Here is a 115343-nt window from a genome sequence, read left to right on the forward strand (position 1 = left end):
ACAGTGAGACCAGGCGGATGATGTTGTCCATGGCCTGGTACTTGGTCAGGCCCAAGGCAATCCATACCTGATGTGCCAATGTATAGCGCAATGTGAGGAACGAGAGTGAAAGAATTGCTAGCATAGGGCCAGCTTCCTGGTAGCGCTCGTCGTACATCCAGCCGATCAGCAACGGGCTGGCGGTCAAAAAACCGCCACAGATGAACAACACCAGCAGGTCGACCAGCAGGCGGAAGCGGTGATACAGCGCCTTCAGGCGTGCCTTGTCATCGGCCCGCGCCGCTTCGCTGAACGCGGGCAGTGCCACAGCGCCGACCACTTTCATCAGCGCGGTCTGCACCGCGCCCAGAATCAGCACGGCAATCGAATACACGCCCAGTTGCGCCGCCGACATACTGGCGCCAAACAGGATCCGGTCGCCGTACATGGCCAGCACACCCACCATCGACGACAGCAGGATCCAGCGGCCGAACACGATCAGCTCGGTCAGCGCCGTGCGGTCCCAGCGCAAGTGGTTGCCGGGGCCTTCCAGGGCGGTATGCCCCAGTACGGTCCAGGCCACGGCCGATACCAGGCCGGCGATAACGAGCGCCCAGATCGAGTGGGTCAGCAAGCCCATTACCAGCATCACCACCAGACCGGCGACCTGCGAGGCCAGGTCCACCAGCACCACGCGCTTCTGTTGGAAAGTTCTGACAGCGACATCTATCTTGGTGGACTGGAAACCCCAGATGAGCGCCGACAGCCCGGTCACTGCCAGCACCATCGGCAGCACCGGCGCGGCATAGGTGGAGTCGGCCGGCCACAGCTCGGCCACCTGGGCCAGCCACGCGCCAAAGGCCAGCAGCAGGGTCAGGCCAAACAACAGGAAGCCGCGGATGATCTGCACGGTCCAGGCGGTATTGAGGAAGTCCGGGTCATCACCCCGGTGGCTCTGGATGATGTTCTGCCGCAGCCCGACGTCCGACAGCAGGTGAAGGAGTACCGAAACCGTGGTGGCAATAACCATTACCCCGAACATTTCCGGTAGCAGCAAGCGCGCCATGATCAGGTTACCGCCCAGGCGCATCACCTGCGACGCGACCTGCGAGAGCAGGTTCCAGGACCCGGCTCGCAGAGCCCGGTCGCGCAGGCTCGCGGCAGCTGTCACATCAATCGACGGCATGACTTCAATCTCTGACTGATTGGCTAAAAGTCACTATAGTTTCAATTAGCCACGATGCTAGCCGTTGCCCACCGAGGGAAAGGTGTACATAGCCGATGCCTGAACATTTTCGTGCGTTGATCGTCATTCTGTTTCTGGCAAGCGTGGTGTTCGTGCTGTCGCGCCGCCCTGCCACCGACCTGATCCCGCTGGGCGACTACAAGCGCCGGCGCAACCTGTGGTTCCTGCTGACTGTGCTGGCCTTCGTGTCGCACAGCTTCTGGCTGTACCTGGCCGCCGGCGGCGTGATCCTGTTCATCGCCGGGCGCCGTGAACATAACCCCATGGCGCTGTTCTACATGTTGCTGTTCCTGATTCCGCCGGCATCGGTGCAAGTGCCCGGGTTTGGCGTGGTCAATTACCTGGTCGACCTCAACCACATTCGCCTGCTGACCCTGTGCGTGCTGCTGCCGGCGGCACTGGCCTTGCGCCAGCAAGGCGACACCCTGCGCTTCGGTCGTACCTGGCCCGACAGATTGCTGGCCGCCGGGCTGGTGCTGATGAGCGTGCTGTACCTGCGCGAGACTACCCTGACCGACACCTTGCGCCAGGCGCTGTACCTGTACGTCGACGTGTTCCTGCCGTATTACGTCGCCAGCCGGGGCCTGCGCCAGGTCAGCGACTTCAAGGACACCCTGCTGGCGTTCGTCCTGGCGTCCTTCGTGCTGGCCCTGATCGCCGTGGCCGAGTACGTGCGTCACTGGTTGCTGTACAGCGCCCTGGTCGACGCCATGGGCGTGCCATGGAGCATGTCCGGTTACCTGAGCCGGGGCGGCTCGCTGCGCGCCAGTGCCACCACCGGGCAAGCCATTGCGCTGGGCTATGTGATGAGCGTGGCGATTGGCTTGTTCCTGTTCGTGCAGGGCTATGTGCAACGGCCGCTGCATCGCGCCATGGGCGCCCTGCTGCTGGCCGCCGGCCTGTTCGCGCCGCTGTCGCGCGGCCCCTGGATCGGCGCGGTGGTGATCGTGGTGGTGTTCATCGCCCTTGGCAAAGGGGCGGTCAGGCGCCTGGCGCTGCTGGGTGCAGCCGGCATGCTGGCCCTGCCCCTGCTGACCGTGGTGCCAGGCGGTGAAAAGGTGCTGGACCTGCTGCCCTACATCGGCAACATCGAAAAAGAGAACATCACCTACCGCGAGCGCTTGATGGACAACTCCTGGATCGTCATCCAGCGCAACCCGTTGTTCGGCTCGTTCGATTTCCGTAACACCCCGGAAATGCAATCGATGATCCAGGGCGAAGGCATCATCGACATCGTCAACACCTACATCAACCTGGCACTGCGCGTCGGGCTGGTCGGGCTAAGCCTGTTCGTGGCGTTTTTCGCCGTGGTGCTGTTCGGCATCCGCAAGGCCATGCTCAGCTTTGCCGACAAGGACGATGAGCGACGACAGCTTGGCCGGGTGCTGTTGGCAACGCTCATCGGCATTCTGATGATCATCTTCACCGTCAGCAGCATCACCTTCATCCCGGTCGTGTACTGGTCGATCGCCGGGCTGGGCGTGGCCTATATCCAGATGGTGCGCAGGCTGCACAGCAGCCAGGCCATCGAACTGGCCGACCCCGGCCTCAACCCAGGTAATCTCCATGACCGTGCTTGATCTACGTCACCTGCTGCGCTTGTCGGCGTTGGCCGGCCTGGCCCTGTTGCCTTTGGAAGGCTGGGCGTCGGCCTGGCAGGTCAGTGTCGATGAGCAGAATGGCCTGCCCACGGTGACCCGTGGTGGTGGGCCGGTGATGCAGGCCAAGTTCGACTTCTGGGCCGCCAACTGGAGCTGGACCGGCTTCTACACGACATTCAAGGTCAATGGCCCCTACCACTACACACTGCAGGGCAAGAACAAGGAGCTGGACTTCGACCTGGCAGCCGACATCCGCAAGGAGCAGCCGCAAACCCTGAGCTGGGCCTTCGACCTCGACGCCCACAGCCGTCAGAGCGGGGTGATTGGCGGCGGCACGGTGTTCCAGTTCGACCCGGCGCAGATCGCCGCAGGCATGGGCGCCCCGCAGCTGCTGCCGGGTAATCGTGGCTGGTCATGGGGCCAGGTTGACCAGGGCCGACGCATCGAAATGCGCTTCGACCCGCCACTGGCCAAGGTGTATTTCGAACGCGGCAACCCTTCCGAGTTGCGCGCTTTTTTGTACGACAACCCGATCAACGCCGGGCGCAAGCAGATCAAAGCGGTGCTGAACGTGACCGGCGACATCGACCTGGGGCCGACCCCCACCGAACGCTTTGGTCTGGCCGACCCCGCCAGCTGGCCCGATGACCAGCTGGACTGGCGCACCTCGCCGGTGGATCTGTCGTTCCTCAATGCGGCAGAAAAGCCCGCCGGCAAACGCGGCTTCGTCAAGGCGGTCGGTGAACAGCTGATGTTCGACGACAACACATCAGTGCGCTTCTGGGGCACCAACATGTCCGCCTACGCGCTGTTCAAAAGCCCCGACGAAGAAATCCGCCAACAGGCCAGGCGCCTGTCGGCACTGGGCTTCAACCTGGTGCGCCTGCACCACCACGATTCGCCGTGGGTCAGCCCCAACGTGTTTGGCGACGGTACGCTGGTGCGTGATACCCAGCAGCTCAGCGCCGAGTCGCTCCGCAAGCTCGACCTGTGGATCAAGGCACTCAAGGATGAGGGCATCTACATCTGGCTGGACATGCACGTGCAGCGTGCGTTTACCGCCGACGACAATATTGAAGACTTCAATGAGCTGCCCGAGAAGGAAGGTCGCGTCGACCTGAAGGGTTACGCCTACGTGAACGACAGTATCCAGAACGCGATGAAACGGTTCGCCGAGCAGTACCTGACCCATGTGAATGAATACACCGGCCTGGCTTACAAGGACGACCCGGCCATCGCCGCCGTGCTGATCACCAACGAGAACGACATCACCCAACACTACGGCAACGCCCTGATGCCGAACAAGGATGTACCGCAGCACAGCAAACGCTACATGAAAGCGGCCGAAGCCTTCGCCAGGCAGTACGACCTGCCCGTCGACCAGACCTGGCGGGCCTGGGAGCATGGCCCGTCGAAGCTGTTCCTCAATGAACTGGAGCAGCGCTTCAACACCGACATGATCGCGCACTTGCGCGGCCTTGGGGTCAAGGTGCCGATCGCCACCACCAGCACCTGGGGCGGCAATGGGCTGAGCGCACTGCCTGCCCTGACGGTGGGCGATGTGATCGACGCCCACAGCTACGGTGCCATTGGCCAGCTGGAGAAAAACCCGCTGACCAGCGACGGCATGATCGACTGGATCGCTGCCGCCCAGGTGGTCGGCAAGCCACTGACCGTGACCGAGTGGAACGCCGAGCCATTCCCGCTGCCTGATCGCCACTCACTGCCGCTGTACGTGGCCGGCACTGCCAGCCACCAGGGCTGGGACGCGATGATGCAGTACGCCTACAGCCAGCAAGGCTTCAACCCAGGTTGGCGCACCGCAGACAACTGGCACGCGTACAACGATCCGGCCATGCTCGCCACCCTGCCCGCTGCCGCCCTGCTTTATCGGCGCGGCGACGTGAAGCCGGCAACCACCCACTACGTGTTCGCGCCCACGCCTGCCACCCTGTACGACCAGGAAATCACCCCGCGCAATTCGCCACTGTTGCGCACCGCCATGGAGAAAGGCCGGCTGCAGATTGCCTTGCCGCAGACCCCACAACTGCCCTGGCTGAAGCCCGCCGCCCTCCCCGCTGACGCGCAGGTGCTGCACGACCCGCAGCAATCGCTGCTGGCCGCCGATGCCAGCGAGTCGGTGACCGACACCGGCGAACTGAAGCGCAACTGGCAACAAGGCATCTACACCATCGACACACCGCTGACCCAGGCCGCCAGCGGCTGGCTGGGTGGCCGCTCGATCAGCCTGGGCGCGCTTGAGGTGCAAACGCAGACACCCTACGCCAGCGTGGTGCTGCAAAGCCTGGACGGCAAACCCCTGGGCCAGTCGCGCGAGTTGCTGCTGTCACTCGGCACCCGTGCCATGCCCAAGGCCGATGACAAGACACCGTTCAACGTAGAACCGCTGCAAGGCAGCCTGACAATCAAGGCGCCTGCAGGCCTGAAACTGTTCGCCCGCGATGCACAGGCGCAACTGAAGGCCCTGCCGGCAGCCTACAAGGATGGGCATTACACCGTCACTTTCGATGGCAACTACATGTCCAACTGGCTGTTCTTGAAATAGAGCATATGGCCATCTACGCTCAGGTCACCGGTAGCTGATCATCCCACCTGCACGTTTCAGGGACGGTTCACTGCGTCTGTACAACACAGCAGAACACAGGAGGTGCGGATGAAGTTTCTGGTAGTGGGTGGCGCGGGCTACATTGGCTCGCACATGGTCAAGCACCTGCTGGGCAGCGGCCATGAGGTGGTGGTGGCGGACCTGGTATCACCCGGCCCGGGCATCCAGTGGGCCAAACTCGACATTGCCGACGAACCCGCACTGGATGTGCTGTTTGGCGTCTGCCGCTTCGACGCCGTGTTTCACTTTGCCTCGTTCATCCAGGTGGGCGAGTCGGTGAGCGCGCCAGGCAAGTACTACCAGAACAACGTGGCGGCCACCCTCTCTCTGTTGCAGGCCATGGTCAATGCCGGCATCAGGCATCTGGTGTTTTCTTCGAGTGCCGCCGTTTACGGCAACCCGCAGTATGTCCCCATCGACGAAGCGCACGCCAAGGGGCCGATCAACCCTTACGGGCTGAGCAAATGGATGGTCGAGCAGATCCTCGAGGACTTCGACCGGGCCTATGGCCTGAAGTCGGTTTGCCTGCGCTACTTCAATGCAGCGGGTGCCGACCCGGAAGGCCAGCTCGGGGAGCGTCACGATCCGGAGACCCACCTGATCCCGCTTATACTGCAGGCCGCATCAGGCCGCCGCGAGGCGGTGACGGTGTTCGGCCGCGACTACGACACCGCAGATGGCACCTGCATACGCGACTACGTGCATGTGGCTGACCTTGCCGCGGCGCATGCGCTGGCGGTGGATTACCTGCTGGCGGGCGGTGAACGGGCCGCGTTCAACCTGGGCAATGGCCTGGGGTTCTCGGTGCAGCAGGTGATCGATACCGCCCGGTCGGTGACTGGCCGGCAGATCAATACCCTCGACGCGCCGCGTCGCGCCGGCGACCCGCCGCGGTTGGTGGCAGATGCGAGCAAGGCAATCGATGTGCTGGGTTGGCGGCCGGAGTTTGCATCACTGGAGGAAATTGTGCGCCATGCCTGGGAGTGGGAATTGCAGTATCCGTGGAGCAAGTGCCAGGGCTGACATTTTGGGGGCGCTTTGCGCAATGCCAGTCAGTAAGCAATTGGGGCCGCTATGCGGCCCATCGCCGGCAAGCCAGGCTCCCACAAGTACGGCGCATGGCTTGAATTCGATGCGGTCTGGGTGGGAGCTGGCTTGCCGGCGATGGAGGAAGCCTCAGTAATAGGTGCGCGGCTGCTCGTCGGCCTTGTTCAACACCGTACCGACCAGGTTCACCGTGGCCAGGTGATGCAGGCAGTCCTCGATTTCCTTCTTGTTGTTCATGCCGTTGGCGACCACCAGCAATACACAATCGAACTTGGGTATCACGGTGATCGCATCGTCCGAGCTGAGCAACGGTGGCAAATCGAAAATGCAGATGCGCGACTCGTAACGGTTGCGCAAGTCGCCGATCAGGTTGTGCACTTTCGGCGAGGACAGCATCTCGGTCGACAACGGCACCGGCACCCGCGTCGGCAGCACCACAAAACGCGGCAGGGTCGGGTTGACCAGGCAATCCTGCAAGTCAGCCTTGTCGCTCAGAAACTCGTTCAGTGCCTGCTCCATCGGCAGGCCCAGCGTGCTGCCAACCTTGGGCCGACGCAGGTCGAAGTCCACCAGCAATGCGGTCCTGGTGGTGTAGTGGGCGATGCTCATGGCCAGGTTGATTGCCAGCACCGTCTTGCCCGCCTCAGGGGTTGGCGAGGTGATGCCCAAGGTACGCCAACCGTTCTCCTCCATGATCCTGAGCACCTGCGTGCGCAGCAGGTCGATCGGCCCGTTCATGTTGGAGTTCTTGTTATAGGCGACGATGCGGTTGCGCTCCAGGTGGTCTGCGCGCAGCGACACCACCTTGGTGTTCACGTAGTCGAACTGGCCAGGCACCTCGGCCAGGGCCGTGCCGGGGGGGGCTGAGACAACCTGGGGAGTGCCCGGGGTAACCTGGTGAATCGTGTTGCCTACAACCGGCTTGATCCTGTCCATCACTGCTTTCCCTATGCAAACCGAGACATGGCCTTGAACAACAGCACATCCAGTGGCATGTAGAACATGTGTACCAGCACTATCATGATAGCCGCCAGCGCCAGTGCCGCCAGAATCAGCCAGTTGCGCCAGCGCTTGCGCCTGGCCACGTCGGCGCGGGTATCGATGTAGGGCAGCGCTACCAGCACCCGCTTGCCCAGCAGGCTTTCCAGGGCCCCGACGCCGCGCACGCGCTGGTTGAGCATCTCCAGCAGCATCACCAGTGCGCCGCCACCGGCCGGTGCCAGCACCAGGCCCAGTGCGGCGATCTTCTTGCGGTTCGGCTTGATCGGTTTCTCGGGCATCAGCGGTGGCTCCAGCAGTACAAAGCGTTCAGCCTTGTTCTCCTGTTCCAGGCTTTCGGTAATCTTCGCGCCCATTTCCTTGGCGCGGATTTCTTCGTACTTCTTGCGGGCGTTGTCATGGTCACGCATCAAGGTCACCAGGCCACGCTCGACTTGCGGCGCCTCGAGGATCTCGGCCTCGTAGCCTTCCATCTTGCGGGTCAATTCGCGCTTCTGCTCGGCCAGCGAACTGATCCGCTCCTGGGCAGCGCTCATCTTGGCACGTACCCGGGCGACGTCGAGGCTGACCGTGGAGGCCACTGCAGTGCGGCCACCGGTGGCCTGAAATGCATCGATCTTGCGCTTGACCGCGACCACGTCCGGGTGGGCGTCCTTGTAGCGGCTCAGCAGCCGCGCGTATTCGGCCTTCAGGCTGGGCAGGTCCTGCGGCTGGTCGGCACTGGCAGGCTTGCTGCCTTCGGTGGCCTTGGTGCCTAGCCCGGCGTTGGCGGCAGACAGTTCCAGCTCCAGGTAACGCAGTTCTTCCTGGGCCGCCTTGTAGTCACGGTCGACCTCGCGGAACTCCAGCTCCGAGCGCGACAGCATGTTCATGCGCAGGGTCTGGTGCTCCGGCAAGGCGTTGGCATGGGCCTGCTTGAAATCGGCCAGCTGGTTTTCCAGGCTGGCCAGTTCGGCGCCCAGCTTGTTCGCCTCCTGGGTAAGGAATTCGGTGGTTTCGTTGGCCCGTTCGGTGCGCTGCTTGAGGTTTTCGTTAAGGAAAAGTGTCACCAGCTCGTCGGCGACTTCCTTGGCCACTTGCGCCTGCTTGTGCTCGAAGGACACATTGAAGGCAACGGTCGCTTCGCCGCGCCCGCGCACAAAGGTGGTGAGGGTTTCGACCACGATGGCATTGCGCATCTGGTCGATCTTGTCGCTTTCGCTGAGGCGCTTGTCGGCGAACAGGCTGTACTTGTCGATGATGCGCAGCAGGTTTTCGCGGGTCATCACCCGCTGGCGAATCACCTCGATGCGCTCATCGGCAAAACTGGTGGTGTTGGTCGACACCAGCTCGGGCGAAATCTGCTGTGATTCCACCAGGATGGTGCCGGTCGACTGGTAGATCGGCGGCACCATCAACGCGACCGCCACGGTCGCGGCAAGAATGACTACGGCACTCACCCCTAACACCAGGGCCCTGTCCTTGATAATGGCGATGTAATCTCTGATCGAGAGTTCGTAGTCAGACTTCATGGGGCCACCTGCCTGAAGTTCAGATGTCGGGATACCTGTACGTCAACGTCAGACCAACGATCGTCGCGGTTGCATCGGCTTCGTGGTCCTGCTGCCGTTCCTTGTACATCAGCGACAGGCGCAGGTCCCAGTACGGCGAAAACTGGCGGCTGGCCCATACGCTGTACGTCTGTAGCGTGTTGGGCGACTGCCCCTTGCTGTCTTGCCAGGCGGCGTCCGCGCCCACCCGGGTCAGCTCGCCCACCGCGTAACTCCACACACCGCGTACCTGGTCCAGCTCGGCGAAGCCGCCTTCGGCGCTGGCCACCGTGCTGCGCTCAGCCGTGAAGCTGGCATCGGAGCGCACACCGGTGTACAGCAGCGAAACCCCGCCCTCCCCGCGCCGCCCGCCGTCGTCACCCGACACTTCATTGACGCCAACGTGGGCATCGGCACTCAAGCCTGCAGCCAGCTGGTACTTGATGCCAACTGCGGGCGTGTAGCTGTTGGAGGCCGTCGCGGTCAGGTCCTGCTCGGGCTCGTAGCGCCGGGCGCCAAAGCGGGCATACACATCGGCGCGCTCGCTCCAGGCATAGGTCCAGGTGAATACGTTTGCCAGTTCTTCGTAGCCCGTCAGGGTACTGATGTCGTAACGGGCACGGTTGTAGGTGGTTTCGTTGCTCAGGGTGCTGCGCTCAGTGACTGCCTGGCTCCAGTTGCCGGTCAGCGTGTACAGCTTCTGCGTACCGTCGGTGGTGATCACCCCCGTGTCCAGCACCGTCCCCGACAGCGTCGAGCTCTCGTTGTAACGCGCCAGCAGGCCGAAACGCCCGCGTTCGGTGGTGCGTTGCCAGCCCAGGCTGATGTCGGGGTCTTCACGGTCATCGACGATATCCGTGTCGGATGAGCGCAATACATGCATGCCCAGCCCCAACCTCAATTCGTCACGGTCGAAGGTGCCGATCAGGGTGTAATCGGGCGCGATGATCGTGCGCGTTACACCTTTCTCCCCCGACGACAGCAACAACGGGTTGCTGTCGTATTCAACGGATGTCGGTACCACCACCGTAGACTGCCAATTTGCCGCCAGGACCGCGTCCGTGAACGGCAATACCAGGATTGCCGTCGCAATGCGAGTTGTTCTTAGAAGAGGCATTAAGTGTTCTTATTAAAGGCAAGATCAAGGAACGACCAGCGTATCGCCAGCCTGAAGTTGGATGTTGGTGGACATGTCCCGCCCAGACACCAGGTCCTTATATCGCACGGGCAGGATCTTTTGGGAAGTGCCAGTGCCGCGGACCACCTTGATATCGCTTTCGTCAGCAAACTTGTCCAGGCCGCCCGACATGCTCAGGGCCTGCAGCACGGCGGTCGGGCCTGCCATTTGTACCGGTCCGGGCTTGATCACTTTGCCTTGGACATACACCAGGTTGCCGGCAATGCTCTTGACGACAACGCTGACATTCGGGTCGGGGAGGAATTTTTCGAGTTTGCTGGCAACTTGTTTTTCAACTGCGGTCACATCCAGCCCGGCGACATTGATGCGCCCGGCCAGTGGGAAGGTGATGCTGCCATCGGGAAGTACGGTGGCTTCTTGACGCAGGCTGTCTTCCTGCCATACCGAAACCATCACCACATCGCCAGGGCTGAGCAGGTAGGTAGCACCGGACTGATCGGCATTGGTCACACCAGACCACGCCGCCAGCATGCAGAACGCGGCAAACATTGAACGCATCATGAGGGTCCCTCCGGCCAAATGGCCCGACAAAGAGCACTGAATGAGAACAACACACCAACTCTCGCTCCGCTTCGCGACGGACTGCTGCCGCGATGGCCTGGACCTTTCTGCAGGCCCTTACCTTGACGCTGCGCAGCTACCCTGCGCTGCCTGCAACCGTGGACGTTCACAGGCTACAGGGAATATAGCAACGGTTGGGGAATTGACAAGCCGACGGCGGGGTGATCAACCCTCCAGCGTGCAATCAGGTTCAGATCTTTCTACGGTTGGCCACGGCCACAAAACCGACAACTGCAAAAGCAAAGAACCAGACTGCGGTTGAAACAGGAATGATACTGTTTTGGTTTATATACGAATCCGCCGCGCGAGCCGCGCCACTCAGAAGCACCATCAGAAACATCGATTTGATAATCAGAGTCGTGCGCATACGCCCTTCCTTTAAAGAGGAAAATCAATGAGTTATTGGCGCGGTGTGGCGGGAGTTGTATTGCTGTTGAATTGAGCTTATGGGCACAGTGACACTACGTCAATGATCCGACACCATAATAAAATTCAATGGGTGATAGGCGAGTTCGTCAAAATATCGACATGCAGAATATGCGCAGGCGGGTGGGGATGTTCGCTGTAGCGTTTCACCGATGAGATAGCCGGCACTGGCGCTGAGGCCGCACTGCGCCCCCCCGTCATTTTATGCTTCCCCGTGGTGTACCACGACCAGCAACTGTGCCGGCAGCGCCCCCACCGAGCGTAGGCGGTGCGGTGTTTGCGCGTCGAAATGCAGGGCATCGCCCTGCTCCAGCAGCACCCGCTCGTTCATGAAGTCCACCTCCACCTGACCGGCGTGCACGAACAGAAACTCCTCGCCCTGGTGCTCCTTGAACGTGGGGTCACTGAATTCTGACGGTGGCTGGATCAGGAACGGCAACAGGCTGCGCTGCCCCACCTGGTTGGTGAGCGCCGCGTAGCCGGGGCCCTGCCCATCCCCGACCAGGGCCTGGCGCTGGCCACTGCGCACCAGGCTGTAACGGCTCTGGCCGTGCTGTTCTTCGGCGAACAGTTCTTCGACGTTGACGTTCAGCGCCCGCGCCAACTTCAAGGCGGCAGCGATCGACGGCGTGTTCAGGCCGCGCTCGACCTTGGACAGGTAGCTTTTGGTCATGCCGGTTTTCTCGGCCAGCAGTTCCAGGGTCATGCCCAGTTTCTTTCGCAGCAGTTTCAATCGGATAGACATGTGGCGCGGGGCTCCCAGGCGAAGGCAGCCATGATACGCGTGTTGAGCCCGGCGCCAAACCTTGGGCGCGGGCTCAACCGCGCAGCGGTTACGGCATTACCGGTGGCGCATACTGCAGCGTCGTGCCCAAGGCCCACAGCAACACCAGCACCAATGGCGCATGCACCAGCAACTGCACGAACGAAAACCCGATCAGGTCACGCGCCTTGAGCCCCAGCACGCCCAGCAGCGGCAGCATGTAGAACGGGTTGATCAGGTTCGGCAAGGCTTCGGCAGCGTTGTAGATCTGCACCGCCCAGCCCAGGTGATACTGCAGGTCATTGGCCACCAGCATCACGTAAGGCGCCTCGATGATCCACTTGCCGCCGCCCGAAGGGATGAAGAAGCCCAGCACCGCCGAGTACACGCCCATCAACAAGGCATAGGTGTCATGGGTGGCAATCTGGGTGAAGAACAGCGAGATGTGATGGGCCAGGGTCTGTTCATCGACGCCCTTCACCTGGGTGAGGATGGCAGCGATCGAGCCATACAACGGGAACTGGATCAATACGCCCGTTGTGGTCGGCACCGCACGCGCCACAGCGTCAAGAAAACTGCGCGGGCGCCAGTGCAGCAAGGCACCAAGCATGATGAACAACAGGTTGTAGGTGTTCAGCCCGGAAATCGCAGTAATCGCCGGCTTGGTCGCGAACTCCTGGTACAGCCAGCCCGCAGCCAGTGCCACCAGCAACAGGATCAGGATCGGGCGGTGCTCCAGCCACTCACCCGGGCGGGTGCGCTGGGGCGCAGGAGGCGCGGTGAAGCAGGGGTCGATACCGCAGTCCTCGGCGCTGCGCGCACTGTTCGGGCCTGGCGCCGTGGCATAGGCAATCACCAGCGAGACCACGATCAGCGCTGCCAGCATGACGCCCGACTGCCACAGGAAGATGGTTTCGGTAAAGGGAATGACCCCGGTGATCGACAGGATCGACGGTGGCAGGCTGGCCGGGTTGGCCTGCAGCTGCGCCGCCGAGGATGACAGCCCCAGCGCCCATACGGCGCCCAGGCCCAGGTAGGCTGCCGCACCGGCGGCACGGTAGTCCATTTTCAGCTCGGTGCGCCGCGCCAGGGCGCGTACCAGCAGCCCGCCGAATACCAGCGACAAGCCCCAGTTGAGCAGCGACGCCAGCATCGAGATCAGCGCCACCCAGCATACGGCCGAGCGACCATTGCCGGGGATGCGCGCCAAGCGGTCGATAAGCCGCGCGGCGGGCGGCGAGCTGGCCACCACATAGCCGCCGATGACCACAAAGGCCATCTGCATGGTGAACGGGATCAGGCTCCAGAAGCCATCGCCGAAGGCCTTGGCCGTGTCGGTGGGTTTGGCGCCCATTGCCAGGGCACCGAGGCACACCAGCAGTACCGCCAATGCGGCGAACACCCAGGAATCGGGGAACCAGCGTTCGGCCCAGTTGGAACAGCGCAAGGCAAAGCGGGCGGAACGGCTGTCTTGGATTTCAGCGGCCACAGGGCAATTCCTTTTATTGGTTTTATGAGGGGGCAGTTTTGCCGAATAACGCAAAATCCCTGTGGGAGCGGGTTCACCCGCGAATGCTTCGGTAAATTCACCGCCGCATTCGCGGGTGAACCCGCTCCCACAGGGATTGAGGTGATGCTTAGAAGGTCATTTCCTTGACATCATCGGGCACGATCAGCTTGCCGGCGGTTTTCTCGATGATTTCCTCGACGCTCACCCCAGGTGCGGTCTCGCGCAGGATGAAGGCGCCGTCTTCGATTTCCAGGTAGGCCAGGTCGGTCAACACCTTGCGGATGCAGCCGGCACCGGTCAGCGGCAGGCTGCACTGCGCCAGCAACTTGGACTCGCCGTCTTTCGAGGCGTGGGTCATGGTGACGATGATGTTGTCGGCGCCAGCGACCAGGTCCATGGCACCGCCCATGCCCTTGACCAGCTTGCCGGGGATCATCCACGAGGCGATGTTGCCTTGCACGTCCACCTCGAAAGCGCCCAGCACGGTGAGGTCGACGTGGCCGCCACGAATCATGGCGAACGACTGCGCCGAATCGAAGATCGAGGCGCCACGGCGGGCAGTGACGGTCTGCTTGCCGGCGTTGATCATGTCGGGGTCGAGCGTGCTTTCGGTAGGGAACTCGCCCATGCCGAGCAGGCCGTTTTCAGATTGCAGCATTACATCCATGTCGGCGGGCACGTAGTTGGCCACCAGGGTCGGAATGCCGATGCCCAGGTTGACGTAGTAGCCGTCCTTCAGTTCACGGGCAACGCGTTGTGCCATCTGTTCGCGGGTCAGTGCCATGGTCAGGATCTCTTTGTTGTTCTGGTGATGGCGCTCAGGCCTTGACGGTGCGCTTTTCGATACGCTTTTCGAAGGTGCCGACGATGACGCGGTCGACGAAGATGCCCGGGGTATGGATTTCGCTGGGCAGCAGCACGCCGGGTTCGACGATCTCTTCCACTTCGACCACGGTGATCTTGCCGGCGGTGGCCGCCAGCGGGTTGAAGTTTTGCGCGGTGTTGCGGTACACCACGTTGCCGTAATGGTCGGCCTTCCAGCCCTTGACGATGGCGAAGTCACCGGTGATGGATTCTTCGAGGATGTACTTGCGGCCCTTGAACTCGCGCACTTCCTTGCCATCGGCAACCGGGGTGCCGTAACCGGTCGCCGTATAGAAGGCCGGGATACCGGCACCGCCGGCGCGCATCTTCTCGGCGAGGGTGCCCTGCGGGGTCAGCTCGACTTCCAGTTCACCGCTGAGCAGCTGGCGTTCGAACTCGGCGTTTTCGCCCACATAGGACGCCACCATCTTGCGGATCTGCCGGTCCTCCAGCAGCACACCGAGGCCAAAGCCGTCGACGCCGCAGTTGTTGGAAACCACCGTAAGGCCCTTGACGCCACGCCGCCTGATTTCACTGATGAGGTTTTCCGGAATGCCGCACAGGCCGAAGCCACCGGCCAGTACCGTCATGTTGTCGGTCAAGCCTTCAAGGGCCTGTTCGTAGGTTGCAACGCGCTTGTCCAGTCCGGCCATGCTGATCCGCCTTTTGTAGTTGTTGAACCGACGATGCTGTCGGTGAGCGTGTGTAGACATCTTCACCGCAAGCGACTGATTTGTTAATTTTGTTTTAATCATCGATTGATAACTTTTACAAAACAAACTGTAGGCCTGTCATGAACGTCAAGCAACTGCGTGCCTTTGTCACCGTGGCTAAGTACCAGAGCTTCGCCCAGGCGGGTGAGCACCTGCATGTCTCCCAACCGGCCTTGAGCCTGACCATCAAGGCACTGGAAGAAAACCTTGGCGGCGCCCTGCTCAGCCGTACCACGCGCAGCGTCAGCCTGACCGCCGAAGGCGAAGTGCTGCTGCCACTGGCCAGGCGCCTGCTGGCCGACTGGGACGACACCGAAGAAATGCTGCGCCAGCGTTTCACCCTGCAGCTGGGCCGGGTGTCGGTAGCGGCCATGCCGGCCTTTGCCGGCAACTTGCTGCCGCAATCGCTGAAGGTATTTCGGCAACGCTACCCCAAGGTCAATGTCACCGTGCATGACGTGATCAACGAACAGGTACAGGAACTGGTGCGCCACCGCCGCGTCGAACTGGGCATCGGCTTCGAGCCGGACAACATCGACGGGCTGAGCTTCTATCCGTTGTACATGGACCGCTTCGTCGCCGTGGTGCCCGCCGATTCACCGTTGGCGCTGCTGCCCCAGGTCAGCTGGACGCAGCTGATGGCCGAAGACTTTGTGGCGTTGCAGCGCCCATCAGCCGTACGCTTGCTGATGGAGCAGAACGTGGCTGCCTGCCACGGCAAGCTCACGGTAGCGTTCGAGAGCCATCAGTTGGCGACCATCGGCCGCATGGTTGCCAGCGGCCTGGGGGTCAGTGCCGTGCCCGCGCTGTGCATCAACCAGATGCAGGAGCTGGGCGCACGCTGCGTGACCTTGGTCGAGCCCACCGTCGAGCGGCGTATCGGCGTGATCGCCCTCAGCGAGCACAAGCTGTCCACTGCAGCGCAAGCATTGCTTGAAGTACTGCTTTCCAATACCCACATCCCGGAGGTGACATGCGTTACGTGAAACTGGCAGGTTCGAACGTTCCGGTTATCGGTCAAGGCACCTGGTACATGGGCGAAGACCCAGGCCGCGAGGCTGCCGAGGTGGCGGCCCTGCAGCAGGGCATCGAGCTGGGGCTGACCTTGATCGACACCGCCGAAATGTATGCCGAAGGCGGTGCAGAAACCGTGGTTGGCCAGGCCATTGCCGGGCGCCGCGACCAGGTGTTCCTGGTCAGCAAGGTCTACCCGCACAATGCCAGCCGCAGCGGCATGGCGGCCGCCTGCGAGCGCAGCCTGAAGCGCCTGGGCACCGACTGCATCGACCTGTACCTGTTGCACTGGCGTGGCCAGCACCCGCTGGATGAAACCGTCGAGGCCTTCGAGCGCTTGCGCGAGCAAGGCAAGATCAGGCGCTGGGGGGTGTCCAATTTCGATGTCGATGACCTGCGTGAGCTGGACAATCTCGATTGCGCTACCAACCAGGTGCTGTACAACCCGGCCGAGCGCGGCATCGAGTTCGACCTGCTGCCGTGGTGCGAAAAGCGCGCGCTGCCGACCATGGCCTACTGCCCGCTGGCGCAGGCCGGGCGCTTGTTGCAAAGCCCGGTGCTGACGCAGATTGCCGAGCGCCATGGTGCGACACCGGCCCAGGTCAGCCTGGCCTGGGTAACCCGTCATAGCGGGGTAATCGCCATTCCCAAGGCTGTCACGCCCGAGCATGTGCGCCTGAATGCGGCGGCGGGTGCGCTGAGTTTGACCAGCGAAGACCTGCGGGCGATCGACCGGGCGTTTCCGGCGCCGACGCGCAAGCAGCGGCTGGCGATGGTGTGATCTGGGGGAGATTCTATGAGCTTTGGCTGGTTGCATCAGGGCTGGCAGTTTTCGCCACAGCATTTTCAGCGCCTGTCAGCCTTGATGCGATCCCTGTGCAAGCGGACATACTCAATGAAAATCCCGACTGCGCACATCCAGCCCCTGCAACAGCAAAGTCACATCCTCCAGCCGCCGGGCAATCAGGTGACGCACGCCATTTTCCTGCTCCAGCCGCCCGCTGACCTTGAGCAACTGTGACCCTACCAGCGCCCGCCGCTGCCGCTCGGCCAGGTCGCGCCACACCACCACGTTGATCATCCCGTGCTCATCTTCAAGCGTGACAAATGTCACGCCACTGGCAGTCTGCGGCCGCTGCCGGCCGACCACCAGCCCGGCCACGGCAATGCTGTCGCCATGCTCGACACCCTCCAGCTCACTCGAACTGCGACAGCCCAGCGCCCGCAGCCGTGTGCGCAGCAAGGCCAACGGATGCGGCCCCAGCGTGGTACCCAAGGTCTGGTAATCGGCCACCAGGTCCTCGGCCACCGAGGGCACTGGCAGCTGCACTGGCGTTTCAGGCAAAGCCTCAACCTCGGCGAACAAAGGCAGTTGTGCCTGCACCGCTGCCACCTGCCAGCGTGCCTGGTGGCGGTCGCTGGCCAAGGCACGCAGTGCCCCGCCATCGGCCAGGCGCGCACGGGCACGCGAATCAAGCCCCGCGCGCCGGCACAGGTCTTCGACATCGCGCCAGGGTCGCTGCGCCCTCGCCTGCTCCAGGCGCCTGGCATCGGCCTCAGCCAGCCCTCGCACCAGGCGCATGCCCATGCGAATGCCCAGGACGCCTTGGGTATCCGGCTCGAGGGTGCAGTCCCACTCACTGTGGCAGACATCAACCGGCCGAACCTCGATGCCTTGCCGTCGCGCTTCTTGCAGCAACTGGTCGGGGCTGTAGAAACCCATCGGCCAGCTATTGACCAGCGCACAGGTGAATATCGCCGGCTCATGGCACTTCAGCCAGCTGCTGGCATAACACAGCAAGGCAAAGCTGGCGGCGTGGGACTCCGGGAAGCCATAGCTGCCAAAGCCCTTGATCTGTTCGAAGATGCGCTCGGCAAACGCCAGGTCGTAACCATTGCGCAGCATGCCCTGCACCAACCTCTCGCGGTGCGGTTCCAGGCCGCCGTGACGCTTCCAGGCCGCCATGCTGCGGCGCAGCTGGTCGGCTTCACCGGGGCTGTAGTCGGCTGCGACCATTGCCAGTTCCATCACCTGTTCCTGAAACAGCGGCACCCCCAGGGTCCGCTCGAAGACTTCCTTGAGCTGCGGCGAAGGGTACGTCACCGGCTCCTGTTTGAGACGCCGGCGCAGGTACGGGTGCACCATGTCACCCTGGATCGGCCCCGGGCGGACGATGGCCACCTCGATGACCAGGTCGTAGAACGTGTTGGGCTGCAGCCGGGGTAGCATGGCCATCTGCGCGCGTGACTCGATCTGGAACACGCCCATGGTTTCGGCGCGGCTGATCATGGCGTAGGTGGCCGGGTCTTCGCTGGGGATGGTGGCCAGGGTCAGGTGCCGACCGCGGTGGCGCTGGAGCAGGTCGAAGCAACGGCGCAGGGCGCTGAGGATGCCCAGCGCCAGCACATCGACCTTGAGCAGGCCGACCATGTCCAGGTCATCCTTGTCCCACTGGATGACCGTGCGCTCTGCCATCGCGGCATTTTCAACCGGCACCAGCTGGTCCAGCGGTTGCTGCGAGATGACAAAACCACCCGGGTGCTGCGACAGGTGCCGGGGGAAGCCGATCAGCTCACCGGCCAGCACCAGCACCCGCCGCAGCGAAGGGCTGCCGGCCTCGAAACCGGCTTCAGCCAGGCGCTGCGCATCGGGAATACGGTCGCTCCAGCGGCCACAGCATTTGGCCAGGGCATCCACCTGGTCGGCGGGCAACCCCAGCACCCGCGCCACATCCCGCACAGCACCCGCAGCATGATAAGTGTTCACCACCGCAGTGAGCGCCGCGCGGTGTCGGCCATAACGGCGGAACACGTACTGGATCACTTCTTCGCGCCGGTCATGCTCGAAGTCCACATCGATATCGGGCGGCTCGTTGCGCTCGCGTGACAGGAAGCGCTCGAACAGCAGGCGGTGCTCCATGGGGTCGAGTTCGGTGATGCCCAGCACGAAACACACCACCGAGTTGGCCGCCGAACCACGCCCCTGGCACAGGATGCCCTCCCTGCGCGCGAAGGCGACGATGTCGTGCACGGTCAGAAAATAACTCTCGTAGCCCAGCTCTTCGATCAGCGCCAGCTCCTTGGCCAGCACATCCCGCACTTTGCGGCTTGGCCCGCCCGGCCAGCGTAACGGCAAGCCTTGTTCGCACAACTCACTCAGCCAGGTCGCTGGTGTATGGCCTTGAGGCACCAATTCGCGCGGGTACTGGTAGTGCAACTCGCTCAGGTCGAACCGGCAGCGCTCGGCGATGGCGAGCGTCTCGGCCAGCAGGTCGCCGGGGTACAGCTCGCCCAGTTGTGCCTGGCTGCGCAGATGCCGCTCGCCATTGGCAAACAGAAAGCGCCCGGCCTCGGCCACCTGACAATGCTGGCGGATGGCAGCCATGCAGTCCTGCAGCGCACGCCGGCCACGCACATGCATGTGCACGTCGCCGCAGGCCACCGCGCCGATACCCAGCCTGGTCGCCATGGCGAGCGAATGCTGCAGGCGCAAGGCATCGTCACTGCCCCGGTGCAGGTGCACAGCCAGCCACAGGCGGTTATCGAACACGCTGCGCAGCCACTGGCCAGCAGCGGTATCGCCGCTGTCATCGGCCACCCACAGGGCAAGCAAGCCTTGATGATGGTGCAGCACGTCGTCACGGAATAATTGGTACTCACCCTTTGGCGCCCGCCGCCGGGCCCGGGTGATCAGGGCGCAGAGGTTTTGATAGCCGACCAGGTTCTCCACCAGCAGCACCAGCTTGGGGCCGTCCTGCAATTGCACCTCGCTGCCCACGATCAGTTGCAGCTGATGCTCCTTGGCGGCCTGCCAGGCCCTGACGATGCCCGCCAGGGTGCATTCGTCAGTGATCGCCAGGGCCTGATAGCCTTGCTCACGCGCACGCCGGAACAACTCGTCAGCGCTGGAGGCACCGCGCTGAAAGCTGAAATTGGACAGGCAGTGCAGCTCGGCATAACCCTGGGTGTTCATGCGAACCAGCCCTGCAGCCACAGCGGCCCGGCCTGGCTCAGGTCGCGGTAGGCCCAGCCGCGCAGGCCGTCACGGGTTTCGATGCGGTAGTAGTCGCGGCGCACGTCAGCGCCATCCCACCAACCCGATTCGATGCGTTCGGCCTGCCCCTGCACCTGGTAGCCGGCTTCGTCCAGCGCCATGGGCGCGGCAAACAACCAGCCAGGGCGGCTACCGGGGGCGACCGGCATGCTGCCCTGGGCGCCCTGCTCTCGCGCTTGCCAGGCGCACTCGGGGCGATGATCGGCTGCGGCGCTCAGGCCCTTGACTGCCTCATCCCCCAGCCGGGCGCGCAGGCGCTCGCGCAATTGCTCCCAAGGTTGCGCCTGTTGTGCTCGTGGGTCGAACAACGCATGGTGCTGCGGCACAAAGGCTGGCAGGTCTTCGGCAACCAGCCGCAGGTTGCGCACCGGGGCGGGAATGCGTAGCGGCTCCAGGCGCCCCCGGGCCAGCTCGAACAGCCTTGCGGCATCCCGCTCGGCCGCCAGCAGCCCCACCTTAAGCAAGGTGTCCGGCCCTTCGACGTGTTCCAGGTGCAGGCAGAACCGCTGAACACCACAGTCGCGCCCAGCCAGGAAGGCGGCCAGGTCATTGAGCATGCGCCGCAGCGGGAACAGCAGGGCCTGGTGTGATTCGACGTCGAAATTCAGCTCAAGACGGGCTTCGAAGCGGTCCGGCGGCTGGTAGAAATCCAGGCCGAAATTGCGCAGGCCGAGCAATTGGTCAAGGTGCAACTGCACCTGGGCAGGAAAGCGTTTCGCCAGTGTGTCGCGCGGCAAGGCCAGCACCTGGCCCAGTTGCCGCAGCCCCATGCGAGCGAAGGCATCCGCGGCGTCGGCCGGCAAGCCGACACGCTCGATCGGCATGCCCAGGAGCGCCGCCCGGGTGTCGTCAGCATCGGGCACGGCCAGGCCGTCGTGACCATTGGCGAGCATGCGTGCCGCCACCGGGTTGCTGGCCAGGACGATGCGCTGACGCAGGCCCAACTCTGCGAGTTCCTGCCGCAATTGGGCCTCGAACGAGGGCCAGGGCCCGAACAGTTGCAGGCTGGAGCCCACCTCTAGCAACAGCGCCCGTGGGTAATGCAGGCTGACCTGGGCACTGAAGCGGTAGGCCCAGGCTGCCAGCAGCTGCTGTACCTGATCGATGCGTCTGGGGTCGGCTTCGACACAGGTAAAGCCATCGGCCAGGGCGCGCGCCGCTGTCAGGGTTTGCCCGGCACGCAGGCCGAGCGCAGCAGCCGCCAGGTTGACCGCCTGCAACACGCGTCGCTGGGTGGGCCCGCCAACCAGCACCAGCGGCGTATCAGGGTCGTCACGCTCACGCAGGACGGTGTCGAGCGCCAGCTGCGGAAGCAGGATGCAGGCCCAGAGCATGTTGCATCAGCCCCGGCCCGGGCAGGCGATGGGCAGCGCTGGTGGCATGCCACCACGGCTTTTCAATACACGCCATTGCGCCGGCCGGGTGTCGACGGCAATGCGCAGTGCTGCGGGCGAAGGGTTGTGCGCCGCCTGTTGCGGCCTGCAGGCGAACGCCAGCGCCTGGCCGGTTTCAGCAGCCACCTGCAGGCGCCGCAAGGCACGGTCATCGGCACGTTCGGGCCAGCACAGCACCGCCGCGCAACTGCCCGAACGCAGGCACTGTTCGGCGGCCCACAAGGCATCGGCCGGCTCGGCATTTACCTGCACCAGCCAGCGCAGGTCCACCCCCGCCGCCTGCCAGGCCGGGGCGTAAGGAATGAAAGGCGGGGCCACCAGCACCACCCGGCTGGCTTCAGTACTCAGCCGGGCCAGTGTCGGCCACAGCAGTTGCAACTCACCGCAGCCCGGGCTGGCCAGCAGCAATTCGCTAAGCGCAGCCGCCGGCCAGCCACCTTCCGGCAGGCGTTCATCAAGGGCGGCATGGCCGGTTGGCTGCAACCCCAGTGGCCGAACCTGGGCCTGCCGGCCACGCCATACCCGGCGCTGATCGAGCAGCCTGTCGAGGTCGACCACCGCGCCCATCAGTCACGCCTCAGCAAGCCGCAGAACACGCCTTCGATGAAGAAGTCCTGTTCCGGCTGCACATCGATCGGTGCATAGGCGGGGTTGCGCGGCAGCAGCCGGTAGGCATTGCCCAGGCGTTGCAGGCGCTTGATGGTCACTTCGCCGTCCAGGCGCGCAACCACGATCTGGCCATCACGGGCATCGCCCTGCTGGCGAATGCCGACCAGGTCACCGTCGAAGATGCCGTCGTCCACCATCGAATCGCCGCGGACTTTCAACAGGTAGTCGGGGGTACGGCGGAACAGGCTGGGGTCGAGCAGCAACTGCTCGTGAATATCCAGGTCCGGGCCGATCGGGGCGCCTGCGGCCACCTGGCCGAGCACCGGTAATTCGAGGATTTCTGGCTTGCGCAAGGGTTCGGCCAAGCGAATGCCCCGCGCCTGATTGGGCGTGACATCGATATAACCGGCCTGGCACAGCGCGGTGATGTGCTTGCGCGCGACGCTGCGCGAGGCAAAACCGAAGCGCTCGGCGATATCGGCCAGGCTCGGTGGCTGGCCGTGGTCGGCGATACGCTCGCGAATGAAGTTGAAAATGGCGCGGCGTTTGGGGGTAAGATTGTCCATGGAGCACATTTGTACTCTTTTCGTGGCTCACTGAACAGCCCCCTTCGTCGTCAGCATTGGTTATGATCCCCTGGCTTGTGTTTTCTTGATCTGGATATCCCATGCTGACCGCCCTGCTGTTCGACCTTGACGGAACCCTTACCGACACTGACACCTTGCACCTGCAGGCCTTTCGCCAACTGCTGCACGAACACGACGGCCGCGAGCTGAGCCAGGCGCAGTTCGACGCGCAGGTCAGCGGCCGGGCCAACGGCGAGCTGTTCGCCGAGCTGTTCAGCGGTGCCAGTGCCGAACAGTGCCAGGTACTGGCCGACCGCAAGGAGGCGCTGTTCCGCGACATGTCGCCTGCGCTCGAGCCGATGCCGGGCCTGTTGCGTCTGCTGGGCTATGCCCAGGATCATGGCCTGGGCATGTGCGTGGTGACCAACGCGCCGCGGCTGAACGCCGAACACATGCTGAGCGCCATGGGGCTGGGGCAGCGATTCGAGCATGTGCTGGTGGCCGAGGAACTGGCACGGCCCAAGCCGGACCCGCTGCCCTACCTTACCGGGCTGCAGCGGCTGGGTGCTGAGGCTGGTCAGGCGCTGGCGTTCGAAGATTCGTTGCCGGGGGTTACGGCGGCCAGTGCTGCGGGGATCTTTACGGTTGGGGTGGCGACGACGCAGAGCCCGGAGCGGTTGCTGGCGGCGGGGGCTGGGTTGGTGATTGACGATTTTGAGGACCCGGCCTTGTGGGCGTTGATCGAAGGGCGGGGGTGATTCGAGGTGTATGACTGCGGGTTTTCAGCGCCTGTGAGATCGAGCGCCCACACACAACCCTGAAGCCCTACCCACCCCAACCACCGCGCTGCCAGGCCACCCCATGCTGATCGACGAAGAACTCACCCTCAAAAAGCTGGAAACCTTCCTCGCCTTCATGCGCACCGGCAACCTCGGCCGCGCCGCCGCCGAGCTGTCTACCAGCGCGGTCAGCGTGCACCGCGCCATCCACTCGTTGGAAAACGCGCTGCGCTGCCCGCTGTTCAAGCACGAGGGTCGCCAGCTGATCCCGCTGGAAAGTGCCTACGTGCTGGAGAAGAAAGCCCGCCAGCTGATCCAGGACGCCGAACAGATGGTGCGCCAGACCCGTGAGGCCGCCGGTTTCTACGCCGAACGCTTCCGCCTGGGCGCGCTCTATTCGCTGACGGTGAAAACCGTGCCCAAGCTGGTCATGGGCCTGAAACTGCGCCGCAGCGAACTGAATATCGACCTGACCCTGGGCTCGAACACCGACTTGCTCCAGCGCCTGAAAAACCACGAGCTGGAAGCCATCCTGGTCTCGCTGGACGAGAGCGTCAGCGACCCGGCCTGCGAGCAGCTGCCGCTGTTCTCCGACGACATCTTCCTCGCCGTCCCCACCGACTCGCCCTTCGCCGGGCAGCCCGAGGTGGACCTGGCCGACCTGGCCGACTCCACCTTCATCACCCTCACCCAAGGCTTCGCCACCCACCGCGATGGCGCGCGAGTGTTCCAGCAAGCCGGCTTCGAACCGAAGGTGGCCATGCAGGTGAACGACATCTTCACCTTGCTCAGCATGGTCAGCTCGGGCGTGGGCTTCGCCTTGCTGCCCGGGCGCATCGCCGCGGTTTACGAAAACCGCGTCAGGTTGATTGCCTTGCAGCCGCAGTATCGCCTGCAGCAGCATATCGGTGTGGTGTTTCTGAAGGCGCGGGAGCGTGAGCCGAACCTGCTGGCTCTGCTGGCGGAATGCCGGATGTACAGCCGGGAGCGCTGAGCCGCTGGGCGGCACATCGCCCTTGCAGCCACACCGCCACTGCCGCCAGCCCGGCAGGGATCAACAACGCTGCGAAAACCTGCGCAAAGCTCCAGCCCAGGGCCAGCATCTGGGCCCCGGCAAAGGCGCTGAGCACCGCGCCAATGCGGCCGATGCCACTCATCCAGCTGGCCCCTGTGGCCCGCGCTTCGGTGGGGTAGAACGCTGCCGCCAGTGCATTCATGCCAACGCTCGCGCCATTCAGGCCAAAGCCCACGGCGCTGGCAATCGCGCACAACCAGGCAAAGTCTCCGGCCACTTGGCCGATGGCAAAGATGACCGCGCCACTGAACAGGAAGGTCAGCATCAGCACCCGCTGCGGGTTGCAGCGGTCCATGGCCCACCCCACCGAAATCGCACCCAACGGCCCGCCTATCTGGAAACAGGCAGTGACAATGGCCGCTTCGGATACCGAAAAACCCCCGCCCTCCTTGACCAGCGTCGGCAACCAGCCGCTGAACAGGTAGACCAGGAACAACGCCAGTATGTAACCGGCCCAGAGCATGCAGGTGCCAAAGCGGTAGCGTGGCGAGAGGATGGTGCCGATCGCCCCACCCCTGGCCCTTGGGGTGACCGGCATGACGAAGGTGCAGTCGGCGTTGGCGTGCGCGGGTGACAGCCGGCGGACAATCGCCAGGATCCGCTGACGATCCGCACCTTTGCTGACCAGAAAGGTGACCGATTCCGGCAAGCGCCAGTACAGCAATGGCAAGGTCAGCAGCGGCAACACCCCCGCCAGCACCAGCACGCTGCGCCAGCCCAGGTTGGGGATCATCCAGGCGCTGACGAAACCACCGGCCGCAGCGCCAAGGGAGAACCCGCAGAAGGCCAGAGTGATCAGTAGCGAGCGGCTGCGTGCCGGGGCGTACTCGCTGACCAGGGTGCTGGCATTGGGCATGGCGGCGCCCAGGCCCAGCCCGGTCAGAAAGCGCAGCGCAACCAATGTTTCAAGGTCGGGTGAAAAGGCCGAGGCCAGGGTCCAGACGCCGAACAGCAGCACGCTGCACAGCAATACCGCCTTGCGCCCGTAGCGGTCGGCCAGGGGGCCGGCAATCAGGGCGCCGAGGGCCAGGCCGATCAGCGCAGCACTCAATACCGGACCCAGGCTCTGCGCGCCCAGGCCCCAGTCGCTTTTCAGCTGTGGGGCAATAAAACCGATGATGGCGACGTCCAGCCCATCCAGGGCAATGATCAGAAAGCCCAGGAACACCACCCATTTCTGGTAGCTGCCAATGGGTTGCTGGTCGATCAGTTGGCGCACGTCTAGCGTGTTGTTCATCTGGTAGCACCTGTTGTTGTTTTTATGGAGGTGTATCGGGGCCGCGTTGCGGCCCGATTGCCGGCACAGGCAGGATTACTGCCGGGCGAGGCTGGGTAACCGAACCGGCCGTAGGATCCGCGTCTCCTGCGCCACCACCAGGTCACGGGTGGCATGCAGATAGGCCGCAAAGTCCGGGTCGGCGTCACGCGCGGCACTGCGCTTCTCGAAGTCATCGAGGCTGGCATAACCCCACAAGTGCACCACCTGGTTCAGCGGCCCGATGCTGCTGGTGTAGAAGGCCAGCGGCGCCCCCAGGTGGCGCAGCAGGATCGGCATCGCCAGCTGGTCGAAGGCGTCGAGAAAAGCCGCCATGCAGCGCGGGCGGATGGTGTAGATGCGGTGATCGACGACGGCCTTGTCCATCACGCCACCTCCTGCGCAGTGCCCACTGCCGCAAGCCCCTGCTCGACACCCGCCAGGTGCCGCCCGGTGATGTAGCCGAAGGTCATGATCGGGCCCAGGGTGATGCCCGCACCGGGGTAGTTGCCGCCCATGATGCTGGCGCGGTCGTTGCCGACCGCATACAGGCCGTCGATGGCCTGCCCGTCTGCCGCCAACACCTCGCCGACCACGCTGGTACGTAGCCCGTCGAAGGTGCCCAGGTCGCCCATGATCACTTTCACGGCAAAGTACGGCCCCTCGCCCATCGGGGCCACACAGGGGTTGGGCCGCTGTTGCGGGTCAGCCAGGTAGCGGTTGAAGCTGGTGCTGCCGCGGCCGAACTGGCGGTCTTCGCCCTGCACCGCGCCAAGGTTGTACTCGCGCACGGTCTGCGCCAGCCCTTGCGCATCGATACCGGCCTTGCCTGCCAGCTCGGCCAGGGTGTTGCCCTTGAGCAGGTAACCGTTGCGCAGCAACGGCCCCAGCGGCATGGGAGCGGGCTTGGCAAAGCCCAGGCCGTATTTGCCCAGGGTGCGACGGTCGCACACCAGCCACATGGCCGTTTCAGCCTGCCCGGCACAGGCCTCGATCATGGCCGCACCAACGTCATGGTAGGAGTTCGACTCGTTGGTAAAGCGCCGCCCCGAACGCAACACGCCAATCACACCCGGCTTGTAGCGGTCGAGCAAATGCGGGAAGGCGATATGCCGCCCGCCCCCCATCGGCACCTTGGACACCGGCATCCACGCCGCTGCCGCTTGCAGGCGGATATCGACCTTGGCACCCAAGGCTTCCGCCATGCGCGCACCATCACCGGTGTTGCCCGCCGGCACCGGAGAAAAATGCTCGCCGCCGCGGCGCACATGCGGGTAGGCCTGGCGTAGCCGCTGCAGGTCATGGGAGAAGCCGCCACACGCCAGCACCACACCGCGCCGGGCCTGGATGGTCAGCTCGCTGTCGCCTTGGCCGACTTCTGCGCCCACCACCCGACCGCCTTCGCGCAGCAACCGGCGCGCCGGGGTACCGGTCAGGATCGGAATGCCCAGGTCCAGTGCCGAACGTACCAGCCGGGCCGCCAGGGCATTGCCGCTGGTGACCTGGGTACCGCGACGGTACAGGGCCAGCTCCTTCAGGTGGGTCATCAGGCGCTTGGCCACATACACGAAGGAGGTCAGCGAACGGGTCACATTGAAGAAATGCTTGAGGTCGGCATTCGACGAATTGAACATCATACCGATGAAGGTGATGGTTTTCAGCGGCGGGCGCAGGCGTGCCATGTCTGGCCCCAGGCCGCGAATATCGTAAGGTGCGGCCAGGATCGAGCGGCCAACGTCGACGCCACCTTCGATGTGCGGGTGATAGTCGGGGTACAGCGTGGGCACGAACTTCACCGCTGTCTCGCGCTCGAAAAATTCCACCATCTGCGGCGCGTAGCGCAAAAATGCCTCGACCCCGGCTGCGTCGTAACAGCCACCGGTTTCGTTGCGCAGGTAGGTCATGGCCGCTGCGTGGCTGTCGTTGGCCCCGTGCGCGGTACCGGGCACCCACAGCACGCCGCCGGAAAACGCCGTGGTGCCGCCAAAGCAGTCGTCCTTTTCGATCACGATCACATCCAGGCCGAGCTTTTTCGCGGTGATCGCCGTCGCCAGGCCGCCCGCGCCCGCGCCGACCACCAGTACATCACAGCTGCGCGTATTCATCGGCCTGCCCCCTCGAAGCCTGGGCGCGGGATCAGTGCCATGGGCATGCTCTCCAGGCCGCCATCCACGGTCAGCTCGGCACCGTTGATGTAGTCGGCACGCCGGCTGGCCAGGAACAGCACGGCGTCGGCGATGTCCTGCGGCTCGCCGATGCGCCGGTTGGCGGTCATCGCGCAGCGCTGGCGCTCGACCTGCGGGTCGGCATAGAACGCCGCCGACAACGGCGTGCGGATCAACCCCGGGCACACCGCGTTGCTGCGCACGCCCCGTGGCCCCCACTCCACCGCAAGCTGACGCGACAGCATGCTGACCCCGGCCTTGGCCACGCTGTAGGCGCCGCTGTCGGGTTGCGGGTAGTGGGCGGCAATCGAGGCCACGTGCACGATGCGCCCCTCGCCGCGCGCCAGCATCGAACGGCCGAACGCCTGGGCACACAGCAGGTAGCCACTGAGGTTGACCGCCAGCACCTGGTTCCATTGCTCCAGGGTCAGCTCGTCCAGCGCGCCGGGGCGCAGTACGCTGGCATTGTTGACCAGTACATCGCAGCGCCCGTGCAAGGCCTGCACCTGGGCCGCAGCCCGCTCCACACTGGCCGGGTCGGCGATGTCGCAGCCCAGCGCGCTGACCTCACCGACACTGCGCTCGCCGAGGGTGGCCGCCAGTTCGCGGCATTTGTCCAGGTCGCGGTCCAGCAACACCACATGGGCCTGCTGCTCTACCAGCGCGCCGGCCAGCGCCGCGCCAATGCCACCGGCAGCACCGGTGACCACGCAAACGGCTGAGTCCAGGCCCAACCAGCGAGAAGGAATATTGTTGTTGTGCATGCTGCTCTCCAGAATGTCGCTTGATCTGGGCCACAGCCTAGGGCCGGCAGGCACACCGGCAGAATGGACAAAACCTGCAACCCGCCCCACATTCCGGTCAATTTTCCCTTGCCCGCTGATGCCTGCGTGCAGCTGTGGCACAGTAGCCAGGTACCGATCAGAACAATTACAACGTCATGAACAAGATCCCCAACTACGCCCTGTACGGTGAAACCGCACAGCCGGTGTGGCACGAAGCCCTGCATGTGGAGCGGATCTCCCAGCGCTCCGGCGCGCACAACTGGGAAATCGCTGCGCACCGTCACGAAGGCTTGCTGCAGTTGCTGTACCTGCAGAGCGGTGGCGGGGAGGTGCTGTTCGACAGCCAGCGGCTGCAGGTGCAGGCGCCCTGCGTGGTGTACATACCGGCGCAGGTGGTGCATGGCTTTCATTGGGCCGGCCAGGTCGAGGGCCAGGTGATCACTGCCGCGCAGCACCCGCTGGAAAGCATCACTCAGGTGCTGGCCCCGCACCTGCTGGCGCAAGTGCGCAAACCGCAGGTGGTGCCCCTGCCGCTGTGGGCCGACGACGAAGACCCGTTGCTGCCACTGTGCCGTGCCCTGCGCGAGGAATACCACAACCGCGCCCGCGAGCATGTGGCCAGCAGCATGGCATTGTTGTTGACGCTGTTGATCCAGGTGCTGCGCCATGAACCCCAAGTGCCCCAGGGCGAGCACCGCCCGGCGTCAAGGCGCAGCCAGCAGCTGACCAGCTTTCGCGAGCTGGTCGACATGCACTACCGCGCCCATTGGCCACTGGGGGACTATGCGGCGGCACTGGGCATGACCCTGGCGACCCTGGGGCGGCTGTGCCAGGAGCATCTGGGCATGACGCCGATGAATGTGATCAATGCCCGCCTGGTGCTGGAGGCCAAGCGCATGCTCGGGCATTCGAGCCTGAGCGTGAAGGAGATCGCCCACGAACTGGGGTTTGCCGATGTGGGGTATTTCAGCCGGTTTTTCCGCAAGCAGGCGGGAGTCAGCCCTAGCGGGTTTCGCGAAGGTCAATAGTCCTGCCCGGTACCGGCCCTGTGGGAGCGGGTTCACCCGCGAAAGGGCCGCTAGACCACCAAGGCCCGCTGCACCTCACCCACCGTGCTTGCCAGGCTGTTCAGGTGCAGGTTCAACACCCGTTCCACCGGTGCCTGGTCGAGCGGCCAGTGCAAGGCGATGCTCCCGGCCAGCCGCCCTTCGGCGTGCACCGGCAGGGCAATGGCGCGGATCAGGAACGGCAAGCGCACCGGGTACTCCCAGTGGCCTTCGGTGCGCTGGCCAAAGCCCTTGTGCGCATCCTCCTGCAGATCGCGCAGCACCGTGTCGTCGCGCAGCCGCTCATGGGCCGCCAGGCGCTGCACCTCATCGACCGCCAGCTCCCCCAGGCACGCCCGCCCCATCGCTGAATGGAACAGGCTGGCATGGTGGCCGACGATCTGGCAGGTGTGGGGATAGCGCTTGCGCAATACCTGTGGAATGGCACTTTCCATGACTTCCAGCCGCTCGCCGTCGAAACATGAAAGGTCGGCCACCAGCCCGGTGCGTTCGCTGAGCTCCAGCAGCATGGGCGCAGCGCTTTCCACCAGGCGCCGCTTGAAGCGCAGCTGGCGGTCACCGAACAGCCGTCGCGCACTCAGGCGGTAACGCCGGTCACTCAGGCCGCGGTACACCCAACCCTGCTCCTGCAAGGTGGCGAGCATGCGCGACACCGTGGCCTTGGGCAGCGTGGTCAGGTAGTGCAGTTCTTCCAGGCCCAGGGCCTGGTGTTCCCCCAGCAGGTCGACGATGGCCAGCGCCCGCTCCACCGAACGCACGCCGCCACTGTCTGCGCTAATACCCATGTGAATGACCTCCCTGTACTGGATGGTCAGCATAGCCAGCAAGATCCGCGCCTGCCCAGCGCTTTGCTCAGGCTTGCAGGCACCGGGGCGGGCAGCGCTGTACCCAACGGGTGAGCTGCTCGTGGGCGTATGCCAGCTGCAGCACTGCATGGTCGGCCTGGGCCGGGCCTATGATCTGCAGGCCCATGGGCAACCCGGCAGGGTTGAAACCGACCGGTACGCTGATGCTCGGCAAGCCGGCCAGGGTCGGCCCGATCACCACCTCCATCCAGCGGTGGTAAGTGTCCATCGGCCGCCCCCCGACCACCGTCGGCCACGGCTGCCGTGCATCGAAAGGGAACACTTGCGCCGATGGCAACAGCAGGAAATCGTAACGCTCGAACAGGCTGGCCAGCGCGCGGTACCAGTCGCTGCGGTGCAGCGAGGCCTGGTAAACCGCCGCCGCCGTCAGCTGCAGGCCGCCCTCCACTTCCCACTGCGCCTCGGGCTTGAGCAAGGCACGGCTGGCCGGGTCGGCATAGGCCGCCGCAAGGTTGCCGTGCACCAGGAAGTGGCGGTGGGTCAGCCAGCATTGCCACAAACGGGTCAGGTCGAAGACCGGCTGGCAGGCCTCGACCCGGCAGCCCAGTTCAGCGAAGTCGGCGAGGGCCGCCTCGCACAGGGCCATCACCCCGTCGTCCATCGGAAGGTAGCCGTTGTAGTCGCCCAGCCAACCGATCCGCACGCCACGGAAATCGCGCTGCAACTGCGCAGCAAAATCGCGCCGGCCGTCACTCAGCGACAGCGGCACCCGCGCATCACTGCCGGCCTGAATCGACAGCAATCGCGCCACATCAACCACGCTGCGGCCCATCGGCCCCTCGGTGGCCAGTTGCTGAACGAACAGCTCGGGCGCCGGGCCATGGGGCACGAGGCCCTGCGAAGGGCGCAGGCCGAACACGTTGTTGAACGCCGCCGGGTTGCGCAGCGAGCCCATCATGTCGCTGCCGTCGGCCACCGGCAGCAAGCGCATGGCCAGCGCCGCGGCTGCCCCACCGCTGCTGCCACCGGCCACCCGGGCGTGGTCATAGGCATTGGTGGTGGTGCCGAACAGGCTGTTATAGGTCTGCGAGCCAAGGCCGAACTCAGGCACATTGCTCTTGCCAACGATCACTGCCCCGCTGGCCCGCACCCGCGCCACACTAATTGCATCCTGCTCGGGCACGTGCTCGGCAAACAGCGGCGAACCCAGGGTGGTGCGCAGCCCGGCGGTGGCGGCCAGGTCCTTGATTGCCTGCGGCATGCCATGCATCCAGCCGCGCGAGTGGCCACGGGCCAGTTCGCGGTCCCGCTCATCGGCTTCCACCAGCAGCCCTTCGGCCGGGCGCAGCGACACCAGGGCGTTGACCTGCGGGTTGAAACGTTCGATGTGCCCCAGGTAGGCCTGCATCACCTCGCGGCACGACACCTGACGGGCATGGATGGCCTGCGACAACGCCTCGGCATCGAGGACAACAATGGGGTCGATGGCTAGCGGCTTCACGGTTTTACTCCAAAGTTGAGGGCGGCAGGCTTGCTCGCCCGTGGTGCTTCTTTCAGGCAGTAGGTGCCCAGCAGCGTCAGCAGGCAGGCGAACAGCACGTAGAACGAAGGCGCCACCGGGGTGCCAAGCACCTTGGTCAGCCACGTGACGATCAACGGCGCAAAGCCACCAAACACCATCACCGCAACGTTATAGGCGACCGACACGCCGGTGGAGCGCACCTCGACCGGGAACTGCTCGGCCAGGGCGGTGGGTGCCGGGCCGAAGAAACCGCCGATGGCGGTACACAGCATCAGTTGCATCACCAGCAGGCGTTCGATGGATGGCGCAGCGGCCACCCAGACGTACAGCGGGTAGACCATGACGAAGAACGCCAGGGTAAAGGCCATCAGCACCGGCCGCCGCCCCAGCCGGTCCGACAACGCCCCGGCCAGGGGAATGACTACGGTCATCAGCGCTACTGCCAGCATCTGCACCAGCAGCACCTGGTCCAGCGGCAACCCCAGGCTCTGGTGGGCAAAGGTCGGCATGTTCACCAGCACCACATAGAACGAAACAGTCGCACCACAAGCCAGGCCCATCGACACCAGCAGGCTGCGCCGGTGCTCACGCAGCACCTGCAACAAGCCGGGCGACTGGCCCTTGGCCTGGCGGCGCGCCTGGATGAATTCCTCGGGTTCCTCCATGTGCTTGCGAATCCACAGCCCCACCGGGCCGATCAGCAGGCCCAGCACAAACGGGATCCGCCAGCCCCAGCTGTCCAGCGCAGCAGGTGAGCACAGGTGCGTGACCAGCGCCACCATCGACGCCCCGGCAAACACCGCCAGGCATTGCCCCACCAGCTGCCACGAGCCATACAAGCCCTTGCGGTGGGCCGGCGCGCTTTCCACCAGGAAGGCCGTGGCGCTGGCGTACTCGCCACCGGTGGCAAAGCCCTGCAGCATGCGCGCCACCACGATCAGCAGCGGCGCGGCCATGCCGATGGCCAGGTAGTCGGGGGCAAAGGCAATCATGGCGATCGACACCGTCATCAGCCGGATGATCAGCTGCATCGCCGCCTTGCGGCCCTTGCGGTCAGAATACATGCCCAGCAGCACGCCGCCGACCGGGCGCATGAAGAAACCGACGCCGAAGGTGGCCAGGGCCATCAGCAGCGAGGCGTACTCGTCGTCGGACGGGAAAAACTGCCGGGCGATGATGCTGGCCAGAAAGCCATACACGATAAAGTCATACCACTCCAGGGCGTTGCCGATAACGGCTGCTACCACTTGCCGGGTACGCGACACGCCGGTGCTCGAAGTCTGCATAGGAACACTCCACAGGATGATTGGGTGATCGCCCAGACGCGGTCGCGCCCGGGTTCCAGCGGCAGTCGTGAAAAAGGCAGGTCAGGCGGGCGCGAGCCAGCGCTCTGCCAGCGCGCCCCAGTAGGCGGCGCCGGTCAGCAGAATGTCGTCGTTGAAGTCGTAGGCGGGGTTGTGCACCATCGGCCGCGCCACGCCGTTGCCAATGAACAGGTAGGCGCCGGGGCAGCGTTGCAGCATCCAGGCAAAGTCCTCGCTGCCCATCAGCTTGCGGGTGTTGCCGTCCACTGCGTCGGCGCCCAGCAACTCCACCCCTACCTGGGTGGCGAAGGCGTTTTCTGCGGCATGGTTGACCAGCACCGGGTAGGCCGGGCGGTGTTCAAGGGTGGCGCGGCAGCCAAAGCTTTCGGCCTGGTTGACGATGATCGCCCGCACCCGCTCCAGGGTCAGCGCCCGTACCTGGGCATCGAGCGCACGCAGGCTCAGGCGCAGCACCGCCTGTTGCGGGATCACGTTGGCCGCTTCGCCAGCCTGCAAGGCGCCGACGGTGACCACCGCCGCTTCCTGCGCATCGATATTGCGCGCCACCACCGTTTGCAGCGCCATCACCACACTGGCGGCGGCCACCAGCGGGTCCACGGTCAGGTGCGGCATCGAGCCGTGCCCGCCGACCCCTTCGAGGGTGACCGTTAGCAAGTCCTGCGAAGCCATCATCGGCCCCTCGCGAAAGCCCAGGTGCCCGGCTGGCAAGCCTGGCATGTTGTGCATGCCGAACAGCGCATCGCAGGGGAAGCGCTGCAACAGGCCATCGGCGAGCATCGCCTCGGCACCGCCCTGCCCCTCTTCTGCCGGCTGGAAGATCAGCGTCAGGGTGCCATCGAACTGCCGGGTCGCCGCCAGGTAGCGCGCCGCCCCCAGCAGCATGGTGGTGTGCCCATCGTGGCCGCAGGCGTGCATGCACCCCTGGTGCTGGCTGCTGTAGGCCGCGCCGGTGGCTTCGTGAATAGGCAGCGCGTCCATGTCGGCGCGCAGGCCCAGGCGGCGTGGGCTGCTGCCATTGCGCAGCACGCCGACCACGCCGGTCTTGCCGATGCCGGTGTGCACCTCGTAGCCCCACGCCTCGAGCAATTGGGCGACCAGCGCCGAGGTGCGGCTTTCTTCAAAGCCCAGTTCCGGGTGAGCGTGGATATCGTGGCGGATAGCGTGAAGGTCGCTGGCCACGTCGTTCAGCCAGGCCAGGATGTGCTGATGTCGGGACATGTTGGAGTCTCCTTGCGCGGGTGGTTTCCCGTTCTTGTTGTTCGCTTGAGGTCACGACGGGTGAGGCAGGTCGTGCTGGGAGACAGATAAGCGCGAGGCGTGTTGGAGTACAACCGAAACTGGTTTCACACGGTGGAACCGAAAGAGGGCGACTGGCGGGCAAGGCGGTTGGTAGTGCCGATGAAAGTCGGAGCGCCAGCTTGAAAGGGGGTAATTTTGCTGATCGGGCCAATTAGAAGATAATTATAAGGTGCGAGGCATAAGGAAGATGTGTATTAATGAAAGGGCAGCAGAGTCTCTGGACTTCTTTTCCCTAAGTGGGGTCATATGGATTGATGCTATAGCCTCAGAGGCGTTGGCAAATAAAGTTCAGGCTGGAAATTTGCAATCCTACTCAAGACCATGGATTTTCCAGCGCACTCAGAAAGCTCATAGTCGAAGCACCGCGGCATCTCATCCGGATTAATAAAAAAGTACTCTCTAGCCACAGACTTTTCATTGAAGTGCCTGACATGTGCCGGGGCAAAATTTATATCCGCATTTACCCCCTCAAGCACTGACCTTGATGCTTTTGACACAAAAAATGCGCCACAGGTTGTTAAAAAGAAGTCCGACTTCAGATTTCGCACCTTCCTATCCAAAATCACCTCGACCGACAATCCGTCCAACGCCAGCTTGCTACTGACCTTATAGTGATCATCCAGGGGTGGAGCAAACCGAACATCGCCATCAGCATATCCGCCACCCGTAACCTCACGGCACATTGAATAATATTTCACCGCTCTACCTGTTAACAGGTTGGTCGGATACCTTTTGGTCCAAGGTCCGTGTTTTACAATCGTAACGTGTCCGAGCCAAGACTCATTCTCACACTGCGCTCTATAGCCCAAATCTTTTTCAGTAACCGAGTTGACACCCTTCATCTTCAAGTCAAATCCGACAGCAATGGGATATCATACTCCTTACTTTTAACGATTTGTTTCGATTTTTTTGCTTCATCCAAGTCAGTAAACTCCGCACCTTTACCTAGGACAGCAGCGCAATGTATAAATACTGCAGGGTACGCGTAACTTTCAGGCGAAGACAAAACATCCTTGATTGTCCGATCACTGGGCACAATACACGCTAAAACTTTGGGGACATAAAAATTCTCTAGCACACCTCTAATGTGCGCACATACTTGACCCACCAAATCTGGCGCCGGTGTTTTTATCGCTCCATCCAAGCTACCACTAAAAACTTTATTTTTCTCACCCGACGAAATAAAAGAAAAGCAAAACTCATTGAATAAATTGCTTTTATAAGGAGGAGTAAAGTTAGAAGCGCACTCATAAATCTCTCCTCCACTTACCATCCCAAGCAACACATAAGAATCTACTTTAGACAAATGCTCAAGAGCAAGCTCGGCCACAAATTCTTTATTATACTTGAATTTTAGCCTGTTTTTTGAGGCGGTCACGCCCTTGAACTTAGCGGCGACCAACTTCAGCTCTTTTAGTAACTCAGACTCGAAAAAGGCGCGATCCTCTGCACTCATACATTACCTATACTTAAGAACGTTGAATATTGAATCATGAACAGCACCTGTAGCGCCATGCGGCTTACCACGCGCACTCTTGGTACCGACCTGTAACCACGGGATGGCTCCATAACCCTCCGCCGGGATGCTGGATGTGAGGGAAGATCTGGCTTTCAAGCGCTGCAAGATCATATATATACCAATCGCGTACGCTGACCTAGATTGGATAACTGACCTAGGTCACAAGCGTGGTCGGGTGGTGCTATTCGCCGGCGATCTTGCGGCCCAGCCGGTCGGTTTCTTCCAGCAGGCATTACCGAATGCAATGGTCTAGCGCCTAGCAGTCTCAGCGAAGACTAGAGCGATGCGCCCGATATCCTTAAAGCACCCAAACACTCACTCCCCCTCATACAAACCCACATACTTTAAACCATTGTAATTTGATTTTAATGGGATTGAGATAGGGGTCGCTCCGTCAGAATACCAAAAAATTGCATTAGCCTTGGTTACTCCAAGCCTGAGGCACTCTGCCTTAACACTTCCAATACAGGCTCGATCGACCGCAGCATCTTTGAGTATTTCATCTAAGCTCACCTCACATGACTTTCTGGGAATGATCCCTATGAAATCCTCGTCATACCATCTTGCACCAATATCCTGGCAAAATCCACACGCCTTGTAGGCCGGATCATCCAAATCTTCCGTGTATTCCAACTCGAAATATTTAAGGTAAACTTCATCGGAGGAAAAGTTCGTACCTATCCACAGATGCACCTTTCCGTAACGATCAACGTCATCCATCTAACATGCCCCCAATTTCATCACTGCGATGCAAATCAATCACACTCAGCGCTTGCGATTTACTTTGCGTGGAATTCTAATCATTAATGAGATCATTGTGAAACAATCTACCAGCCCTACTTCCATGATGAGGACCGTACGGCACAGGCTTACCATGTTCGTCAGCAACTCCAACAAAAGTAATATCTTTGGTCAGCACTGTCAATTGCTAAGTTCTTGAGCGGTAAATCCGAGTTCTTTTGCTTTCGAAGCTGTTTCGGTGCCACGCATGACACTTCGCGGCACCTCCGCTAACAATATATACCTGGCAATACAAACAACCTTATAGATTCAGCTTTTAAGTACCCCTTCACATCCAGCACTCAAACAACTAATTCTACCGCACTGCCATTAAAAAGCACTTGCAAAGCCTTTCGCAAGGAAGATGCTTTCCCTGCCGACTCAAAAATAACACTATCGAACCTGGCGAAAATAGATGAACCACCGAAATGCTTAATGAATTCCGGTTTGACTTCAACCCTAAGACCACTCTTCTCTAATGCTATTTTTTTTATAGCACCTGCCACCTCATGGCTTGCCTCAGAAGTTTGCAAGCCGATGCAGTCATCAACACTCGAATTATCTTCATCCTCTAAACGCGTCATTATCACATAATTGGCAGGATCAGCGCTGCCATCACCAATTGCAACTATTAGGACATCGTCTTCCTCATAGCACTCGATGCTTGACGCGATGAAGTCATTCATACAAACCTCCAGTGCTAGCCACACCCAGAACCAAATGTTTTTGGTATTTTTTTGCTTTTTGCATTCCAAACCTCTTTGACGCGGCTGCCAGGTGCTGCCGTCCGGATAGCGGACCTGGGTCACCAGCTTGGTCAGGTGGTGGTATTCGTACCGGATCTTGCGGCCCAGCGGGTCGGTTTCTTCCAGCAGGCGGGCGTACTCGTCGTACTTGAAGGCCAGGCGATTGCCGTCTGGCAAGCTCAGGCCGACCATGTTGCCCTGCTCGTCCAGCGCGATGGCGTACCGCTCGCCGCCGTAGTCACGGCTGGCGACCACGCGGTGGTCGGCGTTGTACTGCACTTCCAGCTCGCGGCCGAGCACGTCGGTGGCCCAGCTGGTGCGGGCGTCCAGGTCGTAGCGGAAATGGAAGTGTTCGCCGTCGCTGGTCCAGTGCTCGACCACCCGTGGTTTATCGCCCAGCGTTTCCCAGCGGTAGTGACAGCCCAGCCCCAGGGCGTTGCTGTGGGTCACCATCAGGCCTTCGGCGTAGCTGAAACTGCGCACGGTGTCGCCGTTGCGGTTGATTACCGCGGTCAGCTGGCCGTGTTCGTCGTAGCGGTACTGGGTGAGCGTTTCGACGGCCTGGTTGTTGACCACGCGCTTGATATCGGTCAGGCGGCCCAGCGGGTTGTCGTAGTGAAGGTGCACGCGGGTGCCGCCGGTGGCGCTGATGTCGGTCAGGGTGCCGTCGGGGGTGCGGGTGAAATGCAGGAAGTGGCCGAGGGCGTTCTCGATGCGTTGCAGCGGCACTTCGGTGTTGGTGTCCGGCACTTCGCCGAAGTAGAAGAACAGGTTGTCGAGGGTTTGCAAAAGTCAATTGACGCCTTCGATGAAAACCAAATCTATTCGCTAGCTTGCACAAGCAATGCGAGACATAAACCTAATTTGCATGAAGAACGGGCCCCGCATATACACTAGCAGAGCCACATTAAACGATACACTTTTAAAGAACCGGCGCACGCATATCGCCAAGATCAACTTTCCTTCAAGAACTCAACACCACCAGACAGCGATGCTAGAATTAAATCATAGAATTCATCAATACAATTTGCAATCTTATAAAGGTTACCGCAATCGCCCCGCTCCGCGATATCAAAATTATTTATTTTATCAGATTCGTGCAGGTGGGTTCTATCCCAATAATAAACCCCCTCCCGACCCGCCTCAGTTATGAGAACATAGGGATTTCCCCCCCCATCCTCGCCAATCGCCAGAACACCATCAATAAATATTAACTCAGGGATGAATTCATCATTAAAGCTAACCAGATCATTACACTCCTCCTCAGGAACGACCCCAAACAAACGATCAAAACTAACCACGCCATCTTCAACTGATCTTAATGGCAACTGCCCATAATCAGGATCAGTTAAGTAAAACCCATTCATGCGTGCCAGCAGGCTCCTATAATCAGTTGGCAAAGGAACCTTAACTGTAGCCTCTAGAGAATTCAGTGCAGCATCAGTCAAGCCCGCCTTGTAAACTATAGGCATTTTCTCACCTCACTAACAACTTGATTTCATATTCTTAACACCACCCGAATGGGTGAACCTGTTGTGGATCTTCTTAGGAACTTCCTGCATTGTCATCATGTTTTCATGGTGATGCCAAGTATTTTTTGCATAGTCAGCCTTACCTTGTGGCGCAAGCGCATCTGCCTTGCCAAAGTCTCCACCAGGATTTTTCCCGTGATTCCCTTTCAAGTCAGGAACATCAACTTTCTGCCGCTCGAATGGAGTAAAATCAGGGTGCCCCCCTGGATACCTTACTACATTACTCTCCCAATCTTGATAAACCCATGTGCGCCCGTCAATTTCCATATGCACGGAACCACCTTTTTCGAGCCATTTGGCAACATCAGGGGAGTGCGATGGCTTTGCACTCCAGCCCCAAGGATAAATCCAAGATGTCGGATTTACTCCATAGTTATAGAGGTTAACTCCACCCAACACCCCGATTGGGTCTTGGGTTACAAAGCGCCCAACCCCTGAATCATAGTAGCGGAATGTATTATAATTCAGCTCAGTTTCCGCATCAAAATACTGACCTTGAAATCGTAAATTCTGATCGACATCGCTAACGGCTAGCTGCTCTACAGCCCCCCACGAGCGATAGATCGCCTGCCAAACGATCTTGCCATCGCTATCCGTCATCTCCAACGGTGTACCAATCTGATCCGTATGGAAGTAGTAGAGTTTTTGCTCTTCGCCTTCTAACTGATCAACCCTGGCTAATGGCGCATAGGTACCTGGTTCATACAGGTAGAGAGTGCTCTGCCCCGGCGTTTCCTCGCGCAGCATCCTCAGCCCTTGCCACAGAAAGCGCTTCTGCTCGACCTGGCCATTGATCTCAGCCTGCTTGGCTACCCGGCGCCCTAAGCTGTCATAGCGATACTCACCCCGGCTTTCCAGCTTGCCATTAACCAGCGTCTCCGCCCGCACCAGCCGGTTTTCGCAGTCATAGCTGAAGTGCTGCAGCTTGCCGGTCCCCGAGCGCTTTTCGATCAGGTTACCCCAAGGGTCATAGCGATACTCCTGATCACGCCACCGCTTGATCCGGTTGTCCTTGACCTTGTCGAACTGCCGCGCATTGAAGTCCAGCCGGTTCGCCGCTGCGTCATAACGAAACTCTTCGCTACCCACCAGCGAGCCGGTATCTCGGCTACGCAACTGGCCGTTGGCTTCGTATTCGTACTTGATCTCGCCACGCAGCTTGTCCAGCGTGCGCACCAGTTCACCCGCCGGGTCGTACTGGTAACGTCGGTGAATCGGGTTATAGGCATGTTCCACCAGCAGCGCGGTATTCACCCCGGTGTTGTGCACTTGCGACAGCTTGTCGGCGGGCAAGATCGAGGCAAACTGCCAGGCCTTGCGCCCCATGGCGTCATAGCCAAAGCAACTGGTGAGCTTGCCCTGGGTCCGGTACACCTCGCGGTGCAGGTCATCGCGCTCCATGTCGCTGATCACCTGGCCATCCAGGTTCAGCTGGTGCAGGTGGCCGCTGCCGTAATACAGGTGGTTGACCTTGCGCCCATCCGGTAGCGTCAGCGTGGTCAGGTTGCTGAGCGGGTCGTATTCGTAGCTGAGCTTCCCATCTGGAGTGATTTCCTGCGTCAGCCGGCCCAGCAGATCGTAGGTGTATTCCAGCTTTTCTTCGGTGATGCCAAGTTGCTTGCCGATCCCGCTGGGCTGTCGCTGGATGCTCAGCAACCGGTCAGCGTCGTCATAGCTGAACTGCTGCTGTGCGTCGCTGTTCAGCTTGCTGAGCAAGCGGCCAATAGCATCACGCTCGAACAGCGTATGCCGCTGCGGCCGCTCGGCATTTTCGCCGTAACCAATCTCCTCCAGCCGCGTCAGATGCCCGCCAACGTTGTAGCTGAAGCGCCGGGTCAGGTTGTCCACCCGCACCTCTTCCGTCAGCCGGTCCGACACGTCGTAGGCAAAGCTGTAGGTGGCGTTGTTCTCGTTGACCAGCGCGGTCAGGCGAATGGCCTTGTCGTATTCGTAGCGCACCCGCTGGCCCTTGGCATCCTGGCGGCTGCCGGGCAGGCCGCGGGCGGTGCGCAGCAGGCGGGTGGTCTGGCCCTTGCCGTCGGTGTGGCTGAGTACTTGGCCGTAGACGTTGTAGGTGAAGGTTTCCGCCGTGCCGTCCGGGTGGTTGATGCGCAGCACTTCACCGTCGGGCTTGCGCTCCAGGGTCGTGGTCTGGTTCAGCGCATCGGTCACCGCTACCAGGTGCTGACGCTCGTCGTAGCGGTACCACGTGCTCTTGCCCGAGCAATCCTGGTAGCGCTCGACCTGCGCCCGGGTGTTCCACCACAGGTACTTGGACTTGTAGGTGGCATCGATGATGGTGTGCGGCAGGCCGTCATCGCTGTTGAGGTATTCGGTCATCTGGCCGAGGGCATCGATTTCGGCGAGCAGGTTGCCCTTGTCGTCGTAACGCGCTTGCCAGGTGCTGCCATCCGGGTAGGTGATCTGGGTCACCAGCGTGGTCAGGTGGTGGTATTCGTACTGGATCTTGCGGCCCAGCGGGTCGGTTTCTTCCAGCAGGCGGGCGTACTCGTCGTACTTGAAGGCCAGGCGATTGCCGTCTGGCAAGCTCAGGCCGACCATGTTGCCGTTTTCGTCCAGCGCGATGGCGTACCGCTCGCCGCCGTAGTCACGGCTGGCGACCACGCGGTGGTCGGCGTTGTACTGCACTTCCAGCTCGCGGCCGAGCACATCGGTGGCCCAGCTGGTGCGCGCGTCCAGGTCGTAGCGGAAATGGAAGTGTTCGCCGTCGCTGGTCCAGTGCTCGACCACCCGTGGTTTATCGCCCAGCGTTTCCCAGCGGTAGTGACAGCCCAGCCCCAGGGCGTTGCTGTGGGTCACCATCAGGCCTTCGGCGTAGCTGAAACTGCGCACGGTGTCGCCGTTGCGGTTGATTACCGCAGTCAGCTGGCCGTGTTCGTCGTAGCGGTACTGGGTGAGCGTTTCGACCGCCTGGTTGTTGACCACGCGCTTGATGTCGATCAGGGTGCGGTAGACCACGCGCGCGTAGAGTTCGGCGACAATACCCCTACGTCAGAAACGTATTTCAATAAATTGGGGCGACTACCGCCCCATAAATACCTCTTTCTTAAAGAGCATCACTTCCATTTCCGTCAGCACTAAATACATATCGATGAAAGTGAAGCAGATTACGTCGACAACACTAAGCCTGCTATCATAACACCACTCTAAACATGATGCAGCGATTGAAACCTCTGCATCATGCCACTTAAATACAAACGACAGGCTTCACAGGCTATTCATCCAGCTCTCGAACTCTCTCGCCTCTTCTGCAGAGTTCAACTGCGCAATCCACTTGCATTCCCAGTCAGCTCTAACCATGTCAGAAACTGCAAAGACTACTATTTTCCCGGGCAAAAACATCGGACGCACCTCGTCCAGTACATCTACGCAAATTTGAAAAATTCTTTCACAGTGAGCTTCAAAATCCTGCTCTGGACTCATGGAATCGCTCAGTCCTGCTAACTCTTCAGAAATCCCATCAAACAGCTCAGCAGCATAAGCCTCATGGCTCCACTCTGCAGGCGCCCACTTGTAATAGATTGCATCATCGGGATCACCCGACTGCATAGCCTCCAAATTGCTCCTAAGATTAAGAGAAGGAGCTAAAGTACGTGCATCTGCATCTGAATAAAGAGCAAACGCACAAACTTCACCCTCCGGAAACTCACTAGCCATTCTTTCAGCAACTGCAATCGTAGCTGTTTTGATTTTTTCTTTCAAATTATTATAATTCATATAATCTACCCTCATCACCTATGGCAATAGATCAATTGTACCATCCGCAAAATGCTGGCCCATTTTTCTTAGAGCAGCAACCACACTGTCTCTGGATCCCGCGCCACCTGCATCGGCCCTAGCCAAAGCCTCGTACACTTTTTTTGCGTTAGCAGTTGAATGTCCGGTATTGGGCGCCCAAATCAAGTTTTCCTTGCCTTTATACCAATCAATATCGTGCCTCTCCAAGATTTCCTTACTCTTATCAAGAATAGCCCGCATTTCTTTGCCCTTACCATTCTTAAATACGATGTGATGCGCGTGTGGCCTAAGCATTCCTTTAGGCGCCTCACCCCCACCAATACTTCTAAGATGATTACCCCATTTGACAGTATCAGCGCACAGGCCTAAAGGATCAATCCAGGTCAATGGGCTGGCTGTATACTCATAAAGATTCCAGCCACCATATAAACCGATTGGATCTTGCGTTACAAATTTACCGACCTCAGGGTCGTAGTACCTTAGAGTATTGTAGTGCAGTCCTGTTTCATAATCGAAGTACTGGCCTTGGAAACGCAGATTCTGTTCGACTTCGCTTACGTTTAGCTGCTCTACCGATCCCCACGAATGATACGTCGCCTGCCAAACGATCTGGCCATCGCTATCCGTCAACTCCAGCGGCGTACCAATCTGGTCTGTATGGAAGTAGTAAAGCTTCCGCTCCTCCCCTTCAACGTGATCAACCCGCGCCAACGGCGCATAGCTACCCGGCTCATAGAGGTAGAGAATGCTCTGCCCCGGCGTTTCCTCGCGCAGCATCCTCAGCCCTTGCCACAGAAAGCGCTTCTGCTCGACCTGGCCATTGATCTCAGCCTGCTTGGCTACCCGCCGCCCTAAGCTGTCATAGCGATACTCACCCCGGCTTTCCAGCTTGCCATTGACCAGCGTCTCCGCGCGCACCAACCGGTTCTCGCAGTCATAGCTGAAGTGCTGCAGCTTGCCGGTCCCCGAGCGCTTTTCGATCAGGTTACCCCAAGGGTCATAGCGATACTCCTGGTCCCGCCACCGCTTGATCCGGTTGTCCTTGACCTTGTCGAACTGCCGCGCATTGAAGTCCAGCCGGTTCGCCGCTGCGTCATAACGAAACTCTTCGCTACCCACCAGCGAGCCGGTATCTCGGCTACGCAACTGGCCGTTGGCTTCGTATTCGTACTGGATCTCGCCACGTAGCTTGTCGAGCGTGCGCACCAGTTCACCCGCCGGGTCGTACTGATACCGCCGATGAATCGGGTTATAGGCATGTTCCACCAGCAGCGCGGTATTCACCCCGGTGTTGTGCACTTGCGACAGCTTGTCGGCGGGCAAGGTCGAGGCAAACTGCCAGGCCTTGCGACCCATGGCGTCATAACCAAAGCAACTGGTGAGTTTGCCCTGGGTCCGGTACACCTCGCGGTGCAGGTCATCGCGCTCCATGTCGCTGATCACCTGGCCATCCAGGTTCAGCTGGTGCAGGTGGCCGCTACCGTAGTACAGGTGGTTGACCTTGCGCCCATCCGGCAGGGTCAAGGTGGTCATGTTGCTGAGCGGGTCGTATTCGTAGCTGAGCGTCCCATCTGGAGTGACTTCCTGCGTCAGCCGGCCCAGCAGATCGTAGGAGTACTCCAGCTTTTCTTCGGTAACCCCGAGCTGCTTGCCGATCCCGCTAGGCTGTCGCTGGATGCTCAGCAACCGGTCACCGTCGTCATAGCTGAACAGCTGCTGTGCATCGCTGTTCAGCTTGCTGAGCAGCCGGCCAATGGCATCACGCTCGAAAAGCGTATGCCGCTGCGGCCGCTCGGCATTTTCGCCGTAACCAATCTCCTCCAGCCGCGTCAGATGCCCGCCGACGTTGTAGCTGAAGCGCCGGGTCAGGTTGTCCACCCGCACCTCTTCCGTCAGCCGGTCCGACACGTCGTAGGCAAAGCTGTAGGTGGCGTTGTTCTCGTTGACCAGTGCGGTCAGGCGGATGGCCTGGTCGTACTCGTAGCGCACCCGCTGGCCCTTGGCATCCTGGCGGCTGCCGGGCAGGCCGCGGGCGGTGCGCAGCAGGCGGGTGGTCTGGCCCTTGCCGTCGGTGTGGCTGAGTACTTGGCCGTAGACGTTGTAGGTGAAGGTTTCCGCCGTGCCGTCCGGGTGGTTGATGCGCAGCACTTCACCGTCGGGCTTGCGCTCCAGGGTCGTGGTCTGGTTCAGCGCATCGGTCACCGCTACCAGGTGCTGACGCTCGTCGTAGCGGTACCACGTGCTCTTGCCGGAGCAGTCCTGGTAACGCTCAACCTGGGCCAGGGTGTTCCACCACAGGTACTTGGCCTTGTAGGTGGCATCGATGATGGTGTGCGGCAGGCCGTCATCGCTGTTGAGGTATTCGGTCATCTGGCCGAGGGCATCGATTTCGGCGAGCAGGTTGCCCTTGTCGTCGTAACGCGACTGCCACACGCTGCCGTAAGGAAAGCGGGTTTCGGTGACCAGGGGCGTGGCACGGCAGTGCTTGTAGCTGATCTTGCGGCCCAGCGGGTCGGTTTCTTCGACCAGCCTGGAGAAATCGTCGTACTTGAGCGCCAAATTTGCTATAGAAAATATTAAAACGACGAAAAATTAAAGGCAAATAACTCCATATGTCAGCCTAAAAAACGTAAATTAGACGACTGAGACAAAGTTGACGATCACCTCAAAACATAGTTTATTAAAGAACCCAGCAACACGAAATTTATCCTAAGCAGCTAGCAATCTCGTAACTCAATCGCCTTTGAGCCAAACAAAGCCCCCCTCCCCCATCGCGCCTGAATAGAAATGCAAACGCTGCTTATATAACAATTAATTTGTCGCCCGCATACCCAACAGGCCATCTACCTGAAAAATAAAGCCCTACTATTTTTGACCACGCACCATCATCCCCATAATAAACTTGAGAAACATATTGTCGAAATGCAAAGCAAGCTGCATTTCTAGCAGCCAGACTGAAGTCATGCGCGCCAAATACAAATTTATCTTTCGCCACCCCCTTAACCGACTGCATAACTGCCTTACTAACCTTAAGCCTTGCATCAGCTAATTCTTTAGGTGGCTTAGGAAACGAATTGAACGGATCATCTTGAGTAGGCGTAGTTGGCAGCCACTCCAAGTCTTTGTAGGAACCTGCAAAATCAGATTCTAGCGGTTCAATAAAAACCCTGAACACGCTCTCTATATACACAACCCCCTCAACCACATCAGGAGCCTTACCCATATTTGAGAAAAAATCTGTTTGTGCTATATCATCAATCAACTTTTCGACGTCCAACATATTAAAATCTCATATCTGTTATCGTACCTGGCGGCAAAGCTTTTCGACTCTGCTGAATTGTCGTTCTCAATACACCACCGGCGGCGTGCGGCCCAGGAATTCCGGGAAGTGAGTGATTAGGCAGCTTACCTCTCGTTGGCATAAGATTCCACCATTTATTTGCTCCCCCACTTTCCAATGGGATAATATGGTGAGGCGTGGCCCCTTCTGGCCAAACTCGCCCTGTATGAGCCTCCCACTGTTTCATCAAGTAATCCTGATCCCGAACAAACTCTTTTCGAGCCACTTGGTTTTGGAAGACGCTACGGCGCTGCACAATCGGCAAGTTCCCCTTCAATATTGCAGCTTGCTGCGCCGTGATATTGCCACCGGAAGCGGCGACCTGATTCGCCTCCGAAATAATTTTATCATTTAACTTACCGCAAGTTAGACCTAATGGATCTACCCACCCGTTCGGCTCCGGCGCATATTGATAGAGATTAATTCCTCCCACCAACCCAACCGGATCCTGAGTTATAAATCGGCCTACTTGGGCGTCGTAGTAACGAAACGTATTGTAATGCAAGCAACTTTCGGAATCAAAGTACTGTCCTTGAGACCTAAGATCCTGCTCAACCTCGTTAACCGTAAGCTCTTCTAGCTCGCCCCACGAACGATACCTAGCCTGCCAGACAACCCTCCCATCACTGTCCGTCAACTCCAGCGGCGTACCAATCTGATCCGTATGGAAGTAGTAGAGTTTTTGCTCTTCGCCTTCTAACTGATCAACCCTGGCTAATGGCGCATAGGTACCTGGCTCATACAGGTAGAGAATGCTCTGCCCCGGCGTCTCCTCGCGCAGCATCCTTGCCACAGAAAGCGCTTCTGCTCGACCTGGCCATTGATCTCAGCCTGCTTGGCTACCCGGCGCCCTAAGCTGTCATAGCGATACTCACCCCGGCTTTCCAGCTTGCCATTAACCAGCGTCTCCGCCCGCACCAACCGGTTCTCGCAGTCGTAGGCAAAGGTCTGCAGCTTGCCGGTCCCCGAACGCTTTTCGATCAGGTTGCCCCAAGGATCATAGCGATACTCCTGATCGCGCCACTGCTTGATCCGGTTGTCCTTAACCTTGTCAAACTGTCGCGCATTGAAGTCCAGCCGGTTCGCCGCTGCGTCATAACGAAACACTTCGCTACCCACCAGCGAACCGGTATCTCGGCTACGCAACTGACCGTTGGCTTCGTACTCGTAGTGGATCTCACCGCGCAGCTTGTCCAGCGTGCGCACCAGTTCACCCGCCGGGTCGTATTGGTAACGGCGGTGAATAGGGTTGTAGGCATGCTCCACCAGCAGCGCGGTATTCACCCCGGTGTTGTGCACCTGCGACAGCTTGTCGGCGGGCAAGGTCGAGGCAAACTGCCAGGCCTTGCGCCCCATGGCGTCATAGCCAAAGCAACTGGTGAGTTTGCCCTGGGTCCGGTACACCTCGCGGTGCAGGTCGTCGCGCTCCATGTCGCTGATCACCTGGCCATCCAGGTTCAGCTGGTGCAGGTGACCGCTGCCGTAATACAGGTGGTTGACCTTGCGCCCATCCGGCAGGGTCAGCGTGGTCAGGTTGCTGAGCGGGTCGTACTCGTAGCCCAACGCCCCATCGGGTGTGATTTCCTGCGTCAGCCGGCCCAGCAGGTCGTAGGTGTATTCCAGCTTTTCTTCGGTAACCCCGATCTGCTTGCCGATGCCACTGGGGTAGCGCTCGGTACTGATCAACCGGTCGCCGTCGTCAATCGCGAATGATGCTTGGCGATCAAGCGGCCAAGGGGTCACGCTCGAACATAGTATGTCGGCCGCGCACTTGATGTCGGTCAGGAACCAGCTGAGATGCAAATGGCTAGGGGCGCTTTCGCGCGGCGCAGCAGCACCTCAGTGTTGATGCCTGGCATTTCGCCAATAGGACTGAGGTTTGCGCTTCAGTCCCCTACTCTGGATTGTTAAAGATCGATTGTAAACACGTACAATTTACAACACTAATCACAACGCCCTAACCTCCTTGAAATCCAAACCCTTCAAGTCGACCCCCTCCGCCGCTTCTAAAAATCTATCAGACACATAAATAGAAAGCGGATTTTCGTCCACGCGGAACACATCGTACCCTTGCACCACCAGACGATTCAACACAAGTTTGTACACAACCAAACCATTGGGATACTCATCAAACTCCGACAGTTCTCTATTAAAAGCACCGACAAGTTTCGCATCAACCACCACACCTAAATGATCTGGATTTGGAGATCGGACATGTATATCCAGAAAAGACTCTGGAGCTATTGACTTTAGTAGTTCCCTAGCCTTCGACGTCAAAATAAGTACAGGTTTAAAAAATGTGAATACATCAGCACCATCTTTCTTCCTTTTGTCATCAGAGTTAAACTCCAACTCATACTGCCTGGAAAATACAGCGGTGGCATCCTTGCCGAAAGCATACTGTTCCGCGGCTTCATGCAAGGCCAGCTCTTCCTGCTTTCCGACAAGCGTCTTAAAATCATCACTCTGAGCTATAGAATAATATTTCATAATTACCCAAAAATTTCTTTCCAGTTTGAGTTTCTAAGAGCATCCAGAAGCTTCTGCCGGATATTCCCTATGGCGGCTGCAGAGCAGGCCGCGGCGGCGCGCAGCATGCGGTGGGTGGTCTTGCCCTTGCCGTCGGTGTGGCTAAGTATCAGGCGTGCGGGTGAAATGCAGGAAGCAGACGAAGGCGTTCTCGATGCGTTGCAGCAGCACTTCGGTCTTGCTGTCGGGTACTTCGCTGAATAGAAGATCAGGTTGTCGAGGGTTTGCAGGAGATATTGTGCAGTTTTTGTGTAAACTAAATATCTCAGCCCTTATGCACAAAAAAACACTTACTCAATAACGACCCGTCAAAAGGTCTTTACTGTTGCATATGCCCAAGCAGAGCCAGACAAAGTAATACATGTTAAAGAACCTGCTTATTGCGACTTTGATCCACTTAACATCACCAGAGTTGCACAACGGACTTCGCCGAACATTGGCCACGCGTACTATCCAAGAAGCATCTCGAGAAGCAACGCCTTACAAGTGACCTACCGCGGACTGCTTGAGGTGGCGAAAGCAATGAATACACCCAGCGATAAAAAATTAACAAATTAAATTTCGACCACTTTTTCATCATCTTTCACAAAGCAAGCACAAAAGCCTCCCCATCCAGCCCGCACAAATAAGAAACTCCCCTGCAAGTCAAGATCTAGCAAGGCAAGGCAAATTAAGGAAAGCGCTGCTCTTCGTAGCCATTAGAACAAACATTTGTTATCCGCAACAATCCTTCGTCACCGTACTCAAAGCGCACCTCAAAATCACTAAAAGAAGATTCTACATGTTCTTTTTGCTGCACGATAATTTTATCAAGCACCTGACCAACATAAATATAGCTAGAGTCACTACACCCATACTCCCCCCAATTCAGATCTCTCACGACTGTATCACCCTTAAGCAACGAAACAGACACGCTCCTCAACTTTCCCGCGCTAGTAAAGTAAGCGCGCTCGACATAATCGTCACCATAATTGTAAAACTCTTTGTTTATTATATTCTCAGACTGACCATAGATTTCAACAAATAAAATCCTGGCCCATTCATCAAAATGGTAAATATGAGTATTTTTTATGCTGGCCGGGACTTTTTTTTACTGCTTACCCCTCTTAAAGCCAGCCCGCTCCGCTTCATACGGGCGAGAATTATAAAGCGGACCTTTACTGATTACGGTGTCGCGCAACCTGGATTGGGCCTCCGACAAATAAGCGTCTAAGTAATACTCTTTTTTGAATCAATTTCGGAAAATCTTTTCTCGAGATCTTTTAGGCTATACATTTCTTAATTCTCCGATTCTAGAAAACCCCACGATAAATTTCCGAATTGACTTTATTCAACTCACTAAGGGTCAGGTGGTGGTATTCGTACTGGATCTTGCGGACCAGCGGGTCGGTTTCCTCGAGCAGGCATTACCGAATGCAGTGGTCTTCCGAGATCAGAGCAGCCATTCCCCTTAACCAACAGCAAATCGGAAGTGACTGAGACAACGTTGGCAGCCACCTCCGCACCTACATTCTTAAAGAGCTAAGCCATCAACTCTGTGATTAGCCAAAAATACAAGCATGCAACAACTCGTCGCCCCCCTTTCAACCCGACTCATCAAACTACTGATAAATCCATGGCAATAACTTGGCTTTTTTGAAGAGCGTGAAGGCTTCCATGAAATTAAAATGCTTTTCGCCCCAAGCCTGTTAAGATAGATTGATCACAACATTATAAATCGTCAAGCTCTGCCCATGGATCATATCTATAGTTTTCATCTACAGGCAGAAATGAAATCCCTTTTAGAAGGCTTGCGGCATGCTTGAAACGCTCACTGCAGAGCAGCTGCAATGTTTCTTGACAGCGAAAGACGTCACTATCAACAGAATCGGTCAGAACAAACAAATCAATTTTACTAATGCTAACGGCACCTGGATAAAGCGGGCTTTGAATGACGGCTCCAGTTTCTAGATCTTTAGCCACTTCATATACTGAAAGCGATGTATCTAGAGCTGATAAGCTTTCGCCCGGTAGAAATATAAAGTACTCACCCGCTGCAACCCTCCCCTTTAGGGAAATCTCAAGGGGTACCGCTCTATATTTTACCTTAAGAGCATCGCACACTTCTAAAAAATTTCGAGAGACATAAGTCGACCCTAGTTGATAAAAATCAAAATCAAGTAAATCGAGATCTATCTCTAGATCCGATAAAGCGAGTCGATATTGCTTCCTTATACTCAATGCCTCTGGATGCATCTCATACGGAGACCACTCATAGCTATCACAATTAAAAAATCCTACCAGACTAGAAGGACACCCTTTGCCGACAGGCTGATACTGCATTACGTAACATTTGTTTTCATTGAGAATCATGGCAGCCGTCCTGTGATTCATTCACAACGAATTTGCTCACTTTAAGGGCTCTCGAGAGCTTGCCTTGGGTTTGTTACACCTCGCGGCACAGGTCATCACTCTCCATGTCGCGCATCACCTAGCCATCTAGGAGGGGTTGACCTTGCGACTATCCGTCAAGGTCAGTGTGGTCAGTCTGCTGACCGGGGCGTAGTCGTAGCCAAGTGTGCCGTCGGAGAACCGGTTGTCGAGGGTCTGCAGTAGTGGCCACCTTTGGTGCACTCGAAGTAGACCTACTCGCTGCATCGCCCGGTTGGAGGGCCACAAACATCACTCCCACTGATACTGCCATTGAAACGCACTTGCAAAGTTTTTCGTAAGGAAGTTTCTTTCACCCCAAATTCTAATAAGCCACTATCAAATTTAGCAAGGACAGTTAAGCCAGCGTAATGCTTGATGAGTTTCGGCTTAACCCCAACTCTAACGCCACTCTCTTCCTCCACTGCCTTCTTTATAGAACCCGCTTGCCTCATAGGTTTGCAAGCCGACACAGATATCTAAACTCGAATTATCTTCATCATCTATACGAGTCATTATCACATACTTTTCACCTTCAGCATCACCATCACCATCACCAGAAACAGTTACTGCGACATTTATCTAGCCAAGGTCACTGAGTCGAATATCAATTTCGGACCAATACACACCCTCGGCAAAAACCACGAACTTAGAGCGATGTGTGGCGCAAAAAAATTACCGACCATCATAAATTACTATTCTTTCCTCGCCAAATATAGAGTATAATGAAACAAGTTCACCCTGATCGAAGACCGGATAAATTTTTACACCCGGCAAGCTATTAGATGAATACGTTAGAATCTCCTGCAGACACCCTTCACTCCAGTCGTAACCAAACGCCCAATATTCTGAATCGGAGTCAACCCTACAAGCTCTAAGCACTTCACCTTGCTCTATGTGAATTACCTTTAGCCATAAGCGTTCTCCGTGACGATTAACTTTGAGCGAATAAATGCGATCGCCTTCATAAATAAAGCTCTCAAAGGCATGAACCTCACCCTTCGCATTGAAAATTTCAACCCTCTTCAAACGGGTTCCAGAATAAAAGTATCTATTAGTATTTTTTTTGTTTGCAGGCTCCTTTGCAACCATCTTGCTTGGTTTTACGCCAGACATTTCTAATTCGTACGGAATGAAGGAAACACCCACGCCCTTCGACCACATAACCTTTGACCACTCTTCACAGTCAGTTTCGAAAACGGCCATGAAGTGAGTGCCCTCAAACCTCTCAAGAACCTCATCCTTTAAGTGCTTCAAATTTTCGATCAACATACATCTACCTCATGGTTTTAAATGAAATTCCATCAAACAACGACTTCTTAACCTCGGAAAGTGCGCTGAGAAAATCCTCTCTGGTGTTCGTTCCTGAGAGCTTATCAAACACATGTTGCTTATATGCTTTACCATGCACACCAGCGCCCTTGTGAGGTGTGGCGGTGGTTCCTGGAACCCTTGCAGACTCTGTGTTGGGCAACCAAATCCCATTACGCTTGTCGTTGATATCGATGTCAAATTCATCCATTTTCTTTCGAAGAGCAATCATTCTTATATCTTTTGAGTTGGACATCACGATGTGATGCGCATCATACTGACCTCCCCCTCGCGGACTTACCCCGAGCTCCTTTCGGAGAAGCTTGGCATCTGAATTACACGACAGCCCTAGTTCATCAATCCATCCGATAGGGCTAGGCGCATATTGATATAGATTATGCCCGCCTGCTAGACCGATGGGGTCTTGTGTGACAAACCTTCCAATTTCAGGTTCATAGAATCGGAACGTGTTGTAGTTCAGCCCCGTTTCACTATCATAATACTGGCCTTGAAAGCGTAGGTTCTGTTCGACCTCACTAACGGCTAGCTGCTCTACAGCCCCCCACGAGCGATAGATCGCCTGCCAAACGATCTTGCCATCGCTATCCGTCATCTCCAACGGCGTACCAATCTGGTCTGTATGGAAGTAGTAAAGCTTCCGCTCCTCCCCTTCAACGTGATCAACCCGCGCCAACGGCGCATAGCTACCCGGCTCATAGAGGTAGAGAATGCTCTGCCCCGGCGTCTCCTCGCGCAGCATCCTTAACCCTTGCCAAAGGAAGCGCTTCTGCTCCACTTGACCATTGATCTCAGCCTGCTTGGCTACCCGCCGCCCGAGGCTGTCATACCGATACTGCCCGGTGCTCTCCAGCGTGCCATTGACCAGCGTCTCAGCCCGCACCAACCGGTTCTCGCAGTCATAGGCAAAGGTCTGCAGCTTGCCGGTCCCCGAGCGCTTTTCAATCAGGTTACCCCAAGGGTCATAGCGATACTCCTGATCCCGCCACCGCTTGATCCGGTTGTCCTTGACCTTGTCGAACTGCCGCGCATTGAAGTCCAGCCGGTTCGCCGCTGCGTCATAACGGAACTCTTCACTACCCACCAGCGAGCCGGTATCTCGGCTACGCAACTGGCCGTTGGCTTCGTATTCGTACTTGATCTCGCCACGCAGCTTGTCGAGCGTGCGCACCAGTTCACCCGCCGGGTCGTACTGATACCGCCGATGAATCGGGTTGTAGGCATGCTCCACCAGCAGCGCGGTATTCACCCCGGTGTTGTGCACTTGCGACAGCTTGTCGGCGGGCAAGGTCGAGGCAAACTGCCAGGCCTTGCGACCCATGGCGTCATAACCAAAGCAACTGGTGAGCTTGCCCTGGGTGCGGTACACCTCACGGTGCAGGTCATCGCGCTCCATATCGCTGATCACCTGGCCATCCAGGTTCAACTGGTGCAGGTGGCCGCTACCGTAGTACAGGTGGTTGACCTTGCGCCCATCCGGCAGGGTCAAGGTGGTCAGGTTGCTGAGCGGGTCGTACTCGTACCCCAGCGTGCCATCAGGCGTGATTTCTTTCGTCAGCCGCCCCAGCAGGTCGTAGGCGTATTCCAGCTTTTCTTCGGTCACCCCAAGTTGCTTGCCGGTACCACTCGGGTGGCGCTCGATGCTGAGCAACCGGTCAGCGTCGTCATAGCTGAACTGCTGCTGAGCATCGCGATTGAGCTTGGCGATCAAGCGCCCGATGGCGTCGCGCTCGAACAGCGTATGCCGCTCTGGCCGCTCGGCATTGTCGCCGTAGCCAATCTCATCCAGTCGCGTAAGGTGACCACCGACGTTGTAACTGAAGCGTCGGGTCAGGTTGTCGACCCGCACTTCTTCGCTCAGCCGATCCGAGGCGTCGTAGGCAAAGCTGTAGGTGGCGTTGTTCTCGTTGACCAGTGCGGTCAGGCGGATGGCCTTGTCGTATTCGTAGCGCACCCGCTGGCCCTTGGCATCCTGGCGGCTGCCGGGCAGGCCGCGGGCGGTGCGCAGCAGGCGGGTGGTCTGGCCCTTGCCGTCGGTGTGGCTGAGTACCTGGCCGTAGACGTTGTAGGTGAAGGTTTCCGCCGTGCCGTCCGGGTGGTGGATGCGCAGCACTTCACCGTCGGGCTTGCGCTCCAGGGTCGTGGTCTGGTTCAGCGCATCGGTCACCGCCACCAGGTGCTGACGCTCGTCGTAGCGGTACCACGTGCTCTTGCCCGAGCAATCCTGGTAGCGCTCGACCTGCGCCCGGGTGTTCCACCACAGGTACTTGGACTTGTAGGTGGCATCGATGATGGTGTGCGGCAGGCCGTCATCGCTGTTGAGGTATTCGGTCATCTGGCCGAGGGCATCGATTTCGGCGAGCAGGTTGCCCTTGTCGTCGTAACGCGCTTGCCAGGTGCTGCCATCCGGGTAGGTGACCTGGGTCACCAGCGTGGTCAGGTGGTGGTATTCGTACTGGATCTTGCGGCCCAGCGGGTCGGTTTCTTCCAGCAGGCGGGCGTACTCGTCGTACTTGAAGGCCAGGCGGTTGCCGTCTGGCAAGCTCAGGCCGACCATGTTGCCCTGCTCGTCCAGCGCGATGGCGTACCGCTCGCCGCCGTAGTCACGGCTGGCGACCACGCGGTGGTCGGCGTTGTACTGCACTTCCAGCTCGCGGCCGAGCACGTCGGTGGCCCAGCTGGTGCGCGCGTCCAGGTCGTAGCGGAAATGGAAGTGTTCGCCGTCGCTGGTCCAGTGCTCGACCACCCGTGGTTTATCGCCCAGCGTTTCCCAGCGGTAGTGACAGCCCAGCCCCAGGGCGTTGCTGTGGGTCACCATCAGGCCTTCGGCGTAGCTGAAACTGCGCACGGTGTCGCCGTTGCGGTTGATTACCGCAGTCAGCTGGCCGTGTTCGTCGTAGCGGTACTGGGTGAGCGTTTCGACCGCCTGGTTGTTGACCACGCGCTTGATATCGGTCAGGCGGCCCAGCGGGTTGTCGTAGTGAAGGTGCACGCGGGTGCCGCCGGTGGCGCTGATGTCGGTCAGGGTGCCGTCGGGGGTCCGGGTGAAATGCAGGAAGTGGCCGAGGGCGTTCTCGATGCGTTGCAGCGGCACTTCGGTGTTGGTGTCCGGCACTTCGCCGAAGTAGAAGAACAGGTTGTCGAGGGTTTGCAGGAGGTAGTGGCCACCCTCGGTGCATACCAGGTACACCTGCTCGTTGGGGTTGTAAATACGCTCGCCCGGTTGCAGGGCCACGAACGGGATTTCGCGGCCCTGGTTATCGGTAAGGTAGATGAACGAGGCCTGGCGGCGCACGCTCTGTTCCCACGGCAGCACCCAGCCGCGGCCGAGTACGCTGTCGACGGTAAGGTCGCTGGCATAGAAGCGCGACCACTCGATAGGCATCAGGCCCGGCAGGCTGAAGTCGATTTCATCGGGGATCAGTTTGCGGCCAGTGGTGAGGTCGACCGGATTGCCGACCAGCCCACCGATGGCCTTGCGCGCCACCGGTTCGACCACGTAGCGGCTGGCGACTTCACCGGCGACGAATCCTGCGGTGAACTTCAGGGCGCAGGGCATGACAGCTTTCATGCCGGCCTGGGTACCGGCCTTGATCAGCTGGGCGATACCGCCCGCAGCGCCGGCGATGGCCATCAGCACATCCACGGTGGTGCGCAGCCATTCCGGGATCTCATCGTCCACCGGCAGGTAGCGGTAGGTACCGCCGCCGATGATGACGTTGTCCGAGCCTGCGGAGATGGTCGCACCGCAGGTCAGCTTGTCGCCCTTGCGCGCAGCGGCCACGCTGTTGATGAAGACGTTGGTCGAGCCTTCGGCAATCTGCACCGGCCCGGGGTGCTTGTCGCAGGCACCGATGCTTTTTTCGACGCGGGCAGCCTTGCGGCTGTTGATGAACACGTTGGGTGAGGCAGTGGTTATGGTCCCTGAGGGGGACGAGAACATACTGCCTATCGCCTCTCCGGCAGCGGTCAGCAAGCTGCCCCCGATACCGGCTGCGAGGCCGGCCAGCAAGGCCACGCCGAACCCGCAAGTGAAGGTGGCGATGGCCACCGTGGCCACCAGCGCGATACCCAAGGCAGCTCCGATCAGGAAGCCCCCCAGGGCGCTTGTGTGCGATATCTCGTCGCCGAACCTGGCCGCTTCGAACATGAGGGTTACTCCTGTTCGCCGGGCTCGGGGCTGGTCACGACCGGGTGGCGCGGGGTGAAGCTGGCCAGCAGGTTGTCCCAGTCCTGGTTCTGCTGGGCACTGAAGTCGGCCTGTGCAGTGGTGGAGAAGATCAGCGCCCGCCCGGGGCTGATGATGAAGGCGGCCTGGCGCTGATAGAGCGGACGGCCCTGGTTCATGTAGTAGGCGTCGATCTGGATGCCAGCGATAGGCGCGCTGGCCGCAAGCGCGACAGCCTTGTTGCCCATGCGGGTGTAGCCGCGCAGCTTGGAGGTGAGCATTTTGACCTGGCGATCAACGTAGGCCGGCAACGCTTCGTCAGGCAGCAAGGTGTCGCGCGAGACGGTAATGCTCAAGGGCGCGGGCACACTGGCACCCAGGACGAACATGTTGACCGTGCGGTCCTCGAAACCTGCCGGCAGCGCAATGCTGCCTTCCTGCAACTCGTAATCCATGCGATGGAAATTCCTGATAAAGAAGAACGGGTTCAGCCCGGCGCGAAGCCATCGAGCATACGGTCGAAATCTGCCAGCCATTGGCTCAGGCCTGGCTTGCTCGGGTCTATCACGCTGGAAATGTCCAGCCATTGCTGCAAATCGCTGCCGGCTACGGGTACCAACGCGCCGACCAGGCGACCGTGCCGAGGCTCATGACCAGCAGTGAAGTGAAAGTCCAGCACCTTGGCCGGGTGGCCAGCCAGGTGGCAATCACGCTGACGTATCAGGCGCAGCTGCGGGGTCAATTCGCGCAGGGCCTTGATTGCCTCGTCGAACAACGCCTCCAGCGTCTGCCTGGGGCGGACGTCACGACGGCGGATGCGAAGGCTGACCGCTTCGCCTTCATGCTCGAGGGTGGTCTGGATATCGCGGAAGCGAAAGCCGGCCGGAAACTGCAGGTGGAAACCGGCGAAGGTAAAGCCACTGGCCACGTCCAGCAACGCGGTGGCCAGTGGTTGCGGTTCGGGCGCAGGCTCGGGCATGTTGGCGGGTTCAGCGAGCCTTGCCAGCCGCGCAGCTTCCGCTTGCGCTTCGCGCTTGGCCGAGAGGCGGTCGTAGATCGAGGTCTTTTGCATGAACCCGCCTCAGTCGTTGATTCGCACTGCGGCGCCGGTGATCTGGGTAGTGTCGGTACTGGTGGTGACGATGGCCTTGCCCTTGATCTCGATGCCTTCCGGGGTCAAGGTGATGCTGCTTTCCCCCACCTGCAGGATGATGTGCTGCTTCGCGGCAATCTGGATGAACTGGTTGTCGACCTGCAAGGTGTAAGAGCCATCGGTCACTTGCACTACCGTGTCCTTCTTCACGGTTTCGGTGTGCGTGCCACCCACCGTAATCGTGCGGTTGTTACCCACATCATGGGTTTCATCCAGCTCGATCTCGGTGTCCATGTTGCGCTCGGCGTGCATGATGATCTGCTCGGCGCCGGCCTTGTCTTCGAAGCGGAAGAAGTTGGCTGTACCGCCGTCGCCCTTCATCGAGCGCGTCAGGAAACCGCTTTGGGTCTTGTTGGCCGGCAGCGCCCACGGTGGCGTGTTGCTGCTGTTGTAGAGGCTGCCCATGATCAACGGGCGGTCGGGGTTGCCGTCGAGGAACACCACCACCACTTCGTCACCGACGCGCGGGATCTGGATACTGCCGAAGCCGCCGCTGGCACCTGACTGGGCCACGCGGACCCAGCAGGAACTCTGGTCGTTGTACTCCCCATTGCGGTCCCAGTGGAACTGCAACTTCACCCTGCCCAGGTCATCGGTGTAGATCTCCTCGCCGGGCGGGCCGACCACAATGGCTGTCTGCGGTCCGCTGATGCCAGCCTTCGGTGTATGCGCTGCGGGGCGGAACGGGATTTTACGACGAATACAGCTGAAGCTGTTGCGATAGCCCGCTTCACCGTCGCTGGCGTAGTTGTTCTGGCCCCAATGGGTAACGGAAAGCAGCAGAAACTGGCGATCGTCGGGGGCGTCGTTGTCGTGATCGTAATGCTGGCTCAGCTCGAAGTACTGGCCGGCCTCCATCGCGCGGCAGTTGCTCTGGCCATGGAACGTCTTGCCGTCCACTTCCATCGCCTCGAGCCTGCGCTGTGCCTTGCGCACACCTTCATCGGAGTCTGCGTAGCCGTAAAGGCCCTCGTATTCGAAGACCTCGTACTGGCCGACCTCACCCTGCTGGTTGACAGAGTTCAGCTGCACCAGATGCGGGTTACCAGGCTGCTTGTAGTCGAACGTCTTGAGGGCCAGGCGCGTTGGCTGCATGCGTCGCGCCGAGGACCACGCCGTGATCGAGTCAGCGGTCTCGGTTACCGAGGCGCTGTGGTATCTGATCAGCGGCTGACGCTCCAGCTGCGGCAGCATGCTGCTGTCATCGCTGATGATCATGCGATGGCCTTCCTGAGAATGCTCGAACGTGAAGAACAGCCCCTCCTGTTCAAGCAGGCGCAGCACGAAATTCAAGTCCGATTCCTGATACTGCGTGCAGTAGCTGATGGGCTTGAGGGGCTGGCTAAGACGGAACTCATGCTCGGCCAACGTCAGGTAGTAAGCGAAGACTTCCTTGACGATCTGCTCGGTGGTCTTGTCCTGGAAGATACGTGAATCGCGGCGGCGGCTAAGAATCCAGATCCATGGCACCAGCTCGGCGGTGTAGTTGGCAATGCCACCGTCGGCACCGGTGTGGACGAAGTCGGAAACATGCGCGCTGAGGTAGCGCGTACTGCCATCGGCGAGCGCGATGCCCACCGTGACTTTCTTGCCGATCAGCTTCTTGAGCTCGATGCGGGCGTCCTGGGAAATCAGGTTTACCTGGAAACTGAACAGCTCGGAAATGGCCTCGCGACCACTGAAGCTAAGGAGTTGCAGCTCTTGCTCAGGGGGCAGAGGTGAGTCAAAGGTGAACAGGCGTTGATGCTGTGTGAGCATCGACTCAAGGGCATCCGTAATCATATCAATGCATCCTGCATCAAGCTGGAAATCCAACAATGAAAACGTGCTTGGCGTGGGCTGTCAAATGATGGCGATAAGCCAGAGAGCCCTGAATCAAGAGCAGAGGCCACTTCCGCCAATGGTAACTGATAGCGATTTCCCATTAGACGCTTCCTGGATTAATTACATCGGAATATGTCCCCCCGTTTGATCTGGCTGACGTCTGGGGTGTAGGCTCCTTGCGCCTGGCTACCAGGCCGTACACAGCGAATATCAGGGAGCGTTGCCATGAGCGTGAGTGAAGCCCAACTCAGCCAACTGGACCGAGACATGGACCAGAATCACCGGGAAATGGTGATCATGTCGGTGGAAGACTTTCAGGGCCAGTTCGCCCAGAAAGCACAGGGTGCTACGCAACCACTTCAGGTGTGTACCCGAACACAGGCCGATAGGTTGACTGGCACCTGGCAAGGCATAAGGTCTACTTACAACGGCCTGCCCCACACTTTCGTCAATACCACCTGGGGCGTGCCCGGCGCAATGGCAGCGTGGGATGCGAAAAATATCATTGGTTTCATTCGCGACATGAATGGCTTGGGCACGAAAGTGCGCTACATCGTGCGCAACGGCAAGCAATACGTGGTCCTCTCCGGTTACCCTGGCCTGCGCAAAACGCTGGATGCGCCTCGCTACGGCATCCAGAACGCCAAGCTGATCAGCATGGGTATCGGTAAATATGGTGTTCGTGGCTCCTCCATCAAAGGATTCAAATTATCCTGCTATGTGGCAGTCGCTATCGAAGTCGCGGAATGGGTGTTCGCTGATGAACACATCATGAGCGATCTATTTGGTGGCGTCGGCGTTGAACTGATCAAGGCCGGCATTGCTACAGCAGTCGGCTACGCAGCGGCTGTGCTGGCGGGAACATTCTTTACCGCCGCCGCTGCGCCGGTGATTGCAGGCGCACTCTTCGTCTTTGCGGTAGGCCTTGGCTTGAACGCTCTTGATAACCACTTCGGGATAAAAAATTCGGTAAAAGCCGGGTTGCGCTATGCAACTGACCATCTGGAATCACTCCACCAGACACTTACCGAAATCAAGGCGGCGGACCTGCAAAACTACCTGAAAGAAACCACCGCCAACATTGCTGGCAACATTGCAGACCAGCTTTATGATGAGGCCAAGTCATGGGTTATCCGCAAGCTACGCCCGGACGGGATCGATCTACCCGCTTGGCCGAGTGCGCCCAGATTGCCTTCAATTCCGTCTCTGCCCACATTCAATCTACCTAAATTTTAATGACGAACATGCACCCGACTCTGCCATCACTGGAACTCACACCGGTCAAATTCAGACTGCTGGCTATCGTATTCATCATCATGCTACTGCTGGTCGGTGGTTTCTCGGTGTACGCCTATGCGCACTACCTGCTGCCCCTGTACGGCAGGCTTTACCGGGCAGCGCCCGTAGTAGAAACCCCCTACCTGGCTTTTGGCCTGCTTATGGCGCCGCCAGCGCTTGCCATTCTGCTCGTGGGAACCGCTACGTGCGCACTGACAGGCAAGAAGTTTGACCCACCCCTCGGCTCGCGCCTGCACCGCTTCCAGACATTGATGTTCGCACTGTCGCTGAAAACACTTTTCTATATCGTACCTGCCGTAATGATCCTGACCTCCGGCGCATTACTGGCCAGAGGTTACACGCCCTGTTCAAAATTGCTGATCTCAGGCTCAGCCTGGCATTTATTCTGGGTCAACGATGAGCGGGTATGTTTCAAGCCGGATCATTACATCAACGATAACTGGCCATGCAAGGTAATCGATGGCAAGGATATTTGCGTTCAGGTCGATGGCCGCTAAAAAAGACCTCCGGCCTACGACTGATGCCGCATAAACTGAAAACCGCGCCCAGATAGCCTATAGCGAGCAGGCGAAGCGCTTCGGCACTTGGCCCCTAACCGGGGCTAATGATCAACACTCAAGGCTTCTCGGTTCGATAGACAACCAGGAATCCAACGATGAATCCAGATGCACTGAAACTCGCAGCCATGGCATTGCGCGACTCGCTTGAGCACTATCAACAGCAAGAGCGCGCTGCAGCCCTGTTGCTTCAGGATCTGGATGGCTTGCTCAAGCGAGCTGCGAATAAAGAAATTACCACCCCCATGGAGGCGCGCGATATCCCTGGCCATCGCTACTTCACCGAAACCCGGCTGGGCGCATGCCGCGACCTTGAAGCGCTCTATGCCTCGTTTTACATCGAACTCATCGACGGCCGAAGCTCGAAAGCTTTTCAGATGCTCCAAGCTAAAATGAGCAAGCCCTGATTACGTCAAACTGATCACATCAGGTACGCCAGGAAACCCACGATTTCTTTCGGTTATGTGCGAAAGGCGACCGATCTGGCCGCGCAGCGAAAAGGCAATTGGGGCCGCTTTGCGGCCCATCGCCGGCAAGCCAGGCTCCCACATGAATTCGATGCAGTCTGGGTGGGAGCTGGCTTGCCGGCGATGGGCTGCGCAGCAGCTCCATTCGCCTTGACTGACTGGCAGTGATTTATGCCTGCCTGGAGAGCGGTGAGCGCTAGCCGTTACTGCCGTAGCTGCCAATCATCATGCGTGATGCACGCTCTCGATGCCCAGCCCCTGCCCGTACTGCCATCATCATACGGCAACCTTGCCAGTGCCCATACGATTGCGCCCAGGCCCAAAAGTGAGACCTGCTTCACTTTTTATAAAAAATTTTTACCCGCGATTTTCAGCATTTTTTTTAGCCCTGCACGCCCACGTTTTAGGGGCGAGGCCCCGTTTTCTGCGCCCCCAACACACAGCCAATGTCACGGCGCCATTATTGCGTCTCTGCACAAAACGGGGAAAAAATCGCCTCCCTTGCCGGAACTTCTTCCGCAGCGGGGTGCCCTACTCGGCATTGCTGGCAACACGATATTCATGTGCCAGCACCCAATTTTCCGCAGCCGAAAGGCGCGATTTTCAGGTCCTCGCCACTGGCGTTTCAGGACGATCAAGCAGGCACATGGACGATGCACCGATGACCCAGACATTCGATGTCGAAGCACTGATCAAGCTGCGTAGCCAGACGCGGGCGATCGCCGATGCGCTGAAAGCGCAGGCGGCTGATTACCTCGCCACCGCGGCGCCGCTGATTCGTCCGCAAAACCTGTTTGGCGAATACCTGCAAGGCGCCCAGCGCAGCAGCGGGCGTGAAACCCAGGGCCACTTCCAGTCGCTGATCGAACTCTACGAACGCATCGGCTCGGCCGCACCGTTCCAGCTGGTCAGTGAGCTGGAAGTGCCGCTCAACCTCATCAGCACCACACCGGAACTGTTCCCGCTGGAATACGACAAGGTCCTGGCCCCGAGTGGGCAGGTCATCCGGATCACCAGCCCGGTGCGTTGGGTGGTGGGCTTCCAGGGCTTCGAGCTGGCGCGTTTTCGCGCGGTCATCAATGACCCCAACCGCAGCAGCGCCGAGCTGTACCGCTTCGTGGTGCATTACCTGGTGCTGTTCTACTGCCTGAGCAAGTCGCCAGGCCTTGGCCGGCTGTTCGAAGGGCTGCGTTTCAGCCTCAGCTTCGAGCGCCTCAAGGGCCTGGGCGACCTGCCGTTCTGCGTTATCAGCTCGCCGGTGCGATCGGCACTACCCGACGATTCGGTTATCCGCAGCAGCACGCAAATTGCCGGCAACACCAGCTTCGAAGAGCTGGTCGGCCGCGACAACATTCTGGAAATGAACGACGAAATCCGTCAGCGCCTGCTGCTGACGATCGAAGGCCTGTAACGCGAAGGGCCTGGCAACGGCCCGCGCAATGATTCGCAGCGAACTGCTCGCAATGGAGAACACGATGGCGAAGAAGGAAAGCACCCAGCACAAACTCGACCGCGTTCGCGCGCCTCGGGTTCATATCACCTACGACGTGGACATCGGCGATGCCATCGAGAAAAAGGAACTGCCCTTCGTCGTCGGCGTACTGGGCGACTTTTCCGGCAACCCGCTGGAACCGCTGCCCAAGCTCAAGGACCGCAAGTTCGTGTTCATCGACCGCGACAACTTCAACGGCGTGCTCAAGGGCATCAAGCCGCGGCTCACCTACCGCGTCGACAACACCCTGGCCCGTAACGGCACCCAGCTGGGCGTGGAGCTGAACTTCAACAGCCTCGAAGACTTCGAGCCGCAGAACGTGGTCAAGCAAGTCGAGCCGCTGCGCAAGCTGCTGGAAGTGCGCAACAAGCTGGCCGACCTGCGCAACAAGATGGGCGGCAACGACAAGCTCGAAGAGCTGCTGATGGATGTGCTGCAGAACACCGAAAAGCTCAAGACCCTGGGCAAGGAATTCGGCCGTGAAGCCGAAGTGAACGACCCATCCAGCAGCGATCGCCCCTGAGCAGGAGCCCGAACATGACCGACAAGCAAACCGCACCGCAACAGGCCGGCGACCTGGTCGAAGTGGAAAACTTCGCGCCACAGCCCTCGCTGCTCGACAGCATCATTTCGCAAAGCCGCGTGGCCCGCTCCGACACCGAGCGCAACCGCACCCGCGACCTGATCGGCGAACTGGTGAACCAGGTGCTCGAGGGCGAGATGACCCCGAGCAAAGACCTGATCGCCGTGCTCGATTCGCGTATCGCCGAAATCGACGCGATGCTCTCCGAGCAGATGAACGAGATCATGCACGCCCGTGAGTTCCAGCAGCTGGAAGCGTCCTGGCGCGGCCTGAAATACCAGGTCGACCAGACCGAAACCAGCACCACGCTGAAGATCCACCTGCTCAACGCCTCGAAGAAGGACCTGGTACGCGACCTCAAGGCCGCCAGCGAATTCGACCAGAGCGCGCTGTTCAAGAAGGTCTACGAAGAAGAGTACGGCACCTTCGGTGGTGCGCCGTTCGGCATGCTGATCGGCGACTACGAGTTCAACCGCAACCCCGAAGACCTGTACCTGCTCGAAGAAGTCTCGCACGTGGCAGCTGCGGCCCACGCGCCGTTCATCTCGGCGGCCTCCCCCGAACTGTTCGGCTGGGATTCATTTACCGAAATGTCCGGCCCGCGTGACCTGGCAAACATCTTCGATACCGTCGAATACGCCAAGTGGAAGTCGTTCCGCGCCTCGGAAGACTCGCGCTACGTCGGCCTTACCCTGCCACACGTGCTCGGGCGCCTGCCCTATGGCCCCGATACCACGCCGGTGGAGGAATTCAACTTCGTCGAAAGCGTCGACGGCCGCGACCACGACAAATACCTGTGGATGAACGCCGCCTACGCCCTTGGCACCCGGGTCACCGATGCCTTTGCCCGCTACGGCTGGTGCGTGGCGATCCGCGGTGTGGAAGGCGGTGGCCTGGTCGAAGGCCTGCCGACCCATACCTTCAAGACCGACGATGGCGAGATCGCCCTCAAGTGCCCGACCGAGATCGCCATCACCGACCGCCGCGAAAAAGAGCTGTCGGACCTGGGCTTCATCCCCCTGGTGCACTGCAAGGGCACCGACTACGCCGCGTTCTTCGGCACCCAGTCGGCGCAAAAGCAGAAGCAGTACAACACCGACATCGCCAACGCCAACGCCCGCCTGTCTGCGCAGCTGCAGTACATTTTCGCCACCTCGCGCATCGCCCATTACATGAAAGCGATCATGCGCGACAAGATCGGCAGCTTCGCCTCGCGCATGGACGTGGAACGGTTCCTCAACCAGTGGCTGGCCAGCTACGTGCTGCTCGACGACACCGCCAGCCAGGAGGCCAAGGCCAAATTCCCGCTGCGCGAGGCCCGCGCCGAGGTGTTCGAGGTGCCAGGCAAGCCAGGCGTGTACAAGGCCGTGACCTACCTGCGCCCGCACTACCAGCTGGACGAACTGACCGCTTCGCTGCGGCTGGTCGCCGAACTGCCACAAGGCGCGCGCGGCTGACGGCCCGGTGTGTACAGGGATGACACATGAGTAACCAGGCCCGCCTGCTGCCCTCGCTGCTCGACCGGCTGCTGGACGACCGACCCTTTCAGTCGGCCGAGCCGGCGGTGCAACGCACCTGCTCGCTGGCCGAGTACAAGGCCAGCATCGTCCGCGACCTCGAGGTGCTGGTGAATACCCGCCAGTCCCTGGTCGCCGCCGAGCTCGCCGGCTTCAGCCAGCTTGGTGGCTCCATCCTTGAATACGGCATGCCCGACTTCATCAGCCGCAGCGTGCTCGACCCGCATGATCGTCGCCTGATCCAGCAACAGCTGGAGCGGGCGATCAGCACCGGCGACCGGCGCTTTCGCCGGGTCCGTGTGCAGCTGCTGGCCCAGCAGAACGGCCATCGCATGTTGACCTTCCGGGTAGACGCCGTGCTGCGCCTGCAGGACATCAGCCGCCAGGTGTCGTTCGACGCTGTGCTGCAGGTCAACACCCAGGAATACAAAGTGCAGAACCTCAACTGATGCTCGACGAACTGCTGCCCTACTACGAAAGGGAACTGTCGCACCTGCGCTTCCTCGGCCAGGAGTTTGCTGCGCAGTACCCCAAGATCGCCTCGCGGCTGCTGATAGAGGGCGACAACTGCGAGGACCCGCACACCGAGCGCCTGATCGAGGCGTTCTCGTTCCTGTCTGCGCGGGTGCACAAAAAGCTCGATGACGAGTTTCCGGAAATCGTCGAGTCTTTCCTCGAGGTGCTGTACCCCCACTACCTGCGCCCTACCCCGTCGATGTCGATCGCCGAGCTGAGCCTGGGCAAGCACGAGAAGGTCACCGAAGCCTACCGCGTTGCACGGCATACCGAGATGCATGCCAATGCCGTGGAAGGCGTGGTCTGCAAGTTCCGCACCTGCTACCCGGTAGCGCTGTGGCCTATCGCCGTGCAGCAGGCCTCGTTCAGCGAGATGGAACGGTCGGCATTCAATGGCCACAGCGCCGACCTGGTGGCGCACCTGCGGATCCGCCTGGGGGCTACCGGCGATGCCCTGTTCGGGCAGATGGAAATGGACTGCCTGAGGTTTTTCCTCGACGGCGAAGCGACGCTGATGCTGCAGCTGTACGAGCTGCTGTTCAACAACCTGGCCAAGGTTACCCTGAGCTTCCAGGACCAGGGCCGCACCCGCGAAGTGGCCCTTGCGGCCGATGCCCTGAAGCCCGTGGGCTATGCCCGCGACGAAGGCCTGGTGGACTACTCCGAACGCTCGTTCCTGGGTTACCGCCTGCTGCACGAGTACTTCACTTTCCCCGACAAGTTCATGTTCTTCGACCTCAGCGGCTTTGCCCGCATCCTGCAGGGCAAGGCCGTCGAGCAGGTGGAGCTGAATTTCTATTTCTCCGATTACGACCTCAGCGATCGCCTGACCCGGCTGACCCAGAACATCGGGCGCAACAACTTCAAGCTCAACTGCACCCCGATCATCAACCTGTTCCGCCAGCAGGCCGAGCCGATCAAGCTGACGCACACCCGCCACGAGTACCCGGTCACCCCGGACACACGGCTGCACAATGCCGCCGAAGTGGTATCGATCGACCGCGTACGGCGGGTGCGCAAGCTGGGCGGCGTCGATCAGGTCGACACCTGCCAGCCGTTCTTCGAGCCACGTGGCGAACAGGACCCGCGCAGCAGTTTCTGGACGGCCCGGCGACGCAGCCAGGGCGATGCCACGGCCATGAGCATCCGCGTGGTCGACCGTAACCTCGAACTGATCGACGCCAGCAATGACACCCTCAGCATCGGGCTGACCTGCAGCAACCGCGATGTACCGCTGATGCTGCCGTTCGGTGGCGAGCGCGGCGACTTCAACATCCCGGCCAACTCGGTGATCAAGGACATCCGCTGCCTGCGCAAGCCTACCGCCACCGTGCGGGTGCCACTGGGCAAAGGGCTGATCTGGCGGCTTATCGCCCACCTTTCGCTCAACCACCTGTCGCTGGTCAGCCAGGGCCGCGAGGTGCTGCTCGAACTGCTGTCGCTTTACAACTACCGCAACGTGTCGGCCATCCGCAAGCAGATCAATGGCATCAAGGCCATCGACAGCGAGCCGGTGGTTGCCCGTATCGGCCACCCGCGGCCGAACTTCGTGCGCGGTGTCGGCATTACCCTGACCCTGGACGAGAGCCAGTTCACCGGCAGCGGCGTGTTTCTGTTCGGCACGGTGCTGGACCATTTCTTCGGCCAGTACTGCTCGATGAACAGCTTTACCCAACTGACCCTGCGCACCCAACAACGAGAAAAGAGAGTCGCCCAATGGCCAGCCCGCACTGGCGATCAGCCCCTGGTCTGATCGATCAGGCCCGAGCCGAGCCGCACCGATTCGAATTCTTTCAATTGGTGCGTCTGCTCCGCCTGCACTACAGCCGTACCGGGCGCATGGACCTGGCAACCCGGCCGCATGAAGACCCGCTGCGCTTTCGCACCCAGCTGTCGCTGGCGTTCCCCGCCAGCGAGGTCAGCGACTTGCACTTCGAGCGTGAAGGCAAAGTGTCGCCGGCCGGCCTGCCGCTGTCCGAGCTGCAGGTCACGTTCATGGGCCTGGTCGGGCCATCGGGCGTACTGCCGCGGCCGTACACCGAGCTGCTGCTCGAGCGCCATGTGCAGTACCGCGACGATGCGGCCCATGCGTTTCTCGACATTTTCTCGCACCGCATGACCACGCTGTTCTACGAGGCCTGGCAGAAGTACAAATTTCATATCGAACACGAACGCAATGGCGCTTCGGCGTTCGATGGCTACCTGCTCAACCTGGTCGGCCTGGGCCCGCGCGCGCAGCAGCTCAAGTTCGAGCAGCAGCCGACGGCGCTGCGCCGCGAGCTGTTCAGCTATTTTGCCGGCCTGCTCAGCCAGAAGCCGCGCAACGCGCTGAACCTTGAGCGCATGCTCGGCTTCTATTTCGCGCTGCCGGTCACGGTGTGCCAGTTTGCCGGGCGCTGGCTGCACCTGCAGCCCGAACAGTGCACCCAGCTCGGGCGCAAGAACGCCCAGCTCGGCCACAGCGCCGTGGCCGGCAACCGGGTCTGGGACTACCAGTCGAGCATTCGTATCGAGCTGGGCCCGTTGAGCCTGGCCGATTACCGGCGCTTTCAGCCGGGCACCGCGTGCTACCGCAAGCTGGTCGAGCTGGTGCGCTTCTATATCGGCGCCCAGCTGGACTTCGAAATCGCCCCGCGCCTGCAGCGTGAGGCAGTGCCGCGCGCCCAGCTGGGCCGCAGCGGCAATGTTGCGCTGGGCTGGCTGGGCTGGCTCAAACGCCCCGGTCGTGACGCGGAGCCTTCGCGTTGCGCCGTCTTCCAAATACCTTACGATGGGGTCGCCTTGTGAACCTGAAGTCTCTGTTCGCCAAGCTCAACGAAACCAGCCGCACGGCCACTGAAAGCGCGGCGGCCCTGTGCCTGTCGGAGCACCATTACGACGTCGAAGTGGAGCACCTGCTGCTGCAGCTGCTCGACGCCGGCGACAGCGACCTGGCGCCGATCATGCGCCACTACGATGTGGTCGCCGAACGCCTGCAGGCGCAGCTGGTCACGGCTTTGGGCACGTTCAAGAAAGGCAATACCCGCACCCCGGCCCTGTCGCCACATATCACCCGCATGATCGAGCAGGCCTGGCTGTTGGCGTCGATCGAATACGGTGTCGGCCAGGTGCGCAGCGGTTACCTGTTGCTGGCCCTGCTCGACGACGCTGAACTGCGGCGCGTGCTGATCGCCTCGGCGCCGGAGCTGGAGAAAATCAACGCCGACGACCTGCGCCTGAACCTCACTGGCCTGGTAGAAGGCAGCACCGAATCCCGGCAAGCCAGCCCGCTGGCCAGCCCGGCAGCACCGGCAGCCAGTAGTGCCAAGGCCGGCGGCAAGACCCCGGCGCTGGACCAGTACACCATCAACCTCACCCAAAGCGCCCGTGAAGGCCGTATCGACCCGGTGCTGGGCCGCGAGTTCGAAGTTCGGCAGATGGTCGATATTCTCACTCGCCGCCGCCAGAACAACCCCATCCTCACCGGTGAAGCCGGGGTCGGCAAAACCGCAGTGGTCGAAGGCCTGGCCCTGCGCATCGCCCAAGGCGATGTGCCGGCAGTGCTCAAGGACGTGGCCGTGCATACCCTGGACCTGGGCCTGCTGCAGGCAGGCGCCGGGGTCAAGGGCGAGTTCGAGAACCGCCTGAAGGCAGTGATCGAAGAGGTCAAGCGCAGCCTGCACCCGATCATCCTGTTCATCGACGAAGCGCACACCCTGATCGGCTCCGGCGGCCAGGCCGGGCAGAACGATGCCGCGAACCTGCTCAAGCCCGCCCTCGCCCGTGGCGAGCTGCGCACCATTGCCGCCACCACCTGGGCCGAATACAAGAAGTACTTCGAGAAGGACGCCGCCCTCGCCCGCCGCTTCCAGGTGGTCAAGGTCGAAGAGCCCGACGAAGACAAGGCCATTCACATGCTGCGTGGCCTGCTCGGGAAAATGCGCGAGCATCACAAGGTTGCGGTAATGGACGAAGCGCTGGTGCAGGCGGTGCGCCTGTCCAGCCGCTACATCACCGGCCGCCAGCTGCCCGACAAGGCAGTCAGCGTGCTGGACACCGCCTGTGCGCGCATTGCCCTGGCGCAGTCGTCGCAGCCTGGGGCGCTGGAAGACTGTCGCCGACAGATCGACAACCTGCAGGCGGAAATCGCCGTGCTTGGCCACGAAGCCGGCAAGGGCCACGACCATGCCCGCCGTCTGGGCGAGCTGCAGGCTGCCCTGCAGGCCGAGCAGCAGCGCGAGCAACAGCTGAGCAGCCAATGGCAGCAGGAGCTGGAACTGGTCGAGCAGCTCAAGGCCCTGGATGCCGAAAACGACGCCGACGCCCACCAGCTCAATGCCCTGCGTGCCGAGCTGGCCCGCGTGCAAGGCGACCAGCCACTGGTGCACGCGCTGGTCGACAGTGGCGCCATCGCCCAGGTGATCAGCGGCTGGACCGGCATCCCCCTGGGCAAGATGCTGCGTGACGAGATCGACACCGTGCAGCGCCTTCCGGCCCTGCTCGGCGAGCGCGTGCTGGGCCAGGACCACGCCCTGCACGAAATAGGCAAACGCATCAAGATTTCCCGCGCGCGCATGGAAGACCCGAACAAGCCGATCGGCGTGTTCCTGTTGCTCGGGCCCAGTGGCGTCGGCAAGACCGAAACCGCCCTGGCCCTGGCCGATACCCTGTATGGCGGCGAGCGCAACCTGATCACCATCAACATGTCCGAATACCAGGAAGCGCACACCGTATCGAGCCTGAAGGGCTCGCCACCGGGCTACGTCGGCTACGGCGAAGGCGGTGTGCTGACCGAAGCCGTGCGCCGCAAGCCGTACAGCGTGGTGCTGCTCGACGAGGTAGAAAAAGCCCACCCCGATGTGCTCGAACTGTTCTTCCAGGTGTTCGACAAGGGTGTGCTGGACGATGGCGAAGGGCGCGAGATCAACTTCCGCAATACCGTGATCATCCTCACCTCCAACACCGGCACCGAGCGCATCATGCAGACCTGCCTGAATGCCGCCGAGCGACCAACGCCCGCGGCCATCGTCGAAGGCCTGCGCGACGAGCTCAATCAGGTGTTCAAGCCTGCCTTCCTCGGCCGCCTGAGCATCGTGCCGTTCTACCCGGTGCAGGACCAGATCCTGGCGCGCATCGTCGCGCTCAAGCTCGAGCGCATTGCCAGGCGTTTCGCCCGCAACCACCAGGCCGAACTCAGCTACGACGAAGCGCTGGTCAACGCCATCGCGGCACGCTGCACCGAGGTCGACAGCGGTGCGCGCAACATCGACAACATCCTGTCCCAGACCTTGATGCCTGAGCTTGCCCAGCGCGTGCTCGAGCGCATGGCCCAGGGCTCGCCAATCGAGCGCCTGGTGATCGAACTGGGTAGCGATGGCGATTTCGCCTATCGCCTGGCCTGAACCGTTTTCGGAGATTTAGCCGTCATGCATCACCAGCACACCGCCCTCAAACGCCTGACCGCCGCAGCCCTGCTGCTGGCGCTGGCCGGCTGCGGGGTCACCGACCGCATCGGCAAGCGTATGGAAGACAGCTGGGCAGCCGACATGCTGGCCGACAGCGAGAAGGTCATCCTGACGTCCGACGGCGGCAACCACCTCAACCCCGACGCCAACGGTCAGCCGCTGTCGGTGGTGATGCGCGTGTACCAGCTGACCGACCTCGAGCGCTTCGCCGCGGCCGACGCCGAGACCCTGTGGGCCAGCCCGGAAAAAGCCTTGGGCAACACCTTGGTCGAGGCTCGCGAAATCACCCTGCTGCCAGGCATCGGCCAGATCGACCAGTGGCCGCTGCCGAAGAACGCGCGCTACGTCGGCATGGCGGCGTTTTTCCGCGATGAACAGGGGGCACGCTGGAAAGTCGCGTTCGACGCCAACTCGCTGCGCAAGGACGGTATCTGGTTCTCCTCCGATGGCCTGCGGGTGCTGGTGGACAACACCGAAATCAGCGCCATGCGTGGCGTCGACGTGTTGAACACAGCGCCTGCTGCGGACCCGCTGGTCGCCGCGCAAAACGCCGAGCAGGCCCCGCCAGGCCTCACCGACAAGGTGCAGGACGCGGTGCTCGACAAGGCCAGCGATGCCGCCGGCCAGTCGGCACGCAACGCCATGGATTCAACCTTCAACTCTCTCGTGGATGGCACCAAATGAGTAAGCAGAGCCGGGTCATGTGGTCGGAAGGCATGTTCCTGCTGCCCCAGCATTTCCAGTATCAGGATGAGTTTCACCAGCACCAGCTGGCCGAGGCTTCGCTGCGCGCAACGCCGTTCAACTGGGGCGTGCAGGCGCTGCAGGTGGACGAGGATGCCCTGGCCAACGGTACGTTGCAGCTCAAGCGGCTGAAGCTGGTGTTTCCCGACGGCAGCCTCTACGACGCACCGCAGCACGACCCGCTGCCCGCCGCGCGCGACCTGAAGGACCTGCTCAAGGCCAACGACCTGAAAGTCCATGCCGCGCTGAAGCTGGCCGAGCCGTTTGGCCGCAACTACGTCGAGGACGGCCAGGAACACAAGGCGGCACGGCGCTTTCGCAAACAGTTCGACACCCTGCCCGACCTCAACGAAGGCGAGCTGGAAAACGAAATCACCAGCCTGCGCCTGAACGTGGTGCTGCTGGTCGACGGCGACAGCCTGGACGGCTACAGCCACTGCCCGCTGGTCAAGCTGACGCGCAACAGCATGGGCGGCTTCAACCTCGACCCGCATTTTGTCCATCCGACCCTGCACCTGGGCAACCATGAGACCCTGGCCGGCATCGGCAAGCGCCTGCTCGGTGCCCTTCAGGCCAAGAGCAAGGCGCTGTCCGGCCGGCGTCGCGAGCGTGCCGACCAGATCGCCGAGTTCGGCTCCAGCGATGTCACGCTGTTCTGGTTGCTGAACACGGTGAACCGCGCCCACCCACAGCTGGCCCATCTGCTTGCCCACCCGCGCCTGAACCCAGAGCGCCTGTACCTGTTCCTGGCCGACCTCGCCGGGGGCCTGCTGACCTTCACCCTGGACACCCAGCTCGGCGATATCCCCGAGTACGACCACCATGACCCGGCGGCTTCGCTGGCCAGGCTGGACGAGATGATCCGGGTGATGCTCGACAACGTCGTGCCCAACCAGTGCGTGGTGATCAACCTGACCCAGACCAAACCGTCGTACTGGCAGGGCCAGCTGCGCGACCCGCGCCTGGCCGAAGCCGACTTTTATGTTTCGGTGCACGCCGACATGCCCGGTGCCAGCCTGCTTGAACTGGTGCCGCGGGCGGTCAAGATCGGCTCCCCGGAGGACATCGAAGTGGTGGTCAACAGCGCCATGCCCGGGGTCACCCTGAACCATGCCACGCGGCTGCCCAACGCGATCCCGGTGCGCCTGGACAACCAGTACTTCGCGATCGAGCCGCATGGCCATGTCTACGAGCGGATGATGAACGCCCAGACCATCTGCTTCTATGCGCCCGGCGCCCTTACCAACCTGAAGCTTGAACTGATGGCGGTGCTCAAATGACCGAAGCCGCATTGCAACAGGGCGCCGCTGTGGCCGCCCAGGAAAAACCGACACTCAAGGCACTGGTCCAGGACTTCGTCAGCATGGCGCTGATCGTGCGCCGTGGCCGCCAGGTCACGTCGGTGCAGGCCTTCGAAGGCAGCGTCGAGCGTTTCTTCGCCAACCTGGAACGCGATGCCCGTGCGGCCAACTACAGCGTCGAGCAGGTCAAGGATACCCAGTACGCGCTGTGCGCCTTCCTCGACGAAAGCGTGTTGCGCGCCGGTGACAACGAACTGCGCCGGCACTTCGAGCTGCAGCCGCTGCAGTTCCGCTACTTCGGCGTGCACCTGGCCGGTGAAGGCTTTTTCGAGAAGGTCGACGCGCTGCGCGCCGACGTCAAGCAGAACATCGACGTGCTCGAGGTCTATCACCTGTGCCTGGCCCTGGGCTTCGAAGGCAAGTTCAGCCTCGGTCAGAAGGACCAGCTGCGCTACCTGGCCAACAGCCTCGGCCAGGACATCGCCCGCTACCGCAAGGCGCCCAGTGCGCTGTCACCGGACTGGGCCCTGCCCGACCAGGTGTCGCAGATGCTGCGCCATGAAGTGCCGCTGTGGGTGTACCTGGCGTTGATCGCGCTGGTCTGCGTCGCTGTCTACCTGACGCTGGACTGGTTGCTGGACAAGGACGTCGCCGCCCTTTCAGAACAAATTCGCCAGCTGTTCAGTGCCTGAGCCCCGTTCAGGTAGCCGAGTCAGGAAGACATGAAAACATTACTCCGCCTATTGAAAAGTTTCTGGGTTCTGCTGCCACTGCTGTGGCTGGCGAGCCTGTTGATCTGCTGGCTTGCCGCCCCCTTGCTGCCGTGGCTGCGTCACCACCTGCCGGAGGCGCTGGCAATCATCAGCGCCTGCTTCCTGCTGGTCATCGTGCTGCGCCAATACCAGCGCATCCGCGCCGAGCACAATCTGGAGAACCTGCTGCAGCTCGAAGTCGATCGCTCGTGGAATGCCACCGGTGAGTTCCGCGACCAGCAAGTACTGCGCGAGCGCCTCAAGCACGCCATCGCCATGCTGCGTACCGACCGCTCCGCCGGCGGTGGCGGCAAGGCGGCGCTGTCCGACCTGCCGTGGTACCTGGTAGTGGGCATGTCGGCCGCTGGCAAGACTTCGTTGCTGACCCATTCGGGCCTTTCGGCCAGCATTGCCACGGGCAACGACAGCGCCAGCGGCACCCAGCACTGCGATTGGTATTTCAGCCCGGACGCGGTGATGATCGACACGGCCGGCCGCTACCTGCGCGACGACCAGTCGGCCAGCGAGTTCTCGGCCTTTCTGCGCATGTTGCGCAAGCAGCGCGGCAAGGCGGCGATCAATGGCCTGGTGCTGGTGGTCAGCCTGCCCGAACTGCTGGCAGCCAACAGCGATGAGCGCAATGCGCTTGCCGCCCAGTTGGTAGCGCGGGTGGAAGAGTACGCCGAGTGCCTTGAAGCCAACCCACCGGTCTACCTGATGCTGAGCAAGACCGACCAGCTGCCAGGCTTCAACCAGGCCTTCGAGGGCCTGGACCTGCATGAACGCCAGCAGCCGCTGGGCATGACCTTTGGCCTGTCGGAAATTCGCAACAACGGCCTGCATGGCGCATTGCAGAACCGCTTGCACAACCTGCAACGGCACATCCGCCGGCATGTCGACGCACAGACGATCGCCCTCGGCGCCGACGCCGACAGCACGCTGCTGAATTTCCCGCAGTACTTCGCCGCACTGGGCGATGTGCTCGAACAGTTCCTCGAACCCTTCACCCGCGGCCACCGCGGCGGCACCCCGTTGCTGCTGCGCGGGCTGTACTTCACCAGCGCGCTGCAGACCGAACAGCAGCTGGGGCAGGTGTACGAAGACGCGGTCGCCGAGGAGTTCGCCCTTCAGCCCGCCCAGGACGACGCCGCCGGGCACTGCGCCAAAGCAGTGGGCAACCGCAGCTATTTCATCACCGACACCTTCCGCCGGGTGATCTTCCCTGACCGTGACCTCACCCTGTATCAGTCGCGGCTGGGCCGCCAGAGCGCCTTCAGCCCGTTGCTGCTGGCCGTGGCAGCGGCAACCGGGGTGCTGTTCATCGGCTGGCAGGCGCTGTCGTTCGCCAACAACCGCCAGTGGCTGGATAGCCTGCGTGGGCAGTTGGCGCAGCTTGAGCAGGCTGACGACCGGGCGCAGTTGCTGGCCGCCGGCAAGGGCCTGGAAGTGCTGCGCGAGCAGATGGCCATGGTAGAAGCGCATCGCCTGCAGGGCGTTCCGCTGCGACTGGGTGCGGGCCTTTATCATGGCGATGCAATCCATGAAGTGACCCGCACAGCCTACCTGGCGCAGTTGCGCAGCCAGGCGCTGGAGCCGGTCGCGCGCAGCCTGCAAGTGCAGATGCGAGCATTCAACACCTTCGCCAGCGGTATCAACCAGGCGCTGGAATTCACCCCAGCGCCGCAACGGAAAAAACGCAACGGCAAACCATTGGCACCTGCTGTCGCCGCCAAGGCGCAGGCTGCGCTGGGCAACACCCGTGCCGGGGCTTACGCGGCCAAGGTCAACCTGGCTACCGCCAGCGACGCCGCCGAACTGTCCGCCACCACCGGTGGCCTGTCGCTGTCCGAAGAAATGCTCGGGCGCCTGGACGAGCAACAGGTCGCGTCCATCATCGAGGCCTACAACACCCTGAAGCTGTACCTGCTGTTGACCCAACCACAGCAGCATCCAGACAGTGCCTTCGTCGCCGCCAGCCTGCCCAAGGCCTGGGCCGGCGCTGCAGGTAAAGACGCTGCAGGTGAAACCATTGCGGCTGACGCTGGCGTGATCGAAGAAAACGTGCCGCTGTACGTGCAGTTGCTGGAACAGGGGCAAGCGCCAGCGCTGCCACGCAACGACCAGCTGATCAGCGAAACCCGGGCAAACCTCAAGTCGTTCATGCTTTCCAGCTCGCTGGTGGACCGCGAATACCTGCGCCTGCAACTCGAGTCGAGCCGCCAGTTCCCGGCGCTGACCCTCAACGACCTGGTGCCGCAACCCGGCCGGGCACTGCTGTATGGCTCTGCCGGCGTGCCGGCTATCTATAGCCGCCAGGGTTGGGATACCTTCGTCAAGCCAGAGCTGATCAAGCTGCTGTCGGGCAACCTGCGCAATGAATCGGACTGGGTGCTGGACGGCGAAGGCGGCGATGCCATCGTGCAGAAAGCCAACTTCATTCGCGAGTTCATGACCCGCTACAAACGCGACTATACCCAGGCCTGGTACAAGATGGTCAGCAGCGTCGGCGTGCGCCATTTTGCCGACCTGGCGTCGGCAACCCAGCAACTGGGCCTGCTGAGCGACGTGCAGAACTCGCCGGTGAAGCACCTGCTGGCAGCCGTCAACGACAACACCCAGTGGGACCTGCCGGCCAAGCATGCGCTGCCGACGCCTGGCGCCGCCCGCGAAGACGGCTTCTGGAGCAAGGTCAGCGGGCTGTTCGATGCCCAGGACAACCTGCCGGCCAGCGTCGCGCCGAGCCTGCCGGCCGTTGATGACGGCAGCCTGGCCAGGCGTTTCGAGCCGGTGGCACGGGTGTTCGCGGAAAACAACGCCGAAGGCGCCGACAGCACCATCATGGACCGCTATCTGGCGGCCCTGCGCAACCTCAAGGTACGCATGAACAACATCCAGCGCTCGCAGGATGTCGGCAAGAGCAGCAAGCAGCTGATCAGCGAAACCCTGGAAGGCCAGCCGAGCGAAGTCACCCGCGTGCGCAATTATGTGGAGAGCAGTGTCGACACCAGCCAGGACGGCTTGTCACGCTCCCTGCAGGGCCTGTTCAGCCTGCCCATCCAGTACGCCTGGGCAACCCTGCGCGACCCTGCCGGCCAACAGATTGCCAAAGCCTGGGCGCAGCAGATCGCCAAGCCCTGGGAACAGGTCATGGCGCACCGCTACCCGATCGCCGGGGGCAGCCGCAACGAAGCGTCGGTGAAGGACCTGCAGCGTTTCGTCGACCCCGAAAGCGGCCTGCTGCCGGCCTTCAAGCGCAACGAAATCGGCAACCTGGCCGGCGGCGAAGGCCTGGGGGTGGGCGACGGCCAGGGGCCGGCGCTGGTCAACCCAGGCATGCTCAACAGCATCGACAAGGCCAGTTCGGTGGGCCAGGTCATCGCCAGCCTGTCGGACCGCGACAACGGTTTCGAGATCATGCTGGAACCCTCGGCCAGCTTCACCGACATCGTGTTTACCCTCGATGGCCAGGAACAGCATTACCGCAACGGCCGCAGCAGCTGGAACCGCTTTGCCTGGCCAGGCGCCAGCAACGCCCCCGGCGCGCGTCTGGATGTAGTAACCCTGAGCGGCACGCGGGTCACCGTGTTCGACTTCCCAGGGCGCTGGGGCCTGCTGCGCATGAACGAAAGTGCCCGCGTCGAAGACGTCGACGGCATTCAGCAGCGCTTCAGCTGGAACACCGCCAATGGCCGGGTCAGCCTGGTGGTGCGCAACTTCGGCGGGGTCAAGCTGACCGACCTGGGTGAGGTCAAGGCCCTCAGCGCCCTCAACGGCAGGGGCGCGCAATGATCGGCTGCTTCGGCAAGCTACCGTCGAGCGCCGACTTCGTCAGCCTGCATGGCGCGGCAGAGGAAGTGTGCGAGTTCGATGCCTGGCTGCAGTCTTCGCTGGCGGCCATGCGCGACCGTGACGACTGGCAGGCGTTGTTCGACGGGCTGCCGATGTGCGCCTTCAATTACCGCGCCCGCAATGGCAACTGGCTGTTGGGTGGCCTGCTCAGCTCGCAGGATGCCAGCCAGCGGCGCTACCCGTTCTTCATCTTCCAGCTGCTCAAGGGCGAGGAAGGTACTGCGCTGGTGAACCCGTTCACCCTTGGCGAACTGTTCAGCGCGCAGATCAAGCCATTGCTGCACCAGGCGGTGCAAGGTGCCGATTGCACCCGCCTGTTCGCGCAGATCCAGGCCCTGCGCCCGCTGCAGGCGCAGGACCTGGACCTGTTCCGCCGGGTGCATGCCAAGTTCCTCCACGATTTCAGCTTTGCCGACGTCGCACGTGCCTTGCACGGCTCCTGGCCAAGCTTTGACAGTGCTACCGCACTGGCGCGGCTGCAGGCCAGCCACGCCGCGCTGCACAGTGACTTCGACGGCGGCATCGAATTGCCGCTGCCGGCCGAACGCGGCTTGAAAAACCCCACGGCGGACCTGTGGCTGACCTGGCTGACACGCATGAGCGGCCAGCCCGGCGTGCCGGCGATCAGCTTGCTGGCCGACGACTTCATGCACCCCCGGTTGTACTGCTTCCCGGCGCGACATGCCAGCAGCGCCTATCGCCTGCTCAGCGGCTGCGCCGAGGCGCGTCAGCACCTGGGGTTGCTCGGCCCGCTGCCTGGCGCCGCGCACCAACACGCCTACGACCGACCTCTTGAACACGTCATCGACCAGTTCGTCGATGCGCTGGATACGACGCCCGTATGAACAAGATCAAGTACTACTGCCTGCGTTATCAACCCTACCTGCTGGGGGTGGCGTTCTTCCTGGCGATCTTCCTGGTCTGGGCGATCGGCCGCGCCCTGGGCTTTGCCTCGCTGCCCAGCCTGCTGGCAGGCATCGGTCTGTTCCTGCTGCTGTCGGCGGGCTATGTGCTGCTGCTGTACCGCGGCGCCGGCCAGCACCACAACCTCGAAGGCCTGCTGCGCGACGACGCCGACCAGGCCGTGCTCAACGCAACGCCGGCAGACCGCGAGGAAATCAGCCTGCTGCGCGAGCGCCTGCTGCACAGTATCGAGCGCCTGCACAGCAACAAGCCGCGCGGCACTGCGGCCAAGGATGCGTTGTACGCCCTGCCCTGGTACCTGGTGATTGGCCAGCCGGCGGCGGGCAAAAGCACCATGATCCTGCAGTCGGGCCTGAGCTTCCCTTACGCCGAGCGTGAGGGCGCGCGCGTCGCCGGCCTGGGCGGCACCCGCAACTGCGACTGGTTCTTCAGCTCCGAAGCCGTATTGCTCGACACCGCGGGGCGCTACATGAACAGCCCCGAAGAGGCCGGCAAATGGCGGGGCTTTCTGCAGCTGCTGCGCCAGCATCGCCAGCGCAGGCCGCTGAACGGCCTGATCGTCAGCGTCAGCATTGCCGATATCCTGCATGGCTCCGCCGAGGACCAGGAGCGAGTGGCCAAACGCTTGCGCGAACGCATACAGGAAAGTTGCACGCTGCTCGAAGTGCGCCTGCCGATTTACCTGGTGTTCACCAAATGCGACCTGATCCCCGGCTTCACCCCGTTCTACCGCCAGCTCGATGATGCCGCCCGTGGCGAAGTGATGGGCAAGACCTTCTCGCACAAAGGCTATGAGCAGGCCGACTGGGGCCGGCGCTTCGGCGCAGCGATGGACGAACTGAGCGGCTACTGGCAGCAAGTGGCCAGCCAGCAACTGGTGCAGCAGGATATCCAGGTTACCCGGCAGAACGACGCCGCGTACCGCTTCCCGCTGGAGCTGGCAGCGCTCAAGCCACGCCTGCAGCAGTTCGTCGACAGCCTGCTGCGTGCCAACCCCTACCAGAATGCCGAAATGCTGCGGGGCTTTTACTTCACCGCCGCGCTGGAGGCCGACGAGGCCCAGTGGGGCAGCCACGGCCAGCATGTAGCCGAGCGCTTTGCCCTGGAGTATGGCAACGACGCTGCACGCCCGGGCAGCCAGCCTGCCCCCCTGTTCATCAACAGCCTGTTCCGCAAAGTGATCATCCCTGACCAGCACCTGGTGGCGCTGTACACCAGCAACCGCCGCGAACGCCGGCGCAAGGCTGCCTGGGTGGGCGCTGCGGGCCTGGCTGGCCTTGTGCTGTGCAGCCTCTGGGGCTGGTCGTACCTGAACAACCGCGCCGTTCTGGCCAGCATCAGCGGCGAACTGGCCGAGGCCAAGGCGCAAGACCGGGCAATCAGCGACCAGTACACCGCCTGGCGCAGCCTTGACCGTTTGCGTTTCTGGACCGCGCATTACTATCAGCAGCACCATGAGCAGGGCGTACCGCTCGGCATGCGCCTGGGCCTGTACCAGGGCCATGCGCTGGAGCCGGTGCTGCGCAACCGCTATTTCGCGACTTTGCAGAACGTCATGCTCAAGCCCACGGCCGACAACCTGACGCGCACCTTGTACCTGCTGACCACGCTCAAGGTGTACCAGCGCAACACCCGCGAGCTGCACCCGGTCAGTGGCGTCGACAGTGTGGAGGCCGAGGCCCTGCCGCATGACAACCGCGCGCAGTCGATCGCCGACTTCGGCAAGGCGACCCTGGACACTTACCTGATGCTCTCGCCAGCCCAACGCGAGAAGGCCGACCCGGCGGTGCTCAAGGCACGTCTGCCGGATTACTGGTACCCGGCCATCGCCCGCCAGACCGGCAACAGCCTGGCTGCGGCCGGCGACCAGGCCGGTGGCAACCAGGACTACCTGTACGCCAGCCGCCAGATCAGCTTCTACAGCGAGCAGATCCGTGAGCCGGATGTGCCGCGCATTCTCGACAACGCCTTCCTGATTTCCAGTTCACGCAACTACATCGACAGCCTGCGAGCCCAGTCGCTGCGCTCGATCGAAACCATCACGCTGGAATCGGACACGCTGTTCGCCTTCGGGCGCGCTGATTTCCAGAGCCTGAAGAACGAGGGCCAGAACCAGCTGAGTGCGATCGCCAGCAAGCTGCTCAACACCCCGGACATCGGCAAGATCATCATCTCCGGTCACGCCGACCAGCTCGGTGACAGCCAAGGCAACCTGCAGGTTTCCAGGCAACGGGCCCAAACCATTCGCACCTACCTGGTGGGCAAGGGCGTGCCCGCCGAACTGGTGGTCGCGCAAGGCGAAGGCAGCCGCAAACCGCTGGTGAACTGCAACCTGCAGCAACCGCGAGCGCAACTGATCAAGTGCCTGGAGCCCAACCGCCGGGTGGAAATCGAAGTGCGCGGGCTCAACTGAGGCCGCGCAGCAAGAACCAGCTGCCCGGCCTCACAGGATGAGGCCCGGGTGGCGGCAAGCTACCTCTGCCGGTGTATCGGGTGAGGTCAAAACCAAGGGACGCATGAGCGACCCTTCACTGTTGTTAATGGAGAGTTTCACAATGGCATTTGACGCGTATATCCAAATCGACGGCATCCCGGGCGAAGTACTGGATGACAAGCACAAGGACTGGATCGAAGTGCTGGGCTACGAGTACGGCGCCACCCAGGCCACCTCGGCCACCGCAAGTTCCTCGGGCGGTGCATCCTCCGAGCGGGTTGCCCTGAGCGACTTCAAGATCCGCAAGGCGGTCGACAAGGCTTCGGCCAAGCTGTTCGAACACTGCTGCACTGGCAAGCACATTGCCAAGCTGAAACTGAACGTGAACCGCGCCGGTGGTGACAAGGTCACCTACCTGACCATCGACATGGAAGAAGTCGTGGTGTCGTCGGTCAAGTTCGTCGCCGGCGGCAACCAGGGCGGTGAAGACAAGGCCGTGAGCGACCTGCCGATCGAAGAAATCAGCTTCAACTTCGCCCGTATCAAAACCACTTACACCCAGCAGAACCGCACCGACGGCCAGGCCGGCGGCAACATTGTCGGTGGCTGGGACCGTACCGCGAACAAAGTATTCGCCTAATCAGCTGCTTGCCCATGGGCCGCGCGCGCGGCCCATGTTGCGCAGCGTGCCGGCGCGTCGCCTGGCACGCTGCTTTCTTCCCCTGATCAGAGTGTCCTATGCCTGAAATCCTCAACGACCTTTCGCTGGCCACACTGGCCGCACCGATCGACGGCGGCAGCGGCGAAGATTTGAGCTTCTCCGCCCTTTTCGACCAGATCAAGGAGGCGCGCCGTGCCGACCCTGACTACCTCACCCAGGGCGACTGGCAAACCGATTTGAAGACCGCCGACTGGGAACAGGTCATCAGCCTGGCCGCCCAAGGCCTGACGCAGCACAGCAAGGACCTGATGCTGGTCGCCTGGCTCAGCGAAGGGCTGGCCCAGCGCGAGCATTTCGACGGCATCACCTTTGGCCTCGAACTGACCCGACAGGTGATGGAAACATTCTGGGACAGCCTGTATCCCGACCTGGAACACGGTATGGACGAGCGCGCGGCTCGCCTGTCCTGGCTGAAAACCACCCTTACCGACATCGCCGCTGGCTTGCCCATTACCCAGGGCGAGCATTTTGGCGTGCTGCGTTATGACGAATCACGTCACGTGGAAAACCTCGCGCTGCAGAACCCCAAGGCGATGCAGACCGCACTCAACGAAGGCAAGATCAACGCCGAAATCTTTCAGCGCTCGGTGGCCCTCAGCGATACCGAACACCTGCGCGCCAAAGCCTTGCAGATCGCCGCCAGCCTGCGCGCCTGCAACCAGCTGCAGGCGTGCATCGACCGGCTGTTCGACCACGACGCGCCGAGCTTTGCCAGCCTGGCCGACATGCTCTCGCGCGCCAACCATCTGGCGGAAAAGCTGCTCAAGGACCGGGGCGTTGAACTGCACCCTGTAGAGGTGGCGGGCACTGCGCCCGAACCCGACGTCGCCCCGCCCAGCGAAGCCGGGGAACCGATGGCCTCGCCCTCCCAGCCGACCGCCCCTGCGCCCATGCGCACCACCCCGCTGACCCGTGACGAAGCGTTCAACATGCTCGCGGGCGTGGCCCGGTTCTTCAAGCAGAGCGAACCGCAAAGCCCGGTGCCGTACCTGATCGAGCGCGCCATCAAGTGGGGCAACATGCCGCTGGAAGGCTGGCTGAGCGATGTGATCAAGGACAGCAACGTGGTCGACAACATTCGCGATGTACTGGGCACCCGCGAACCAAGGTCTTGAACCGGCCGAGCGAACAGTCGAGGCAAATCCTGCTACCTTGAGCCTCGACCCACGGCCAAGGCACGACCCGTGGTCCAGCGCACCATAAGCACCTTTTCCGGCAAAGGCTCGAGAATGGCCGACTCCTGGCCCAGGAGCCGATTCCATCCAGAGGCTTCCTTCAGCGATTCTATTGCCAGTTTGCCCAATGGAATTCTGTTTATCCTGGCTTCTATCAGGGTGGCTTTGATATCGGTAACCAGCTGCCTCATTTTTCCCACACCGGCGACCGAGGCTGCTCCCATCCCTAATACGCTGAATGCTTCACTTGCCAATCCGACAGTTGGATAAGAGAAAGCCATCGCCACACCTGGGGCTTTGGTCAGGGTACTGACAAGGCCACCGGTGAAAATCATTGCATTGTTGGTGCGGCTCGCGGCGTCGAACTCCCTGGGTACAGGCTGCCCATTGGCCTTGGCAACCGATCGTTTGACAATTGTTCTTGAAGCTTTGTTGAGCGAAGACAGCATGCCCACCGTTCCCCAGACCAACCCGGTGCCTTGCCCGGCTATACGTGTGGGTGAATGCCCATCACAGTCCACATTGTTGACCGGATCGCCTTGACAATAAGCATATGCATTGAGACCTCCGCGGCCAAAAGGGCTTACTGCATCGGGACTGTGAAAACGCATCAGCCCTGTGTCGTAGGCCCGTTGACCGTTGCCAAGCAGGTAGCGGCGCGGCAGTGCCCCGCATAATTCACCGGCGAACGCCAGTAACGGGGCTGACCGGGGCAAATGAAAACCATAAGGTGAATAGGTTCGGGCTTCGAAGTTGTTGCCCGGCGCAGTGGAAGCTTGTTTGTCTAACGCCTGTAGTTCCGAATGTAGTTCCGAAGATAGTTCCGAAATCAGTTCCGAGATTTCCATGATTCAGCCCCTGGATAATAGTGTTCTCACGGCCACACTAATCATCCGCCAAAGACTCGGTAACTCTCAGTTCCATGAGGTGACAACGCTGCAGGCATGACAGCGGTAATGCTGTTACCGTGGGCGCACTGACAAGCCACAGCCAAGGACTGCGTCATGCCCCCACGCCAAACCACCCCGAACGGCTTCGTTCGCGTACACGGTGCCCGCGAGCACAACCTCAAGAACGTTGATGTCGATATCCCCCGCGACGCTCTGGTGGTGTTTACAGGCGTGTCTGGCTCGGGCAAGTCTTCGCTGGCCTTCTCCACCTTGTATGCCGAAGCCCAGCGCCGTTACTTCGAGTCGGTGGCGCCCTATGCCAGGCGCCTGATCGATCAGGTAGGCGTGCCGGACGTGGACGCCATCGAGGGCCTGCCGCCGGCGGTGGCCCTGCAGCAGCAACGCGGTACGCCGAGTGCCCGCTCCTCGGTGGGCAGCGTGACCACCTTGTCCAGTTCTATCCGCATGCTCTACTCGCGCGCCGGCCATTATCCGGCCGGGCAAGCGATGCTGTATGCCGAGGATTTTTCGCCGAACACGCCGCAGGGCGCCTGCCCCGAATGCCATGGCATGGGCCGGGTCTACGAGGTCACGGAAGCAACCATGGTTCCCGACCCGTCGCTGACCATCCGCGAGCGCGCGGTGGCGGCGTGGCCAATGGCCTGGCAGGGCCAGAACCAGCGCGACATCCTGGTAACCCTGGGCTACGACGTCGACATCCCCTGGCGCGACCTGCCCCAGGCGCAGCGTGACTGGATCCTGTTCACCGAAGACACCCCCACTGCCCCGGTGTATGCCGGCCTGACCCCGGCGCAAACCCGCACCGCCCTCAAGCGCAAGCAGGAGCCCAGCTACCAGGGCACCTTCATGGGCGCCCGGCGCTACGTGCTGCACACCTTCATGCATTCGCAGAGCGCGCAGATGCGCAAGCGCGTCGCCCAGTACATGCGCCCCAGCCCCTGCCCGCTGTGCGCAGGCAAGCGCCTCAAGCGCGAGGCGCTGGCGGTGACCTTCGCCGGCCGCGACATCGCCGAGCTGTCACACCTGTCATTACAGGCACTGGCCAAGGTGTTCCGCGAAGTGGCAGCGGCGGATTACCTGACGCGGCAGCAGGACGACCTGACCCTCGAGAAGCGCCTGGCCGCCCAGCGCATCGCCAAGGAACTGCTCGAACGCATCGATACCCTGCTCGACCTCGGCCTCGGTTACCTGGCGTTGGAACGCAGCACCCCGACCTTGTCCTCCGGTGAGCTGCAACGGTTGCGCCTGGCAACGCAGCTGAATTCGCAATTGTTCGGCGTGATCTACGTGCTCGACGAGCCCTCGGCCGGCTTGCACCCGGCTGACAGCGAGGCCCTGTTCGAGGCCCTGCAGCGCTTGAAGCACGCTGGCAACTCGGTCTATGTGGTGGAGCACGACCTGGACACCATGCGCCGTGCCGACTGGCTGGTGGATGTCGGCCCGGCTGCCGGCGAGCATGGTGGCACCATCCTCTACAGTGGGCCGCCCGCCGGGCTGGCGCAGGTGCAACAGTCGTGCACCCGCGCCTACCTGTTCAGCCCCCCCGCCCAGGCTGCCCGCGCACCACGGCCGGCTCGCGACTGGCTGAAGCTGGAAGGCATCACCCGCAACAACCTCGATAACCTCAGCGCCGAATTCCCACTGGGCTGCTTCACGGCCGTAACCGGGATTTCCGGCTCGGGCAAGTCCAGCCTGGTCAGCCAGGCCCTGCTGGAGCTGGTGGGTGCCCACCTGGGCCATGCCGAGCAGCGTAGCGAAGCCGATGAGCAAAGCCTGGAAGACGAACCTGAACAGGCCAGCAGCGGCCAGGTGAGCGCGGGCATCGACAGCATCAAACGCCTGGTTCAGGTCGACCAGAAGCCGATCGGCCGCACGCCCCGTTCCAACCTGGCCACCTACACCGGCTTGTTCGATCACGTACGCAAACTGTTCGCCGCCACCGAGCAGGCCAAGGCGCACGGCTTCGATGCCGGGCGGTTTTCCTTCAACGTTGCCAAGGGCCGTTGCGCCAACTGCGAGGGCGAAGGCTTTGTCAGCGTCGAGCTGCTGTTCATGCCCAGCGTGTATGCACCTTGCCCGACCTGCCACGGTGCCCGCTACAACCCCGAGACCTTGGCGGTGAGCTGGCAAGGCATGAATATCGCGCAGGTGCTGCAGCTGAACGTCGACCAGGCGCTGGAGGTGTTTGCCGCGCAGCCAGCGGCGCGACGCTGCCTGCAGGTGCTGCAGGATATCGGCCTGGGTTACCTGCGCCTGGGCCAGCCGGCCACCGAACTGTCCGGTGGCGAGGCGCAGCGCATCAAGCTGGCCACCGAACTGCAACGCGTTGCCCGCGGGGCGACGCTGTATGTGCTGGACGAGCCCACCAATGGCCTGCACCCGCAAGACATCGACCGGCTGCTGGTGCAGCTGAACCGCCTGGTCGAGGGCGGCCACAGCGTGGTGGTGGTGGAGCATGACATGCGGGTGGTGGCGCAGAGTGACTGGGTGATCGATATCGGGCCAGGGGCCGGGGATGCCGGGGGCAAGGTGGTGGTCAGTGGTACGCCGCAGGTGGTGGCTGGGTGCCCTGAAAGCCGCACGGCGGAGTTTCTGGCCAAGGTTTTGTAGCGCTGGTGCTGGGTGCATGGTCGGCGAGGCGGGCCATGGGATTGCATCAGGGCTGACAGGTGCTTTCCACAGCATTTTCAGCGCCTGTAAGATCGAGCGCCGCCCGCGCGGTGCTTCGCAGCACAAGGCTGCTCCTACACCTGTTTCGGGCCAGTCACTCCTGAGGCCGAGGCACTCGGCCCCTTGGCGCCCGCCTTGCTATCGAGTTGAAACGACAAGGCGGTCGCGCACAATTGGCACAGGCCTCACTGGCCCGAAACGAATGTGAGCAGGCTTGTGCTGCGAAGCGCCGCGCGGGCGGCGCTCGATCTCATAGGCGATGCAAATTCTGTGGCAACCACCTAGCAGCCCCAACCGCCGCTAAAGTACAGTCTGCCCCATGGACAAATACGCCCCCCGCCACTGGCTCCCCCACGAAAAACCCAGCTTGCCGGGCTCGCCCTCCACGCCCCTGCACTCGCCCGCCAAGCGCCTGGCCTACGGCGTTGTCGGCCTGCTGGTGGCAATCACCGGTGGCCTGGGCAACGCGCTGGTCACCGCCAATCTGGTGTTCCTGCAGGGCGCCCTGGGCGCGACCACGGCGGAAATGGCCTGGTTGCCAGCCGCCTACGTGATGACCAACGTGTCCATCAACCTGCTGCTGGTCAAGTTCCGCCAGCAGTTCGGCCTGCGCGCCTTTACCGAAGTGTTCCTGGTGCTGTATGCGCTGGTTACCTTCGCCCACCTGCTGGTCAACGACCTGAACTCGGCCATCGCCGTTCGCGCAGCGCACGGCATGGTCGGCGCCGCGCTCAGCTCGCTGGGGCTGTACTACATGATCCAGGCGTTCCCGGCGCAATGGCGGCTCAAGGCGATGGTCCTGGGCCTGGGCGCCTCGCAGCTGGCGCTGCCGCTGGCGCGGATCTTTTCCGAAGACCTGCTGCAAATCGCCGAATGGCGTGGGCTGTACCTGTTCGAACTGGGCCTGGCACTGGCTGCGCTGGGTTGCGTGATGATGCTCAAGCTGCCGCCCGGCGACCGCTTCAAAACCTTCGAGCCGCTGGACTTCCTGACGTTCACCCTGATGGCCGGCGGCACTGCCCTGCTCTGCGCTGCGCTGTCGCTGGGGCGCATCGACTGGTGGCTGGAGGCGCCGTGGATCGGCGTTGCGCTGGCGGCATCGATCGCCCTGATTTTCAGCGGCCTGGCCATCGAACACAACCGCCAGAACCCGTTGCTGATGACCCACTGGCTGGGCAGCGGGGCCATCATCCGCCTGGCGCTGTGCGTGGTGCTGATCCGCATGGTCACCTCGGAGCAGTCCACGGGTGCGGTCGGCTTCCTGCAGGTATTGAACATGGGCAGCGAGCAGCTGCGCGCGCTGTACGGGATCATGCTGCTGGGCGCGGTGGCCGGGCTGGCCAGCAGTGCCCTCACCATCAACCCCAACCACCTGGTGATTCCGCTGTTCGTCTCGCTGCTGGCCATGGCTGCCGGCGCCTTCATGGACAGCAGCTCCAGCAACCTGACCCGCCCGGCGCAGATGTACTTCAGCCAGTTCCTGCTGGCTTTCGGCAGCACCTTCTTCCTTGGCCCGTCGATGGCCCTGGGTATCAGCCATGTGCGCGCCAACCCCCGCAACCTGGTGAGTTTTTCGGTGCTGTTCGGCATTTGCAACAACCTGGGTGGGCTGATCGGCGCGGCGCTGCTGGGCACCTTCCAGACCTGGCGGGAGAAGTTTCATTCCAGCCACCTGATGGATCGCCTCAGCTACCTGGAGCCGCTGGTGAATGCGCGTGTGCAAAGCGGCGGCGGCGGTTACGGTGGCGTGATCGCCGACCCGGCGCTGCGCAGCGAAGCCGGCATGCGCCTGCTGGCCAGTGCCGCCACCCGCGAAGCCAATATCATGGCCTACAACGATGTATTCGTGCTGATCGGCAGCATCGCAATCCTGACCATGATCTGGATCTGCATCCGCAGCACCTGGCTCTGGTACGCAAAACGCAAGGCCACCTCCACCGACTCGACCCCCGGCGCGACCACCCGATGACCGACGACACCCGCACCACGACCACCACCGCCATCGCCGAAACCCCGGAAGGCGCCACACCGCCCAGCGAGCCAACCAGCCCGGTACGTTCGCGGCGGATGCGGATCCTGTCATCGATCAGTTTCGCCGGCGTGGCCCTGGCCGGCATCCTGCTGGTGCTGTACGCCTGGCGCCTGCCACCGTTCAGCAGCGCCATCGAAAGCACCGAAAACGCCCTGGTGCGTGGCCAGGTGACCATCATCGGGCCACAATTGAGCGGCTACATTACCGATGTACCAGTACACGACTTCCAGTTCGTCAAGGCTGGCGACCTGCTGGTGCAGCTGGACGACCGCATCTACAAGCAGCGCCTGGCCCAGGCCGTTGCCCAACTGCAGCAACAACAGGCGGCCCTGGCCAACAACCTGCAGCAGCGCAACAGCGCCGATGCCACCATTGCCCAGCGCCGGGCTGCCATCGACGACGCCACCGCGCAGGCTGCCAAGGCCAAAGCCGACCTGGGCCGCAACCAGGCACTGGTCAACGACGGCTCGGTGTCCCGCCGCGAGCTGGACCTGGCCCGGGCCAGCGCAGCCGCTGCCGTCGCCAGCCTGGCCCAGGCCAGAGCGGCGCTGGAAATCGCCCGGCAAGACCGGGAAACCGTGGTCGTCAACCGGGCCGCGCTGGAGGCGGCAGTCGAGAACGCCAAGGCGGCTGTCGAACTGGCCCGCATCGACCTCGACAATACCCGCGTCACCGCCCCGCGCGACGGCCAGCTGGGGCAGATCGGCACGCGCCTTGGGGCTTATGTGAACTCGGGTGCGCAGCTAATGGCGCTGGTGCCCGACACCCTGTGGGTGATCGCCAACATGAAGGAAACCCAGATGGCCGAGGTGCGCATCGGCCAGCCGGTGACCTTTACCGTGGACGCGTTGAACCACCTGAAGCTGCACGGGCACGTGCAGCAGATTTCGCCGGCCACCGGCTCGGAGTTCGCCTTGTTGCAGGCGGACAATGCCACCGGCAATTTCGTCAAGATTGCCCAGCGCATACCGGTACGCATCACCGTGGACGCCGACCAGGCCCAGGCCAGGCGGCTGCGACCCGGGATGTCGGTGGTGGTCAGTATCGACACGCGCAGCCGCGATTGATGGTGTGGCTACCGGCCGCTTCACGGGGGAACCCGCTCCCACCGGTACTGTAGAGTTTTCTGGGGCTGTGCTTAGGCCAGAACAGGCTTACATCCACCAGGCCAGCACCACGGGCAACCAGGCAAATGACAGCACCGTCGAGCACATCACCAGGTTCGCCACCTGCTCCGGCTCGCGGTTGGCTCGCACCGCCATCAGGTAGTTGAACACCGCCACCGGCATTGCCGACTGCACCACCAGCACTGCTCGCTCAAGGTTGTCCATGCCCAGCGCTGCCCCCACTGCCCAACCCATCGCAGCCCCCAGGCCAATGCGCAAACCGCCGAGCAACAGGCCGCTGCCTACGTGACGCAGGCGAATGCTGGCCAGCGATACCCCCAGGGTCAACAGCATCAGCGGGATGGTCATGCCGCCCAGCAGGTCTGCGGTATTGGCCAGCCAGCGCGGCAGTTCGAAATCGAGAAAGATGATGGGCATGGCGCCCGCCAGGCTGATGACGATCGGGTTGCGCAGCAGCGCCTTGAGCGAAGCCGCCGTGCCGGAGATGGCCATGCCGATCGTGAACTGCACGATCGACAGGGTGAGGAAAAACGCCACGGCCAGTGCCAAGCCGTGTTCACCGAAGGCGTACAGGCTGATCGGCAGGCCCATGTTGCCGGTGTTGGGGAACATGAACGCCGGCAGCAGTACCCGCCAATGCATGCCAGAAGCGCGGCACACCAGCAACGCAGCCAAGGCCATGCCCAGGGTGCACAGCAAGCAGGCGACGGCCATGCTGGTAAAGGCATTCGGGTTCAGCTCGGTGCGGCTGAGGGTGGACAGCACCAGCGACGGGGTGCCGATGGTCATCACCACCCGGGCGATGAAGTCGGTGGGGTAATCCAGGCCCTTGCGGGCCCAGGCAAAGCCAATGGCGGCGACGATGAAAACCGGGGCCAGGACTGCGAACAGCGACGCGAACATGGAGGCCTTCCTTGGTGTGGATGCAGCATTATGCAGCAGTCTGCGCATTTGCCCAGGCGACCCCGTCTCTTGCAGGGGCAGCCTTGTGCTGCGAACAGGCCATTTCAGCCACAAACAAACTCAAAGCTTACCGGCCCTTTCGCAGCGCAAGGCTGCTCCTACCAAAATCCAGGGCAGTCATTGAAAATGTCTGCCCAAGACACTTTCATGTCGCCCTTGGACTGCGGCGTCTCGTCGCACGCTGTTGCCCCTTGGGCAAAACCTTCCAAGCCCGTAGAATCGCGCTTCCTTTTCGCCCGTCGCCTTGAACGGTGGCAACCCGCAGCAATGACAGAGTCCGTGCCTGAACACATGCCCGTACATGTGAAATAGGCTCAACCCTCCCCGCCCGGCCCAATTCCCATAGGCCCAGCGGTTGAGTCTTGCCCAGGTCGCATCCGTGCAACCCCCTCGCCCCTGCCGGGTCGAGCCGGTGTGCGCGTCCGAAAAGGCGCTCATCCCGCTCATCCAACTAGAGGTACGTATGTCTCCGCGTTTGCTGGCCATGGCGCTGGCGCCCCTGCTCGGGCTGTTCATCATTGCCCTGGGCAACGGCTTCATGTCTTCGCTGACCACCCTGCGCCTGGGCGCTGCCGGTGAATCGGCCACCACCATCGGTATCGTCTCGTCGACCTACTTCATCGGCCTGACCCTGGGCGCTATCTTCAACGACCGACTGATCCTGCGCATCGGCCATATCCGCGCCTACACAAGCTTTGCCTCGCTGATTGCCGTGACCATCCTGCTGCAGGGGCTGTTCTATGACGTCACCTGGTGGTCGGTGCTGCGCCTGATCAACGGCTGGGCTGCGGTCGGCGTATTCCTGGTCATCGAAAGCTGGCTGTTGCTGGCCGGTGACGCGAAGATCCGCGGCCGCCTGCTGGCGCTGTACATGATCGCCTTCTACGGCGCCGGGGTGATCGCCCAGGCCGGCCTGGGCGAAATCACCCACCTGGGTGACACCGCACCGTTCATGCTGGCTGGCGTGCTCGCCGCCTTGTCGGTGCTGCCGATCGTGATCCTGCCGCGGGTGTCGCCGCTGCTGGACCAGGTCGAACCGCTCAAGCCCCGCCAATTGCTGGGTGTGGCGCCCTCGGGGCTGGTCGGTTGCTTTGGCTCGGGTGTGGCCATTGCCGGCATCTATGCCCTGCTGCCGCTGTACTTGCAGCGCATCGGCCTGGATGTCGGTGAAGTGGGCAACATGATGGCCTGGGTGATCCTCGGCGCCATGCTGCTGCAATACCCGGTCGGGCGCTGGTCGGACCGCAAGGACCGCCTGGACGTGCTGCTCGCCCTTGCCGGGTTGTGCGTCGTGCTGTCGCTGGTGACGGTATTCCTGCCGTCGGACTCGATCGTGCTGCCGGCCATGCTGTTCCTGCTGGGTGGCGGTGTATTCACCCTGTACCCGGTAGCCGTCAGCCATGCGGCCGACCGCGCGCCCTCCGATGCGCTGGTGCCGATGATCCAGGGCTTGCTGCTGATCAACTCGCTGGGCTCGGCCATGGCGCCAATGGCAATTTCGCCGGTGATGACCGAATTTGGCGAGGCCGGACTGTTCTGGGCGTTTGCCGTGGTCAACCTGGCCATGGTGTGCTTCTTCATGTGGCGCCGCGGCAAGCGCCCGGCGGCTGAGCACCCTGCACCGTTCACCGCTTCGACTACCTTCTCGCCGACTGGCGCCGAGTTGCGGGTCACCGAGGACCTGATGCATGCGGCCCAGGAACACCCGCCGCTGGAAGCCTCCGAGCCTGTGCACGCACCGCGTAGCGAAACCGAGTGAAGCCAAGGGGCTGCAGCGCAGCCCCTGCATTTACCACTCGTCGCCCGGAAGGCACCCCTGCCCCCGTCCCCAGCCCAACGAATGACAGATCATCCGCAAAGGAGACACGCCATGATCCGCATTCGCCCGCTCTCCCTGTGCCTGGCCCTCGGCCTGGCCTCCATCACTGGCACCAGCTTCGCCGCCACCGACACCAACACCGACAGCCGCCCGCAAACCGACCAGTCCGGCGGCAAGACGGCCGGTGAAGACAGCAGCGTTAACAGCCCTGGCAGCGGCAAGAGCAATGACAGCAGCGACACCGGCAGCAACACCGATGCCGCCGACGGCGCCAGTGGCGGCTCCAACAGCACCGGTGAAGCCACAGGCTCCGGTGCCGGGTACAGCGGTGGCACTGCCGAAGACCAGGACAGCCGCTGAGGCTGGCCTGGACTACACTGCGCCCCATCGCCCTGCCAAGGACTCGCCATGAACCTCAAACCCTGGCTGCTTGCTGCCCTCATACCTTGCAGCGCCATGGCAACCGGTAATAACCAGGGCGCCCTGTCGATCAGCTCTGCTTCGTTCACCGATGGGGGCGTGATTGCCTTGCAGCAGGTCGGGCCAGACCCGGCCTGCGGCGCTGGCGAACAAGTCACCCCGCAACTCAGCTGGGAAAACCTGCCCGAAGGTACCCAGTCGCTGGCGCTGATCATGTTCGACCCGGACGGCGGCAAAGGCATTGGCGTGGTTCACTGGATCGCCTACAACATCGACCCCGCCCAGGATGGCCTGAAGGAAGGCGCTGCCGCGCTGACCGGGCAGCACGTCACGGTGGGCCGCAACTCGCGCGGCACGCTCAGCTACCGAGGTCCTTGCCCTCCCGCCGGCGACAACCCGCACCATTACGCACTGACCCTGATCGCTACTGATCTACCAATAGGCACGCTGCCCGAAGGCCTGGACCGCAGCGGCCTGCTGCAGTTGTTGCAAGGCCATGCGCTGGGGGCTCAAAGCCTGGTTGGGCGTTACGGCCATTGAACCATTCAGTACAAAAACAAATGATCGCCACCATAGCATTTATCCATTGAATGCCCCGGCCGAACTGAAGTAAGCTCGGGCTCATTCACTGGAGAGCAACATGCCGAAACACACCCGCAACCACGCCAACCACACCGGTCGCAGCCTGCGCCCTGTGCTGGCCGTTGCCGGCTGCGTGGCACCTGCCAGCTATTACTTTGGGTATTGGTTTAGCCACTAGGCGCCGATACCCACACGGCGCCCACCTTCGAGGGGCCGCCGAACATGAGAATACTCAACCCCCGGTCGGCTCCCCGACCGGGGGTTTTGCTTTTCAGGCCTTTGCACATTACCGATTCAGATTGAGGACAGATTCATGAACTACGCCACTTATTACTACGCAAGCACCTCCGCCTGGCGATTTAGCCAATCCCGTTCGGGCCAGCCTGCCGCCTCCGTTCGGAATTCCACAGGTGGCAACGCAGCAGTCAATCCGCATTCAACGATTTGTCGAACACCTCGATAGGGCCGACAGCGCGGGCCAGAACCCGCCGTCCGCCCAGGGAAAAACGCCATGCAAGCCTCCAGCCTCGCCCTGCCCCTGACCCAGCCACAAGCCGCCAACAGCACTGTCAGCCTGCGCCTGCCCAGCCCGCACCTGCTCAAGCAGCAGATGCCGCTGTCCAGCGAGCTCACCCAGCAAGTCCATGCCCATCGCCAGGCCATCCGCGACATCCTCGAAGGCCGCGATGAGCGCCTGCTGGTGATCGTCGGCCCCTGCTCGATCCACGACCCGCGCTCGGCCCTGGAATACGCCGATCGCCTGGCCGCCCTCAGCCGTGAAGTCGACGACAAGCTGCTGTTGGTGATGCGCGCCTACGTCGAAAAGCCGCGCACCACGGTGGGCTGGAAAGGCCTGGCCTACGACCCGCACCTGGATGGCAGCGACGACATGCACGCCGGCATCGCCCTGTCCCGCGGGCTGATGCTGAACATGATCGAGCGCGGTCTGCCGGTCGCTACCGAGCTGCTGCAACCGATGGCCGCCGGTTACTTCGATGACCTGCTGGCCTGGGCCGCAATTGGTGCGCGTACCACCGAATCGCAAATTCACCGCGAAATGGTCAGTGGCCTGGAACTGCCGGTCGGCTTCAAGAACGGTACCGACGGCGGCATCGCCATCGCCAGCGATGCCATGCGCAGCGCCGCCCATCCGCACCGCCACTTCGGCATGGATGCGCAGGGCCATCCGGCAATCATCGAGACCCTGGGCAACCCGGACACCCATTTGGTGCTGCGCGGGGGCCACAAGGGCCCGAACTACGATGCCGACAGCATCGCCATAGCCCGCCAGGCACTGGCCAAGGCCGGCCTGCAGCCGCGGATCATGGTCGATTGCAGCCATGCCAACAGCGCCAAGGACCCGGCGCGCCAGCCAGCCGTGTTCAACGATGTGCTGGCGCAGCGCCTGGCCGGTGACCGTTCGCTGGTCGGTGTGATGATCGAGGGGCACCTGTTCGATGGCTGCCAGGCGCTGGGCAAGGGCGCGCTGAAATATGGCGTGTCGATCACCGACGGCTGCCTGGGCTGGGCCTCCACCGAAACCCTGTTGCGCGAGGCAGCACAAAAACTGTAAACAAAGGTTGCAAGCCTGGCGAGACATACCCCGGACAAGTGCGCTAGGCTTGGCTTTTTTACCCCAAGGAGCAGTACCCATGGCCCGTGCAACCGCCCGCCACATCCTCGTTGCCAGCGAAGACAAGTGCAACGAACTCAAAGCCCAGATCGAAGCGGGTGCCGATTTCGCTGAAATCGCCAAAGCCAATTCCACCTGCCCGTCCAGCCGCCAGGGCGGTGACCTGGGTTCGTTCGGCCCAGGCCAGATGGTCAAGGAGTTCGACACCGTGGTCTTCAGCGCCCCGGTCAACACCGTGCAAGGCCCGGTGAAGACCCAGTTCGGCTACCACCTGCTGGAAGTGACCAGCCGCCAGGACTAAGTAGCCAGAAGCGGCTCATGTCCCCTGTGGGAGCGGGTTCACCCGCGAATGCGTCCGTTCACGCAACGTCGTTGCCTGATCTGGCGCTTTCGCGGGTGAACCCGCTCCCACTGGTCCTGTGCTACCTGTTCCTGCTTTGTTTTTCGCTCCATAGCCAGGCTGCACCCACCCACGCCCTCACCGTCTACGGCGAAGCCCCCCGCTACACCAGCAGCTTCCAGCACTTCGACTACGTAAACCCCAACGCCCCCAAAGGCGGCATCCTACGCCGCTCGGCCATCGAAATCGGCCAGTTCGACCACATTCTGCCGTACATCGACAAAGGTATCGGCGTCAGCGAAGTCGACGGCCTGCTCTATGCCCCGCTGGCCGTGCGCTCGTTCGATGAACCCTATACCGTTTACGGCCTGATCGCCCGGCGCATGGAGCGCGGCCCGGATGACGCCTGGCTGCGTTTTGAAATCGACCCGCGGGCCACCTTCGCCGATGGCAAGCCGGTGCGGGCCGAAGACGTGCGCTTCACCTTCGACTTGCTGATGAGCAAGGGCAGCCTCAAATACCGCACCCAATTCGCCGACGTTACCGGCGTTACTGTGGAAGGCCCGCGCAGCGTGCGCTTCGACTTCAAGCCCGACCACGGCCGCACCCTGGCGCTGGACCTCGCCAGCCTGCCGGTGCTGCCCGAACACGACTGGCAGCAGCGCGATTTCGCCAATGGTGCCGGCTTCGACAAACCCGTCGGCAGCGGGCCGTACGGCATCGGGCGGATCGACAACGGCCGCAGCATCACCTTCGAACGCGACCCGGCCTGGTGGGCGCGCGACCTGCCCACCAGCCGCGGCCGCTACAATTTCGACAAGCTGCGCATCGAGTACTTCGGCGACACCGAAGTCGCGCGCCAGGTGCTGAAAGGCGGCGGTTACGACTACAACCGCGAGTTTTCTGCCACTGCCTACACGTCAGGTTACAACGGGGCCCAGCTGGATGATGGCCGGCTGCAGCGTGCCCACCTGGGCCCGGCCAAGCCGCAGGTGGCCCAGGGCTTCGTGTTCAACCTCGACCAGCCGCAGTTCAAGGACCGGCGCGTGCGCCAGGCGCTGGGCCTGCTGTGGGACTACGAGTGGAGCAACCGGCAGATGATGCGCAACCTGTATATCCGCCAGCAGAGCGTGTTCTCCAACACCCCGCTGGCGGCCCGCCAGCTGCCGGACGCCGGCGAGCTGCAGCTGCTCGAGCCGCTACGCGGGCAGGTGCCCGACGAGGTGTTCACCACTGTGTTCAGCGCACCGGTTACCGATGGTTCAGGCATCATCCGCAAACAGCAGCTACAGGCGCTGGACCTGCTCGAACAAGCGGGCTGGCACCCGGAAGGTGACCGCCTGGTGAACAACAAGGGCACGCCGCTGACGTTCACCTTCCTCAACGGCCAGGCGGGGCTGGAGCGCCTGCTGCTGCCATGGAAGCGCAACCTGGCACAGATCGGCGTAACCCTGAACATCCGCAACGTCGACGCGGCCCAGTACGTCAATCGCCTGATGGCCCGCGACTACGACATGATCGTCACGGGCTACCCGGTGACCCTGTCGCCGGGTGCCGAACTGTACAACTACTTTGGCTCGGCGGCGGCCCACGACCCTGGCTCGAACAACCTGATGGTGCTGCAGGACCCAGCCGTGGACCGCCTGGTCGACGGCCTGGTGCGTGCCGATACCCAGGCCGACATGCTGCACCACGCCCGTGCCCTGGACCGGGTGCTGCAATGGAATTATTACTGGATCCCCAACTACTATCCCCCAGGCAGCTCCACTGCCTGGTGGAACCGCTTCGGCCTGCCCAAGGTGCAAGCCACCTATGACGAAGGTCTGGACACCTGGTGGGAGGTCAGCCCCACCGCGCTGACCAACGCGCAAATGGCCGAACGCCGGAAGCCCTCGCCATGACCTCGTACCTGCTGCGTCGCCTGTTGCTGATCATCCCGACGCTGTTGGCCATCCTGCTGGTCAACTTCGCCATCGTCCAGGCGGCGCCCGGTGGCCCGGTGGAACAAGCGGTGGCGCGCCTGCAGGGCCTTGGTGGCGGCGCACCCGGGGCGCGGGTCGAGAGGGTGCACAGCGAGTCCAGGGCCACCCGTGGCCTGGACCCGAAACTGCTCGAAGAAATCAAGCGCCAGTACGGTTTCGACAAATCCGCGCCAGAGCGCCTGTGGCTGATGCTCGGCCAGTATGCCCGGCTGGACTTCGGCAACAGCTTCTTCCGCGGCGCCAAGGTCACCGACCTGATCCTCGACAAATTGCCGGTAACCCTGTCCCTGGGCTTCTGGGCCACGCTGATCACCTATCTGGTGTCGATCCCGCTGGGCATCCGCAAGGCGGTACGCCACGGCAGCCGTTTCGATGCCTGGAGCAGCGCATTGATCGTGGTCGGCTACGCCCTGCCCTCGTTCCTGTTCGCCCTGCTGCTGATCGTGCTGTTCGCCGGCGGCACGTCACTGAACTGGTTCCCGGTGCGCGGCCTGGTTTCCGACAACTTCGACCAGCTCAGCCTGCTGGGCAAGCTGGCCGATTACTTCTGGCACCTGGTGCTGCCGGTCGGGGCGTTGGTGATCGGCGGTTTCGCCACCCTGACGCTGCTGACCAAAAACGCCTTCCTCGACGAGATTGCCCGGCAGTACGTGGTTACCGCCCGGGCCAAGGGCCTCAGCGAGCGCCGGGTGCTGTATGGCCACGTGCTGCGCAACGCCATGCTGCTGGTGGTGGCCGGGCTGCCGCAGGCGCTGATCACGGTGTTCTTTGCCGGCTCGTTGCTGATCGAGGTGATCTTCTCGCTCGATGGCCTGGGCCGCATGAGCTACGACGCCGCCGTGTCCCGGGATTACCCGGTGGTGTTCGGCACGCTGTTCATCTTCACCCTGGCCGGCCTGCTGATCCGACTGATCGGTGACCTCTCATACACCCTGCTGGACCCGCGCATCGACTTCGACACGAGGGCGCACTGATGCTTTCGCCGGTATCGCGCCGTCGCCTGCAACGCTTTCGCCGCAACCGCCTGGGCTGGGTTTCACTGTGGGTGTTTGCCGGCCTGCTGCTGTTGTGCCTGGGCGCCGAGCTGGTGGCCAACGACAAACCACTGCTACTGGGTTACAAGGGCCAGCTGTACGTGCCAGCGTTCAAGCGCTACACCGAGCAGCAGTTTGGCGGGCAGCTGCCGTTCCAGCCCGACTACCGCAGCGCCTATGTGCGCCAGTTGATCGCAGACCAGGGCGGCTGGATGCTGTTCGCGCCCATCCCGTTCAGTGCCGACACCCCCAACTATGACCTGCAGGTACCCACCCCCAGCCCGCCCAGCACGAGCAACTGGCTGGGCACCGATGACCAGGGCCGCGATGTGCTGGCGCGGGTGCTGTATGGCACGCGGGTATCGTTGCTGTTCGCCTTTGCCCTGACCGCGGTCAGCGTGCTGATCGGCGTGACCGCCGGTGCGCTGCAGGGCTACCACGGCGGCTGGGTCGACTTGCTGGGCCAGCGCCTGCTGGAGGTGTGGTCGGGGTTGCCGGTACTGTATCTGCTGATCATCCTCAGCGGTTTTGTCGAGCCGGACTTCTGGTGGCTGCTGGGGATCATGGCGCTGTTTTCCTGGTTGACCCTGGTCGATGTGGTGCGTGCCGAGTTCCTGCGCGGGCGCAACCTGGAGTATGTGAAGGCTGCCCGCGCGCTGGGTTTGAGCGACAACCAGGTGATGGTGCGGCACATTTTGCCCAATGCCATGAATGCCACGCTGACCTATGTGCCATTCATGTTGACCGGGGCAATTACCACACTCACCGCGCTGGACTTTCTCGGCTTCGGCATGCCGGCTGGCAGTGCTTCGCTCGGTGAGCTGGTGACCCAGGGCAAGGAGCATCTGGAGGCCCCGTGGCTGGGCTTTACCGCGTTCTTCGCGCTGGCGGTGATCCTGTCGCTGCTGGTGTTCATTGGCGATGCACTGCGCGAGGCATTCGACCCACGAGGTTGAGTGGGCGGCACAGCCCGCGTGGTGCCTGACTGAAAGCTTGAACCAAAGGAGCGTTTGCATGGCACTTCAAGGCAAGACTGCACTCATTACCGGCTCCACCAGCGGCATCGGCCTGGGGATTGCACAGGTGCTGGCCCGGGCGGGCGCAAACATCCTGCTCAACGGCTTTGGCGACCCGGCCCCGGCACTGGCCGAAATCGCCCGGCACGGGGTCAAGGTGCTGCATCACCCGGCGGATTTGTCGGACGTGGCCCAGATCGAGGCGTTGTTCGCGCTGGCCGAACGCGAGTTCGGCGGCGTCGACATCCTGGTCAACAACGCCGGCATCCAGCATGTGGCGCCGGTCGAGCAGTTCCCGCTGGAAAGCTGGGACAAGATCATCGCCCTCAACCTGTCCGCGGTGTTCCATGGCACACGCCTGGCCTTGCCGGGCATGCGCACACGCAACTGGGGCCGCATCATCAATATTGCCTCGGTGCATGGCTTGGTAGGCTCGACCGGCAAGGCGGCTTATGTGGCAGCCAAGCATGGCGTAATCGGCCTGACCAAGGTGGTGGGCCTGGAAACCGCAACCAGCCATGTCACCTGCAACGCCATCTGCCCGGGCTGGGTACTGACCCCGCTGGTGCAGAAGCAGATCGACGATCGTGCTGCCAATGGCGGCGATCCGCTGCAAGCGCAGCACGATCTGCTGGCAGAAAAGCAGCCTTCGCTGGCTTTCGTCACTCCCGAGCACTTGGGTGAGCTGGTACTATTCCTCTGTAGCGAGGCCGGCAGCCAGGTCCGCGGTGCTGCCTGGAACGTCGATGGTGGCTGGTTGGCCCAATGATGGGTGGCCTGGGCCTGGCAGCGGCCTTGCATTCGTTTATCTGCAAGGAGGCCCTATGCGCCCAACCCCGATCACCGCGATTCTGGCCCTGACCCTGGCTGCCGCCGCTCCGGCGATGGCAGCCAGCCTGAAGGACGTCGCGCCCTACCCCGAGGCAGAAAAAGGCTTCACCCGGCAGGTCATCCACCTGCCGGCGCAGGCCGACGAGTCGGCCTACCAAGTGGAAATTCTTGCGGGCAAGACGTTGAAGGTGGACTGCAATCAGCAGCGCCTGGGCGGCAGCCTTGAGCAACGTACCCTGGAAGGCTGGGGCTACAACTACTACCGCCTGGACAAGGTCAGCGGCCCGCTCAGCACGCTGATGACCTGCCCGGACGGCAAGCAGACCGAAGCCTTCGTGCCGGTGGTGGGTGAAGGCTTCATGCTGCGCTACAACAGCAAGCTGCCTGTGGTTGTGTATGTGCCAAAGGATGTGGAGGTGCGCTACCGCGTGTGGTCGGCGTCACAGGACGTGCAAAAGGCCACCGTCGAGTAAGCGCCACCCGTTCACAGGGATCGCCCCCGCCATGGATGGCCTCGGGCTGATCAGATCAGGCATAATGCGCCCCTTTTTTGCACCCCGATGCACAGGTATCCCATGAAAGCCCAAGCCCGCCACATCCTGGTCAAGACCGCTGACGAAGCCGAAAAGCTCAAGCAGCGCATCGCCAACGGCGAGGCGTTCGATGTGCTGGCGAAAAAGTTTTCCATCTGCCCTTCGGGCAAGCGTGGCGGCGACCTGGGCGAGGTTCGTCCTGGCCAGATGGTTGGCGCCATCGACCAGATCATCTTCAAGAAGCCCTTGCGTGTAGTGCACGGGCCAATCAAGAGCAAGTTCGGCTATCACCTGGTGCAAACGTTCTACCGCGACTGATAGCCCAGGGCCACCTAGCATTTTTGCCAGTTGTCCCTTCTCCGCGTATTCCATACAAGTCAGGCAGGGCCGAAGCCTCCCCGATGGCGTCGCTTCAGGTAGTGGACCCTCTAATGGACCCGGAGACCTGCCTATGCGCTGCCCTCGCCTGCTGCTGCCTGTAGCACTTCCTCTACTGACACTGCCTTTGCTGGCCCAGTCCCAATCCTTGACGGTCGTACCGGGCGACAGCCTGGGCGCGATCGTGCAGACCGCCGACGACGATGCGGTCAGCATCAGCGGCGGCACGGTTCTGTCGTTGCAGCAAGGCAATGGTCGGGACGCGTTCAGAATGGAGGGCGGCACCCTGGGGTCGTTGAACCAGGGCGGCGACATGGACACATTCCTCATGACCGGCGGCACCATCAGGGGCGCTTTCGAAGATGGCGACACTGCCAGGTTCAAAGGCGGCAGCATTGGCCGGATAGACCTGAAGCTTGCAGACAACTTCCTGGAAATGTCCGAAGCGCCCGGGGGCAGTACCACCGTGGTCGGCAACGTGGTCAGCGGCTTTGGCAACGACACCATCGTCATTCTGGGCGGCACCATCGGCGGCAACATCAGCACCAGCGGTGGCGTGGACACCATCACCATCAGCGGCGGCAGCGTGCAAGGCAACGTATTGGCAAGTGCGGGCAACGATGTCTTCAAGTGGCTGGGTGGCACCATCGGGCGGGTCGACATGGGTGGGCGAGTCGACATGGGCAATGACGACGACACTGCCACGGTCAGTGCCATTGACCTGGTAGCCTCGTCTGTCACCCTCGACGGCGGTACTGGCACGGACATATTGACCTTTGTAAACAGCCAGGTCGGTAAAGGCGCGCTGTACATCAACTGGGAAACCATCAAGCTCAGCCAGGGCAGCCAGCTGGCCCTCGACGACACCTTGAAACTGGGTGATCTGGGCGCCAGCGAACCTCGGGTAATACCTGCCACCGGCACCGGCACCTTGCAGATCGATGCGAGCAGCCGACTGTTCAGCAGCACAGGCAGTATCGCCAGCGCCCAGAGCGGCAACAAGGCGACGGTTGAAAACGCTGGCATCATCGACCTCAGTCGTGGCAACGATGCCCAAGGCCGCCTGACTATCGAGGGCAACTACAGCGGCAACAATGGCACCCTGCGCTTGAACAGCGTGCTGGCCGGTGATGGCGCGGCCTCTGACCGGCTGGTGGTCAGCGGTGGCGCCATCAACGGCTCCACCCAGTTGCTTGTCGACAATTTTGGTGGCACAGGCGCGGCAACTCCGCAAAAGGGGATCCTGGTCGTCGAAGCACGGGACGGTGCCACCAGCACGCCAACAGCATTCGTGCAGACGCAGAGGCTATCAGCCGGCGCATATGACTATCGTTTGTTCAGGGATGCTGAGAGCTTCTACCTGCGCTCGACCTTGGTCGCAGCACCCGCTCCCGCTCCGCAACCAGAAGACCCGACCCAGCCTGCGCAACCGATTCCCACCCCGCCTGTCGCGGCGCCTGCGCCCGGCCAGATCGAGCTGCCCGCAGCGGTTCAAGGTGAGAGCCTGCCACTGTATCGGCCTGAAGTTCCGGTGTATGCCGCTGCGCCAAGGGGCGCCGCAATCATCGCCCGCCAGGCGTTGGGCACTTTCCACCAGCGCCAGGGCGATCAGCTGCTGCTGCAAGGCGAAGGCACCCTGCCCGCCAGCTGGGGCCAGGCCTACGGTGGCAGCCTGCGCCAGCAGTGGAGCGGCACGGTCAGCCCGAGCCTGGATGGTGACCTGTACGGTTTCAAGGTTGGCCAGGACGTGTATGCCAAGGTTGGCGACAACGGATACCGCCAACACGTGGGTTTCTACGTCAGCCATAGCCGGCTGGATGCCGACATCAAAGGTTTCGCACTGGCCATGCACGACCGCAGCGTCGGTGACCTGAAACTCGATGGCGACAGCGTGGGCGCCTACTGGACGCTGGTCGACCCGCAAGGCGCGTACCTGGATGCGGTATTGCAGTACTCCCGCCTCGATGGCCGGGCGCGCTCGCACCGCGGTGACAAGCTGAACATCGATGGCCATGCCTGGACCGCTTCGCTGGAATCCGGCTACCCCATCGCCTTGTCCGAACGCTGGACGCTGGAGCCACAAGCCCAGCTGATCGCACAGAAGGTCTCGCTCGACAGCGCCAGCGACAGCGTCTCGCACATCAGCCATGACGCTCAGGTCGAGCTGACCGGCCGCCTTGGCGTGCGCCTGCAGGGTGCATTTACCGGCAGCAGCGGGCGGCGGCTGCAGCCCTATGCGCAGGTCAACCTGTGGCACGGTGATGGTGGCCGTGACACCCTGACCTTCGATGGCGCCGACAAGATCAAGACCGACTACCGCTATACCTCCGTGCAACTGGAAAGCGGCGTGGTGGCGCAGGTCAGCGAAGCGCTGAGCCTGCATGGCGGCGTGCAGTACAGCGCCAACCTGGACAGCCGCCAGCAGGAAGCCAGCGGCGTCAACCTGGGGGTCCGCTGGCAGTTCTAGCGCCGTGCAGCCAGCAAGCCGAGGCCAGCGCAGCCCAGCAGGGAGGCGCTGACCCGATTGAACAACCGACGCGGGCCAGGCTGGCTGAACCAGCGTTGCATGTAGGCGCCAAGCCCCCCGTAGATCGCGATCGCGGCCCACTCCAGCAGCAGGAACAGCACACCCAGCCACAGGAACTGCTCGCTTACCGGGGTAGCGCTGCCAACCGAGACGAATTGCGGCAGGAAGGCGGTGAAGATCAGGATGGCCTTGGGGTTGCCGGCCGCGACCCAGAACTCCTGGCGTGCCAGGCGCCAGGTGCCGCGCGGGTGATCAGCGGCGACCACGGCCTCGCCCACCGGCGCACGCCACAGTTGCCAGGCGATGTAGAACAGGTACGCCGCACCCACCACCTTGATGGCCAGGAACAGGTATTCGCTGGTATGCAGTACCACCGCCAGGCCCATGGCCGCCAGGGCGATCATGCCGCTGAAGGCGACAATACGTCCGCCACCGGCCACGCAGGCCGTGCGCAGGCCGTAGCGGCTGGCGTTGTGCAGTGACAGCAGGTTGTTCGGCCCCGGAGCCATGTTCAGGGCAAAGCAGGCGGGGATGAAGAGCAGCAGGCTTGAAAGGTCCATTCTTGTTTTCCTTTGACAACAGCCGTCTATTTCGGCGTGTCGAGGGCCTTGCGGTCAAGCTACAGCCAGCGATAAAAACTGTACGGGTACGCCGCAGCTGTTAATCTTCCGGCGCTATCGAGGACAGCCTGATGCCCCCTTCCCAAGCCGCCCTGTGGCGCGACCCGGCCCTGCCGCACGTCGAAAGCCGCCGCGCCTGCCACAGCCGTGCCTGCTACAAGGCCCACAGCCACCCGACGTTTTCGATCGGTGCGGTGGATGCCGGTCATAGCCATTTCACCGGTGCCGGTAACGGCCAGGAACGCCTGACGCCCGGTACGCTGGTGCTGGTACCTGCCCACCGCGTACATGCCTGCAACCCCGCGCCCGGGCATGCCTGGAGCTACCAGATGCTGCATGTGGATGCCCACTGGCTGACGCAGCTGCGCCGTGAGTCCGGGCTGGACGTCGCCGACACGTCAGCCCCGGCACGTATCTGCCGGGAGCCAGCGGTGTATCGACAATTCTGCGAGATGAACCGGGTGCTGTTTTCCGGTGCCAGCAACGCTGAGAAGGATGCAGCGCTGATTGCTTTTCTGGGTGACCTGGACTGTCGCGCACATGCACCGCTGCTGGCGGCGCCGGGGCTGGGGGCGAGCGCGTTGAACGGGTTGCTCGCACGCGTCGAAGGCATGGACCCTGCGCACTTGAGCCTTGAACTGCTGGCCAGGGAGGCAGAACTCGGGCGCTATCAGCTGATCCGAGCATTTCGGGCGGCCACCGGGTTTACTCCGCATGCCTACCTGCTCAATGCCCGGGTCAACCGGGGGCGGCAGATGCTCGGTGAGGGGCAGGCGCTGGCGGAGGTGGCCTATCAGCTGGGATTTGCCGACCAGAGCCATTTCCAGCGGGTATTCAAGGCCCATGTGGGCATGACGCCGGGGCAGTATCGGGCTGACTGAAAGCCTGTAGGAGCATGCAATATTGTTCAATACGGCTTGTGCGCAGCTGGGCAGACTGCGGCTTTTCCGCAAGAGCCGCCCCCATGCAACAATTCCTGATCATCGCCCTCGCCCACTTCCTCGCCCTGCTCTCGCCCGGCCCGGATTTCTTCCTGGTCGCGCGCTCATCGATCAACAGCGGCTGGCGCATCGCCAGCGGCGCGTGCCTGGGTATTGCCCTGGCCAACGGCGCGTTCATCGTCATGGCCTTTACCGGCCTTTCGGTGCTTCAGGAAGGCACCTTTCTGTTCATGGTTCTGCAGTTGGCCGGTGCCAGCTACCTGCTGTACATCGGTGTGCTGTTCCTGCGCCATGCCGGGCAAACCAGCATGAGCGCGGCAACGGGCAAGCAGGCTGTGCAAGGCTGGTGGCATGGCTTGGGCATGGGTTTGCTGTCCGGCCTGCTCAACCCCAAGAACGCGCTGTTCTATGCCAGCCTGGCCAGCATGGTGGTCAGCGCCAGCGCCGGCTGGAAAGCAGCCTACGCGCTGTGGATGTTCAGCATCGTGCTGCTATGGGACCTGCTGGTTGCCTTGGCCATCGGCAACCCACGGGTACTGCGGCGTTTCGCCCGCAGCCTGGGGTGGCTGGAACGGGCCTCAGGGCTCATGCTGGTGCTGCTGGCTGCGGCGTTGCTGTTTCACCTGGCCTGGGGCTGACCAGTTTCAGCGTGCGCATGTCCATCAAGGTGAAATGGCCGCTGGCCCAGCCACCCGTGTCCAGATGCCAGACATTACCCAACTGCTTGGCCTCCAGCACCGGTGTGTGGCCGACCAGCAAGGCACGCAGGCCGTTCACCGGCCGGGTGTCGCCAAACTTCAGTCGCCGCCGCGACCACTGGCACACTTCACGTACTTCGGGGTTGTCATCCAGTTCCAGCCAGCTCCGCAATTCTGCCCATTCGGCAAATGGGCTGTCTGCATGCAACAGGCCTACCAGGCCTGCTGCACTTTCAACCTCTATCGCAATCGGCAGTTGCTCGAAACGCTGCACGAAAGGCAACTGTTCGGCCCGCGGCAAGTCAAGAAACCAGCTGCCCCCAGCGGCGCGGTACATGTCCAGGTCGAGTCGCCCGCCGCGCACGCGGGTAATCGCCAGGGCCTCATGGTTACCTTGCACGGCATGGAACCAGGGCTGCGCCAGCCATTCCAGCGCCGCCTCGCTGTCCGGCCCACGGTCGACCAGATCACCTACGCTGAACAGGCGATCCACGGCCGGATCGAACCCTACCGCATCCAGGCAGTGTTTCAGCCGCTGGAAGTGACCATGGATATCGCCGACTGCCAAGTCCCGCCCGCGCAGGTTGGCCATCAGACGCCGAAACCGTCCCATTACAATCGTCCTCTGCTGGTCGCGCCACGCCAGGGGTAAAATGGACCTGCACGCCACTCATTGCGCAGGTGCTTCATACGTACCGCCCTTGTATATGCCGTGCTCATGGCGCTTTCACTGAACAGCATGGCACAAGGCACCCCAGCCGCGCAGGTGGAGGTGCGTTTCGATCATCCGGAAAAATTCCGCCGGCAAAGCCGACCAGCAAGCCCGGCAACGGGTCAGCGACAAGATGTACCTCAGCCGCCCCGGCCGGGCCGCCAGCAGCAGCGAGCGCCTGCACGCCGAAAAGGCCATGCACGACGACTGGCTCCGCCAGCGCTTCGCCGCGCACCCGGCTTCCTGAAAAACCCTTCACTGGTACAGGCGTTGATGCCGGTAGTATGCTCGGCGTTCAACCTGTACCAGGGAAGGGTTTTTCATGAAGCTATGCGCCGTGCAACTGGCCTCGATCAAGGGCGATGTGCCGGGTAACCTGCAGCGCCACCTGGCCTGCATCGAACAGGCTGCGGCCCTTGGCGCCGAAGTGGTGGTGTTCCCTGAGCTGTCGCTGACTGGCTATGAGCCAAGCCTGGCGCGCCAGACTGCCTTGCCGATCAGTTCGGCACGGCTCGACCCGCTGCAGGCAGCCTGCGACCGCCTCGGCATCAGCGTTGCCGTTGGCCTGCCGCTGCCGACGCCGGACGGCATCCGCATCGGCATGCCGATCTTCCGCCCCGGGGCGCCGCGCCAAGCCTATGCAAAGCGGCGCCTGCATGAAGACGAGCTGCCCTGGTTCACCCCCGGCGACCAAAACGTGCTGCTGGAAGTGGGCGAGCACCGCCTGGCACCCGCCATCTGCTACGAATCGATGTTCATGGCGCACGCCGCGGCAGCGCACGAACACGGCGCCGACCTGTATCTGGTCAGCGTGGCCAAAACCGCCAAGGGCATCCGCGAAGGCTACGCGCATTACCCCGAGGTGGCGCGCGAGCTCGGCATGCCGGTGCTGATGGCCAACTGCGTGGGCCCTGCCGACACATTCATCGGCGCCGGTGGTTCTGCCGCCTGGGACAGCCAAGGGCGCTTGCTGGCCAGCCTGGATGAGCGCAGCGAAGGACTGGTGCTGCTGGACACCGCCAATGCCAGCGCCGTGACGTTGCCGTTGGACCCGCACCCCGCATGATTTATCTGTTTCTGGTGTTGCTGAGCTACGCCTGCACCTACTACGTGGTCGGCTTGATCATTCACGGCCAGCTGGCCGATGTGGCCGAAGGCCTGCGCCACCGGCCCGATGCCCCGACGCCCGGCGAATACCTGCGTGAAGTCCGGCCACATGCCAGGCGAGCCCACCGGCATTACACCCTGCTGGCTGGCTCGGCGCTGACGGTATTGGCCTGCCTGCTCGCCAGCTGGTTCTGCTGAAGCATTACAGGTCCAGGGCCAAGGTCTGCCGACCCTCCAGCGCCAACAGGTACTGCTTGGCCGCCAGCCCGCCGGCAAACCCGGTCAGGCTGCCCGAAGCGCCGATTACCCGGTGGCACGGTGCGATGATCGAGATGGGGTTGCGGCCATTGGCGGCGCCCACCGCGCGTACCGCGCTGGGGTTGCCGATCTGCCGGGCGATGTCGCCATAACTGCGGGTCTCGCCAAAGGGTATCGCCAGCAGCGCGGCCCACACCTGGCGCTGGAACTCGGTACCGGCAAAATCCAGCGCCAGTTCGAACCGCTGGCGCTTGCCGGCGAAATACTCGCCCAGCTGGCGGGCGGCTTCCCGCAGTACCGGCGACTGGTCGTTACGGTGCAAGGCCCCCAGGCGCACGCGGTTTTCCCGCTCCTGTTCCCACAGCACGGCGGCCAGGCAGTCGCCGCGGGCTACCAGGGTCAGCGTGCCGACGGGCGATGGCATGAAGGTGAAGGCGCTGGACATCAGCAGGCTCCTGGCAAGTTGCGATCAGCGAACTGTACGCATCCACAGCCCTTCACGCACTCGCTTTCTTGCTCAGGTAATCGCGCAGCCGGCAATCTGCCTTGCCTGACTGAGGTTGACCTTGGGTATCAGCTCGGTCGGTATCCGCGAGGTCGCCGACAGGTTGTAGACGTGGAAGTGCTCGTTGACCACCTCGCGGGCCATCAGCGTCAGCGATGGCAGGATGCGGCTGTCCCAATGCTGGTCGAGCCCGCACGGTGAGCATGGGCCCTGGCCTTGTTCATAGAAACGGCCTACCGCCTGGTCCAGGTCCACGCCTACCAGCAAGACCTCTTCGAAGCCCAGGTGGTAGGCCAGTTGCAGGGCCACATACGCCACGGTGCGTGCATCGAAGAAGCCATGCGCCAGGTCTTTGCTGAAGGCGATCGAGCGCGTGCGCTTGCTCCACAGGGCACGGTTGCACACACAACTGCCGCCGTGGCCGCGCAGGCCATCGAGCAGGCCCGGCGTATCGGCCTTGTGCAAGGCATAACGCTCGGCGTCGGGCGCTACCTCGGCACCTGAATACTGTTCCGGCCACAGTGCCAGGCGCTGGCTGTCGCGCAGCGCGATGGCGAACAGGGCCGGCTGTTGCAGGCGGAAGCTCTTGTCGGTACACACGTAGAAGAACGGCCGGATGCCATGTTCGGCGGTCATGGCAACCGACCCGTTCATGGCGATGATGGGCAGGTGCGCGAACTCGCCCAACGGAAAATGCCTGGCGGATGCGCCCGAAGCGAGGATCACCACGGGGCCATGCTGGGTATTGCGACACGCCTCGAAACTGGAGAACGCCCCGCGTTCAGCGCTTGGCTGCGACGGAAGTGTGTTCATCAATGGCTTCTTTGGGCTGGACAGTTCAAACCACGATACTGATCCCTGTATTACGCCGTGGCCGCTTTTACTCAACTTTACCTAAGAGAACAGTAGTCAACGGACGCGTCCCGCGCTTGCCAGGCGCCGGGGCCGGATAGCCCTGACGCCGGGTCGCAACCTACAGCTCAGCCAGGCGGATGCGCTTCTTGTCGATCTTGCCGACACTGGTCCTCGGGATTTCACTCACGCAACGCAGCTGTCGCGGTATCGCCCACTTGTTCAACTGCCCGCTGTCGACATACGGCTGCAGGTGACGGGCCAGCGCTGGTTGATCCAGCAGCTCACCGTCATAGCAGACCACCAGGGCCAGGGGTTGTTCCCCCCACTTTGGGTCAGCAATACCGATCACCGCTACCGACGCGACGGACGGGTGCTGGCTGATGAAGTTCTCCAGCGCGACCGAGCTGACCCACTCGCCGCCGGTCTTGATCACATCCTTGATACGGTCGCGAATGCGCACCACGCCCGCCGCGTCGATGCAGGCCAGGTCACCGGTGTGCATCCAGCCCCCCAGCCACAACGCTGCACCCTGCTCCGGTTCATGCAGGTAGCCTTGGGTCAGCCACGGCGCACGCACCACGATCTCGCCCAGGCTTTCGCCGTCGTGGGGCACCTGCGCGCCCTCGCTGTCGACGATGCGCAGGTCCACCATGGCGATCGGCACGCCGGCTTCGATGCGCATTGGCAACTGCTGCGCCATCGGCGATGCCAGGAGGTCGGCGTTCAGGTGGGTGATGCTCAGCAGCGGGCAGCTTTCCGACATGCCGTAACCGCAATGCACGCGGATGCCACGCTCGCTGGCGCGCTGCGCCAGGCCCAGGGTCAGGGCACTGCCGCCCAGCAGCATTTTCCAGCCAGTCAGGTCGGTGCAGCGCCCTTGCTCGCTGTCGAGCATCATTTGCAGCACGGTGGGCACGCAATGCGAAAAGGTCACCCCCTCTTCACGGTAAAGGCGTACCAGACGGTCAGGTTCGTAGCGCCCGGGATAAACCTGCTTGATACCCAGTGCAGTGGCCACATAGGGCACGCCCCAGGCATGCACGTGGAACATCGGCGTAATGGGCATGTACACATCACCGCTGCGCAGCAGCGGCTGCTCGCCGCATGCGGCCAGGGTGCCCTGTTCGACCAGGGTATGCAGCACCAGTTGTCGATGGCTGAAGTACACCCCTTTGGGGTTGCCGGTGGTACCGCTGGTATAGAACAGCGTGGCCAGCGAATGTTCGTCAAAGTCAGCAAATTCAAACACCGGTTCGGCGCCCGCCAGCAGGTCTTCGTACTCGCCCAGCAACGCTACACCCAGTGGCGCGGGGGCCCCGTCACTGAGGCGGATGAAGCCCTGTACGGCAGGTAAATCTGCGTGCAGCTGCTGCATCAACGGCAGAAAGTCGTCATGCACCAGCACCCACCGGTCCTCGGCATGGTTCATGGTGTAGCGCAGCTGCTCGGTGGACAGCCGCACATTCACCGTGTGCAGCACCGCACCCAGCATGGGTACGGCAAAGAAGCACTCCAGCGCCCGATGGCTGTCCCAGTCGAGCAAAGCCACCGTGTCGCCTGGCCTGACCCCGGCGGCAGTCAGCACGTTGGCCAGCTGCTGGATACGTAGCAGCAGCGTGGTGTAGGTGTAGCGCAACCTGTCGGCGTAGACGATTTCCTGGTTGGGCTGGTAACGCACGCCAGACAGCAGCAGGCGCTTGATCAGCAGCGGGTAGGCATAGGCATGCTCGGCCGCCGGCATGATGCGCGTGGTAATCGTGCTTGAGGGCTTCACAGTTGCCAGCCCTCGAGCAGGTACAGGCTATCGCTGCCGGCCCTGACACTGGCACTGAGCGAGTGAATGCGGGGCAACAGGCGCGCGAAGTAGAAACGAGCGGTACCCAGCTTGCTCTGGTGGAACGGCTCGGCTGCAGCCTGGTCCTGGCAGACCACGGCCATGCGCGCCCACAGGTACGCGTAGAAGGTGTAGCCAAACACCTGCAGGTATTCAACCGCCGCTGCGCCAAGCTCCTGCGGGTTGCCCTGGCCCCGGTCCAGCAACCAGGCCGTAAGGTCATCGAGATTGCGCACAGCGGCGAGCAAGGGGGCGCTGAATTCGGCGTATTGCGCAGGCAACGCTTCGGCATAGGCGACGATTTCGTCAGACAGGCTGCGATACGCCTTGCCACCCTCACCGAACAGTTTGCGCCCCACCAGGTCGAGCGCCTGGATGCCATTGGTGCCTTCGTAGATCTGGGTGATACGGCAGTCGCGAATCAATTGCTCCTGACCCCATTCGCGGATATAGCCGTGGCCACCGAGTACCTGCTGGCCGTGCACGGTGGTTTCCAGCCCCATGTCGGTCATGAAGGCCTTGGCCACCGGCGTGAGCAACGCGACCTTGGCCTCGGCCCGAGCGCGAGTGCCTGGGTCTTCACTGTACCTGGCCAGGTCAAGCTGCAACGCGACGTAGGTGGAAAACGCCCGCCCGCCTTCGTTCAGTGCTTTCATGGTCAGCAACATGCGCCGCACATCCGCGTGGACGATGATCGGGTCGGCGCTTTGCGCCGGCGCCTCGGCCCCCGTCGCAGCCCGGCCCTGCAGGCGGTCGCGGGCATAGGCAAGGGCGCCCTGGTAAGATCGCTCGCCCAACGCCAGGCCCTGAATACCCACGCCCAGGCGCTCGTAGTTCATCATGGTGAACATGGCATTGAGGCCCTTGTTCGGCTCGCCCACCAGGTAACCGACGGCGCCGTCGAAGTTCATCACGCAGGTGGCCGAGGCCTTGATGCCCATCTTGTGCTCGATCGAACCGCAGCTCACTGCATTGGCCTCACCCAGAGCGCCCTCTGTGTCGACCAGCACCTTGGGCACCAGGAACAGCGAGATGCCCTTCGGCCCTGCCGGCGCATCCGGCAGCCGCGCCAGCACCAGGTGAATGATGTTCTCGGTCAGGTCCTGCTCGCCGCCGGTGATGAACATCTTGGTACCGCTGATGCAGTAGCTGCCATCGGTGCCTGGCTCGGCGCGGGTGCCGAGCAGACCAAGGTCGGTGCCGGCATGGGGCTCGGTGAGGCACATCGAGCCAGCCCAGCGGCCTTGGTACATGGGTGGCAGATACAGGGCCTTCAAGGGCTCGCTGGCGTGATTGAGCAGCGCCAGACAAGCGCCGGCAGTGAGCATCGGATAGAGGCCGAACGACAAGTTGGCCGCGTTGAGCATTTCTTCGAGCTGCGCAGCGATAACCTTCGGCATCCCCATGCCGCCGTACTCCGCAGCCCCGGCTACGCCCACCCAGCCGTCATCGGCAAATGCCCGGTAGGCGTCGACGAAGCCGTCGGGGGTATGAACCTGGCCGGCTTCCCAGCGGCAGCCTTGCTCATCGCCGCTGCGGTTGAGCGGCGCCACCCTTTGTGCAATCAGCTTGCCTGCCTGTTCCAGCACGGCCCGGGCGGTGTCAGCATCGACCTGCTCGACCAGCGCAGGCGTTTGCGCCCACCAGGCCGGGATGTCGAACACTTCGTTGAACAGGAAAGCCATGTCGCGCAGCGGCGGAAGGTAATCAGACATGAGGCGAACACTCGGTTTTTGGGGTTGGCGAAAGCGTTGCGGCCTGGGCTTCGGCAGGCGCCGGGGCACCCTGGCCGCGCAGGAGGAAGTGCGACAGCGCCGGTATCAGCACCAGCGCGCCGAGCATGTTCCACAGGAACATGAAGGTCAGCAGCAGGCCCATGTCGGCCTGGAACTTGATCGGCGACCAGGCCCAGCCGACCACGCCCACCGCCAGGGTAATGCCGACCAGTCCCACCACCCGGCCGGTGAAAGCCAAGGCCTTCTGGTAGGCCTGGGCCAGGCTCAAGCCGGCGCGCTGGTAGTGCAGTTGCACGCTCAGCAGGTACAACGCGTAGTCAACGCCAATCCCCACCCCCAGTGCGATCACTGGCAGGGTGGCGACCTTGACGCCAATGCCCATGGCCACCATCAGCGCCTCGCACAGCACCGAGGTCAACATGAGCGGCAATATCGCCACCAACGTGGCGCGCCAACTGCGGAAGGTGAGCAGGCAGAACAGTGTGACCGCCAGGTACACCAGCAACAGCATGCGATGGTTGGCCTCGCGGACCACCTCGTTGGTGGCGGCTTCGATACCGGCACTGCCGGCGGCCAGCAAGAACTGTTGCCCGTCACCGCTGTTGGCGGCGGCAAAGCGTTCGGCCGCTGCGGCCACCTGCGCCAGGGTGTCGGCGCGGTGATCCTTGAGGTAGGCGATCACCGGCATCAGCGAGCAGTCGTTGTTGAACAGTTCCGGGGCGTTGACCGAGGCCTGCTGGGCCGCGTAGTTGAGCACGTCCTGGTTGCGTTGCAGGCTGTTCAGGCGGGGGTTGCCTTCGTAGGTGCCAGCGGTGATCTGGCGCACGGCATTGGCCAGCGACACGGTGGTCTGTACACCCGGCAGCTGTTGCAGCTCCCACGCCAGGCGGTCGGCGAGCAGCAGGGTGCGGTATTGCAGGCAGCCTTCTGCAGCGGTCTTTACCATGACCGCGAAGGTGTCGCTGGACAGCGCGTAGTGTTCGGTAATGAAGGCGTTGTCGAGGTTGTAGCGTGAGTTTGCCCGCAGCTCGGGGGCGCCGCTGTCGAGGTCGCCAATTTTCAGTTGCAGGCTGCCCCAGGTGCCCAGCGCCGCCAGCGCCAGGGCAACCAGCAGAGCGGCGCTGGCCCATTTGCGCTCGGTGAAGCGCTCAAGCAGCGCCCATGGATTGACTCGCCGAGGTGCGCCGCCACTTTGCAAGCGCCCTTCCCCGCGCAGGGCCCAGCGCGCATCGATAGCCAAAGCTCGCTCGGCAGCCGTGCTGCCCACACCGACATAGGACAGTGCCACCGGCATCAGCAACAACGACGTGAAGATCAGCACCGCCACACCAATGCTGGCAGTAATCGCCAGGTCCTGGATGACCGGGATGTCGATCAGCATCAGCACGGCAAAGCCCACGGCATCGGCCAGCAGCGCGGTTACCCCGGCCAGGAACAGGCGGCGAAAGGTGTAGCGCGCTGCGACCTGGCGGTGGGTGCCGCGGCCGATGTCCTGAAGAATGCCATTCATCTTCTGCGCCGCATGGGACACACCGATGGCAAAGATCAGGAACGGCACCAGGATCGAATACGGGTCGATGGCATAGCCCAGCCAGGCGACGATGCCCAGCTGCCACACCACCGCAGTCAGCGAGCACAG

Annotated in this window: 90 protein-coding genes and 6 pseudogenes (2 of these 96 running past the window's edge); 46 read left to right on the top strand and 50 right to left on the bottom strand. The window is 61.8% G+C overall.

Going from position 1 to position 115343, the window contains the following annotated elements; all coding sequences use genetic code 11:
- Positions 1–1165 carry the 5' portion of an oligosaccharide flippase family protein gene (locus tag AC5O5R_RS14160; protein WP_172225046.1) on the bottom strand. The gene continues 212 nt to the left of window position 1, outside the view, so 1165 of the gene's 1377 nt are visible here — the first part of the coding sequence; its start codon is at positions 1163–1165; the stop codon falls past the left edge of the window.
- A gap of 95 nt (positions 1166–1260) precedes the next feature.
- On the opposite strand from AC5O5R_RS14160, the gene AC5O5R_RS14165 reads away from it, so the two are divergent.
- The 3 genes from AC5O5R_RS14165 (at position 1261) to galE (ending at position 6475) form a co-directional block, all read left to right on the top strand.
- The gene (locus tag AC5O5R_RS14165; RefSeq protein WP_172225049.1) at positions 1261–2805 is read left to right on the top strand and encodes an O-antigen ligase family protein; all 1545 of its coding nucleotides are present in this window, start codon (positions 1261–1263) and stop codon (positions 2803–2805) included.
- A complete protein-coding gene (locus AC5O5R_RS14170; protein WP_172225052.1) occupies positions 2792–5392 on the top strand; it encodes a glycoside hydrolase 5 family protein in 2601 nt (866 codons plus the stop codon). Before AC5O5R_RS14165 ends, AC5O5R_RS14170 begins: the two co-directional genes overlap by 14 nt.
- Before the next feature lie 108 nt (positions 5393–5500).
- Complete coding sequence (gene galE, locus AC5O5R_RS14175) at positions 5501–6475, top strand: UDP-glucose 4-epimerase GalE (protein WP_172225055.1); 975 nt, start codon at positions 5501–5503, stop codon at positions 6473–6475.
- A gap of 153 nt (positions 6476–6628) precedes the next feature.
- Here galE and AC5O5R_RS14180 read toward each other — a convergent pair whose 3' ends face one another.
- From AC5O5R_RS14180 to AC5O5R_RS14220, 9 genes are all read right to left on the bottom strand, one after another.
- Positions 6629–7435 (bottom strand): CpsD/CapB family tyrosine-protein kinase, encoded by an 807-nt coding sequence (locus AC5O5R_RS14180; protein WP_172225058.1) that lies wholly within the window; start codon positions 7433–7435, stop codon positions 6629–6631.
- Between the two features lie 11 nt (positions 7436–7446).
- Positions 7447–9009: a GumC family protein gene (locus tag AC5O5R_RS14185; RefSeq protein ID WP_172225061.1), complete on the bottom strand. Its 1563-nt coding sequence runs from the start codon at positions 9007–9009 to the stop codon at positions 7447–7449.
- 19 nt (positions 9010–9028) lie between these two features.
- The gene (locus AC5O5R_RS14190; RefSeq protein WP_172225064.1) at positions 9029–10144 is read right to left on the bottom strand and encodes a hypothetical protein; all 1116 of its coding nucleotides are present in this window, start codon (positions 10142–10144) and stop codon (positions 9029–9031) included.
- 24 nt (positions 10145–10168) lie between these two features.
- The gene (locus AC5O5R_RS14195; RefSeq protein WP_172225067.1) at positions 10169–10726 is read right to left on the bottom strand and encodes a polysaccharide biosynthesis/export family protein; all 558 of its coding nucleotides are present in this window, start codon (positions 10724–10726) and stop codon (positions 10169–10171) included.
- Between the two features lie 250 nt (positions 10727–10976).
- Positions 10977–11153 (bottom strand): EPS-associated small membrane protein EppA, encoded by a 177-nt coding sequence (gene eppA, locus AC5O5R_RS14200; protein WP_172225069.1) that lies wholly within the window; start codon positions 11151–11153, stop codon positions 10977–10979.
- Positions 11154–11414: 261 nt separating this feature from the next.
- A complete protein-coding gene (locus tag AC5O5R_RS14205) occupies positions 11415–11957 on the bottom strand; it encodes a helix-turn-helix domain-containing protein (RefSeq protein ID WP_172225071.1) in 543 nt (180 codons plus the stop codon).
- Between the two features lie 88 nt (positions 11958–12045).
- Entirely contained in the window at positions 12046–13464 is a 1419-nt protein-coding gene (locus AC5O5R_RS14210; RefSeq protein ID WP_494514464.1) for a short-chain fatty acid transporter, read from the bottom strand.
- A gap of 148 nt (positions 13465–13612) precedes the next feature.
- The gene (locus tag AC5O5R_RS14215; RefSeq protein WP_172225077.1) at positions 13613–14269 is read right to left on the bottom strand and encodes a CoA transferase subunit B; all 657 of its coding nucleotides are present in this window, start codon (positions 14267–14269) and stop codon (positions 13613–13615) included.
- A 34-nt stretch (positions 14270–14303) separates the two neighbouring features.
- Positions 14304–15002: a CoA transferase subunit A gene (locus AC5O5R_RS14220; RefSeq protein WP_172225080.1), complete on the bottom strand. Its 699-nt coding sequence runs from the start codon at positions 15000–15002 to the stop codon at positions 14304–14306.
- Positions 15003–15142: 140 nt separating this feature from the next.
- On the opposite strand from AC5O5R_RS14220, the gene AC5O5R_RS14225 reads away from it, so the two are divergent.
- Complete coding sequence (locus AC5O5R_RS14225) at positions 15143–16048, top strand: LysR family transcriptional regulator (protein ID WP_172225083.1); 906 nt, start codon at positions 15143–15145, stop codon at positions 16046–16048.
- Positions 16036–16857, top strand: a complete 822-nt coding sequence (locus AC5O5R_RS14230) for an aldo/keto reductase (protein WP_172225086.1) — start codon at positions 16036–16038, stop codon at positions 16855–16857. The genes AC5O5R_RS14225 and AC5O5R_RS14230 overlap by 13 nt, the downstream gene beginning before the upstream one ends.
- A gap of 111 nt (positions 16858–16968) precedes the next feature.
- Here AC5O5R_RS14230 and AC5O5R_RS14235 read toward each other — a convergent pair whose 3' ends face one another.
- Genes AC5O5R_RS14235 through lexA form a run of 4 tightly spaced genes read right to left on the bottom strand, consistent with a single transcriptional unit; the run spans position 16969 to position 22699 of the window.
- A complete protein-coding gene (locus AC5O5R_RS14235; RefSeq protein ID WP_494514465.1) occupies positions 16969–20049 on the bottom strand; it encodes an error-prone DNA polymerase in 3081 nt (1026 codons plus the stop codon).
- Complete coding sequence (locus AC5O5R_RS14240) at positions 20046–21464, bottom strand: Y-family DNA polymerase (protein ID WP_172230556.1); 1419 nt, start codon at positions 21462–21464, stop codon at positions 20046–20048. Before AC5O5R_RS14240 ends, AC5O5R_RS14235 begins: the two co-directional genes overlap by 4 nt.
- 6 nt (positions 21465–21470) lie before the next feature.
- Complete coding sequence (gene imuA, locus AC5O5R_RS14245) at positions 21471–22091, bottom strand: translesion DNA synthesis-associated protein ImuA (protein ID WP_172230559.1); 621 nt, start codon at positions 22089–22091, stop codon at positions 21471–21473.
- Positions 22091–22699, bottom strand: a complete 609-nt coding sequence (gene lexA / locus AC5O5R_RS14250) for a transcriptional repressor LexA (protein ID WP_494511018.1) — start codon at positions 22697–22699, stop codon at positions 22091–22093. Before lexA ends, imuA begins: the two co-directional genes overlap by 1 nt.
- A gap of 101 nt (positions 22700–22800) precedes the next feature.
- On the opposite strand from lexA, the gene AC5O5R_RS14255 reads away from it, so the two are divergent.
- Together AC5O5R_RS14255 and AC5O5R_RS14260 are read left to right on the top strand one after the other, a co-directional pair.
- Positions 22801–23457, top strand: a complete 657-nt coding sequence (locus AC5O5R_RS14255; protein WP_172230565.1) for an HAD family hydrolase — start codon at positions 22801–22803, stop codon at positions 23455–23457.
- A 103-nt stretch (positions 23458–23560) separates the two neighbouring features.
- Entirely contained in the window at positions 23561–24472 is a 912-nt protein-coding gene (locus AC5O5R_RS14260) for a LysR family transcriptional regulator (protein WP_172286776.1), read from the top strand.
- Here AC5O5R_RS14260 and AC5O5R_RS14265 read toward each other — a convergent pair.
- The 4 genes and pseudogenes from AC5O5R_RS14265 to AC5O5R_RS14280 form a co-directional block, all read right to left on the bottom strand.
- Positions 24408–25790 (bottom strand): annotated as a pseudogene (locus tag AC5O5R_RS14265) (MFS transporter); the annotation flags it as partial. The gene AC5O5R_RS14260 and the pseudogene AC5O5R_RS14265 overlap by 65 nt on opposite strands.
- A 75-nt stretch (positions 25791–25865) precedes the next feature.
- A complete protein-coding gene (locus tag AC5O5R_RS14270) occupies positions 25866–26195 on the bottom strand; it encodes an NIPSNAP family protein (RefSeq protein ID WP_172232130.1) in 330 nt (109 codons plus the stop codon).
- Positions 26195–27913 (bottom strand): FAD-dependent oxidoreductase, encoded by a 1719-nt coding sequence (locus AC5O5R_RS14275; RefSeq protein ID WP_172232127.1) that lies wholly within the window; start codon positions 27911–27913, stop codon positions 26195–26197. Before AC5O5R_RS14275 ends, AC5O5R_RS14270 begins: the two co-directional genes overlap by 1 nt.
- Positions 27910–28737 (bottom strand): SDR family NAD(P)-dependent oxidoreductase, encoded by an 828-nt coding sequence (locus AC5O5R_RS14280; protein ID WP_172232124.1) that lies wholly within the window; start codon positions 28735–28737, stop codon positions 27910–27912. The genes AC5O5R_RS14275 and AC5O5R_RS14280 overlap by 4 nt, the downstream gene beginning before the upstream one ends.
- Before the next feature lie 176 nt (positions 28738–28913).
- On the opposite strand from AC5O5R_RS14280, the gene AC5O5R_RS14285 reads away from it, so the two are divergent.
- Positions 28914–29786 carry a helix-turn-helix domain-containing protein gene (locus AC5O5R_RS14285; protein WP_172229990.1) on the top strand — a complete coding sequence of 291 codons (873 nt, stop codon included), beginning with the start codon at positions 28914–28916 and terminating at the stop codon, positions 29784–29786.
- 50 nt (positions 29787–29836) lie between these two features.
- Here AC5O5R_RS14285 and AC5O5R_RS14290 read toward each other — a convergent pair whose 3' ends face one another.
- The 23 genes and pseudogenes from AC5O5R_RS14290 to AC5O5R_RS14400 form a co-directional block, all read right to left on the bottom strand.
- The gene (locus AC5O5R_RS14290; RefSeq protein WP_172229987.1) at positions 29837–30610 is read right to left on the bottom strand and encodes an IclR family transcriptional regulator; all 774 of its coding nucleotides are present in this window, start codon (positions 30608–30610) and stop codon (positions 29837–29839) included.
- A gap of 67 nt (positions 30611–30677) precedes the next feature.
- Positions 30678–32132, bottom strand: coding sequence for an amidase (locus AC5O5R_RS14295; protein ID WP_172229984.1), 1455 nt, complete (start codon positions 32130–32132; stop codon positions 30678–30680).
- Complete coding sequence (locus AC5O5R_RS14300) at positions 32129–33439, bottom strand: citrate-proton symporter (protein WP_172229981.1); 1311 nt, start codon at positions 33437–33439, stop codon at positions 32129–32131. Before AC5O5R_RS14300 ends, AC5O5R_RS14295 begins: the two co-directional genes overlap by 4 nt.
- Positions 33440–33520: 81 nt before the next feature.
- Positions 33521–34696 (bottom strand): M20 aminoacylase family protein, encoded by a 1176-nt coding sequence (locus AC5O5R_RS14305; RefSeq protein ID WP_172229978.1) that lies wholly within the window; start codon positions 34694–34696, stop codon positions 33521–33523.
- A 338-nt stretch (positions 34697–35034) separates the two neighbouring features.
- On the bottom strand, positions 35035–35625 hold the full coding sequence (locus AC5O5R_RS14310; RefSeq protein WP_172229975.1) for an imm11 family protein: 591 nt from the start codon (positions 35623–35625) through the stop codon (positions 35035–35037).
- Positions 35622–36233 carry a hypothetical protein gene (locus tag AC5O5R_RS14315; protein ID WP_494514466.1) on the bottom strand — a complete coding sequence of 204 codons (612 nt, stop codon included), beginning with the start codon at positions 36231–36233 and terminating at the stop codon, positions 35622–35624. The genes AC5O5R_RS14310 and AC5O5R_RS14315 overlap by 4 nt, the downstream gene beginning before the upstream one ends.
- A 378-nt stretch (positions 36234–36611) precedes the next feature.
- Entirely contained in the window at positions 36612–37016 is a 405-nt protein-coding gene (locus AC5O5R_RS14320) for an immunity 22 family protein (RefSeq protein ID WP_172233118.1), read from the bottom strand.
- A gap of 824 nt (positions 37017–37840) precedes the next feature.
- A pseudogene (locus tag AC5O5R_RS14325) lies at positions 37841–38614 on the bottom strand (type IV secretion protein Rhs); the annotation flags it as partial.
- Positions 38615–38775: 161 nt separating this feature from the next.
- Positions 38776–39294: an SMI1/KNR4 family protein gene (locus AC5O5R_RS14330; protein ID WP_172232239.1), complete on the bottom strand. Its 519-nt coding sequence runs from the start codon at positions 39292–39294 to the stop codon at positions 38776–38778.
- 12 nt (positions 39295–39306) lie between these two features.
- Complete coding sequence (locus AC5O5R_RS14335; protein ID WP_494515467.1) at positions 39307–39621, bottom strand: HNH endonuclease; 315 nt, start codon at positions 39619–39621, stop codon at positions 39307–39309.
- Positions 39622–39681: 60 nt separating this feature from the next.
- Positions 39682–42318, bottom strand: a pseudogene (locus AC5O5R_RS14340) (RHS repeat-associated core domain-containing protein); the annotation flags it as partial.
- A gap of 264 nt (positions 42319–42582) precedes the next feature.
- Positions 42583–43092 (bottom strand): DUF4303 domain-containing protein, encoded by a 510-nt coding sequence (locus AC5O5R_RS14345; protein ID WP_172232572.1) that lies wholly within the window; start codon positions 43090–43092, stop codon positions 42583–42585.
- Between the two features lie 18 nt (positions 43093–43110).
- Positions 43111–45672, bottom strand: a pseudogene (locus tag AC5O5R_RS14350) (RHS repeat-associated core domain-containing protein); the annotation flags it as partial.
- Between the two features lie 241 nt (positions 45673–45913).
- Positions 45914–46393 (bottom strand): hypothetical protein, encoded by a 480-nt coding sequence (locus tag AC5O5R_RS14355; protein WP_256678505.1) that lies wholly within the window; start codon positions 46391–46393, stop codon positions 45914–45916.
- Between the two features lie 421 nt (positions 46394–46814).
- Positions 46815–48224, bottom strand: a pseudogene (locus tag AC5O5R_RS14360) (RHS repeat-associated core domain-containing protein); the annotation flags it as partial.
- A 176-nt stretch (positions 48225–48400) separates the two neighbouring features.
- Positions 48401–48943: an imm11 family protein gene (locus AC5O5R_RS14365; RefSeq protein ID WP_494514467.1), complete on the bottom strand. Its 543-nt coding sequence runs from the start codon at positions 48941–48943 to the stop codon at positions 48401–48403.
- Positions 48944–49652: 709 nt separating this feature from the next.
- Complete coding sequence (locus tag AC5O5R_RS14370; protein ID WP_218584566.1) at positions 49653–49862, bottom strand: hypothetical protein; 210 nt, start codon at positions 49860–49862, stop codon at positions 49653–49655.
- A gap of 830 nt (positions 49863–50692) precedes the next feature.
- On the bottom strand, positions 50693–51334 hold the full coding sequence (locus tag AC5O5R_RS14375) for an imm11 family protein (RefSeq protein WP_256678504.1): 642 nt from the start codon (positions 51332–51334) through the stop codon (positions 50693–50695).
- Positions 51335–52066: 732 nt separating this feature from the next.
- Complete coding sequence (locus AC5O5R_RS14380; RefSeq protein ID WP_172228618.1) at positions 52067–52663, bottom strand: hypothetical protein; 597 nt, start codon at positions 52661–52663, stop codon at positions 52067–52069.
- A gap of 4 nt (positions 52664–52667) precedes the next feature.
- Positions 52668–56870: an RHS repeat-associated core domain-containing protein gene (locus AC5O5R_RS14385; RefSeq protein ID WP_494514468.1), complete on the bottom strand. Its 4203-nt coding sequence runs from the start codon at positions 56868–56870 to the stop codon at positions 52668–52670.
- 5 nt (positions 56871–56875) lie between these two features.
- On the bottom strand, positions 56876–57343 hold the full coding sequence (locus AC5O5R_RS14390) for a DcrB-related protein (protein ID WP_172221753.1): 468 nt from the start codon (positions 57341–57343) through the stop codon (positions 56876–56878).
- Positions 57344–57375: 32 nt separating this feature from the next.
- A complete protein-coding gene (locus AC5O5R_RS14395; protein ID WP_172221750.1) occupies positions 57376–57960 on the bottom strand; it encodes a DcrB-related protein in 585 nt (194 codons plus the stop codon).
- 9 nt (positions 57961–57969) lie between these two features.
- Positions 57970–59823: a type VI secretion system Vgr family protein gene (locus tag AC5O5R_RS14400; protein WP_172221747.1), complete on the bottom strand. Its 1854-nt coding sequence runs from the start codon at positions 59821–59823 to the stop codon at positions 57970–57972.
- A gap of 267 nt (positions 59824–60090) precedes the next feature.
- Between AC5O5R_RS14400 and AC5O5R_RS14405 the strand changes: the two genes are divergently transcribed.
- The 18 genes from AC5O5R_RS14405 to tssA all read left to right on the top strand — a co-directional run bounded on the left by AC5O5R_RS14405 (position 60091) and on the right by tssA (position 83580).
- Positions 60091–61101, top strand: a complete 1011-nt coding sequence (locus AC5O5R_RS14405) for a hypothetical protein (RefSeq protein WP_172221744.1) — start codon at positions 60091–60093, stop codon at positions 61099–61101.
- An 8-nt stretch (positions 61102–61109) separates the two neighbouring features.
- The gene (locus tag AC5O5R_RS14410; RefSeq protein ID WP_172221741.1) at positions 61110–61661 is read left to right on the top strand and encodes a hypothetical protein; all 552 of its coding nucleotides are present in this window, start codon (positions 61110–61112) and stop codon (positions 61659–61661) included.
- Positions 61662–61819: 158 nt separating this feature from the next.
- Positions 61820–62128: a hypothetical protein gene (locus AC5O5R_RS14415; protein WP_172221738.1), complete on the top strand. Its 309-nt coding sequence runs from the start codon at positions 61820–61822 to the stop codon at positions 62126–62128.
- A gap of 721 nt (positions 62129–62849) precedes the next feature.
- Complete coding sequence (locus tag AC5O5R_RS14420) at positions 62850–63599, top strand: hypothetical protein (protein WP_172221735.1); 750 nt, start codon at positions 62850–62852, stop codon at positions 63597–63599.
- Positions 63600–63663: 64 nt separating this feature from the next.
- Positions 63664–64203 carry a type VI secretion system contractile sheath small subunit gene (gene tssB / locus AC5O5R_RS14425; RefSeq protein WP_172221731.1) on the top strand — a complete coding sequence of 180 codons (540 nt, stop codon included), beginning with the start codon at positions 63664–63666 and terminating at the stop codon, positions 64201–64203.
- Positions 64204–64217: 14 nt separating this feature from the next.
- Positions 64218–65720: a type VI secretion system contractile sheath large subunit gene (gene tssC, locus AC5O5R_RS14430; RefSeq protein WP_172221714.1), complete on the top strand. Its 1503-nt coding sequence runs from the start codon at positions 64218–64220 to the stop codon at positions 65718–65720.
- 26 nt (positions 65721–65746) lie between these two features.
- Positions 65747–66229, top strand: coding sequence for a type VI secretion system baseplate subunit TssE (gene tssE / locus AC5O5R_RS14435; protein WP_172221696.1), 483 nt, complete (start codon positions 65747–65749; stop codon positions 66227–66229).
- Entirely contained in the window at positions 66229–68049 is a 1821-nt protein-coding gene (tssF, locus tag AC5O5R_RS14440) for a type VI secretion system baseplate subunit TssF (RefSeq protein ID WP_172221693.1), read from the top strand. Before tssE ends, tssF begins: the two co-directional genes overlap by 1 nt.
- Positions 68013–69083 carry a type VI secretion system baseplate subunit TssG gene (gene tssG, locus AC5O5R_RS14445; protein ID WP_172221676.1) on the top strand — a complete coding sequence of 357 codons (1071 nt, stop codon included), beginning with the start codon at positions 68013–68015 and terminating at the stop codon, positions 69081–69083. The genes tssF and tssG overlap by 37 nt, the downstream gene beginning before the upstream one ends.
- A complete protein-coding gene (gene tssH / locus AC5O5R_RS14450) occupies positions 69080–71677 on the top strand; it encodes a type VI secretion system ATPase TssH (protein ID WP_172221673.1) in 2598 nt (865 codons plus the stop codon). The genes tssG and tssH overlap by 4 nt, the downstream gene beginning before the upstream one ends.
- A 24-nt stretch (positions 71678–71701) precedes the next feature.
- Entirely contained in the window at positions 71702–72424 is a 723-nt protein-coding gene (tssJ, locus tag AC5O5R_RS14455; RefSeq protein ID WP_172221670.1) for a type VI secretion system lipoprotein TssJ, read from the top strand.
- The gene (tssK, locus tag AC5O5R_RS14460) at positions 72421–73764 is read left to right on the top strand and encodes a type VI secretion system baseplate subunit TssK (protein WP_172221667.1); all 1344 of its coding nucleotides are present in this window, start codon (positions 72421–72423) and stop codon (positions 73762–73764) included. The genes tssJ and tssK overlap by 4 nt, the downstream gene beginning before the upstream one ends.
- On the top strand, positions 73761–74477 hold the full coding sequence (gene icmH, locus AC5O5R_RS14465; RefSeq protein WP_172221643.1) for a type IVB secretion system protein IcmH/DotU: 717 nt from the start codon (positions 73761–73763) through the stop codon (positions 74475–74477). Before tssK ends, icmH begins: the two co-directional genes overlap by 4 nt.
- Before the next feature lie 30 nt (positions 74478–74507).
- Positions 74508–78326 (top strand): type VI secretion protein IcmF/TssM N-terminal domain-containing protein, encoded by a 3819-nt coding sequence (locus AC5O5R_RS14470; RefSeq protein ID WP_172221640.1) that lies wholly within the window; start codon positions 74508–74510, stop codon positions 78324–78326.
- Entirely contained in the window at positions 78323–79231 is a 909-nt protein-coding gene (tagF, locus tag AC5O5R_RS14475) for a type VI secretion system-associated protein TagF (protein ID WP_172221637.1), read from the top strand. Before AC5O5R_RS14470 ends, tagF begins: the two co-directional genes overlap by 4 nt.
- Positions 79228–81723 (top strand): type VI secretion system membrane subunit TssM, encoded by a 2496-nt coding sequence (gene tssM, locus AC5O5R_RS14480; RefSeq protein WP_172221634.1) that lies wholly within the window; start codon positions 79228–79230, stop codon positions 81721–81723. Before tagF ends, tssM begins: the two co-directional genes overlap by 4 nt.
- Before the next feature lie 142 nt (positions 81724–81865).
- Positions 81866–82384, top strand: coding sequence for an Hcp family type VI secretion system effector (locus AC5O5R_RS14485; protein ID WP_016499518.1), 519 nt, complete (start codon positions 81866–81868; stop codon positions 82382–82384).
- 98 nt (positions 82385–82482) lie between these two features.
- A complete protein-coding gene (gene tssA, locus AC5O5R_RS14490; RefSeq protein ID WP_494514469.1) occupies positions 82483–83580 on the top strand; it encodes a type VI secretion system protein TssA in 1098 nt (365 codons plus the stop codon).
- A 32-nt stretch (positions 83581–83612) separates the two neighbouring features.
- Here tssA and AC5O5R_RS14495 read toward each other — a convergent pair whose 3' ends face one another.
- Complete coding sequence (locus AC5O5R_RS14495) at positions 83613–84488, bottom strand: RHS repeat-associated core domain-containing protein (RefSeq protein ID WP_494514470.1); 876 nt, start codon at positions 84486–84488, stop codon at positions 83613–83615.
- A 156-nt stretch (positions 84489–84644) separates the two neighbouring features.
- Here AC5O5R_RS14495 and AC5O5R_RS14500 point away from each other — a divergent pair, with 156 nt between their 5' ends.
- From AC5O5R_RS14500 to AC5O5R_RS14510, 3 genes are all read left to right on the top strand, one after another.
- Complete coding sequence (locus AC5O5R_RS14500; RefSeq protein ID WP_172228859.1) at positions 84645–87161, top strand: excinuclease ABC subunit UvrA; 2517 nt, start codon at positions 84645–84647, stop codon at positions 87159–87161.
- 379 nt (positions 87162–87540) lie between these two features.
- The gene (locus AC5O5R_RS14505) at positions 87541–89190 is read left to right on the top strand and encodes an MFS transporter (RefSeq protein ID WP_172228861.1); all 1650 of its coding nucleotides are present in this window, start codon (positions 87541–87543) and stop codon (positions 89188–89190) included.
- Positions 89187–90320, top strand: a complete 1134-nt coding sequence (locus tag AC5O5R_RS14510) for an HlyD family secretion protein (RefSeq protein ID WP_172228863.1) — start codon at positions 89187–89189, stop codon at positions 90318–90320. Before AC5O5R_RS14505 ends, AC5O5R_RS14510 begins: the two co-directional genes overlap by 4 nt.
- Before the next feature lie 87 nt (positions 90321–90407).
- On the opposite strand, the gene AC5O5R_RS14515 is transcribed toward AC5O5R_RS14510, so the two are convergent.
- The gene (locus tag AC5O5R_RS14515) at positions 90408–91283 is read right to left on the bottom strand and encodes an AEC family transporter (protein WP_172228865.1); all 876 of its coding nucleotides are present in this window, start codon (positions 91281–91283) and stop codon (positions 90408–90410) included.
- A gap of 523 nt (positions 91284–91806) precedes the next feature.
- Here AC5O5R_RS14515 and AC5O5R_RS14520 point away from each other — a divergent pair.
- The 12 genes from AC5O5R_RS14520 (at position 91807) to AC5O5R_RS14575 (ending at position 104378) form a co-directional block, all read left to right on the top strand.
- Positions 91807–93102: an MFS transporter gene (locus AC5O5R_RS14520; RefSeq protein WP_494511042.1), complete on the top strand. Its 1296-nt coding sequence runs from the start codon at positions 91807–91809 to the stop codon at positions 93100–93102.
- Positions 93103–93213: 111 nt separating this feature from the next.
- A complete protein-coding gene (locus AC5O5R_RS14525; protein ID WP_172233302.1) occupies positions 93214–93522 on the top strand; it encodes a hypothetical protein in 309 nt (102 codons plus the stop codon).
- A gap of 48 nt (positions 93523–93570) precedes the next feature.
- A complete protein-coding gene (locus AC5O5R_RS14530; RefSeq protein WP_172233299.1) occupies positions 93571–94122 on the top strand; it encodes a YbhB/YbcL family Raf kinase inhibitor-like protein in 552 nt (183 codons plus the stop codon).
- A gap of 553 nt (positions 94123–94675) precedes the next feature.
- Positions 94676–95737 (top strand): 3-deoxy-7-phosphoheptulonate synthase, encoded by a 1062-nt coding sequence (locus AC5O5R_RS14535; RefSeq protein WP_172225217.1) that lies wholly within the window; start codon positions 94676–94678, stop codon positions 95735–95737.
- Between the two features lie 79 nt (positions 95738–95816).
- A complete protein-coding gene (locus AC5O5R_RS14540) occupies positions 95817–96098 on the top strand; it encodes a peptidylprolyl isomerase (protein ID WP_009686645.1) in 282 nt (93 codons plus the stop codon).
- Between the two features lie 17 nt (positions 96099–96115).
- The gene (locus AC5O5R_RS14545) at positions 96116–98038 is read left to right on the top strand and encodes an extracellular solute-binding protein (RefSeq protein ID WP_172225215.1); all 1923 of its coding nucleotides are present in this window, start codon (positions 96116–96118) and stop codon (positions 98036–98038) included.
- Positions 98035–99093 carry a microcin C ABC transporter permease YejB gene (locus tag AC5O5R_RS14550; RefSeq protein WP_172225212.1) on the top strand — a complete coding sequence of 353 codons (1059 nt, stop codon included), beginning with the start codon at positions 98035–98037 and terminating at the stop codon, positions 99091–99093. Before AC5O5R_RS14545 ends, AC5O5R_RS14550 begins: the two co-directional genes overlap by 4 nt.
- Positions 99093–100109, top strand: coding sequence for an ABC transporter permease (locus tag AC5O5R_RS14555; protein WP_172225209.1), 1017 nt, complete (start codon positions 99093–99095; stop codon positions 100107–100109). Before AC5O5R_RS14550 ends, AC5O5R_RS14555 begins: the two co-directional genes overlap by 1 nt.
- Before the next feature lie 58 nt (positions 100110–100167).
- A complete protein-coding gene (hbdH, locus tag AC5O5R_RS14560) occupies positions 100168–100938 on the top strand; it encodes a 3-hydroxybutyrate dehydrogenase (protein WP_172225206.1) in 771 nt (256 codons plus the stop codon).
- A gap of 55 nt (positions 100939–100993) precedes the next feature.
- Positions 100994–101473 carry a serine protease inhibitor ecotin gene (gene eco, locus AC5O5R_RS14565; RefSeq protein WP_172225203.1) on the top strand — a complete coding sequence of 160 codons (480 nt, stop codon included), beginning with the start codon at positions 100994–100996 and terminating at the stop codon, positions 101471–101473.
- A gap of 102 nt (positions 101474–101575) precedes the next feature.
- The gene (locus AC5O5R_RS14570; protein WP_172225200.1) at positions 101576–101851 is read left to right on the top strand and encodes a peptidylprolyl isomerase; all 276 of its coding nucleotides are present in this window, start codon (positions 101576–101578) and stop codon (positions 101849–101851) included.
- Positions 101852–101984: 133 nt separating this feature from the next.
- Positions 101985–104378 (top strand): autotransporter family protein, encoded by a 2394-nt coding sequence (locus AC5O5R_RS14575; protein WP_172225196.1) that lies wholly within the window; start codon positions 101985–101987, stop codon positions 104376–104378.
- Here AC5O5R_RS14575 and AC5O5R_RS14580 read toward each other — a convergent pair.
- Positions 104375–104998: a LysE family translocator gene (locus AC5O5R_RS14580; protein ID WP_172225193.1), complete on the bottom strand. Its 624-nt coding sequence runs from the start codon at positions 104996–104998 to the stop codon at positions 104375–104377. The genes AC5O5R_RS14575 and AC5O5R_RS14580 overlap by 4 nt on opposite strands.
- 131 nt (positions 104999–105129) lie before the next feature.
- On the opposite strand from AC5O5R_RS14580, the gene AC5O5R_RS14585 reads away from it, so the two are divergent.
- Both AC5O5R_RS14585 and AC5O5R_RS14590 read left to right on the top strand, forming a co-directional pair.
- The gene (locus AC5O5R_RS14585; protein ID WP_172225188.1) at positions 105130–105939 is read left to right on the top strand and encodes a helix-turn-helix transcriptional regulator; all 810 of its coding nucleotides are present in this window, start codon (positions 105130–105132) and stop codon (positions 105937–105939) included.
- An 83-nt stretch (positions 105940–106022) separates the two neighbouring features.
- Positions 106023–106637, top strand: coding sequence for a LysE family translocator (locus AC5O5R_RS14590; protein WP_172225184.1), 615 nt, complete (start codon positions 106023–106025; stop codon positions 106635–106637).
- On the opposite strand, the gene AC5O5R_RS14595 is transcribed toward AC5O5R_RS14590, so the two are convergent.
- Complete coding sequence (locus AC5O5R_RS14595) at positions 106585–107310, bottom strand: metallophosphoesterase (RefSeq protein WP_172225181.1); 726 nt, start codon at positions 107308–107310, stop codon at positions 106585–106587. The genes AC5O5R_RS14590 and AC5O5R_RS14595 overlap by 53 nt on opposite strands.
- A 75-nt stretch (positions 107311–107385) precedes the next feature.
- Between AC5O5R_RS14595 and AC5O5R_RS14600 the strand changes: the two are divergent.
- The 3 genes and pseudogenes from AC5O5R_RS14600 to AC5O5R_RS14610 all read left to right on the top strand — a co-directional run bounded on the left by AC5O5R_RS14600 (position 107386) and on the right by AC5O5R_RS14610 (position 108714).
- Positions 107386–107656, top strand: a pseudogene (locus tag AC5O5R_RS14600) (hypothetical protein).
- A 75-nt stretch (positions 107657–107731) separates the two neighbouring features.
- Positions 107732–108475, top strand: a complete 744-nt coding sequence (locus AC5O5R_RS14605) for a carbon-nitrogen hydrolase family protein (protein ID WP_172225178.1) — start codon at positions 107732–107734, stop codon at positions 108473–108475.
- Positions 108472–108714, top strand: a complete 243-nt coding sequence (locus AC5O5R_RS14610) for a hypothetical protein (protein ID WP_172225176.1) — start codon at positions 108472–108474, stop codon at positions 108712–108714. Before AC5O5R_RS14605 ends, AC5O5R_RS14610 begins: the two co-directional genes overlap by 4 nt.
- A gap of 4 nt (positions 108715–108718) precedes the next feature.
- Here the strand turns inward: AC5O5R_RS14610 and AC5O5R_RS14615 are convergent, their stop codons facing one another.
- The 5 genes from AC5O5R_RS14615 to AC5O5R_RS14635 all read right to left on the bottom strand — a co-directional run.
- Positions 108719–109219 (bottom strand): methylated-DNA--[protein]-cysteine S-methyltransferase, encoded by a 501-nt coding sequence (locus AC5O5R_RS14615; protein ID WP_172225173.1) that lies wholly within the window; start codon positions 109217–109219, stop codon positions 108719–108721.
- Between the two features lie 72 nt (positions 109220–109291).
- Positions 109292–110092, bottom strand: a complete 801-nt coding sequence (locus tag AC5O5R_RS14620; RefSeq protein WP_172225171.1) for a WaaZ-like lipopolysaccharide core biosynthesis protein — start codon at positions 110090–110092, stop codon at positions 109292–109294.
- A gap of 160 nt (positions 110093–110252) precedes the next feature.
- Positions 110253–111875: a fatty acid--CoA ligase gene (locus AC5O5R_RS14625; RefSeq protein ID WP_172225220.1), complete on the bottom strand. Its 1623-nt coding sequence runs from the start codon at positions 111873–111875 to the stop codon at positions 110253–110255.
- Positions 111876–111904: 29 nt separating this feature from the next.
- A complete protein-coding gene (locus tag AC5O5R_RS14630) occupies positions 111905–113683 on the bottom strand; it encodes an acyl-CoA dehydrogenase C-terminal domain-containing protein (protein WP_494514471.1) in 1779 nt (592 codons plus the stop codon).
- On the bottom strand, positions 113676–115343 hold the 3' portion of the coding sequence (locus tag AC5O5R_RS14635; protein ID WP_494514472.1) for an efflux RND transporter permease subunit. 828 nt of this gene lie beyond the right edge of the window; 1668 of the gene's 2496 nt are visible here — the last part of the coding sequence; the start codon falls outside the window, past its right edge; its stop codon occupies positions 113676–113678. Before AC5O5R_RS14635 ends, AC5O5R_RS14630 begins: the two co-directional genes overlap by 8 nt.

The sequence above is a fragment of the Pseudomonas sp. 8_5_2 genome, from assembly GCF_059295255.1.

Coding starts and splice junctions, on each gene's coding strand:
- tssJ (WP_172221670.1), top strand. CDS start 71,702: ATGCATCACCAGCACACCGCCCTCAAACGCCTGACCGCCGCAGCCCTG.
- AC5O5R_RS14165 (WP_172225049.1), top strand. CDS start 1,261: ATGCCTGAACATTTTCGTGCGTTGATCGTCATTCTGTTTCTGGCAAGC.
- AC5O5R_RS14215 (WP_172225077.1), bottom strand. CDS start 14,269: ATGGCACTGACCCGCGAACAGATGGCACAACGCGTTGCCCGTGAACTG.
- tssA (WP_494514469.1), top strand. CDS start 82,483: ATGCCTGAAATCCTCAACGACCTTTCGCTGGCCACACTGGCCGCACCG.
- AC5O5R_RS14505 (WP_172228861.1), top strand. CDS start 87,541: ATGGACAAATACGCCCCCCGCCACTGGCTCCCCCACGAAAAACCCAGC.
- icmH (WP_172221643.1), top strand. CDS start 73,761: ATGACCGAAGCCGCATTGCAACAGGGCGCCGCTGTGGCCGCCCAGGAA.
- AC5O5R_RS14525 (WP_172233302.1), top strand. CDS start 93,214: ATGATCCGCATTCGCCCGCTCTCCCTGTGCCTGGCCCTCGGCCTGGCC.
- AC5O5R_RS14405 (WP_172221744.1), top strand. CDS start 60,091: ATGAGCGTGAGTGAAGCCCAACTCAGCCAACTGGACCGAGACATGGAC.
- AC5O5R_RS14195 (WP_172225067.1), bottom strand. CDS start 10,726: ATGATGCGTTCAATGTTTGCCGCGTTCTGCATGCTGGCGGCGTGGTCT.
- AC5O5R_RS14375 (WP_256678504.1), bottom strand. CDS start 51,334: ATGATTCTCAATGAAAACAAATGTTACGTAATGCAGTATCAGCCTGTC.
- AC5O5R_RS14330 (WP_172232239.1), bottom strand. CDS start 39,294: ATGCCTATAGTTTACAAGGCGGGCTTGACTGATGCTGCACTGAATTCT.
- hbdH (WP_172225206.1), top strand. CDS start 100,168: ATGGCACTTCAAGGCAAGACTGCACTCATTACCGGCTCCACCAGCGGC.
- AC5O5R_RS14625 (WP_172225220.1), bottom strand. CDS start 111,875: ATGCCGGCGGCCGAGCATGCCTATGCCTACCCGCTGCTGATCAAGCGC.
- AC5O5R_RS14390 (WP_172221753.1), bottom strand. CDS start 57,343: ATGGATTACGAGTTGCAGGAAGGCAGCATTGCGCTGCCGGCAGGTTTC.
- AC5O5R_RS14545 (WP_172225215.1), top strand. CDS start 96,116: ATGTCCCCTGTGGGAGCGGGTTCACCCGCGAATGCGTCCGTTCACGCA.
- lexA (WP_494511018.1), bottom strand. CDS start 22,699: ATGGACAATCTTACCCCCAAACGCCGCGCCATTTTCAACTTCATTCGC.
- AC5O5R_RS14290 (WP_172229987.1), bottom strand. CDS start 30,610: ATGGGTATTAGCGCAGACAGTGGCGGCGTGCGTTCGGTGGAGCGGGCG.
- AC5O5R_RS14260 (WP_172286776.1), top strand. CDS start 23,561: ATGCTGATCGACGAAGAACTCACCCTCAAAAAGCTGGAAACCTTCCTC.
- AC5O5R_RS14485 (WP_016499518.1), top strand. CDS start 81,866: ATGGCATTTGACGCGTATATCCAAATCGACGGCATCCCGGGCGAAGTA.
- AC5O5R_RS14575 (WP_172225196.1), top strand. CDS start 101,985: ATGCGCTGCCCTCGCCTGCTGCTGCCTGTAGCACTTCCTCTACTGACA.
- AC5O5R_RS14605 (WP_172225178.1), top strand. CDS start 107,732: ATGAAGCTATGCGCCGTGCAACTGGCCTCGATCAAGGGCGATGTGCCG.
- AC5O5R_RS14380 (WP_172228618.1), bottom strand. CDS start 52,663: ATGTTGATCGAAAATTTGAAGCACTTAAAGGATGAGGTTCTTGAGAGG.
- AC5O5R_RS14415 (WP_172221738.1), top strand. CDS start 61,820: ATGAATCCAGATGCACTGAAACTCGCAGCCATGGCATTGCGCGACTCG.
- tssG (WP_172221676.1), top strand. CDS start 68,013: ATGGCCAGCCCGCACTGGCGATCAGCCCCTGGTCTGATCGATCAGGCC.
- tssC (WP_172221714.1), top strand. CDS start 64,218: ATGACCGACAAGCAAACCGCACCGCAACAGGCCGGCGACCTGGTCGAA.
- AC5O5R_RS14180 (WP_172225058.1), bottom strand. CDS start 7,435: ATGGACAGGATCAAGCCGGTTGTAGGCAACACGATTCACCAGGTTACC.
- AC5O5R_RS14520 (WP_494511042.1), top strand. CDS start 91,807: ATGTCTCCGCGTTTGCTGGCCATGGCGCTGGCGCCCCTGCTCGGGCTG.
- AC5O5R_RS14610 (WP_172225176.1), top strand. CDS start 108,472: ATGATTTATCTGTTTCTGGTGTTGCTGAGCTACGCCTGCACCTACTAC.
- AC5O5R_RS14320 (WP_172233118.1), bottom strand. CDS start 37,016: ATGGATGACGTTGATCGTTACGGAAAGGTGCATCTGTGGATAGGTACG.
- AC5O5R_RS14185 (WP_172225061.1), bottom strand. CDS start 9,009: ATGAAGTCTGACTACGAACTCTCGATCAGAGATTACATCGCCATTATC.
- AC5O5R_RS14495 (WP_494514470.1), bottom strand. CDS start 84,488: ATGGAAATCTCGGAACTGATTTCGGAACTATCTTCGGAACTACATTCG.
- AC5O5R_RS14395 (WP_172221750.1), bottom strand. CDS start 57,960: ATGCAAAAGACCTCGATCTACGACCGCCTCTCGGCCAAGCGCGAAGCG.
- AC5O5R_RS14285 (WP_172229990.1), top strand. CDS start 28,914: ATGAACAAGATCCCCAACTACGCCCTGTACGGTGAAACCGCACAGCCG.
- AC5O5R_RS14205 (WP_172225071.1), bottom strand. CDS start 11,957: ATGTCTATCCGATTGAAACTGCTGCGAAAGAAACTGGGCATGACCCTG.
- AC5O5R_RS14355 (WP_256678505.1), bottom strand. CDS start 46,393: ATGTTGGACGTCGAAAAGTTGATTGATGATATAGCACAAACAGATTTT.
- AC5O5R_RS14530 (WP_172233299.1), top strand. CDS start 93,571: ATGAACCTCAAACCCTGGCTGCTTGCTGCCCTCATACCTTGCAGCGCC.
- AC5O5R_RS14315 (WP_494514466.1), bottom strand. CDS start 36,233: ATGAGTGCAGAGGATCGCGCCTTTTTCGAGTCTGAGTTACTAAAAGAG.
- AC5O5R_RS14300 (WP_172229981.1), bottom strand. CDS start 33,439: ATGCAGACTTCGAGCACCGGCGTGTCGCGTACCCGGCAAGTGGTAGCA.
- AC5O5R_RS14620 (WP_172225171.1), bottom strand. CDS start 110,092: ATGAACACACTTCCGTCGCAGCCAAGCGCTGAACGCGGGGCGTTCTCC.
- AC5O5R_RS14270 (WP_172232130.1), bottom strand. CDS start 26,195: ATGGACAAGGCCGTCGTCGATCACCGCATCTACACCATCCGCCCGCGC.
- AC5O5R_RS14345 (WP_172232572.1), bottom strand. CDS start 43,092: ATGAATTATAATAATTTGAAAGAAAAAATCAAAACAGCTACGATTGCA.
- imuA (WP_172230559.1), bottom strand. CDS start 22,091: ATGGGCGCGGTGGTCGACCTCGACAGGCTGCTCGATCAGCGCCGGGTA.
- AC5O5R_RS14515 (WP_172228865.1), bottom strand. CDS start 91,283: ATGTTCGCGTCGCTGTTCGCAGTCCTGGCCCCGGTTTTCATCGTCGCC.
- AC5O5R_RS14400 (WP_172221747.1), bottom strand. CDS start 59,823: ATGATTACGGATGCCCTTGAGTCGATGCTCACACAGCATCAACGCCTG.
- tssK (WP_172221667.1), top strand. CDS start 72,421: ATGAGTAAGCAGAGCCGGGTCATGTGGTCGGAAGGCATGTTCCTGCTG.
- AC5O5R_RS14275 (WP_172232127.1), bottom strand. CDS start 27,913: ATGAATACGCGCAGCTGTGATGTACTGGTGGTCGGCGCGGGCGCGGGC.
- eco (WP_172225203.1), top strand. CDS start 100,994: ATGCGCCCAACCCCGATCACCGCGATTCTGGCCCTGACCCTGGCTGCC.
- tssE (WP_172221696.1), top strand. CDS start 65,747: ATGAGTAACCAGGCCCGCCTGCTGCCCTCGCTGCTCGACCGGCTGCTG.
- AC5O5R_RS14555 (WP_172225209.1), top strand. CDS start 99,093: ATGCTTTCGCCGGTATCGCGCCGTCGCCTGCAACGCTTTCGCCGCAAC.
- AC5O5R_RS14335 (WP_494515467.1), bottom strand. CDS start 39,621: ATGGAAATTGACGGGCGCACATGGGTTTATCAAGATTGGGAGAGTAAT.
- tssM (WP_172221634.1), top strand. CDS start 79,228: ATGAACAAGATCAAGTACTACTGCCTGCGTTATCAACCCTACCTGCTG.
- AC5O5R_RS14230 (WP_172225086.1), top strand. CDS start 16,036: ATGCGTTACGTGAAACTGGCAGGTTCGAACGTTCCGGTTATCGGTCAA.
- AC5O5R_RS14540 (WP_009686645.1), top strand. CDS start 95,817: ATGGCCCGTGCAACCGCCCGCCACATCCTCGTTGCCAGCGAAGACAAG.
- AC5O5R_RS14615 (WP_172225173.1), bottom strand. CDS start 109,219: ATGTCCAGCGCCTTCACCTTCATGCCATCGCCCGTCGGCACGCTGACC.
- AC5O5R_RS14510 (WP_172228863.1), top strand. CDS start 89,187: ATGACCGACGACACCCGCACCACGACCACCACCGCCATCGCCGAAACC.
- AC5O5R_RS14365 (WP_494514467.1), bottom strand. CDS start 48,943: ATGAAATATTATTCTATAGCTCAGAGTGATGATTTTAAGACGCTTGTC.
- AC5O5R_RS14570 (WP_172225200.1), top strand. CDS start 101,576: ATGAAAGCCCAAGCCCGCCACATCCTGGTCAAGACCGCTGACGAAGCC.
- AC5O5R_RS14630 (WP_494514471.1), bottom strand. CDS start 113,683: ATGTCTGATTACCTTCCGCCGCTGCGCGACATGGCTTTCCTGTTCAAC.
- AC5O5R_RS14170 (WP_172225052.1), top strand. CDS start 2,792: ATGACCGTGCTTGATCTACGTCACCTGCTGCGCTTGTCGGCGTTGGCC.
- AC5O5R_RS14240 (WP_172230556.1), bottom strand. CDS start 21,464: ATGCTCTGGGCCTGCATCCTGCTTCCGCAGCTGGCGCTCGACACCGTC.
- AC5O5R_RS14305 (WP_172229978.1), bottom strand. CDS start 34,696: ATGTCCCGACATCAGCACATCCTGGCCTGGCTGAACGACGTGGCCAGC.
- AC5O5R_RS14585 (WP_172225188.1), top strand. CDS start 105,130: ATGCCCCCTTCCCAAGCCGCCCTGTGGCGCGACCCGGCCCTGCCGCAC.
- AC5O5R_RS14535 (WP_172225217.1), top strand. CDS start 94,676: ATGCAAGCCTCCAGCCTCGCCCTGCCCCTGACCCAGCCACAAGCCGCC.
- galE (WP_172225055.1), top strand. CDS start 5,501: ATGAAGTTTCTGGTAGTGGGTGGCGCGGGCTACATTGGCTCGCACATG.
- AC5O5R_RS14580 (WP_172225193.1), bottom strand. CDS start 104,998: ATGGACCTTTCAAGCCTGCTGCTCTTCATCCCCGCCTGCTTTGCCCTG.
- AC5O5R_RS14225 (WP_172225083.1), top strand. CDS start 15,143: ATGAACGTCAAGCAACTGCGTGCCTTTGTCACCGTGGCTAAGTACCAG.
- tssB (WP_172221731.1), top strand. CDS start 63,664: ATGGCGAAGAAGGAAAGCACCCAGCACAAACTCGACCGCGTTCGCGCG.
- AC5O5R_RS14590 (WP_172225184.1), top strand. CDS start 106,023: ATGCAACAATTCCTGATCATCGCCCTCGCCCACTTCCTCGCCCTGCTC.
- AC5O5R_RS14550 (WP_172225212.1), top strand. CDS start 98,035: ATGACCTCGTACCTGCTGCGTCGCCTGTTGCTGATCATCCCGACGCTG.
- AC5O5R_RS14220 (WP_172225080.1), bottom strand. CDS start 15,002: ATGGCCGGACTGGACAAGCGCGTTGCAACCTACGAACAGGCCCTTGAA.
- AC5O5R_RS14190 (WP_172225064.1), bottom strand. CDS start 10,144: ATGCCTCTTCTAAGAACAACTCGCATTGCGACGGCAATCCTGGTATTG.
- AC5O5R_RS14385 (WP_494514468.1), bottom strand. CDS start 56,870: ATGTTCGAAGCGGCCAGGTTCGGCGACGAGATATCGCACACAAGCGCC.
- tagF (WP_172221637.1), top strand. CDS start 78,323: ATGATCGGCTGCTTCGGCAAGCTACCGTCGAGCGCCGACTTCGTCAGC.
- AC5O5R_RS14410 (WP_172221741.1), top strand. CDS start 61,110: ATGCACCCGACTCTGCCATCACTGGAACTCACACCGGTCAAATTCAGA.
- AC5O5R_RS14235 (WP_494514465.1), bottom strand. CDS start 20,049: ATGAACACCCAGGGTTATGCCGAGCTGCACTGCCTGTCCAATTTCAGC.
- AC5O5R_RS14255 (WP_172230565.1), top strand. CDS start 22,801: ATGCTGACCGCCCTGCTGTTCGACCTTGACGGAACCCTTACCGACACT.
- AC5O5R_RS14420 (WP_172221735.1), top strand. CDS start 62,850: ATGACCCAGACATTCGATGTCGAAGCACTGATCAAGCTGCGTAGCCAG.
- tssF (WP_172221693.1), top strand. CDS start 66,229: ATGCTCGACGAACTGCTGCCCTACTACGAAAGGGAACTGTCGCACCTG.
- eppA (WP_172225069.1), bottom strand. CDS start 11,153: ATGCGCACGACTCTGATTATCAAATCGATGTTTCTGATGGTGCTTCTG.
- AC5O5R_RS14470 (WP_172221640.1), top strand. CDS start 74,508: ATGAAAACATTACTCCGCCTATTGAAAAGTTTCTGGGTTCTGCTGCCA.
- AC5O5R_RS14280 (WP_172232124.1), bottom strand. CDS start 28,737: ATGCACAACAACAATATTCCTTCTCGCTGGTTGGGCCTGGACTCAGCC.
- AC5O5R_RS14500 (WP_172228859.1), top strand. CDS start 84,645: ATGCCCCCACGCCAAACCACCCCGAACGGCTTCGTTCGCGTACACGGT.
- AC5O5R_RS14595 (WP_172225181.1), bottom strand. CDS start 107,310: ATGGGACGGTTTCGGCGTCTGATGGCCAACCTGCGCGGGCGGGACTTG.